At 70.3% G+C, this 103,532-nt stretch carries 106 protein-coding genes and 13 pseudogenes; 67 read left to right on the plus strand and 52 right to left on the minus strand.

The genetic code is table 11. The features are described from left to right. Together ACFWNV_RS06960 and ACFWNV_RS06965 are read right to left on the minus strand one after the other, a co-directional pair. Positions 1-788, minus strand: a 788-nt coding sequence (locus ACFWNV_RS06960; protein WP_383941701.1) for an SH3 domain-containing protein, incomplete at its 3' end; no start/stop codon positions are given. A 374-nt stretch (positions 789-1,162) separates the two neighbouring features. Continuing rightward, positions 1,163-2,236, minus strand: coding sequence for an alkene reductase (locus ACFWNV_RS06965; protein ID WP_383941704.1), 1,074 nt, complete (start codon positions 2,234-2,236; stop codon positions 1,163-1,165). 117 nt (positions 2,237-2,353) lie between these two features. Here ACFWNV_RS06965 and ACFWNV_RS06970 point away from each other — a divergent pair. Then, positions 2,354-2,719, plus strand: a pseudogene (locus tag ACFWNV_RS06970) (MerR family transcriptional regulator); the annotation flags it as partial. Between the two features lie 132 nt (positions 2,720-2,851). Here ACFWNV_RS06970 and ACFWNV_RS06975 read toward each other — a convergent pair. Continuing rightward, the gene (locus tag ACFWNV_RS06975) at positions 2,852-3,496 is read right to left on the minus strand and encodes a TetR/AcrR family transcriptional regulator (protein WP_383941707.1); all 645 of its coding nucleotides are present in this window, start codon (positions 3,494-3,496) and stop codon (positions 2,852-2,854) included. Between the two features lie 91 nt (positions 3,497-3,587). Here ACFWNV_RS06975 and ACFWNV_RS06980 point away from each other — a divergent pair, with 91 nt between their 5' ends. Next, on the plus strand, positions 3,588-4,550 hold the full coding sequence (locus ACFWNV_RS06980) for a zinc-binding dehydrogenase (protein ID WP_383941978.1): 963 nt from the start codon (positions 3,588-3,590) through the stop codon (positions 4,548-4,550). Between the two features lie 74 nt (positions 4,551-4,624). Here the strand turns inward: ACFWNV_RS06980 and ACFWNV_RS06985 are convergent, their stop codons facing one another. Together ACFWNV_RS06985 and ACFWNV_RS06990 are read right to left on the minus strand one after the other, a co-directional pair. Further along, complete coding sequence (locus ACFWNV_RS06985; RefSeq protein ID WP_383941993.1) at positions 4,625-4,795, minus strand: hypothetical protein; 171 nt, start codon at positions 4,793-4,795, stop codon at positions 4,625-4,627. A gap of 11 nt (positions 4,796-4,806) precedes the next feature. Further along, a pseudogene (locus ACFWNV_RS06990) lies at positions 4,807-5,067 on the minus strand (transposase); the annotation flags it as partial. A 68-nt stretch (positions 5,068-5,135) separates the two neighbouring features. Between ACFWNV_RS06990 and ACFWNV_RS06995 the strand changes: the two are divergent. The 6 genes and pseudogenes from ACFWNV_RS06995 to ACFWNV_RS07020 all read left to right on the plus strand — a co-directional run bounded on the left by ACFWNV_RS06995 (position 5,136) and on the right by ACFWNV_RS07020 (position 12,207). Continuing rightward, positions 5,136-5,399, plus strand: a complete 264-nt coding sequence (locus ACFWNV_RS06995) for a hypothetical protein (protein WP_383941709.1) — start codon at positions 5,136-5,138, stop codon at positions 5,397-5,399. 1,381 nt (positions 5,400-6,780) lie between these two features. Beyond that, entirely contained in the window at positions 6,781-6,984 is a 204-nt protein-coding gene (locus ACFWNV_RS07000; RefSeq protein WP_383941712.1) for a hypothetical protein, read from the plus strand. Between the two features lie 597 nt (positions 6,985-7,581). Next, entirely contained in the window at positions 7,582-8,445 is an 864-nt protein-coding gene (locus ACFWNV_RS07005; RefSeq protein WP_383941715.1) for an alpha/beta fold hydrolase, read from the plus strand. 213 nt (positions 8,446-8,658) lie between these two features. Then, positions 8,659-9,532, plus strand: a pseudogene (locus tag ACFWNV_RS07010) (ABC transporter ATP-binding protein). Continuing rightward, positions 9,532-11,487 carry an ABC transporter permease gene (locus ACFWNV_RS07015; protein ID WP_383941718.1) on the plus strand — a complete coding sequence of 652 codons (1,956 nt, stop codon included), beginning with the start codon at positions 9,532-9,534 and terminating at the stop codon, positions 11,485-11,487. The pseudogene ACFWNV_RS07010 and the gene ACFWNV_RS07015 overlap by 1 nt, the downstream one beginning before the upstream one ends. Positions 11,488-11,838: 351 nt before the next feature. Next, a complete protein-coding gene (locus ACFWNV_RS07020; RefSeq protein ID WP_383941720.1) occupies positions 11,839-12,207 on the plus strand; it encodes a nuclear transport factor 2 family protein in 369 nt (122 codons plus the stop codon). Between the two features lie 93 nt (positions 12,208-12,300). On the opposite strand, the gene ACFWNV_RS07025 is transcribed toward ACFWNV_RS07020, so the two are convergent. After that, a complete protein-coding gene (locus ACFWNV_RS07025; RefSeq protein ID WP_383941723.1) occupies positions 12,301-13,188 on the minus strand; it encodes a LysR family transcriptional regulator in 888 nt (295 codons plus the stop codon). Between the two features lie 251 nt (positions 13,189-13,439). On the opposite strand from ACFWNV_RS07025, the gene ACFWNV_RS07030 reads away from it, so the two are divergent. From ACFWNV_RS07030 to ACFWNV_RS07055, 6 genes are all read left to right on the plus strand, one after another. Continuing rightward, positions 13,440-13,691 (plus strand): hypothetical protein, encoded by a 252-nt coding sequence (locus ACFWNV_RS07030; protein WP_383941725.1) that lies wholly within the window; start codon positions 13,440-13,442, stop codon positions 13,689-13,691. Beyond that, positions 13,688-14,326, plus strand: a complete 639-nt coding sequence (locus ACFWNV_RS07035) for a hemerythrin domain-containing protein (RefSeq protein WP_383941728.1) — start codon at positions 13,688-13,690, stop codon at positions 14,324-14,326. Before ACFWNV_RS07030 ends, ACFWNV_RS07035 begins: the two co-directional genes overlap by 4 nt. 115 nt (positions 14,327-14,441) lie before the next feature. After that, on the plus strand, positions 14,442-15,437 hold the full coding sequence (locus ACFWNV_RS07040) for an ATP-binding cassette domain-containing protein (protein WP_383941731.1): 996 nt from the start codon (positions 14,442-14,444) through the stop codon (positions 15,435-15,437). Next, entirely contained in the window at positions 15,434-16,219 is a 786-nt protein-coding gene (locus ACFWNV_RS07045) for an ABC transporter permease (RefSeq protein WP_383941734.1), read from the plus strand. The genes ACFWNV_RS07040 and ACFWNV_RS07045 overlap by 4 nt, the downstream gene beginning before the upstream one ends. Positions 16,220-16,395: 176 nt before the next feature. Further along, complete coding sequence (locus ACFWNV_RS07050; protein WP_383941737.1) at positions 16,396-16,929, plus strand: hypothetical protein; 534 nt, start codon at positions 16,396-16,398, stop codon at positions 16,927-16,929. Between the two features lie 123 nt (positions 16,930-17,052). Then, positions 17,053-17,340, plus strand: coding sequence for a hypothetical protein (locus ACFWNV_RS07055; RefSeq protein WP_383941739.1), 288 nt, complete (start codon positions 17,053-17,055; stop codon positions 17,338-17,340). Positions 17,341-17,478: 138 nt separating this feature from the next. Here the strand turns inward: ACFWNV_RS07055 and ACFWNV_RS07060 are convergent. The 4 genes and pseudogenes from ACFWNV_RS07060 to ACFWNV_RS07075 all read right to left on the minus strand — a co-directional run. Further along, positions 17,479-17,822 (minus strand): annotated as a pseudogene (locus tag ACFWNV_RS07060) (aldo/keto reductase); the annotation flags it as partial. 1 nt (position 17,823) lies between these two features. Beyond that, a pseudogene (locus tag ACFWNV_RS07065) lies at positions 17,824-18,733 on the minus strand (aldehyde dehydrogenase family protein); the annotation flags it as partial. 85 nt (positions 18,734-18,818) lie between these two features. Beyond that, positions 18,819-19,085 (minus strand): GlsB/YeaQ/YmgE family stress response membrane protein, encoded by a 267-nt coding sequence (locus ACFWNV_RS07070; protein ID WP_383941742.1) that lies wholly within the window; start codon positions 19,083-19,085, stop codon positions 18,819-18,821. 60 nt (positions 19,086-19,145) lie between these two features. Beyond that, a complete protein-coding gene (locus tag ACFWNV_RS07075; protein ID WP_383941744.1) occupies positions 19,146-20,303 on the minus strand; it encodes an AI-2E family transporter in 1,158 nt (385 codons plus the stop codon). Positions 20,304-20,775: 472 nt separating this feature from the next. Here ACFWNV_RS07075 and ACFWNV_RS07080 point away from each other — a divergent pair, with 472 nt between their 5' ends. Continuing rightward, the gene (locus ACFWNV_RS07080; RefSeq protein WP_383941747.1) at positions 20,776-21,009 is read left to right on the plus strand and encodes a hypothetical protein; all 234 of its coding nucleotides are present in this window, start codon (positions 20,776-20,778) and stop codon (positions 21,007-21,009) included. 134 nt (positions 21,010-21,143) lie between these two features. On the opposite strand, the gene ACFWNV_RS07085 is transcribed toward ACFWNV_RS07080, so the two are convergent. Next, positions 21,144-21,605, minus strand: a complete 462-nt coding sequence (locus ACFWNV_RS07085; RefSeq protein WP_383941750.1) for a TIGR03618 family F420-dependent PPOX class oxidoreductase — start codon at positions 21,603-21,605, stop codon at positions 21,144-21,146. A gap of 902 nt (positions 21,606-22,507) precedes the next feature. On the opposite strand from ACFWNV_RS07085, the pseudogene ACFWNV_RS07090 reads away from it, so the two are divergent. Further along, a pseudogene (locus tag ACFWNV_RS07090) lies at positions 22,508-22,891 on the plus strand (hypothetical protein); the annotation flags it as partial. 24 nt (positions 22,892-22,915) lie between these two features. On the opposite strand, the gene ACFWNV_RS07095 reads toward ACFWNV_RS07090, so the two are convergent. After that, a complete protein-coding gene (locus ACFWNV_RS07095; protein WP_383941981.1) occupies positions 22,916-23,896 on the minus strand; it encodes a helix-turn-helix transcriptional regulator in 981 nt (326 codons plus the stop codon). A 116-nt stretch (positions 23,897-24,012) separates the two neighbouring features. Between ACFWNV_RS07095 and ACFWNV_RS07100 the strand changes: the two genes are divergently transcribed. Further along, complete coding sequence (locus tag ACFWNV_RS07100) at positions 24,013-24,954, plus strand: alpha/beta fold hydrolase (protein WP_383941753.1); 942 nt, start codon at positions 24,013-24,015, stop codon at positions 24,952-24,954. A 235-nt stretch (positions 24,955-25,189) separates the two neighbouring features. Here ACFWNV_RS07100 and ACFWNV_RS07105 read toward each other — a convergent pair whose 3' ends face one another. Then, positions 25,190-26,401 carry a pyridoxal phosphate-dependent aminotransferase gene (locus tag ACFWNV_RS07105; protein ID WP_383941756.1) on the minus strand — a complete coding sequence of 404 codons (1,212 nt, stop codon included), beginning with the start codon at positions 26,399-26,401 and terminating at the stop codon, positions 25,190-25,192. Positions 26,402-26,504: 103 nt separating this feature from the next. On the opposite strand from ACFWNV_RS07105, the gene ACFWNV_RS07110 reads away from it, so the two are divergent. The 3 genes from ACFWNV_RS07110 to ACFWNV_RS07120 all read left to right on the plus strand — a co-directional run bounded on the left by ACFWNV_RS07110 (position 26,505) and on the right by ACFWNV_RS07120 (position 29,316). Continuing rightward, positions 26,505-27,155, plus strand: a complete 651-nt coding sequence (locus tag ACFWNV_RS07110; protein WP_383941759.1) for a winged helix-turn-helix transcriptional regulator — start codon at positions 26,505-26,507, stop codon at positions 27,153-27,155. A gap of 71 nt (positions 27,156-27,226) precedes the next feature. Further along, positions 27,227-27,916, plus strand: a complete 690-nt coding sequence (locus ACFWNV_RS07115) for an alpha/beta hydrolase (RefSeq protein WP_383941763.1) — start codon at positions 27,227-27,229, stop codon at positions 27,914-27,916. A 254-nt stretch (positions 27,917-28,170) separates the two neighbouring features. Further along, the gene (locus tag ACFWNV_RS07120; RefSeq protein ID WP_383941766.1) at positions 28,171-29,316 is read left to right on the plus strand and encodes a hypothetical protein; all 1,146 of its coding nucleotides are present in this window, start codon (positions 28,171-28,173) and stop codon (positions 29,314-29,316) included. Positions 29,317-29,480: 164 nt separating this feature from the next. On the opposite strand, the gene ACFWNV_RS07125 is transcribed toward ACFWNV_RS07120, so the two are convergent. Then, positions 29,481-29,849, minus strand: a complete 369-nt coding sequence (locus ACFWNV_RS07125; protein ID WP_383941769.1) for an ester cyclase — start codon at positions 29,847-29,849, stop codon at positions 29,481-29,483. A gap of 94 nt (positions 29,850-29,943) precedes the next feature. On the opposite strand from ACFWNV_RS07125, the gene ACFWNV_RS07130 reads away from it, so the two are divergent. The 5 genes from ACFWNV_RS07130 to ACFWNV_RS07150 all read left to right on the plus strand — a co-directional run bounded on the left by ACFWNV_RS07130 (position 29,944) and on the right by ACFWNV_RS07150 (position 32,380). After that, positions 29,944-30,537, plus strand: a complete 594-nt coding sequence (locus ACFWNV_RS07130; protein ID WP_383941772.1) for a TetR/AcrR family transcriptional regulator — start codon at positions 29,944-29,946, stop codon at positions 30,535-30,537. 173 nt (positions 30,538-30,710) lie between these two features. Next, positions 30,711-30,866: a hypothetical protein gene (locus ACFWNV_RS07135; RefSeq protein WP_383941775.1), complete on the plus strand. Its 156-nt coding sequence runs from the start codon at positions 30,711-30,713 to the stop codon at positions 30,864-30,866. A gap of 92 nt (positions 30,867-30,958) precedes the next feature. Continuing rightward, on the plus strand, positions 30,959-31,126 hold the full coding sequence (locus tag ACFWNV_RS07140; RefSeq protein ID WP_383941778.1) for a hypothetical protein: 168 nt from the start codon (positions 30,959-30,961) through the stop codon (positions 31,124-31,126). Between the two features lie 14 nt (positions 31,127-31,140). Next, positions 31,141-31,647, plus strand: coding sequence for a hypothetical protein (locus ACFWNV_RS07145; RefSeq protein WP_383941780.1), 507 nt, complete (start codon positions 31,141-31,143; stop codon positions 31,645-31,647). Between the two features lie 337 nt (positions 31,648-31,984). Then, on the plus strand, positions 31,985-32,380 hold the full coding sequence (locus tag ACFWNV_RS07150; protein WP_383941783.1) for a hypothetical protein: 396 nt from the start codon (positions 31,985-31,987) through the stop codon (positions 32,378-32,380). 214 nt (positions 32,381-32,594) lie between these two features. On the opposite strand, the gene ACFWNV_RS07155 is transcribed toward ACFWNV_RS07150, so the two are convergent. After that, positions 32,595-33,029 (minus strand): hypothetical protein, encoded by a 435-nt coding sequence (locus ACFWNV_RS07155; RefSeq protein ID WP_383941786.1) that lies wholly within the window; start codon positions 33,027-33,029, stop codon positions 32,595-32,597. 349 nt (positions 33,030-33,378) lie between these two features. Here ACFWNV_RS07155 and ACFWNV_RS07160 point away from each other — a divergent pair, with 349 nt between their 5' ends. Both ACFWNV_RS07160 and ACFWNV_RS07165 read left to right on the plus strand, forming a co-directional pair. Further along, positions 33,379-33,684 (plus strand): hypothetical protein, encoded by a 306-nt coding sequence (locus ACFWNV_RS07160; protein ID WP_383941789.1) that lies wholly within the window; start codon positions 33,379-33,381, stop codon positions 33,682-33,684. A 53-nt stretch (positions 33,685-33,737) separates the two neighbouring features. Then, positions 33,738-34,481, plus strand: a complete 744-nt coding sequence (locus ACFWNV_RS07165) for a hypothetical protein (protein ID WP_383941792.1) — start codon at positions 33,738-33,740, stop codon at positions 34,479-34,481. A 364-nt stretch (positions 34,482-34,845) separates the two neighbouring features. Here ACFWNV_RS07165 and ACFWNV_RS07170 read toward each other — a convergent pair whose 3' ends face one another. After that, entirely contained in the window at positions 34,846-35,595 is a 750-nt protein-coding gene (locus ACFWNV_RS07170) for a hypothetical protein (protein WP_383941794.1), read from the minus strand. A gap of 130 nt (positions 35,596-35,725) precedes the next feature. Here ACFWNV_RS07170 and ACFWNV_RS07175 point away from each other — a divergent pair. Next, a pseudogene (locus tag ACFWNV_RS07175) lies at positions 35,726-35,953 on the plus strand (discoidin domain-containing protein); the annotation flags it as partial. A 4-nt stretch (positions 35,954-35,957) separates the two neighbouring features. On the opposite strand, the gene cysS reads toward ACFWNV_RS07175, so the two are convergent. The 9 genes from cysS to ACFWNV_RS07220 all read right to left on the minus strand — a co-directional run bounded on the left by cysS (position 35,958) and on the right by ACFWNV_RS07220 (position 43,276). Next, a complete protein-coding gene (cysS, locus tag ACFWNV_RS07180) occupies positions 35,958-37,427 on the minus strand; it encodes a cysteine--tRNA ligase (protein ID WP_383941796.1) in 1,470 nt (489 codons plus the stop codon). 129 nt (positions 37,428-37,556) lie between these two features. Next, positions 37,557-38,249: a S26 family signal peptidase gene (locus ACFWNV_RS07185; RefSeq protein WP_383941799.1), complete on the minus strand. Its 693-nt coding sequence runs from the start codon at positions 38,247-38,249 to the stop codon at positions 37,557-37,559. Beyond that, positions 38,246-40,147 carry an ABC transporter ATP-binding protein gene (locus ACFWNV_RS07190; RefSeq protein WP_383941802.1) on the minus strand — a complete coding sequence of 634 codons (1,902 nt, stop codon included), beginning with the start codon at positions 40,145-40,147 and terminating at the stop codon, positions 38,246-38,248. Before ACFWNV_RS07190 ends, ACFWNV_RS07185 begins: the two co-directional genes overlap by 4 nt. Next, positions 40,144-40,623, minus strand: a complete 480-nt coding sequence (locus tag ACFWNV_RS07195) for a TlpA family protein disulfide reductase (RefSeq protein ID WP_383941804.1) — start codon at positions 40,621-40,623, stop codon at positions 40,144-40,146. Before ACFWNV_RS07195 ends, ACFWNV_RS07190 begins: the two co-directional genes overlap by 4 nt. Continuing rightward, entirely contained in the window at positions 40,595-41,248 is a 654-nt protein-coding gene (locus tag ACFWNV_RS07200) for a MauE/DoxX family redox-associated membrane protein (RefSeq protein ID WP_383941807.1), read from the minus strand. The genes ACFWNV_RS07195 and ACFWNV_RS07200 overlap by 29 nt, the downstream gene beginning before the upstream one ends. A gap of 152 nt (positions 41,249-41,400) precedes the next feature. Beyond that, positions 41,401-41,592 carry a hypothetical protein gene (locus ACFWNV_RS07205; RefSeq protein ID WP_383941810.1) on the minus strand — a complete coding sequence of 64 codons (192 nt, stop codon included), beginning with the start codon at positions 41,590-41,592 and terminating at the stop codon, positions 41,401-41,403. 61 nt (positions 41,593-41,653) lie between these two features. Continuing rightward, complete coding sequence (locus ACFWNV_RS07210) at positions 41,654-42,397, minus strand: helix-turn-helix domain-containing protein (RefSeq protein WP_383941813.1); 744 nt, start codon at positions 42,395-42,397, stop codon at positions 41,654-41,656. A gap of 173 nt (positions 42,398-42,570) precedes the next feature. Next, complete coding sequence (locus ACFWNV_RS07215; RefSeq protein ID WP_383941816.1) at positions 42,571-43,062, minus strand: SDR family NAD(P)-dependent oxidoreductase; 492 nt, start codon at positions 43,060-43,062, stop codon at positions 42,571-42,573. Beyond that, a complete protein-coding gene (locus ACFWNV_RS07220) occupies positions 43,055-43,276 on the minus strand; it encodes a hypothetical protein (RefSeq protein ID WP_383941819.1) in 222 nt (73 codons plus the stop codon). The genes ACFWNV_RS07215 and ACFWNV_RS07220 overlap by 8 nt, the downstream gene beginning before the upstream one ends. Positions 43,277-43,580: 304 nt before the next feature. Between ACFWNV_RS07220 and ACFWNV_RS07225 the strand changes: the two genes are divergently transcribed. After that, a complete protein-coding gene (locus ACFWNV_RS07225) occupies positions 43,581-44,573 on the plus strand; it encodes a LuxR C-terminal-related transcriptional regulator (RefSeq protein ID WP_383941821.1) in 993 nt (330 codons plus the stop codon). Here ACFWNV_RS07225 and ACFWNV_RS07230 read toward each other — a convergent pair whose 3' ends face one another. Continuing rightward, on the minus strand, positions 44,574-44,729 hold the full coding sequence (locus ACFWNV_RS07230) for a hypothetical protein (RefSeq protein ID WP_383941824.1): 156 nt from the start codon (positions 44,727-44,729) through the stop codon (positions 44,574-44,576). It lies immediately after the preceding gene. A gap of 291 nt (positions 44,730-45,020) precedes the next feature. Here ACFWNV_RS07230 and ACFWNV_RS07235 point away from each other — a divergent pair, with 291 nt between their 5' ends. The 3 genes from ACFWNV_RS07235 to ACFWNV_RS07245 all read left to right on the plus strand — a co-directional run bounded on the left by ACFWNV_RS07235 (position 45,021) and on the right by ACFWNV_RS07245 (position 48,489). Continuing rightward, positions 45,021-46,382, plus strand: a complete 1,362-nt coding sequence (locus ACFWNV_RS07235; RefSeq protein WP_383941827.1) for a hypothetical protein — start codon at positions 45,021-45,023, stop codon at positions 46,380-46,382. Between the two features lie 659 nt (positions 46,383-47,041). Continuing rightward, positions 47,042-47,719: a hypothetical protein gene (locus ACFWNV_RS07240; protein WP_383941830.1), complete on the plus strand. Its 678-nt coding sequence runs from the start codon at positions 47,042-47,044 to the stop codon at positions 47,717-47,719. Continuing rightward, positions 47,716-48,489: a Fic family protein gene (locus tag ACFWNV_RS07245; RefSeq protein ID WP_383941833.1), complete on the plus strand. Its 774-nt coding sequence runs from the start codon at positions 47,716-47,718 to the stop codon at positions 48,487-48,489. The genes ACFWNV_RS07240 and ACFWNV_RS07245 overlap by 4 nt, the downstream gene beginning before the upstream one ends. Before the next feature lie 397 nt (positions 48,490-48,886). Here the strand turns inward: ACFWNV_RS07245 and ACFWNV_RS07250 are convergent, their stop codons facing one another. Together ACFWNV_RS07250 and ACFWNV_RS07255 are read right to left on the minus strand one after the other, a co-directional pair. Continuing rightward, entirely contained in the window at positions 48,887-49,057 is a 171-nt protein-coding gene (locus tag ACFWNV_RS07250) for a hypothetical protein (RefSeq protein WP_383941835.1), read from the minus strand. Positions 49,058-49,132: 75 nt separating this feature from the next. After that, the gene (locus ACFWNV_RS07255) at positions 49,133-49,747 is read right to left on the minus strand and encodes a TetR/AcrR family transcriptional regulator (protein WP_383941838.1); all 615 of its coding nucleotides are present in this window, start codon (positions 49,745-49,747) and stop codon (positions 49,133-49,135) included. Positions 49,748-49,834: 87 nt separating this feature from the next. Here ACFWNV_RS07255 and ACFWNV_RS07260 point away from each other — a divergent pair, with 87 nt between their 5' ends. Together ACFWNV_RS07260 and ACFWNV_RS07265 are read left to right on the plus strand one after the other, a co-directional pair. Next, positions 49,835-50,608, plus strand: coding sequence for an SDR family oxidoreductase (locus ACFWNV_RS07260; protein WP_383941841.1), 774 nt, complete (start codon positions 49,835-49,837; stop codon positions 50,606-50,608). Positions 50,609-50,687: 79 nt separating this feature from the next. After that, positions 50,688-51,049 (plus strand): annotated as a pseudogene (locus ACFWNV_RS07265) (transposase); the annotation flags it as partial. Between the two features lie 37 nt (positions 51,050-51,086). On the opposite strand, the gene ACFWNV_RS07270 reads toward ACFWNV_RS07265, so the two are convergent. The 3 genes and pseudogenes from ACFWNV_RS07270 to ACFWNV_RS07280 form a co-directional block, all read right to left on the minus strand. Continuing rightward, the gene (locus ACFWNV_RS07270; protein WP_383941844.1) at positions 51,087-51,626 is read right to left on the minus strand and encodes a flavin reductase family protein; all 540 of its coding nucleotides are present in this window, start codon (positions 51,624-51,626) and stop codon (positions 51,087-51,089) included. A gap of 7 nt (positions 51,627-51,633) precedes the next feature. Further along, positions 51,634-52,094 (minus strand): annotated as a pseudogene (locus ACFWNV_RS07275) (RidA family protein). A 27-nt stretch (positions 52,095-52,121) separates the two neighbouring features. Beyond that, positions 52,122-52,718, minus strand: a complete 597-nt coding sequence (locus tag ACFWNV_RS07280; RefSeq protein ID WP_383941847.1) for a pyridoxamine 5'-phosphate oxidase family protein — start codon at positions 52,716-52,718, stop codon at positions 52,122-52,124. A 395-nt stretch (positions 52,719-53,113) separates the two neighbouring features. Here ACFWNV_RS07280 and ACFWNV_RS07285 point away from each other — a divergent pair, with 395 nt between their 5' ends. Beyond that, entirely contained in the window at positions 53,114-53,281 is a 168-nt protein-coding gene (locus tag ACFWNV_RS07285; protein WP_383941850.1) for a hypothetical protein, read from the plus strand. Between the two features lie 149 nt (positions 53,282-53,430). On the opposite strand, the gene ACFWNV_RS07290 is transcribed toward ACFWNV_RS07285, so the two are convergent. Both ACFWNV_RS07290 and ACFWNV_RS07295 read right to left on the minus strand, forming a co-directional pair. After that, positions 53,431-54,315, minus strand: coding sequence for a hypothetical protein (locus ACFWNV_RS07290; protein WP_383941853.1), 885 nt, complete (start codon positions 54,313-54,315; stop codon positions 53,431-53,433). A gap of 156 nt (positions 54,316-54,471) precedes the next feature. After that, complete coding sequence (locus tag ACFWNV_RS07295) at positions 54,472-54,648, minus strand: helix-turn-helix domain-containing protein (RefSeq protein ID WP_383941984.1); 177 nt, start codon at positions 54,646-54,648, stop codon at positions 54,472-54,474. Positions 54,649-54,834: 186 nt separating this feature from the next. On the opposite strand from ACFWNV_RS07295, the pseudogene ACFWNV_RS07300 reads away from it, so the two are divergent. The 3 genes and pseudogenes from ACFWNV_RS07300 (at position 54,835) to ACFWNV_RS07310 (ending at position 58,017) form a co-directional block, all read left to right on the plus strand. Continuing rightward, positions 54,835-56,087: pseudogene (locus ACFWNV_RS07300) on the plus strand (IS256 family transposase). A gap of 785 nt (positions 56,088-56,872) precedes the next feature. After that, on the plus strand, positions 56,873-57,256 hold the full coding sequence (locus ACFWNV_RS07305; RefSeq protein WP_383941986.1) for a M23 family metallopeptidase: 384 nt from the start codon (positions 56,873-56,875) through the stop codon (positions 57,254-57,256). A 560-nt stretch (positions 57,257-57,816) separates the two neighbouring features. After that, positions 57,817-58,017, plus strand: a complete 201-nt coding sequence (locus ACFWNV_RS07310) for a hypothetical protein (protein ID WP_383941855.1) — start codon at positions 57,817-57,819, stop codon at positions 58,015-58,017. A gap of 281 nt (positions 58,018-58,298) precedes the next feature. Here ACFWNV_RS07310 and ACFWNV_RS07315 read toward each other — a convergent pair whose 3' ends face one another. Continuing rightward, positions 58,299-58,718, minus strand: a complete 420-nt coding sequence (locus ACFWNV_RS07315; RefSeq protein WP_383941858.1) for an MmcQ/YjbR family DNA-binding protein — start codon at positions 58,716-58,718, stop codon at positions 58,299-58,301. Between the two features lie 291 nt (positions 58,719-59,009). Between ACFWNV_RS07315 and ACFWNV_RS07320 the strand changes: the two genes are divergently transcribed. Then, positions 59,010-59,408, plus strand: a complete 399-nt coding sequence (locus ACFWNV_RS07320) for a hypothetical protein (RefSeq protein WP_383941860.1) — start codon at positions 59,010-59,012, stop codon at positions 59,406-59,408. 51 nt (positions 59,409-59,459) lie between these two features. Here ACFWNV_RS07320 and ACFWNV_RS07325 read toward each other — a convergent pair whose 3' ends face one another. Both ACFWNV_RS07325 and ACFWNV_RS07330 read right to left on the minus strand, forming a co-directional pair. Then, on the minus strand, positions 59,460-60,827 hold the full coding sequence (locus tag ACFWNV_RS07325; RefSeq protein WP_383941862.1) for an NAD(P)/FAD-dependent oxidoreductase: 1,368 nt from the start codon (positions 60,825-60,827) through the stop codon (positions 59,460-59,462). A gap of 100 nt (positions 60,828-60,927) precedes the next feature. Then, on the minus strand, positions 60,928-62,394 hold the full coding sequence (locus tag ACFWNV_RS07330; protein WP_383941865.1) for a cytochrome P450: 1,467 nt from the start codon (positions 62,392-62,394) through the stop codon (positions 60,928-60,930). Positions 62,395-62,815: 421 nt separating this feature from the next. On the opposite strand from ACFWNV_RS07330, the gene ACFWNV_RS07335 reads away from it, so the two are divergent. The 3 genes from ACFWNV_RS07335 to ACFWNV_RS07345 are packed head-to-tail and all read left to right on the plus strand — an operon-like array spanning position 62,816 to position 64,487. Further along, positions 62,816-63,475, plus strand: a complete 660-nt coding sequence (locus ACFWNV_RS07335; RefSeq protein WP_383941868.1) for a nucleotidyltransferase family protein — start codon at positions 62,816-62,818, stop codon at positions 63,473-63,475. Continuing rightward, positions 63,472-63,726 carry a hypothetical protein gene (locus ACFWNV_RS07340; protein ID WP_383941871.1) on the plus strand — a complete coding sequence of 85 codons (255 nt, stop codon included), beginning with the start codon at positions 63,472-63,474 and terminating at the stop codon, positions 63,724-63,726. The genes ACFWNV_RS07335 and ACFWNV_RS07340 overlap by 4 nt, the downstream gene beginning before the upstream one ends. Then, entirely contained in the window at positions 63,723-64,487 is a 765-nt protein-coding gene (locus ACFWNV_RS07345; protein WP_383941874.1) for a metallophosphoesterase, read from the plus strand. Before ACFWNV_RS07340 ends, ACFWNV_RS07345 begins: the two co-directional genes overlap by 4 nt. A 66-nt stretch (positions 64,488-64,553) precedes the next feature. On the opposite strand, the gene ACFWNV_RS07350 is transcribed toward ACFWNV_RS07345, so the two are convergent. After that, on the minus strand, positions 64,554-65,096 hold the full coding sequence (locus tag ACFWNV_RS07350) for a type 1 glutamine amidotransferase domain-containing protein (RefSeq protein WP_383941877.1): 543 nt from the start codon (positions 65,094-65,096) through the stop codon (positions 64,554-64,556). 292 nt (positions 65,097-65,388) lie between these two features. Here ACFWNV_RS07350 and ACFWNV_RS07355 point away from each other — a divergent pair, with 292 nt between their 5' ends. Together ACFWNV_RS07355 and ACFWNV_RS07360 are read left to right on the plus strand one after the other, a co-directional pair. Further along, complete coding sequence (locus ACFWNV_RS07355; RefSeq protein WP_383941880.1) at positions 65,389-67,746, plus strand: phosphoketolase family protein; 2,358 nt, start codon at positions 65,389-65,391, stop codon at positions 67,744-67,746. Further along, positions 67,743-68,828: an acetate/propionate family kinase gene (locus ACFWNV_RS07360; RefSeq protein WP_383941883.1), complete on the plus strand. Its 1,086-nt coding sequence runs from the start codon at positions 67,743-67,745 to the stop codon at positions 68,826-68,828. The genes ACFWNV_RS07355 and ACFWNV_RS07360 overlap by 4 nt, the downstream gene beginning before the upstream one ends. 365 nt (positions 68,829-69,193) lie before the next feature. On the opposite strand, the gene ACFWNV_RS07365 is transcribed toward ACFWNV_RS07360, so the two are convergent. Continuing rightward, positions 69,194-69,520 (minus strand): plasmid stabilization protein, encoded by a 327-nt coding sequence (locus ACFWNV_RS07365; protein ID WP_383941885.1) that lies wholly within the window; start codon positions 69,518-69,520, stop codon positions 69,194-69,196. A 182-nt stretch (positions 69,521-69,702) separates the two neighbouring features. Then, positions 69,703-69,933 carry a DUF6479 family protein gene (locus tag ACFWNV_RS07370; protein ID WP_383941888.1) on the minus strand — a complete coding sequence of 77 codons (231 nt, stop codon included), beginning with the start codon at positions 69,931-69,933 and terminating at the stop codon, positions 69,703-69,705. A gap of 160 nt (positions 69,934-70,093) precedes the next feature. Between ACFWNV_RS07370 and ACFWNV_RS07375 the strand changes: the two are divergent. From ACFWNV_RS07375 to ACFWNV_RS07390, 4 genes and pseudogenes are all read left to right on the plus strand, one after another. Continuing rightward, positions 70,094-70,503: pseudogene (locus tag ACFWNV_RS07375) on the plus strand (glutathione-dependent formaldehyde dehydrogenase); the annotation flags it as partial. A 203-nt stretch (positions 70,504-70,706) separates the two neighbouring features. Continuing rightward, positions 70,707-71,120, plus strand: a complete 414-nt coding sequence (locus ACFWNV_RS07380; RefSeq protein ID WP_383941891.1) for a phage holin family protein — start codon at positions 70,707-70,709, stop codon at positions 71,118-71,120. Further along, positions 71,117-71,605 (plus strand): DUF3618 domain-containing protein, encoded by a 489-nt coding sequence (locus ACFWNV_RS07385; protein ID WP_383941894.1) that lies wholly within the window; start codon positions 71,117-71,119, stop codon positions 71,603-71,605. Before ACFWNV_RS07380 ends, ACFWNV_RS07385 begins: the two co-directional genes overlap by 4 nt. Continuing rightward, a complete protein-coding gene (locus ACFWNV_RS07390; RefSeq protein WP_383941897.1) occupies positions 71,602-71,868 on the plus strand; it encodes a DUF4235 domain-containing protein in 267 nt (88 codons plus the stop codon). The genes ACFWNV_RS07385 and ACFWNV_RS07390 overlap by 4 nt, the downstream gene beginning before the upstream one ends. 77 nt (positions 71,869-71,945) lie before the next feature. Here ACFWNV_RS07390 and ACFWNV_RS07395 read toward each other — a convergent pair whose 3' ends face one another. Next, positions 71,946-73,238, minus strand: coding sequence for a cation:proton antiporter (locus ACFWNV_RS07395; protein WP_383941989.1), 1,293 nt, complete (start codon positions 73,236-73,238; stop codon positions 71,946-71,948). Between the two features lie 531 nt (positions 73,239-73,769). Here ACFWNV_RS07395 and ACFWNV_RS07400 point away from each other — a divergent pair. Then, positions 73,770-74,177: a PPOX class F420-dependent oxidoreductase gene (locus tag ACFWNV_RS07400; protein WP_383941900.1), complete on the plus strand. Its 408-nt coding sequence runs from the start codon at positions 73,770-73,772 to the stop codon at positions 74,175-74,177. 195 nt (positions 74,178-74,372) lie between these two features. Here the strand turns inward: ACFWNV_RS07400 and ACFWNV_RS07405 are convergent, their stop codons facing one another. The 3 genes from ACFWNV_RS07405 to ACFWNV_RS07415 form a co-directional block, all read right to left on the minus strand. Next, a complete protein-coding gene (locus ACFWNV_RS07405; protein WP_383941902.1) occupies positions 74,373-74,843 on the minus strand; it encodes a Dps family protein in 471 nt (156 codons plus the stop codon). A gap of 569 nt (positions 74,844-75,412) precedes the next feature. Beyond that, the gene (locus ACFWNV_RS07410) at positions 75,413-77,110 is read right to left on the minus strand and encodes a PP2C family protein-serine/threonine phosphatase (RefSeq protein WP_383941904.1); all 1,698 of its coding nucleotides are present in this window, start codon (positions 77,108-77,110) and stop codon (positions 75,413-75,415) included. Between the two features lie 41 nt (positions 77,111-77,151). After that, positions 77,152-78,003, minus strand: a complete 852-nt coding sequence (locus tag ACFWNV_RS07415) for a sigma-70 family RNA polymerase sigma factor (RefSeq protein WP_383941907.1) — start codon at positions 78,001-78,003, stop codon at positions 77,152-77,154. A 314-nt stretch (positions 78,004-78,317) separates the two neighbouring features. On the opposite strand from ACFWNV_RS07415, the gene ACFWNV_RS07420 reads away from it, so the two are divergent. The 6 genes from ACFWNV_RS07420 to ACFWNV_RS07445 all read left to right on the plus strand — a co-directional run bounded on the left by ACFWNV_RS07420 (position 78,318) and on the right by ACFWNV_RS07445 (position 83,257). Beyond that, a complete protein-coding gene (locus ACFWNV_RS07420; RefSeq protein WP_383941909.1) occupies positions 78,318-78,548 on the plus strand; it encodes a DUF6479 family protein in 231 nt (76 codons plus the stop codon). Then, the gene (locus tag ACFWNV_RS07425) at positions 78,545-78,811 is read left to right on the plus strand and encodes a hypothetical protein (RefSeq protein ID WP_383941911.1); all 267 of its coding nucleotides are present in this window, start codon (positions 78,545-78,547) and stop codon (positions 78,809-78,811) included. Before ACFWNV_RS07420 ends, ACFWNV_RS07425 begins: the two co-directional genes overlap by 4 nt. Positions 78,812-79,060: 249 nt before the next feature. Beyond that, the gene (locus ACFWNV_RS07430; protein ID WP_383941914.1) at positions 79,061-79,324 is read left to right on the plus strand and encodes a hypothetical protein; all 264 of its coding nucleotides are present in this window, start codon (positions 79,061-79,063) and stop codon (positions 79,322-79,324) included. A 101-nt stretch (positions 79,325-79,425) separates the two neighbouring features. Then, positions 79,426-80,100 carry a 2Fe-2S iron-sulfur cluster-binding protein gene (locus ACFWNV_RS07435; protein ID WP_383941917.1) on the plus strand — a complete coding sequence of 225 codons (675 nt, stop codon included), beginning with the start codon at positions 79,426-79,428 and terminating at the stop codon, positions 80,098-80,100. Then, positions 80,097-81,116: an FAD binding domain-containing protein gene (locus tag ACFWNV_RS07440; RefSeq protein ID WP_383941919.1), complete on the plus strand. Its 1,020-nt coding sequence runs from the start codon at positions 80,097-80,099 to the stop codon at positions 81,114-81,116. Before ACFWNV_RS07435 ends, ACFWNV_RS07440 begins: the two co-directional genes overlap by 4 nt. A 29-nt stretch (positions 81,117-81,145) precedes the next feature. Then, positions 81,146-83,257, plus strand: a complete 2,112-nt coding sequence (locus ACFWNV_RS07445; RefSeq protein WP_383941922.1) for a xanthine dehydrogenase family protein molybdopterin-binding subunit — start codon at positions 81,146-81,148, stop codon at positions 83,255-83,257. Here the strand turns inward: ACFWNV_RS07445 and ACFWNV_RS07450 are convergent. After that, positions 83,252-84,270 (minus strand): annotated as a pseudogene (locus ACFWNV_RS07450) (IS110 family transposase); the annotation flags it as partial. The gene ACFWNV_RS07445 and the pseudogene ACFWNV_RS07450 sit on opposite strands and share 6 nt — an antisense overlap. 1,083 nt (positions 84,271-85,353) lie before the next feature. On the opposite strand from ACFWNV_RS07450, the gene ACFWNV_RS07455 reads away from it, so the two are divergent. Next, complete coding sequence (locus ACFWNV_RS07455; RefSeq protein ID WP_383941925.1) at positions 85,354-85,617, plus strand: hypothetical protein; 264 nt, start codon at positions 85,354-85,356, stop codon at positions 85,615-85,617. Positions 85,618-85,729: 112 nt separating this feature from the next. Continuing rightward, entirely contained in the window at positions 85,730-86,104 is a 375-nt protein-coding gene (locus tag ACFWNV_RS07460) for a hypothetical protein (protein ID WP_383941928.1), read from the plus strand. Positions 86,105-86,199: 95 nt separating this feature from the next. On the opposite strand, the gene ACFWNV_RS07465 is transcribed toward ACFWNV_RS07460, so the two are convergent. Further along, positions 86,200-86,337 (minus strand): hypothetical protein, encoded by a 138-nt coding sequence (locus ACFWNV_RS07465; protein ID WP_383941931.1) that lies wholly within the window; start codon positions 86,335-86,337, stop codon positions 86,200-86,202. 77 nt (positions 86,338-86,414) lie between these two features. On the opposite strand from ACFWNV_RS07465, the gene ACFWNV_RS07470 reads away from it, so the two are divergent. Both ACFWNV_RS07470 and ACFWNV_RS07475 read left to right on the plus strand, forming a co-directional pair. Beyond that, positions 86,415-86,837 carry an FG-GAP-like repeat-containing protein gene (locus ACFWNV_RS07470; protein ID WP_383941934.1) on the plus strand — a complete coding sequence of 141 codons (423 nt, stop codon included), beginning with the start codon at positions 86,415-86,417 and terminating at the stop codon, positions 86,835-86,837. Between the two features lie 179 nt (positions 86,838-87,016). Further along, positions 87,017-88,576: an FG-GAP-like repeat-containing protein gene (locus tag ACFWNV_RS07475; protein WP_383941936.1), complete on the plus strand. Its 1,560-nt coding sequence runs from the start codon at positions 87,017-87,019 to the stop codon at positions 88,574-88,576. 602 nt (positions 88,577-89,178) lie between these two features. Here ACFWNV_RS07475 and ACFWNV_RS07480 read toward each other — a convergent pair. Beyond that, positions 89,179-89,406 carry a hypothetical protein gene (locus ACFWNV_RS07480; protein WP_383941939.1) on the minus strand — a complete coding sequence of 76 codons (228 nt, stop codon included), beginning with the start codon at positions 89,404-89,406 and terminating at the stop codon, positions 89,179-89,181. Between the two features lie 251 nt (positions 89,407-89,657). After that, positions 89,658-91,328, minus strand: a complete 1,671-nt coding sequence (locus ACFWNV_RS07485; RefSeq protein WP_383941942.1) for a hypothetical protein — start codon at positions 91,326-91,328, stop codon at positions 89,658-89,660. 466 nt (positions 91,329-91,794) lie between these two features. Here ACFWNV_RS07485 and ACFWNV_RS07490 point away from each other — a divergent pair, with 466 nt between their 5' ends. Beyond that, complete coding sequence (locus ACFWNV_RS07490) at positions 91,795-92,211, plus strand: hypothetical protein (protein WP_383941945.1); 417 nt, start codon at positions 91,795-91,797, stop codon at positions 92,209-92,211. A 211-nt stretch (positions 92,212-92,422) separates the two neighbouring features. Continuing rightward, the gene (locus ACFWNV_RS07495; RefSeq protein WP_383941948.1) at positions 92,423-92,851 is read left to right on the plus strand and encodes a hypothetical protein; all 429 of its coding nucleotides are present in this window, start codon (positions 92,423-92,425) and stop codon (positions 92,849-92,851) included. Between the two features lie 326 nt (positions 92,852-93,177). Here ACFWNV_RS07495 and ACFWNV_RS07500 read toward each other — a convergent pair whose 3' ends face one another. From ACFWNV_RS07500 to ACFWNV_RS07515, 4 genes are all read right to left on the minus strand, one after another. Then, a complete protein-coding gene (locus tag ACFWNV_RS07500; RefSeq protein ID WP_383941951.1) occupies positions 93,178-93,516 on the minus strand; it encodes an STAS domain-containing protein in 339 nt (112 codons plus the stop codon). Positions 93,517-93,920: 404 nt separating this feature from the next. Continuing rightward, complete coding sequence (locus ACFWNV_RS07505; protein WP_383941954.1) at positions 93,921-94,703, minus strand: isocitrate lyase/phosphoenolpyruvate mutase family protein; 783 nt, start codon at positions 94,701-94,703, stop codon at positions 93,921-93,923. 255 nt (positions 94,704-94,958) lie between these two features. After that, the gene (locus ACFWNV_RS07510) at positions 94,959-96,347 is read right to left on the minus strand and encodes an MFS transporter (protein ID WP_383941957.1); all 1,389 of its coding nucleotides are present in this window, start codon (positions 96,345-96,347) and stop codon (positions 94,959-94,961) included. Further along, positions 96,344-97,099 carry a GNAT family N-acetyltransferase gene (locus tag ACFWNV_RS07515; protein ID WP_383941960.1) on the minus strand — a complete coding sequence of 252 codons (756 nt, stop codon included), beginning with the start codon at positions 97,097-97,099 and terminating at the stop codon, positions 96,344-96,346. Before ACFWNV_RS07515 ends, ACFWNV_RS07510 begins: the two co-directional genes overlap by 4 nt. Positions 97,100-97,312: 213 nt before the next feature. Between ACFWNV_RS07515 and ACFWNV_RS07520 the strand changes: the two genes are divergently transcribed. From ACFWNV_RS07520 to ACFWNV_RS07535, 4 genes are all read left to right on the plus strand, one after another. After that, a complete protein-coding gene (locus ACFWNV_RS07520) occupies positions 97,313-99,292 on the plus strand; it encodes an FUSC family protein (protein ID WP_383941963.1) in 1,980 nt (659 codons plus the stop codon). 81 nt (positions 99,293-99,373) lie between these two features. Next, positions 99,374-99,802, plus strand: a complete 429-nt coding sequence (locus ACFWNV_RS07525) for a universal stress protein (RefSeq protein WP_383941966.1) — start codon at positions 99,374-99,376, stop codon at positions 99,800-99,802. Between the two features lie 263 nt (positions 99,803-100,065). After that, entirely contained in the window at positions 100,066-100,248 is a 183-nt protein-coding gene (locus tag ACFWNV_RS07530; protein WP_383941968.1) for a hypothetical protein, read from the plus strand. Between the two features lie 96 nt (positions 100,249-100,344). Further along, a complete protein-coding gene (locus ACFWNV_RS07535; protein WP_383941971.1) occupies positions 100,345-100,902 on the plus strand; it encodes a hypothetical protein in 558 nt (185 codons plus the stop codon). A gap of 171 nt (positions 100,903-101,073) precedes the next feature. Here ACFWNV_RS07535 and ACFWNV_RS07540 read toward each other — a convergent pair whose 3' ends face one another. Next, positions 101,074-101,559, minus strand: coding sequence for a hypothetical protein (locus ACFWNV_RS07540; RefSeq protein ID WP_383941974.1), 486 nt, complete (start codon positions 101,557-101,559; stop codon positions 101,074-101,076). 399 nt (positions 101,560-101,958) lie between these two features. Between ACFWNV_RS07540 and ACFWNV_RS07545 the strand changes: the two genes are divergently transcribed. Both ACFWNV_RS07545 and ACFWNV_RS07550 read left to right on the plus strand, forming a co-directional pair. Next, positions 101,959-102,147 (plus strand): hypothetical protein, encoded by a 189-nt coding sequence (locus ACFWNV_RS07545; RefSeq protein WP_383941975.1) that lies wholly within the window; start codon positions 101,959-101,961, stop codon positions 102,145-102,147. A gap of 15 nt (positions 102,148-102,162) precedes the next feature. Then, positions 102,163-102,984 (plus strand): annotated as a pseudogene (locus tag ACFWNV_RS07550) (hypothetical protein); the annotation flags it as partial. Between the last annotated feature and the right edge of the window lie 548 nt (positions 102,985-103,532).

The following is a 103,532-nucleotide window of genomic DNA, read 5'->3' on the forward strand; positions in this document are numbered from 1 at the left end:
AGCTGTCCAGGGGCTCCCGTCGGGCCTGTCGAGCCCGTCGGTCCGGTCGGGCCCGTCGGGCCTTCCTCGCCCGGGTCGCCCGGCTGGCCGTCGAGGCCCGGGGATCCTTCGAGGCCGGTGTCGCCCTGGGGGCCGGTCGCTCCGGTGGCGCCGGTCGCGCCCCGCTGGCCGGTCGCTCCGGTTGCCCCCCGCAGGCCGGTCCCGCCACTCGCCCCGGTGGCACCCCGCGGCCCCGGGGTGCCCGTCGCTCCGGTGGCGCCCGTGGCTCCGGTCGCGCCCCGCGGCCCCGGGGTACCTGGTGCTCCGGTCGCGCCCCGCAGGCCCTGGGCGCCCGTCGGCCCGGGGTTGCCTCGAGGGCCAGTGGGGCCAGTGGGGCCTTGAGGGCCCGCGCACTGGGGGACCGTACGGGAGCTGTCGACGTAGCGTGCGCTCATCCAGCCGGTGCGGTTGGCGAGCTTGTACCAGACGGGGTTGCCTTCGATGGTCTCGCCGTAGACCGCGCAGTCGAGTTGGACCGCGGCCCCACGCGGGTAGCTGCCGAGGTCGGCGGAGTTCGTCGTGGGCTGCGCGCGGACGGTACTGGAGGTACGTGCCACGACGGTGCCGGCCACGGCGGCAGCGGCCGCGACGGCGCGGACCGTGCTCACGGCTTCCGCGGTGTTCATCGCCGTGGCCGGCACGGCCCCTGAGGCCAGGGCGCTGGTGGGGCAGACGGACAGGGTGAGCCCCAGGGTGACCACGCCGAACGTGGCACGGGCCGCGACGGCCTTGTTCCGGGACGGAAGCATCGGCTTCGCCTCTCTGACTGCTCGGGTGGTTCCGGCTGGTAACGGTTGAGGCCGCCCGACCGGGGAGTTCGGACATTTCCGCTCCGAGCAGGAGACTGTCGCGCTTGTATGTATGTATGGAGAAACGGCGCTCGCAATAGGGCCGTACGGCCGCAGAAGAGCACCGGGGAGGGCGGAGCCGCCGAAGCGGGCGCGCCCGACGTCGACTCGCCGATCTGCTGTGCCGGCCCCATAGCCAGCCGCGCCAGCCCCCTACGCTTGCCACGGCTGGCTGGGCGGAGTCAGGTCCGGGTGCCGCACCCGGTTCGGCGGGCGCCGCACCCGCCCGAGCCGGCGGTCCCGGCGTACCGCTCGCAGGCCGCGTCGGTCCGGGATCAAGCCGCGTACTGGTGTGCCGGATAGGTCAGATAGCCGCTGTCGCCGCCCTGGAAGTACGTGGTCTCGTCCACGGGGGCCAGGGGGTGTCCGCTGCGCAGTCGCTCGACCAGGTCGGGGTTGGCGAGGAAGGCCCGGCCGAAGCTGATGAGGTCGGCGCCCAGGCCGAGCCAGTGCTCGGCGTCGTCCCTGCCGGTCTGCTTCGCGCCCATCGGGAGCACCGGGTTCATCACGAGGGTGCCCGGCCACGCGCGGCGCAGGGCGAGGAGCGTGTCCTGCCCGGCGGTGGCCTCGAGGTGCACGTACGCCAGCCCGAGGGGTGCCAGTTCGGTCAGCAGCGCGGTGTAGAGGTCGCGGACCTCGGTCTCCTCAACTCCCCAGAAGGTTCCGCCCGGGGAGAGCCGGATGCCGGTCCGCTCGCCACCGATTGCCTCCACGGTGGCGGCGACGGCCTCGACGGCGAACCTGATGCGGTGGGCGATCGGGCCGCCGTAGCGGTCCGTGCGCAGGTTGGCGTTGGACGAGAGGAACTGTGAGATCAGGTAGCCGTTGGCGCCGTGCAGTTCGACTCCGTCGAAGCCGGCTTCGACGGCGCGGCGGGCGGCGTCTGCGTAGGACCGCGCGTGTTCCGGCACTTCGGCGGTGTCCAGGGCGCGCGGAACCGGGGCGGGCTGCGGCCCGGTGGGGGTGAACACGTTGCCGACGGCGGGGACGGCGGAGGGACCGACGGGCTGCAGGCCGGTGGTGTCGGGGTGTGAGACGCGCCCGCCGTGCATGATCTGGGCGAAGATCCGTCCTCCGTTGGTGTGGACGGCGTCAGTCACTGGGCGCCACGCCTCGGCCTGTTCGTCGGTGTGCAGTCCCGGCGTGCCCGGATTGGACTGCCCGATCAGGCTCGGCTGCACCCCTTCGCTCACGATCAGCCCGGCCGTGGCCCGCTGGGCGTAGTAGGCCGCCATCGAAGGGGTCGCCAACCCGCCGTCGGCGGCACGGACTCGGGTCATCGGGGCCATGACCGTGCGGTTGGGCAGCGTGAGGCCGCCGAGCCGGTAGCTGGTGAAGAGACGTGTCATAGCGGGTTCTCCTTCGTGGCCGCCGCACCCGTGAACCGGGCACTGCGGCTACGCTAAAACCTCACACCGATGTCAGGGTCAAGGGCCTGCGACGGGGAACTCGGCCGGGAGGGCTGTATGCGGATCGGGGAGCTCGCAGCGCGTGCCGGAGTCAGCATCCGGTCCGTGCGCTACTACGAGGAGCAGGGGCTGCTGACCAGCACGCGCAGCCCCAGCGGGCAGCGGCACTACACGGACGCCGAGGTCGAGCGGATCGCGTTCATCCAGCGGATGTACACGGCGGGCCTGTCCAGCCGCACCATCATCGAGTTGATGCCCTGCATCGAGACGCCTAGTGAAGAGGCTTCCGACGCCGCGCTGGAGCGGATGGCACTGGAGCGCGAGCGGCTCTCGGCGCACATCTCCGAACTCCTGCGGACCAGGGACACGCTCGACGCGCTGATGGCCACGGCCCGGGCGCACCGGGAGCGGATGCGGACCGCCGGGGCCGGCTCGGACTGGACCCCGCCCGAGTCCTGCCGGCCGCAGCCCCGTTCCGGAGCCGACCGGTCCGGTGCGTCTCATGCGTCTCATGCGTCTGGTGGGCAAGGACTACGGAGCTCCGTGGCGAGGGGTTCACGGCGCGCCGGGTGAGTGCGCGGGCCCCAGGCATGGCGTCGGCCGCGGTGGCGTGTGCCCTCCCGTCTGCGGTACGGCGCGGAACGCCTCGATCACGTAAGCGGCGAAGCGGCGGGAGGCCGCGAGCCGGGCGGGCCGGGGCGCGTCCCGCAGGCCCCGGTGGGCCGTGAGCATGAGGATCAGGTCGTCGACGACGAAGCCGGGGCGGAGCCGGCCGGTCTCCTGGGCGCGGCGGGCCAGTTCGGCGACCGCGCGCACGGTCCGCTCGCGGTCGGCGGCGAAGTCCACTGTCTCGGGGAAGGCGGCCATGAAGGCTTCGGCGAACCCCCAGCTGTGCGCGTGGAGTTCACAGATCCGCTCGACCAGGCCCCGGAATCCGTGCCACGGGTCCGGGTCCGTGAGGGCGTCGCGGACCGCGGCGTGACAGGCTCGCCCTTGCTCGGCGAAGGCCTCCTCGATCAGTGCCTGCTTGGTCGGGAAGTGCCGGTACAACGTGGCGGGGCCGACGCCCGCGTGCCGGGCGACGTCGCGCACGGGCGCGCCCAGGCCCTTTTCGCCGAACACCGTGCGGGCGGAGTCCAGGATGCGGGCCCGGTTGTCCAGGGCGTCGGAGCGTGCGGGCCGAGGCAATTGGCCGGTCATCGTCTCTCACTTCGCTCGAGCGGACAGGGCTGTTGGTTACGGTCCGAGCGCGGCACCGCCGCACGCACCGCCACCGGCCCAGGGAGCAATGATGAAGGCTGTCGTCATCAGGACGTTCGGACATCCCGACGGACTGGAAGTCGTCGACGTGCCCGTGCCCGATCCTGCCCCCCGGCAGGTGCGGATCGCCGTGGAGGCGATCGGGGTGGGCGGCGTGGACGCCGTGATCCGCCGGGGCACGCTCGCCGGTTACGGATTCCGGCCGGGGCACCTCCTCGGGAGCGAGGTCGCGGGACGCGTCACCGAGGTGGGCGAAGGCGTGGACGCCGCGTGGACCGGGCGGCGGGTGTGGGCGTTCACCGGCCTGTCCGGTGGGTACGCCGAGTACGCCGTCGCCTCGGCCGCCGAGGTGCTGCCGCTGCCCCGCGCTCTGACCGGCGCCGACGCGGTGACCCTCGGCGGGTCAGGCGTGGTCGCCCACTTCGCCCTGGAACGGGCTCGTCTCGCACCGGGCGAGGCGGTACTCATCCGGGGTGCGGCGGGCAGCATCGGGATCACGGCCGTCCAGCTCGCGGTCAGGAGAGGTGCGGGCGCAGTGGCGGTCACCACCTCATCGGCGGAGCGCGGCGCCCGGCTGGAAAAGCTGGGCGCGACCCATGTCCTCAGCCGCTCCGGCGAGGGCGGCCCCGACACACCCGCGGGCTTCGACGTGGTGATCGACGTAGTGGGAGGTCCCCAGCTGCCGGCCTTCCTGGACAGACTGAACTCCAACGGGCGGTACGTGGCTGTAGGCGTGGTGGGTGGGCAGCCGCCGGCGGACTTCGGCACGCGGCTGATGGACGCCTTCCGCCGATCGCTGTCGTTCTCCACCTTCAGCTCCGACACCGTGCCCGGTCCCGACAGGCGTGCCGTGAGGTCGAACCAATTCACCGATGCCGCCAGCGGGGACCTGCGCACGGTCGTGCACGCGGTGCTGCCCCTGGATCAGGCGGCGTCGGCCCACCACGCGATGGATGCGGGAGAGGTGTTCGGCAGGGTGGTCCTGGTGCCCTGAGCCGGGCGCCACCGCCGTACGCGGCCCCGGGACCCTGTGCACGAACCTGGCCCGGCCGGGAACCGGCCGCCTCCTCAGGCGTGCGGGCTGATGCCCCGTAGTGTCAGGGCGAGCAGCCGGTTGGCTTCGGCGGCGGGGTTCGGACGGTGCTCGGTGGCCAGTGCGAGGCCCGTGATCAGCGCGATCAGGTCGGCGGCGTGGGCGCAGAGGGCGTCGACCCGGTGGCCGAACACCGCTTCCAGCAAGGCGCGCCGATATGGAGCCGGCCCCATACTGCGGCCCTCGACCAGATCAGGAACCTGCGGTGGGCCGTCGACTTCGATATCCCGAAGCACGGCGGCAGGGCCCGCCAGGCGCACCCACTGACCAGGACATGGATGATCGCCGCGAACAGCGTCTCATCAGGCGTGTCCTGCGTCCCGCCGCACTGCGACCGGACCTTCGACAGTGGGATCAGCGGCTCCGCGATCTCCCACAGCCCGTCCGGAACAATCCGACTCCACGTACCCCGCCCCATACGGAGGTCAACGACGCCATCCCGGACCGTGCTCGTTTCGTCTCCTGGTCCGGGGGCATCCGGTCGCCATGGACACCACAACAGGTATCGGCGGAGAAGTGATCGAGACGCAAGGCGACGAGCACCATGTCGTTCTCAGCGCTGACGCGAATGGTGATGGGAAGCCCGACGTGTGGATGATCGACACGACTGGTGACGGGAAGGCCGACCTCTATCAGTTCGACACCACCGGTGACGGTCGGATCGATGTCACCATCGCCGAACGCGACGAGGGGAAGGGGAGTGATCGCGTGGTGGTCGAAGGGGATGGCGGACACCCGCAAGACGCTTGACCCTCCAGAACCGCCCTGAGGTGCCGCATCGTGTAACCCCTGAATCGGCGGCCCGGCCCGGCCCGGCCCGGCCCGGCCCGGCCCGGCCCGGCCCGGCCCGGCCCGGCCCGGCCCGGCCCGGCCCGGCCCGGCACCGCACCGCGAAGAGGACCGTCCAACTGGCTGTGTCCGCCGGGGGCGAATCGCCTCGACGCCGAGTTCGTCGAGCGTGCCCCGCTGCTCGCCGGTGCTCCCCGACCTCGTCGTCGCCCAGCCCTGACACCTTGATCGACCGAGGCAGAATCCTCCGGCACCCGATGGGATTCCAACGGCTGCGCCTGCATATGGCGGGCGGGGACGTGCTGGCCTTCGGAGCCGGGCGTTCTGCCACTGCCAAATGAGCCGCCGCGCCTGCGCCTCCGACTTCGCGGGATCGGACGGGCTCAGGCCCGGATCCAGGTTCCGAGCAAGCCCGTCCACCGTGTCGCCCAAGCCGGTCCCGTCGGCTCCCAGGCTGCCGAGGAAGTTGTCCCCCGTGCCGGCCAGGGCCGGGCAGCCGGTCCAAGCACACGATCCTCCGGGAATTTCGGCGGTGTCGCGGACACTCGCCGTCGCGTCCGCGGTCACGCGGACATCGATGTCCCCGCCCGGGCCGGTTGTGGGCCTCGGTGCGGCGGTGGGTGACGGAGTCCGGCCGGAAGCGCTCCTTGTTACAGTCCGTGAAATGACCCAACATGACCGGCCCTCGGCCGCTCAACTCCCGTACCTCCTACAACACCTCTCCCGGCGATTCTCGGCGCAACTCCGCCTGCTCATCCGGACGATTGCCTTTGGCGCCGCGGCGATGTACCGGCAGGGTGCGTGCTGGGGTGGTCTTCGCGGGGTAGGCGCGGTGGGTAAGGTCACGGTGGGTTTTTCGAGAGGGTTTGGGATGATTATGCATCGTTAGGTGCGGCTCGATGTCCGTACGGTGACTGCTGATCTGCTGGCGGTTGGTCTCGTGGGCTGTAATCCGGGGGTGCCGGCCGGAGGTGACGCCAAGGCGTCTCTGTCCGGGCAGGGCGAGGACGGGGCGCAGGGAGCGCCGGGAGAACCGGCGCTCCCGGGTCTGTCGACAAGGGCGGTCGCCCGAAGCCGGCTCGGCGGGCTGATAGTCGCGGGCCAGAGGGCGATGACCGGGTGCAGCTGGGAGAAGTTCACGCACTGGCCGGGCAGGGCGACAGCTGTGACACCCGCGAAGTCGTTCTGGAGCGCTCGGGCAAGGGCGCGAAGCGCGATGCCGCGTGCAAGACCGTCTCCGGCGCCGCCTCCAGGTCCTCGCGGTGTCCGCGGCGACGAACCGCGGCAAAGGCGACCAAGGGCCGAGGGCCACTGGTGTACGTACTCGGCGGCGTGGGCGAACGTGAAGAGCAGCTACCAGCTGACCGAGGCGGGCCCGGACGGTACGGCCTCGGTACGGATCCCGTACACCGGAGCAGAGGAGTGGTGCACCCTCACCGGCAGCCCCGTACCGCTGCCGTCGGGCGGCCTCGCCGCGCTCCACACGCTCGTGGTCGACGCCGTGAAGGCCGGCGCCGGCACCGAAGTCCCCGACGTCGCCACGTGAGCGCCCCGCTGCGGCATCGTTCGGTCCAGGCTCCGCCCGCGGAGCGACCGTGCTGCGAGCGGGGCCGAATGCGAGCGGGGCCGAATGCGAGTGGGGCCGAATGGATCGGCTCTGCCGGAAATGTTCCTTCTCAAGGTCTGGAGACTGCAACTCGTGAAACGAGACCGTTGGGCGATGGTCGGCATGATCGGTCTTGGGCTCGGGGTGCTCGGAATGGCCCTCTCCCTGCTCGATCGCTTCATCACCTGAGACGCCCGTGTCACCAGCGAGGCGGCGGCGGGGGTGCGTACGGCTGGGATGCCGAGAGCCAGGTGCGGACGACGTGGCGGCGCTTGTCACCAGCCGTTGACGAGACTCTTTGAAACCAGCCAAAGGTGCCGCCATTCCTCAGTCACGCCGATTCTGGACCAATTCGGTACTGCGCAGCAGGAAAGCGTACGGGCCCACCGGGGCGTGGCCCACGGCGACTCGGTGACCGGCCCCGCTCCCGCCCGTACCGCATGACCTTGGAGGTAATCGACCGCCTCGGGGCCGCAGGGTCAGGATGGTTGTCGCACCGGACAGCCGCTCACAGCCGTTCCCTGAAGGGACCCCGCCATGCCGTACTTCGAGTCCGCCACCGACCGCACCCGCCTCCACTTCGTCGACTACGGCCCCTCGGACGGCCCCGTCATCGTCTTCGTCAACAGCTCGTACTTCGGTACCGAGATGTGGGAGTACCAGATGCTGCCCCTGGCGGCCGAAGGTTTCCGCTGCGTGGGCCTCGACCGCAGGGGGCACGGCAGGTCCGAGGACGTCTGGGGCGGCTTCGACCTCGACACCCTCGCCGGGGACCTGGGCTCGCTCCTCGACCATCTGGATCTGCTCGACGTCACCTTGGTCGGGCATTCGATGGGCACGCTCGAGGTGGTCCGCTACCTGACCCTTCGCGGTACCGGCCGGGTGGCCCGGGTCGCCCTCGTCGGCGCAATGGCCCCGGGGCCGGCCCGTTCCGCGGACCACCTGGAGGGACTGGACCCGGAGCTGATCCGCGGATTCAACGAGACCTTCCGGCAGGACCGGGCGAAGTTCTTCTCCGACGGGGCCGACGCGTTCTTCGCCCGCCACCTGCCCGGGCCGCAGGTGTCGGATGGGTACGTGGCGTACATGGTGGACCGCTGCCTCGGGGCAACGGCGCGCGCCGCCAACGCCCTGGGGGACATCCTCCCTTCCCTGAACCTCGTTCCGGAGATGGTGAAGATCGACTGCCCGGTCCTGGTCATCCACGGATCGGACGACGTCTCCGCACCCCTGGCCCTCACGGGCCGCCGCGCGGCCGAACTGATCGCGGGGGCGGAGCTGCACGTGTACGAGTACGCGGGTCACGGGCTGTTCGCGACCCACGCGGACCGCCTCAACGACGATCTGCGCGCCTTCGCCTTCGCCCCCCGCCCGATGGCTGAGCACACGTCCGTCCGGTAGCGCGCGGGCTTCCGCCCTACCGTGCGAGCGGGACCGCTCATCCGGAAGGTGTCGCCGCAGACCGTGACCTCCCGAAGCCTGACCATGCAACGTCCACCCCTCACTTGCTCCTCGCTCACAAAACGGCCCATCGAGACAGCCGCACACCACGGTGGCGGAGTTCCCGTAGCGGCAAGCTCTCCGATTTCGAGATCACTTGAGAGGTTTTGAAGGATGCACGACAGCCAGTTAGTCAGGCTCGAACAGGTCAGCCGCTGTTACGCGGCTGGATCGGCAGGGCAGGTGCGCGCCCTCGACGAGATCTCGGTTGCCTTCGATCAGGTCACCTTCACCGCGGTGATGGGCCCCTCGGGCTCGGGCAAGAGCACCCTCCTGCAGTGCGCGGCGGGTCTCGACCGCCCCGACGCGGGACGCGTCGTCTTGGACGGCGTCGATCTGGGGTCCCTGCGCGAGAAGGCCCTCACCGAGCTGCGCCGAGTCCGGATCGGCTTCGTCTTCCAGGCGTTCAACCTGCTCGGTGCGCTCAGCGCCGAACAGAACGTGGGACTGCCGCTGCGGCTGGCGGGCCGCCGCCCCGATCAGGCCGAGGTGCGGACGGCGTTGGGCAGGGTCGGGCTCGCCGGGCGCGCCGGGCACCTGCCTTCCCAGATGTCGGGCGGCCAGCAGCAGCGCGTGGCCATTGCCCGGGCCCTGATCACCCGGCCGAAGGTGCTGTTCGCCGACGAGCCGACCGGGGCCTTGGACAGCAGCTCCAGCAAGACCGTCCTCAAGTTGCTGCGCGGCCTGGTCGACGAGCAGGGCCAGACCACGATCATGGTCACCCACGACCCGGTGGCTGCCTCCTACGCGGACCGCGTCCTCTTCCTCGTCGACGGCCGCGTCTGCCGACGAGATGCACCGCCCGACGGCCCGCCGGGTGGCTGAGAACATGGCGCGGCTGGAGTCCGACCCGGACACCGCCCCGGACACCGCCCCGGACACCGCCCCGGACACCGACGCGGGCGACCGGGAAGCCGGTCCGAACGGAGCCGCGGACGCCGGTACGAGGCCCGCCGCGGCACGGGCCCGGATCGACGGTAGCCACTGATGACCCTCACCCCCCTGCTGCCCGTGGCCACTGCCACCCTGCGCCAGCGGCGGCTCGGCTTCGCCGGTTCCTTCGTGGCGCTCACCCTGGGCGTCACCCTGATCGCCGGGACGGGTCTACTCGTCACCACTTCGACGGGGCTGCAGAACGACGACCCGTCGGCGCCGTCGCTGAAGAAGCTGCTCACCTTGATGGCGGGTATGTCCGGATTCGTGTCCGTGTTCGTCGTCGCCTCGACGTTCGCGTTCGCGGTCGCGGGGCGGCGCCGGGAGACAGCCATGCTGCGGGCGGTCGGTGCGACCCCGCGCCAGGTCCGGATGCTCGTGCTCGGCGAGGCGGTGGTCGTCTCACTGGCCGCGTCGGTCTGCGGGGCGCTGCTGGGCCCGGCCGTAGCCCCGCTGTTCGCCCGCTGGCTGGTGGCTCGGGGTGCGGCGCCCGAGGGCTTCACCGTTCAGATCAGCGCGGGGCCGCTGCTCGTCGCCGTGGCCGTCGAAGTGGCGGTGGCGGTGGTCGGTGCCTACGCGGCAGCCCGTCGGGCCGGCCGTGTGCGGCCGGTGGAGGCGCTCGGCGACGCGGCGGTCGACGGGCGGGTGATGACACTCGGCCGCTGGCTGTGGGCTGTCGGCTACCTGTTGGTGTTCTCGACCGTGCTGGTCCTGTTCATGACGATGCCGCCCGGCATGGACCGGGACCCGCAGCTGCGCGATCCGCAGAACTTGCCCGTCTGGGCGTTGCTGATCGACGTCATGGCCATCGTGGCGGTCGCCCTGTTCGCGCCGGTGCTGGTCCCCGCGCTCGTGCGGGTGCTGGCGCTGCCGGCCTGGGGCGCGGTGGGCCTGCTGGCCCGGCAGAACGCCCTGGCAGCGGTGCGGCGCACGGTCTCCACGGCGACCCCGATGTTCCTGGTGATAGGCCTGACCGGCACTGTGGTCGGCTCCACGCTTACCTTCGGGGTCGCGCGGACCGTCCAGTCGCGGGAGGCGCTACGGGCCACGTACGTTGTCGAACCCGACGGCGGGCCGGCTCTGACCCCGGACACCGTGGAGCGGCTACGCGCCCTGCCCGGGGTCGCCTCGACCACGGTACGTACCACCCGGCTCAACGGCCTCGCCCGCAGTTCGGGATCCGGGCCCGGGGACTCGGGCACGATCACGGCGACCGCGGTCGACGGAGACGCCGCCGCGACCTGGGAACTCTCCACCGAAGCAGGCTCGCTGGACGCCCTGCGAGGTTCCTCCGTAGCCGTGTCGACTTCTCTGGCCCGGGCCCGCGGCTGGCAGGTCGGCGACCGGCTGGACACCGCCCTGGACGACGGCACCCTCGTCACCGTCGAGGTGGTCGCCCTGGTGAAGACGCCGCTGAACCTGGCCGAGGTGCTCCTGCCGTACGGGGCCGTGGCCGGGCACCTCGGTGGAGGCCCCGGTCCCACCGCCGCCTTCCTCACCCCCACGGCCGGAGCCACGGCGCCGACCGCGATCCCGGGGGTCGTGATCGCCGCGACGGCCGAGTGGGGCGGGCACGACGACACCCGGTCCCGCTCCGACTGGATCGCAATGATCGCCATCCTGGGGCCGGCCCTGCTGTACGCCCTGATCGCGATCGTCAACACGATGATGATGTCCACCGGCGACCGGCTGCGGGACTTCTCCGCCCTGCGTCTCACCGGCGGCAACGACCGTCAAGTGCTCTCCATGGTGGGGGCCGAGGCGCTGCTGACGGCCGTAACCGCCACGGCCCTGGCGCTGCTGGTCACCACCGGCACCCAGGTTGCGACCCTGTTGCTGATCAGAAACAGGATCCTGGAGTCCGGTCCCGCGCTCACCCTGAGCCTGCCCTGGACCGCGATCGGCGCCGCCGCCACCGCCGGGCTTGCGCTCGCGCTGGTCTCCAGTCTGGTGCCCGCCCGGATCGCGCTGCGCGCCCGGTCCCTGGAGTCGGCCGCCGTCCGTCAGTGACGTGACCCCATTCCCAACCAGTAGTCGCACAGCGCGTGTTCGACGTGGGGTTGTTCCACCGGGACCTGCGGGACGAGGCATAGCGTTCACTCCTAGTCATTGCAACATGCGAGCCAGGTTGACGTTGCGTTGACATGCAAGGCATTGCAACGAAATGGCGCCTCTGAGCTGCAAGTTCACGACTTTCTCGCAATGGGAAGGTTGCTGGAGCCATGAATGCAACGTAGCGTTTTCGATATCGGAAACACCGGGCCGGAGAAGAGCCTGATGCAGGAGCTCGCTTCCCCCGCCCCGGATTCCGTGCCGCTTCCGGCGGCATTCTCACCGATCTCTGATACAAGGAGCCGACTCATGAGCGACCTGACCAACAGCGTCACCCAGTACCTCGCCCTCTGGAACGTGGCCGACGCCGACCGTCGCGCCGCCGGCATCGCCGACCTGTTCACCCCTGAGGCCCCCTACATCGACCCGCTCGCCGCGGTCGAGGGCCATGCGGGCATCGCGGCCGTCCTCGCGGGTGCTCGCGAGCAGTTCCAAGGCCTCTTCTTCCAGCTGCACGGAAACGTCGACACCCACCACAACATCGCCCGCTTCCAGTGGGCCCTGGTGACCGGCCCGGGCGCCGAGCCCATCGCCATCGGCTTCGACGTCCTCGTCACCGACGGCGCAGGCAGGATCACGGGCGTCTACGGCTTCCTGGACAAGATGCCCGCCGCCTGATCGGCACCGACTGCCCGCCCGACGTCCACGGCATGGGGCGAACCCGAACGGGACCGCATCCGACCGGCGGTGCAGGTCAGGGCGTCGGCCTCCTCAGAAGTGGAGCGAGCCCATGTCCCGGACGGTGTCGGCGAGGGCGCGGGTGAGGTCGGTCTCCGCCTCGGTCCGCCAGACCAGAGCGTAGGACAGGGCGGGCAGGCCGGAAACGGGCACCCAGCCGATGTTCGACAGGCCCCAGTACCGGGTGACGTGGCTGGGGAAGGCGTGGATGATCTCCCCCATGGTGACCAGGTTGATCAGCTCGTCAGGGCTGGTCACGGTCTGGGACCGCTCGATCAGCCGCCCTCGGGGGGTGTGGAAGGGGAGGTAGTGGTCCTCCCAGTAGTCGGGCATGTCCGGGGCCGTGGCGTGCGCGAAGTCGGCGAAGTCCTCTATCGACACCGTCGACCGGCCGGCGAGCTCGTGGTCCCTGGGCACGGCGAGCAGCCGGCTGTCGGTGCACAGGACCGGGCCGACCGTGAGGTCGGGCTCTTCCACGGGCAGCCATGTGACCAGGACGTCCATGTCTCCGGCGCGGAGACGGCCGAACGGGTCGAGGAACGGAACCGGGCGGATCTGGAGTTCGCACTGGGGATGGCGGGAGCGGAAGCCCTGCCAATAGTGGTGCATGTCGGCGACGTTGAACGGCATCATCGCGACGCGAAGCCGGGACGTGACACCGCGGGCGGCCATCCGCGCCCGGTCCAGGGAGTCCTGGAGGTCGACGTACACCGGTTGCAGGTCGTCCCACAGCCGGCGGCCGATCTCGGTCAGGGCCACGGTTCGGCTGGTGCGCTCGAAGAGGACCGCTCCGATGCGACGCTCCTGCTTCTTGATCGCCTGGCTGACGCGCGCCTGGGAGACGTGGAGGCGCGCGGCAGTGCGGCCGAAGTGCAGTTCTTCGGCCAGGACCAGGAAGATCTCGATGTCCCGCAGCTCCACAGATCCCCCGTGCCCGGCATTGATAACCCCGCGGTTATCGAGTGGTGCGAAAGTACATGTTGATCATGGCCATGGCGAGCGGCGAGCATCAGTGCATGACATCACGCGTGAAGAACCCTGCGATCGGGCCCGTGTACTTGAGGCAGCCCATCCGTACCGTCACTGCGACGATCGGCTCGGGCGGCGCCCCCCACGGGCCGCAGCAGGTGCGGCCCCTACTGCCCCGCGCGGGCGGGGGCCGCGGCACATGCGTGCACGTACACGTGCAGCACTTGCGCGAGGAAGGGGAGAGCGGCGCACGCGCGGAGGCCGAGGTCGCGCTGCGGAAGGCCCCCCTCTCCAGCTGCCTTCTGCCCGCCGAACCGGACGAGCGGGAGGAGTGGGGGGAGCGCGGGGAGCGGACGCGCGGCGGCTCCGCCCGCCTGACCGGCGGTCCCTGCCGCTCCGACCGTGTCGGCGCCGTGCTCTGGGAACCGGCCGTCGCCTTCCGGTCCCGCGAGTGAGCACGGCCGTCGACCTGACCTTCATGCACGCGACGCACGCCGCCTTGCGCCGGGACCTGGTCCAGCTGGACCGGATCAGCATCTCGGCGGACCACGACCTCCGCCAGGTGCTGGCCTCCATCGCCGGCTGGCCGCGGTTCAAGAAGGCCCTCCGCCTCCATCACGCCGCCGCGGACGATGCGTTGTGGCCCGCACTGCGGTGGAACCTCTCAGGCCGCCCGGACGACCTGGTGCGGCTGGAGGTCATGGAAGCCGAACACGCCGCCTTTCCCCCCGTGCTCGATGCCATCGACACGTCACTGGCCGACCCGGAGGGGGACCGGGCGCACCTCGGGAGCCTGATCGACGTCCTCTGCACCGGTTTGGACGCGCACCTCACCCACGAGGAGACGATGGTCCTGCCGCTCCTCCGGGAAGTCCTCGCCCCCGACCAGTGGGCGCACTTCGACGCAGTCCGTACCGAACACCTCCGCGCGGACGCGCCCGTCCTGCTCCCCTGGCTGCTGGACGGGGCCGACGGGGAGACGGCGGTCAAGCTGCTCGCACCGCTCCCCGCAGCGGTCCGCGCGGCCTATGCCGCCCAATGGCTCCCGGCCCACCGGGCCGCCGACCCCTGGAGCCCGGCCGGCGCGTAGTGCCGCGTACGCCGGCGCGCGCCGGGCGGCGCCGCCTCCCGACCTGTTCCCTCACGTTGCTCCGCACCACTTCAGCCCCGAACGGGAGAAACCCATGCCCACACCTTCATCCGTCATGCCCGCAACCAGAGCCGGTGGGTCCGCACAGCCGGTCGCCGCCATCTCTGCCGTGGCCCTGCACAAGGCGTACGGCGACAAGACCGTGCTCGACGGCATCGACCTGCGCATTCCGGCCGGGTCCGTGTTCGCGTTGCTCGGCCCCAACGGCGCCGGCAAGACCACCGCCGTGAAGATCCTTTCCACGCTGATCACCGCCGACGGCGGCCGGGCCCAGGTCGCCGGCCACGACCTGGCCGGCGCTCCGCAGGCGGTACGGGCCGCGATCGGTGTCACCGGGCAGTTCTCCGCCGTTGACGGCCTGATCACCGGCGAGGAGAACATGCTGCTCATGGCCGACCTGCACCACCTGTCCAAGCGCGAGGGGCGGCGGGTCGCCACCGAGCTGCTGGAGCGGTTCGACCTCGCGGAGGCAGCGAAGAAGCCGGCCTCGACCTACTCCGGCGGCATGAAGCGGCGCCTGGACATCGCCATGACCCTGGTCGGCAATCCGCGGATCATCTTCCTCGACGAGCCGACAACCGGTCTCGATCCCCGCTCAAGGCACAACATGTGGCAGATCATCCGCGAGTTGGTCACGGGCGGCGTCACCGTCTTCCTCACCACCCAGTACCTGGAGGAGGCCGACCAGCTCGCCGACCGAATCGCGGTCCTCAATGACGGAAGGATCGCTGCTGAGGGCACTGCCGAGGAGCTCAAGCGCCTGGTTCCCGGCGGTCACGTGCGCCTGCGCTTCGCCGTCCCGTCCGCGTACCAGTTCGCCGCCGCACAGCTGCGCGAGGCCACCCGGGACGACGGGTCCCTCACCCTGCAGCTCCCCAGTGACGGCACCCAGCGCGCCCTGCGCTCGATCCTCGACCGGTTGGACTCGGCCGGCATCGAAGCGGACGAACTGACCGTGCACACCCCCGACCTCGACGACGTCTTCTTCGCCCTGACCGCCACTGCCCCGAGCCCCGGCCGGCCCCAGCAGATCAAGGAAGATGCCCGATGAGCTCCTTCTCCCTCGCCGTCCGCGACTCCTCCACGATGCTCCGCCGCAACCTCCTGCACGCGAGACGCTACCCCTCCCTCACCCTGAACCTGCTCCTCACGCCGGTCATGCTGCTCCTGCTCTTCGTCTACATCTTCGGCGGCACCATGAGCGCGGGCATCGGCGGCGGAAGCCGCTCCGCGTACATCGCCTACATCGTTCCGGGCATCCTGCTGATGACCATCGGGTCCACCCTCGTCGGCACCGCGGTGTCCGTCGCGGGCGACATGAGCGAGGGCATCATCGCCCGATTCCGCACCATGCCCGTCCATCGCGGCTCCGTACTCTTCGGACACGTCGTCGGCAGCGTCCTCCAGGCGATGCTCAGCGTTGTCCTCGTCGGCGCCATCGGCGTGGCGATGGGCTTCCGGTCCACGGACGCCACCGTCCTTGAGTGGCTCGCCGCGTTCGGGCTGCTGGCCCTCTTCGCCCTCGCCTTCACCTGGATCGCGGTAGGGATGGGCATGGGAAGCCCCAATGCCGAAGCGGCCGGCAACAGCGCGATGCCGCTGATACTCCTGCCCCTCATCTCCAGCGCCTTCGTCCCGGTCGACGCGATGCCGGGCTGGTTCCAGCCGATCGCCGAGTACCAGCCGTTCACCCCCGCCATCGAGACCCTCCGAGGCCTCCTCCTCGGCACCGAGATCGGCGACAGCGGGTGGATCGCCGTCGCCTGGTGCCTCGTCCTCGCGCTCGTGGGCTACCGGTGGTCGCAGGCACAGTTCAACCGCGACCCCAAGTAGACGGCCCCCCGGGCCGGGGGGGGGGGGGGGGGCCGCCGCCCGGGGCCGGTGGCCGTTGACGGCCACCGGCCCGGGCCGAGGTCGGGTGCGGGGGCCGGCGCATGCAAGCGGGTAGCCCGGGCACTCGGTGTGAGAATCGGCAAATTGCCGTGCACACAGAGGAGTTGGGGGACCCGATGAGGAAAGTGAACAAGTGGCTGGCCCTGCACCCGTGGGTGCAGGGTGTCCTCTTGGCCGTCATCGGTGCGGGGGTGATCCTTCTGCTCAACCCGGGACGCTCGCCGCTCGGAGCCCTGCTGCGGGCCGGCTCGGGGGCCGTGGGAGCCACGGTCATGCTGCTGCTGATGCGGCGCAGGGAGCGCCGGATGATCAGTGCCGCATCCGAAGAGGACTACGTGTCCCTGGACGACCGTCTGCGCCACGGAGAGGTGCCCGAATCGGAAGAGGGCCGCGCTGCGATGGGCCGACTGGTCCGTGATCGCCTGGACCGGTCACGCCACCGGGTCTGGGCCCTCGCCTTCCTCTTCCTGCTGTTCGCTTCCATCACGACCCTCGCAGCGACCACGGCCGATGTGCGTCAGGCCGTGGTGCTCGCCCTGCTCGCGACCGCCTTCCTGACCTGGCTGACGTGGACCGGCGTCCACCAGCACCGCCTGCTGGTCCGCATGGACGGCGAACTCCGGGGTGACGTCGACTCCGTCCGCCGGTAGACGCACTGCACGGTGCACAACCTGTTGGGCGCGTTGGCGATCGATGGGTCGGGAACTCGCGCCATCGCTCTTCGCCCCTGTCCGACCCGTGAATCCGCGTGACTTGGGGGTAGGCGGGCAGGCATGGCAGCCAAAGGCGAACTCCTCACCTCCATGCGGGCCGCACGCCAACTGCGCCGCGTCCGCTCCCATTACGCAGCCGGGGCCCTGTTGTGGGCGGCCGCGGCGGGCTGGACGGGGTGGCTGAATCCAGGGGGCCGGCAGATGTGGGTGTGCGCTCTCCTGCTCGTCCTCTTCGCAGTCCTGCTGGCCACGGCAGCCCACCAGCTTCGTCGTCTTCGGCCGGACAACCTCCCGACACACCATGCCGCACCCCGACGATCGGTCGGCCCGCGCCGGGCGGACGCCTGAACCGGCCGTACCGGGTCCGAGGCAGGGCGCACGTGCGTGTGTGCGGGGCGGGCGTACGGTCCCGGCACCGCCGGGGGTGCCGGGACCGCAGCTCTCAGCCGGTGAAGCGGTCCGGGCCGGGGCCGGTCCGTTCGTCGCGAAGTCGCGGCGGGTGGGCAGCGGCCAGTGGATGAGGAAGAGGTCGAGGCCCATTGCATCGAGACTGCCGTCGAACGCCCGCAGGGCCTCGTCGTGCGTGTGGACGTCGTTGGAGAGCTTGCTGGTCACGAAGACGTCGGTGCGGTCGAGCCCCGAGTCGCGGACCGCCGGCCCGACCTCCTTCTCGTTCCCGTACATCTGTGCCGTGTCGATGTGGCGGTAGCCGACCTCCAAGGCGGCCAGTATCGTGTCCGGGTCTCCTCGGGCGGGATCTTGTAGGTGTCAAAGCCCAACTGAGGCATCTTCACTGCATTGTTGACGCAGATAGCGGGTACTGCGGTCACGTGCCACGCGACGGCCCCGTTCCACGTCCGCGCAGAACACGGACCCCGCCGAGTCCGTACCGGCTGTCGTTGGCCAGCGCGACGGCCTCGTCCTCGTCGGCGACCTGGTAGACGACCGCGGCGGGCCCGAAGAGCTCCTCGGCGTAGGCGCGCATGCCGGGGTTGACGCCGGTCAGGACCGTGGGTTCGACGAAGGCGCCCGGCCGGTCGATCCGGTCGCCGCCGGTGACGAGTTCCGCACCCCGCTCCAGGGTCTCGCGGATCTGGTCGACGAGGTCCGACGCGGCCTGCTCGGAGGAGAGGGGACCCAGGGTCGTCGCCCCGTCGGCAGGGTCGCCCGGCCGCAGGGCCTCGAACGCGTGGCGCAGGCCGGCGACGAAGTCCTCGTAGACCTCGTCCACGACGATGAACCGCTTGGCGGCCACGCAGCTCTGCCCGGTGTTCGCCATCCGTCCTGACACGGCGGCGGCGACGGTGAAGGCGTCGCTGCCGCCGAGTTCCAGGAGGCTGGGCTTCATGTTCCGTCCGGCCCGTCCGGCCCGTCCGGCCCGTCCGGCAACCTCGGCCCCCGCCTTCTCGCTGCCGGTCAGGGAGGCTCCGCGGACGATCGGTCCGTCGATCAGGCGCCCGACCTCCTCGTGGCTCACGAAGAGGTTCGTGTAGACGCCCTCGGGGGCGCCCGCGTCGAGGAACAGTGACTCCAGGGCGAGCGCGGACTGCGGGCAGATGCCGGCGTGTCTGACGAGCACGGTGCCCAGCACCAGGTTGGGCCCGGCGAAGCGGACCAAGTTCCACGGCAGCACGCCCATCGGCACGCCGATCGGCTCGGTGACGAGGTACGCCTCGCCCTCGGCGACGTCGAGCGGTTCGGCGGCGGTGAACTCGGGCCCGCGGTGCGCGTAGTACTCGAGGAGGGGGCGAGGAGCGGGAACGGCGTTCCGGCGCCGCCTCGCCGCCCTCTTCGGCGGCCCGGGGGGCCTCGGTGGCCTCGACGGCTCAGTGGCTCCGTCGGCCCGCTACGAGCCGGTAGAGCAGCAGGAGCACGACCGAGCCCGCCACGGCTGCGATCCAGGTCGAGAGGTGGAAGAACCCGTTGATCGAATCGACGCCGAAGATGACCTTTCCCAGCCATCCTCCGAGCAGACCGCCGACGATGCCGATGAGGATCGTGATCAGGCAGCCGCCCGGGTCACGGCCCGGGGTGATGGCTTTGGCGATGGCTCCGGCCAGCAGGCCGAGCAGGATCCAGGCGATGATTCCCATGGTGATCTTTCGATGGTGGGCGAGCACGGGCATCACTGAACATGTCCGGAAGAAATATGCTCAAACCTCCTCTTTTGGGATCTTCCTGTACGTCGCGTCCCCGGCGCGACGGAGCTGGACCACCATCGTGTTGCCCACTGCGACGAGTGGCACGGCAATCACCGCGCCGGGAATGCCGGCCGCCAGACCGCCGGCCGCGACGGACAGGATGACGGCCAGCGGGTGCACGCGGACGGCGCGGCCGAGGATGAACGGCTGCAGGACGTGTCCTTCGATCTGCTGCACCGCCAGGACGATGAGGAGCACCGCGAGTGCGGTGACCGGCCCGCACGTCACCAGCGCGACGAGGACTGCGAGCGCTCCTGAGGCCACGGCGCCCGCAAGGGGGACGAACGCGCACAGGAAGACCAGGGCCGCCAGGGGTACCGCCAGCGGGACGTCCAGGAAGTACAGGCCGAGTCCGATGAAGAGGCCGTCGATGAAGGCCACGGCCACGGTGCCGCGAACGTAGGCGGTCAGGGTGCGCCACGCGTAGGGGGCCGCCGCCGCGACGGCGGGCCTCCCCGCGGCGGGGACCAGGCAGAGCACCCAGCGCCAGACGCGGGGGCCGTCATGAACCAGGAACAGTGTGGAGAAGGCCGTCAGCAGGGCCCCGGTCAGGAACTCCGCCACGAAGGTGGCGCCCTGCAGGCCGGTCGTGGCGAGCTTCGCGGCGTTGGCGCCTACTGCATCGCTGAGGCTCTGCGCAGCCTGCTCGACCTGCTCGTCCGTCACGTGGAGGGGGCTGTGCAAGGCCCAGGAACGCAGCTGGTGGATGCCCTCCTGGAGACGGGCCGCGACATCGTCGGAGTTGGCGACGACCTGCCAGACGACGAACCAGCCGATCAACGTGACCATCGCGAATCCGGCCACGATGACGAGGGCGGTGCCGAGGCCGCGGTGAAGGCCGGCGCGCTCCAGGCGGCATACGGCGGGGCGGAGCAGGGCCGTGGCGAAGAGGGCGACGACGAACGCGAAGGCCACCAGCTGCACGGTGGCCACCACGCGCACCAGGAGCCATAGGGCGGCGGCGAGGACGACCAGCCGCCAGGCCGCCTCGGCGCCGACCCGTACACCCCAGGGGATGGCGGAACTCGGATCGGGTCCGGTGCGGCCGTTCGCAGGCTCCCGGTGCCCGGTCCGGTGCTCGGGGGGCGCCGCGTACTGTTCCGTGTCCAAGGGGATCCTCGCTGGGTGCTCGCGTGATGGGCGGTTACCCGTGGGCCCCTGCCCCGGCCCGCGCGGCCGAGGGGAGCCGATGGTCCCGGACCGGGGGGACTTTGGTAAGCAGACCCGGCGGCGTCGCCGAGGCGGAGCGCGGCCCGCTCGTACGGGCTTCTCGTACGGGCTTCTCGCCGCTTCGGCGAGCACAGCACTCCAAAGGTGTCACTTGGACCGATGACGGCTCGGTCCGGGCCGCGTAGGCCGCTGTCGTGTCCGTGGCTGCGGGTGAGCCACACATGTCGGGGGTGGCCGTCTCTGGTTATCGCGCCTGTTCCAGGACATACGGCAGGCAGCCGAATCGACCGGGACGGACGGAGTGCCTCATGCAACGAGACCGCCACACCGAGCCGGCTCATTCCCATCGTGCGCCTGAGGGTCCGAGTGCCGAAAAGGCGCTGGGCGAGGGCATCGCGGCGGGAGCGAGGGCATGAGCGGGGGTATGCCGCTGCTGCGGAACCGGCGCCTTGCTGCCGGGTTCATCATCGTCATGTACGTGATGCTCGGAGCCCTGCTGACCGGTCTGCTCGTCGCGGGCTTCTCGGATGGCAACGTCGGGAAGGGCGTGGCAGTTGTCGTGGGCGGGGCTCTGGGAGCCGCTTTCGGCGTGTGGCGTATTCGACGTACCCCCGAGAACGAGCGTGAGGACGACGGCGGCTACTAGGGTCCTGGGGCCGTCCCGCGCGCAGGAAGGGCCCAGGCCCTGTCATTTTTCGGGAGACCTCCTGGGCACCTCGATCGAGGTGCCCAGGAGGCCTCGAGACGGTTCCTGCGCCGTCTCGGACGGGGGCACCAGAGTCAGTTGCCGACCGGGGGAGCAGGGACGGGGCCGCCGGGCCGGAATTGCTCCACTCCCACGATGTGCCGCACCTTGATCGGGCGCACGATCACCGAGACGCGGTGCTCACCCGGCATGATCCACTCGTAGCGCTCCGTGCCCAGGTACTTGCGGGCGAGCCGGTCCATTCGATCGTGCGCCTCCTGGCCCTCGATAAAGCGAGCCACCACACCGCTGATCTGCACTCGGTCGAAGGGATCGGCGGTGTCCGCATGCGAGAGGTAGACGCGGGGGTCGAGGCGCAGGTTTTCCTCCTTCACCCGCCCCGCCGAGGTGGTGAACGTCAGCTCTCCCGTGCCCTCCAGATCCACCCACATCGGGCTGACCTGCGGTGCTCCGTCGGCGAATACGGTGCCGACGTACCAGATGTTGGGGGCTTGCAGTCGGGCGCGGACAGCATGGTCGAACGTCACAGCAGTCATCCTGCGAAGCTAGCAACCATGCATGGGGGCTATGGCTACAACCGAAAGAACCCGACCCCGGCCAGGGCTATTGGTGAGGGCGTTGTGCCTGGCGCGTGTCCGGCCCGTCCGCGATAGGAAGAACTCCCTGCGTGTGCGGAGGCCCGCCACCTGGCGACCGTGTCCCGGCAACCTCGGTGCGACCAGGTCTCGTTGACCGAAGCCCTCGCTCTCCAGGCCAGCCTCGACCTCGACTTCGGCGCCCGGGACAAGGCTCTGGATCAGCTCGGCGTCCGCCCCGACGGGTCATGCCCGGATCGTCGTCACCGTCAAGGACGTCCTGGGCGAGCGCGGGGGCTCGCCTTCACGCCTTCGCCGATCCCCAGCCCGCGGGGACAAGGTCGGCAGATCTGCGGCGTCTGGGGCATCGGAGCCCGGGATCGGCGGGGTGATCGCGATGACCACCACGGCGCGGAGCATCCTCCACATCCATCTGCACGGCCTCACCCACCTCGTCCGCCTCCGCACCACCGCCCACACAGGACTCCACACCACGCTCGGAGCCGGCCTCAACCGCACCCTGGCCGCCGCCATCACCCCACCCAACGAACTGCGCACGATCCCCGACGACCCCGCCGCGATCCGCGCCTTCCTGCGGCCCCGCCCGGTAGGCCTCCTCCACGGGGTCGGGCCGGCCACCGTCAAAACCCTCGCCCTCCACGTACTGCACACCATCGGCAACCTCGCCGACGTCCCCAGCTCACCCTCCAACGCCTCCTCGGCATCGCCCTCGGACGAGCCCTCCGAAGCAGCCCACGGCCACGACCACCGGCCCGTCCTCGGCGAACCGATCGCCCAGTCCATCAGCGCCGAGCACCGCTTCACCACCGACGAACCCGACCCCGCCCGTCGAGCAGCACCGAGCCCTCCTCACGCTGGCCGGGCACCTCGGCGCCATCCTGCGAGCCGCCCGCAAGGCCGCATCAGCCATGGCCCTGACCGTGCGCTACCCGGACGGCTCCACCACCACACGCAGCCGCACCCTCCCGGAAGCCAATGGCCACACCTTCCTCCTCACCCGCACCGCCTACGACCTGTACGCCACGTTCTCCCGGCAACGCGCAGGAGTACGAGCGATCTCCCTGCGCGCACAGGGACTACGCGCGGCTGAGGACACCCCGCGCCAACTCACCTTCGACCCCGGCGTCGACAGGTCGCTTGCCATCGAGGCCGTCGCAGACCGGGCCCGCGAACGCTTCGGTGAGAACGCGATCAAGCCGGGCAGCCTGGCTTACATCCGGAGCTGACCCGGCCCTCCTGCCCGGTCCGCTTCAGGAAGGGTGAAGGTCTCCGCTGGTGCGCGGCCGGCCGTAGCGCTCGACGAGGGCGTTGCCGATCGAGGCCAGGCGGTCCCGGACATTCGGAGGGCCGGTCACCTCGACCCATTCGACCAGCCCGGAGAGCTCGCCGGCGAGGATGTACTCGTTGGGGCCGCGGATCACGACCTCGATGCGGCCGTCGGTCGTGGGCCCTCCCACGTCGAGCCGCTCGCCGAGCCCCATCCGGAGGATGCCTATCCCGTCGGGTGTGCATACGGCCTGGACCTCCAGCGGCGTTCGTTTGCGGTCGATCTCTTTGGCGATCTCGTTCCAGCTCTCGCCAAGCTCGAAGTCCCCGGGTCGGTGCACGGGGTCACCGGTCGGGTCGGCGGACGACACGCGGTCGATCCGGAAGACCCGTCGACCGGCCTCGGTGTCGGAGACGAGGTACCACACCGGACCTTTGGCGACGATGCCCAGCGGGTGGACGGTTCTGCGGGTTTCGACGCCTTTGCTGTCGACGTAGCCGAGCGATACCTGGACGCCGCGGATCACCGCGTCCTGGAGTTCGTCGAGGAAGCGAGGCGGCCGGTGCTCGATCCGCCTCGCCCCCCATCGCTGCGGGTCTACGACCAGCGACGACGCCGCTGCCTCGGCCTGCACCTGGAAAGGCTTCGGCAGAGCATGGAGGAGCTTGCGCAGAGCTGCCTTCATCGCGGGCGTCGCATCCGAGGCCGGACCGAGAGCCAGGAACAGCGCGCGGGCCTCACCGGCGGTCAACCCGGACAGGTCGGTACGAGCCCCGCCCACAAGACGCCAGCCGCCGCCTCGGCCCTGCACGGAGTACACGGGCACCCCGGCCATGGCCAGGGCGTCGAGGTCACGGCGGGCGGTGCGCTCGGAGACGTCCAGCTCTCGGGAGACCTCTGCGGCTGTCACCTGCTCACGCCGTTGGAGCAGGAGGAGTATGGCCACCAGCCGATCGGATCGCATACGGACAAAACTCTCATAAAAACCGGTCATGCGGTGACCGGTTTGGGTAGCAGGCTGGCGACATGACCTCATCGAGGAGGTCGACCACCGGCGAACGCCCCCAGAGAGGAAATGCAGTGTTCAACCAAGCGGAATTTCCCGAGCCCACCCTCATCCAGGTCAACGGTGTGGAGCTCGAAGTCTTCGAAGCGGGCCGGGAAAACAAGGGCAAGCCCATCGTGCTCTGCCACGGCTGGCCGGAGCATGCCATTACCTGGCGTCGCCAGATGCCCGTCCTCGCCGCAGCCGGCTACCACGTCATCGCACCGAACCAGCGGGGTTACGGCAACTCATCCCGCCCGGCCGAGGTGACCGACTACGACATCGAACACCTGACGGGCGACCTCGTCGCGCTCCTGGACCACTATGGCTACGAGGACGCCACCTTCGTCGGCCACGACTGGGGTGCGTTCGTCGTCTGGAGCCTGGCCCAGTTGCACCCCGACCGGGTGAACAAGCTGATCAACCTGAGCCTGCCTTACATGGAACGCGGAGAAACGCCGTGGATCGAGGTCATGGAAACCTTCCTCGGCGGCGACTTCTACTTCGTCCACTTCAACCGGCAGCCAGGTGTCGCGGACGCCGTGTTCGATGCCAACACCTCCCGGTTCATCCGCAACCTCTACCGGAAGAACGTGCCCCCCGCGCCCCCTGAGCCGGGCATGGCATTCATCAATCTCGCCAAGGCGGAAACACCGCTCGGTGAGCCTGCCATGACCGAGAGCGACCTGGCCGTCATCATCTCCGCGTTCGAGACGTCGGGATTCACCGGCGGCATCAACTGGTACAGGAACCTCGACCGCGACTGGCACCAGCTGGCGGACGCGGACCCGATCATCAAGCAGCCCACCCTGATGATCTACGGCGACCAGGACTTCGCGAGCCCGAGGTTCGAAAGACTGGCAGAGTTCGTGCCCAACGTGGAAGTGGTCGGCCTGGACTGTGGTCACTGGATCCAGGGGGAAATGCCCGAAGAAACCAACCGCGTGATTTCAGAATGGCTGGACCGGCAGGGCTAGGCGATTCCCTGAATCCGTCCGACTACCTGTTCCTGAACCTCAAAGCCACAGGTCAACGCCTGATCATCCGAAACGAGAAGTCTACGTAGGTGTTCGCTGAGGGGTCACAGTGACCGCTCGACCGACTCGGCCCGGTTCAGGGGTTCAGGATCAGGTTCTGGCCGCGTCCGGACCGGACGACGAGAGCGCCGCTCTCGTCCGCTTCCGGGCATCCCGCCCGGCCCCCGGACCTCGTCTACTGGCGGTACCCGCTCAGGAAGCGGCCGATCCGGCTGATCGCCGCGTCCAGGTCATCGGCGTACGGCAGGGTCAGGATCCGGAAGTGGTCGGGGCGGGGCCAGTTGAAGCCCGTGCCCTGGACGACCTGGATCTTCTCCCGCAGCAGCAGGTCGAGCACGAACCGCTCGTCGTCGTGGATCGGGTGCACCTTGGGGTCGATGCGCGGGAACGCGTACAGCGCGCCCTTCGGCTTCACGCAGGACACGCCGGGGATCTCGTTCAGCTTCTCCCAGGCGTGGTCGCGCTGTTCGAGGAGGCGGCCACCCGGGGCGGTCAGCTCCTTGATGGACTGGCGTCCGCCGAGCGCGGCCTGGATGGCGTACTGGGCCGGGGCGTTGGGGCACAGCCGCATGGAGGCGAGTATGGTCAGCCCCTCCAAGTAGCTGCGCGCGTGCTGCCGAGGGCCGCTCACCACCAGCCAGCCGGACCGGAACCCCGCCACCCGGTACGTCTTCGAGAGCCCGCAGAAGGTGAGGACGACCAGGTCGGGGGCGAGGACGGCGGCGCTGTGGTGGACCGCGTCGTCGTACAGGATCTGGTCGTAGATCTCGTCGGCGAAGACCATCAGGCCGTGCCGGCGGGCGACTTCGAGCATGCCCTCCAGGATCTCCCGGGGGTAGACGGCGCCCGTGGGGTTGTTCGGGTTGATGATGACCATGGCCTTGGTACGGTCCGTGATCTTGGACGCCATGTCGTCGAGGTCCGGGTACCAGTCGGCGGACTCGTCGCAGACGTAGTGCACGGCCTTGCCGCCCGCGAGGGTGGTCACGGCGGTCCAGAGCGGGAAGTCGGGCGCGGGGATGAGGATCTCGTCCCCGTCCTCCAGAAGTGCCTGGACGGCCATGGAGACCAGCTCGGAGACGCCGTTGCCGAGGAAGACGTCGTCCACCGTCACATCGGTCAGGCCGATGGCCTGGTAGCGCTGGACGACGGCCCGGCGGGCGGAGAGCACCCCGCGCGCGTCGGTGTACCCGTGGGCCTTGGGGAGCATCCGGATCATGTCCTGGACGATCTCCTCCGGCGCCTCGAAGCCGAAGGCGGCCGGGTTGCCTGTGTTCAGGCGCAGCACGCTGTGGCCCGCCTCCTCCAGCGCGTTGGCGTGTTCGATCACCGGGCCCCGGATCTCGTAGCAGACCTCGCTGAGCTTGCTCGACTGTCGGAACTCCATGCCGTGCCCTCCCTGTTACTGCCGTTCCCGCACCTCGGACTTTCTACTTGGTTTTACCAAGTGAGAGCTTGGAAAGTCCAACATCTTGTCTAGACTGCGCTGCATGTCACCTCGTCAGCCACGCCGCCGAAGCTACGACCAGTACTGCGCCTCGGCCCGCGCCCTGGACGCGGTAGGGGACCGCTGGACCCTGCTGATCGTCCGGGAGCTGCTGGCCGGCCCCCGCCGGTACACCGACCTCCACGCCGACCTGCCCGGAGTCTCCACGGACGTACTCGCCGGCCGGCTCAAGGACATGGAGGCGCAGGGCCTGGCGACCCGCCGCAAACTGCCGCCGCCGGCCCCCGCGACCGTGTACGAGCTGACCGCGCGCGGCGCCGGACTGCTGCCCGTACTCACGGCACTCGCCGCATGGGGCGCCCCCGACCTCGCCGAACGCCGCCCTACCGACGCGCTGCGCGCGCACTGGTACGCCCTCCCCCTGCTGCACCGCCTCCCGGCGACCGAGGGCCCTGCCGTGGTCGACGTGGTCCTCGACGAGGGCGTGTTCCACGTCCGCCTCGGCCCGGCCCAGGGGGACGGGCCCGTCTACGGGCACGGGCCCGCCACCGCGGCGGACGCCCGCCTCGTACTCGACGCCGACACCTGCCGGGAGCTGGGCGACGGCACGCTCGGCCTGGCACAGGCCGTCAGGGCAGGCCGCCTGCAGGTGCACGGCGAGGGCCCGGTGGCCGCCGAGCTGCGCGGGGACTGACCCCAGGTGAGGGGGCTTTGGTTCGGGGCTAGGCTCACCGGTCTGGTGTCGGACCTGAGGAGACAGACGGGTTGGCTGCTGTGGTGCTTGTTCACGGCCTGTATCACCGTCCCGAGCACTTTGCGGTGTTGGCGGAACGGTTGCGGACCGACGGAACCGAGGTCGCTGTACCCGAGCTCCACCGCGGCTCTTTGGCCGCTGACACCGGCGCCGTCCAAGCCGTCATCGACGCGTTGCCCGAGCCCCCGCTCGTCCTCGGCCACTCCTACGGAGGGTCGGTGATCACAGGGATCCGCGGAGCAGCACACCTGGTCTACCTGGCAGCGTTCGTGCTCGATGCCGACGAGAGCGCGGCCAGCCTGGGCGGTGCGTCCCAACAGCTCAAGGGCGCCATCGTCGCCGAGCCGGACGGCTCGACCACCCTGCACCCCGACCTGGCCGTCGGCACCCTCTACGGCGACTGTCCTGAACCCCTCGCCGCGCAGGCGGTCGGCCTGCTGCGTGCACAAGCCCCGGGCTGCGGACGAGGAGTCCCCCAGCACCACAGCTGGAAGGAAACCCCCTCGACCTACGTCATCTGCGCACAGGACCGGGCTATCGACCCCGGCCTCCAGCGGACCATGGCCTCCCGCTGCGCCGACGTGCGCGAATGGCAGACAGGCCACTCCCCGTTTGTCGGGCAGCCTGACCTCATCGCGGAACTCCTGCGAGAACTGCTCCCCACCCGCATCGCGCCACGGCAAGTCACTACCACTCGTTGATCACTACGACGGCACGGTACCTCTTGAGGCGGTTGATCCCGCACTCCACCGCGTGGCGCTAGGATCTGTCTGACAAATGATCACCTGCAGTCCGCCCACGTTTCGCCCGCCTCCCACCGGTCGGACCACGCATAGACGGCCTGGGCAGGTGGCTGACCGAACGCGGACGGGCGTGGAGGTGTCACGGGACGAACCGGGCCGCTGCTTACGAGGCTTCGGCGTCGGTGTCAGTGCGCTCTTCTATATTCCGGATCATGAGCGGATGGCTGCAGAACACTGAGGTGCTGGTCGAACAGGCGGCAACGTACAAAGCACTCGCCGGGCGTGGTGAGCTGCGCGAGCTGTCACGTGCGGTGATGCGGGCCGCCTGCGCGAACGGCTCGATGACGGGGGTCGGCGTCGAGAACATGGACCTGTTGCGGGCACTGCCCGACTGCGACCGTCTGGAGCTGGCTGCGTTGTGGGCCGAGTGGCACGCGCGCGTGGAGAACGACTGGACGGCTGAGGAGTTCAGGCGGGACGTCGACTACCTCCGCACGGAACTACTCATGGTTGCTTCCGGAGTGGCCCGCGGCCTGGACGGTGGGATTCTGGCCGCCGAGCGTGCGTCACAGCTCGCCGCATTGGGCGACCAGTACGTGGTCTGGTCGCATCACCGGATCTGGGAGCTGGCCGACGCGGAGCTCGCGGCCGGGCGCATACCCGGCTCGGCGGTCCTGGCCGCCTTCCGTCGTACCATGGCGGCGGCGACGCTGCCCGGATTCCGGCGCACCCAGGCGTCGGTGAACGCGGCCCAGGTCGGCCTGCGCGAGGTCGTGGGGCGCTGGCCCGGTCCGCCACTCAACTCCGGGGAGGTCTGGGCCGACCAGGCGCTCAAGGACGCCGGCGTGGGTGGTGAGCCGTGGGTTCGGCTACTGTCCCACGCCGCTCCGGCGACCGCGAGCGCGCCGTCGGCGAGATGGCGACGGGATTCCCTGGCCCTGATCGAGGAGATCGGCCCGGAGGCAGTACGGGAGGCAGTACCGCGATGGTTCGAGTTGGCCGGCCTCGACCGCACGGTCCCTCTGGTGGGCCATCAGCATCTTCCGTTCGACGTGAACACCCGCTTCGACGCCCACAACTCCCATGTACTGCGCGGGCTCGCCTGGACCCTCGCGCTCGTGCCCGCCGGGCCGGACATCGTCGACGCCCTCGCCGGACTCGTCGAGACCTCTCTGGGCCAGCGCTCCGGTGAGGATCCCCGAGCCCCTCATGTGGCGGAAGCGGGCGTCGTGGCACTGGCCCTCACCGCAGACCCGGCAGCGCGGTGCGAGTTGGAGACCCTCCGCAGGTGGATCCGGCACAAGGGCACTCTTCTGCGCATCGACAAAGCTCTTGATCACTTGCCAGACAAGCCCTAGGTGTATTGCCCGGTGCGCCGGCTGGCCTTTGCCGCCGAGCCTGGGCCCGTCTGTTCGTCGCCGAGCCGGCGTGCGGCGATGATGCGGCGGCGTGTGGTGTGGGTGGGGGCGAGGTGGTTGAACGCGCGCGGCTGAGATGTCGGGGGCGGATGTGACGTGGCCTGTCAGAAGGGTTCGGCGACGACCCAGTGCTCCACCAGTTGCCCGGCGACGACGCGCACCATGTCCATCCCCGTCACCTCGAACCGCAGGCCCGTCGGGGGACGGCCGAAGAAGTCCCCGGTGTGGGTGCCGGTGATCCGGTAGTGGTTCGCCACCCACTCGCCGTCCTCGACACTGCGCACCGTGGCGACGTCGAAGTCGGGTACGCCCGCGAGGATGCTCTCCCACTTGTCGCGCCACCGCGTGCGGTCGCTCTCGGTTCCCTGATCGAGGGACAGGGGCGCGATGTACTGCAGGGCGGCGTCGAACTCGCCGCGGGCACGCAGGGCGTTGATGGCGTGAACCACCTCGGCCGGGCCAGGAGTTGACATGCGTAGTCCTGCCTTCCAGTAAACGGGGAGTGTCCCCGGTTTTCTGTCCGTGCCACAATACGAGGACAGTCCCCGGATAAGCAACGGGAGTGAGATGACAGGCCGACCCACTCGCCAGGACGCCCAGCGCAACCGTGCGCGGCTGCTCGACGCCGCGTCCCAGGTCTTCCACGAAGCCGGTGGCGACGCCTCCCTCGACCTGATCGCGGAACGTGCCGGCGTCGCGAACGCGACGTTGTACCGGCACTTTCCGACCCGCCGGCTGTTGGTGAGCGCCGTCTATGCCCAAACCATCGACGCGCTCTGCGCCGAGTCCCGGACGCGGGCCGAGAAAGGCGACGCCGATGCCCTGTTCGCCTGGTTCGGTGCCGTCGTGGAACACATGCTGGCCAGCCGGGGCCTGCGTGACATCTTCATCGCCGCCTACGCACTCGCGCCCGACGAGTCGACCGCGGAGGTGGACGAGTGGCACGAGCGCATCAGTGCGGCCGCCGAGCCGCTCTTCATCCGCGCGCAGCAGCAGGGCCTGGTCGACCCGGCACTGTCCTGGCCCGAGGTCCTCGCCCTCGTGACCGCCGTGGCAGGCGCCGCCGGAGAGGACCGCGGCGCCGCGCAGCGCATGCTCGCGGTCATCACCGCAGGCCTCCGCCCACCGCTGCGACCCGTCCCTGCGGTCGGGCGTTCCTGAGTCAGGGGCGGCCGTGTGTGAATGGGTGGGTAGGCGGCACTGGTTGGGCGTCAGCCGGGCCCGCGCGGTTGTCCCTGCTTCTCACTGCATAGTGATGCTGATCTTGGCTGTCACGGGGTGACCAAGCTGCTGCCACAAGCTGCATAGCGAAGTCCGTGCTGGCGTGCAAGGGCGTGAACCGCTCTCGGCAGGTCAGCGGGTACTCCAACCTGGTCGGCCTGGCCGACGGAGCGGCCGTCCCGCAGGGCGATGTCCGAGCGGAGCTCGTGTGGCAGTGCGACACCGAGGTGAAGCGTGATGCTCTGGAGGAGGGCCCGCCGGGACCGTAGGCGTCGATGCCGGGGCCCGGAAGGCAATATGCCTTCCGGGCCCCGGCGCTGAAACGATCGTCCCCGCATACGGAGCCCCTACCGTGGACAGGGTGCAGCGTCCCCTCTCCGCGCTATCGGCCGCCGCCGCGCTCCTGCTCCTCGCCCCCGGCCCGGCGCACGCCGTGGATCCGGCGCCGTGCCTCAAGGGCGAGTCGGAGTCCACGTCGTTCAGCTCCGTGGACGCGGGCGAGATCCGGTACACGGGGCTGCGGGGCTGATGATGAGTGCTCGTGTGTGGATGGTGGCCGGCATCGTGTCCGGGGTGTTCCTTGCCGGCGGCGGCTGGTATGCGCTAGCCAGTGCGGAGAGCACGAGCCACGCGGTGTGCGACGTGGATCTGTCGAAGGACGCGGTCGTCGCGGACGAGTTCGAGCGCCTGGCCGTGGTGGAGGCCGTACGGACCACCAGGTCGTGGGAGGAGTCGGGGAGCGCCTACCGTTCGAGCGAAGTACGTCTCCTGCGGGCGCTGCAAGGCGCCGTGCCCGAGTCGTTCACCGTGACGCAGGGCGTCACCCCGAAGGGCGAGCCGGTGCACGATGACCCAGTGCACGTCGTTCTCGAGCCGGGCCGCCAGTACGTCGTGGGCCTTACCGACATGGACGACAACGACCCGCGCCCATGGGCCGGCTACAGCGCGCTCGCCAAGGGCGGCGTCGAGGGCGAGGTGGCCCGCTGGCGCGATGCTCGCAGCGCGGTGGCCTCGCCGGCGAAGCCCTGCAACGACATCGTTGTCGAGTAGGGCCGCTTCCGGATTCCACCTTGCTCTCGTCCGGCGCGGCCGCCGCTGCGAGATGGCCTGAACGAGGAGATCGTGGCCACCGCCATCACCACCTACTGCCTGGCCATCAGCGAGCCGAAGACCAAGATCGGCCTGCTGAAGGACCGCCGCCTCTGCACCGCACGCTGGGCTCCATCCGACCTGCCCGCCCGCAGCCGCCCACCCCCGTACCCGACCCGGACCGGCTACCCCCGGCCGATCCCGGCAAGTCAGCCGGGCCCCGGACGCGGGGGAGCGGGACGGGGACATTCCCCGGATCCCGCTGCAGTACGAGCGAGACGTACTCACCGGTGCGCTGGTGCCGGAGACGCTGCGCACCACCGTCGTGTGGGACCGTGCGTACGACGTCACCGCGCACCAGCAGGCCGCTATGCCCGAGCAGCTACCCGTACCCCCGGACGCCGACCTCGAGGACCATGAGCCGGAGGTCCGACCCCGGGAGGCGATCGACATGAAGGCGCTGCGGGCCTTGCGGAAATCCCGCACGGATGTGGAAGCTCTCGATCTCACAGTCGAGCGGCTGCGCCATCGTCAGGGCGTGTTCAACAAAGCGGCTGACGACTCCCGCACCCGCGTGACCCGCTACGCCGAACCGGACGACGCCGACGCTGAGCGCTTGGTGCGCCAGGACGACCAGCAAGCGCACCACCCACAGCCACCCACATCGCACCGCGGCCGGGAGGCCGACTACTGAGTGGACCCAATGCCATGCGGCGGGTGCGGTGGTGCGCATCGACGATGTTGAGCACTCTCCGCAGGGAGCTCGACATCGTCCCGAAGCGGGCAACCCAGGGCGCAGTCAAAGCCGTGGCAGTGAGTCGCTTGCTGCCGACATCGGCTGTTTTCGTCCAGGTGCGTGGTCCGGGGGGCTCGTTCCAGTCGGCGAGCCGGTCCTGGTGGCCGACGCGTCAGAGGGTCCCGGACGCCCGGGCCAGGTAGATCCCGACGATGGCTCCGGCCACGGCGAGCACTACCAGCCACGAGCTTGAGCCGGTGTGGCGGTCCCGTCGGGGAGTACGTCGGCCCCGGCCCGGCCGGGGAGCGGTGGTCGCATCGACCGACGCCTCGGCGAGCAGCCGACGGCACACCGTGGCCAGCTCCGCCGGCCCGACGGACAGGCTCGCGACGGCCTCGGCGCGTGCGGGGGCCGTCGTACCGCCCTCCAGTATCCGGCCGACCCGCACCCGGACCTCACCCGGTCCGCCGGCGGGCGCCAGGCTGATCCATCGCTGCACGTGCTCGCCGCGGATGACGACCCCGCCCTCACGGTCCCGGTACATGGTGTGCTCCCGCCACAGCACCCCCGCCAACTCCGATGCGATTCCCCGCAAATGCACGCTCATCCCAGCCCCCACCGCCGACCCACCCCGTCCGATCGGACAACCGGACAGCGGATCTTAACCGCCCACACTGACATCGCCGCGTGCAGGACCTGCGCTCAAGAAGCGCCGGGGCCGCAGGACGCCGCCGCCCGGTCACTGAGTCACAAGGCCTCCCAGCAGATCAACAGCAGAGCGCCATCCCACCAAACACCACTGACATCATTGTCCGTGAGCCCCCACAAGAAGTGGACCAGAGTCCGTTGTCACCTACGCGGCCAGAGGGCGCACCCGGCAGCGGCGAGGGACCGCTCCGTGGTGGAGTCCGTTGGGTGGCTCGACGACGGGGTGCTGCCCGCGCACGTCCATGGGTTTGGATGACACCGTGCCGAGACGACCCAAGACGAAGAAGAAGAGCGCCTCTCTCGGTATACCGAGAGAGATCGTCCTGGTGAGTGCCGCGGAGGGCGTGTGGCCGTACGCGTTCACCACGGATGGTGCGGGCGGCGCCTGCGGCAGGGTGCCCGTGCCCGCCGACGCATCCGTCGAGGACGTACAGGCCGCGATCCTCAGGCAGCTGGCGGACCTCACCCGCACACTCCACGGCGTCGAGAGTTCGAAGCCGAGGAGGCTGGCCCTCTCGAGCAGGAGAGCGGCCCGAACTACTGCCCTCAGCTGAGCCCACACGAATTTCACATGACAGTTGCGAGGCGTCTCCGCGATCATTGCGCGATGACCATGGGACCGGACCTTCTCAGCCTGAGCATCGTGTGCCCGCCGCCAGGCAGGGGCGGCATAGAGGTCCGCCCGATCGTCAATGGCCGGGATTTCCTGGCCGACGTGCCCTTCCCCGGCAGGGTGGGTGGCCTCCGGTACCTGGGAGTAGGCCCGCGGTATCTGCTCGGCGTCACCGCGCCGCTGCGTGCCGCAGTGACGCCCCACGAGGTTCGTCTCGCCTGGTCTGGGTGCGGCGTGGAGGAGTGCTGCGGCGCCCTATATACGACGGTCAGGCGCGACAGGGATCACGTCGTCTGGGTCGGCTGGCGCGACCTGGCCCATCAAGACCTCGACCTGCCGGAACTTCGTTTCGCCGCAGACCAGTACGAAGTCGAGGTCTTGCGAGCCGGAGAGGACCGCAGCTGGGAGTGGCCGGCAGCAGTGGTGGCGCGGCTGCTCGAGGCAGGGCTGAGGGACCGCGGGGACTGGCTCGCCAGGTGGGAGTGCGAGTTGGATGACGTCTGGGCCTCCCGCACCACGGAACCTGATCGGATCGACGTCATCCTGAGGCATCCCCCGAACCGGGCCGATACAGATCTGCCCTGGGCACAGTTCCTGGTGACCCTCCCGGTCTCCGCAGAGGTCCCATCCGTCCAGGTGGAGCACCTTGAATCGCTACTGACCGCAGGCGACCCCCGTGCCACCGCCGAGCTTTGCGGAGGCTACAACCCTGAGGAACTGGGCTACCCGTGGCCGTAGCCGGCCAGGATCATGGCGTAGGAGTTCCACGGCGTTTGGCCAAGTCGCCGACGCCCTGAATCTGTACGTCCTTCAAATCTGGCAGGAACACGCGAGCACAGCAGACATCACTGCCTGCGGACGGAGCATGCAGCACGAAGCACCCCGAGGCCGTTCGGTGACGATCAAAGATCCGGTTGACCCGGATCGTCACTGAGTGATGGCTCGCGCACTCGACTGATTACGCAACCGCGACCATCCGGGTCCTACCTGCCTCCGGCCCCGCGGCAACGGGACCCCACGACCAGTTACCGATTCATCGAATGTGGGCCAGAGCCAGTAGATGTCAGTGAGGCGCAGGGTTTCGTCAGTGGCGCGTCGCAGGTCAGCTGCTCCAGCGGGCCACGATGGCGTGATCGACGCGGAAGAGGGCGTCGCACTCCGCGCAGTACGCACTGCCGAAGACGTAGGTCAGCTGGCTCGCGACTTCGTGCTGGCCATCGGCGAGAGCTCGCGCGTGGAGCCGCTCGGCCATCCCTTCCATGGAGGAGGGGGCTGCGGGCTGCAACTCCCTACGGTGCGCAGCGGCCTCGTTCATGTAGAAGGCGTCGGTCGTTGAGAAGTAGCCGTGCTCGCCGAACACCACGAAGTTCTCGGCCGCACACTCAGGGCAGGGAACCTCGAACTCCTCACCGCTGAGACCGTGCAGTTCTTCCCCCCACACCTGGACTCCTTCGAAAGCCAGCAGGGCTTCCAGCAGTTCCACGTAGCGACCTGGGCTGTCGGTCAGCGACGGATGGTGCAGTGCCTGCTCCACCAGTTCGATCAGCTCAGCGATCTCGGCAGCCCAGGCGTCTTGTGGATCAGGCGTCTCGTAGGGCCGGTCGGTGCTGGCGACGATGGAAGCCGCCAAGAGCAAGGGCATGGCTCGGTCTGCAGCCGTCAACTGCCGCGCCTTCTCGGCGAGCGCGGGCAGGGCGGCGTAGCTCGCGGGGTAGACCGTTCCTTGGTGGCACAGGCGGGACCAGAGCTCGTTCCACGCGGGACCCTCCGGGTCGGGCCCGGCTGCCTGCAGGAGGCCGGGCACGTCTTCGGCGGTGCCGTAGGCATGGATGAGCAGAGACCAGTCCGTCATAGGGCTGATCAAAGCAGACGCTTCCAGCATCAAAGGCTGCGCCCTGGTGACGGGCGACACGAGAGAGTCAGTGGTCGGCGAGGTGGCGTGTGGCAGCTCTGGATCTTCGTGCTGTGGTGAGCGCGGTGCTGGACGTACAGTGACGATCCGCACCCTTCAGCTGGTCTGGGACCCCGCCTACGCCAAGTCCTACGAGGTGCAGGTCTCGGACGACGGCGCCAACTGGCGCACCGTCCACTCCACCACGACCGGCAACGGTGACATCGACACGATCAACGTGTCGGCGACCGCCCGCTACGTACGGCAGAACCTGACCGCGCGCGGCACCGCCTGGGGCTACTCGCTCTACGAGTTCGGGGCGGTCACCGTGCCGGGGCGGTCATCGCTGTCGGGCGGGCCGGGGAGCCGAGTCCCCAGCGGGGGCCGTCCGGGGTGTCCTCCACGTCGATGCCGGCGGCGAGCAGCCGGTCGCGGATGCGGTCGGCCGCCGCGTAGTCTCGATGGCCGCGGGCGAGCCGGCGCTCGTCGAGGGCCAGCTCCACGAGGCCACTCAGGGTGCCGAGGAGATCGCTGGGGACCGCCGTCGGGGAAGCCGCCCACTGCGGGGCGAGCGGATCGAGGCCGAGGACGTCGAGCATGGAGCGGATTCCGGCGAAGAGGGCGGCGGCCCGCTCCTCGTTGCCGTCGGACAGGGCGGAGTTGCCCTCCCGTAGGTGCTGGTGGACCACCGCGATCGCCTGCGGCACGCCGAGGTCGTCGTCGAGGGCGGCCGCGAACTGCGCCGGCAGGCGGGCGCCGGGGGAGGTGGCCGGTGCGCCGAGGCGTTCCGCGGCCCTCCGTACGGAGCTCTCGATTCGCTCGTAGGCGGTCGCGGCCTCCTGGAGCGCGGCGTCGGTGAACTCCACCGTGGAGCGGTAGTGCGGGACCGCGAGGTAGTAGCGGAGCACCACCGGACGGTGGTGGGCCAGGATCTCCGAGACCAGCAGGGAGTTGCCGAGCGACTTCGACATCTTCTCGCCGCCGAGCGTGACCCACGCGTTGTGCAGCCAGTAGCGGGCGTACGCGTGCCCGGCGGCCCGGGACTGGGCCCGCTCGTTCTCGTGGTGCGGGAAGAGGAGGTCGATGCCCCCGCCGTGGATGTCGAAGGTCTCCCCGAGGTACCGGTGGGCCATCGCGGAACACTCCAGGTGCCAGCCCGGGCGCCCGGGCCCCCAGGGCGTCTCCCAGAAGGGCTCTCCCGGTTTGGCCGCCTTCCACAGGGCGAAGTCCCTGGCATCCCGCTTGCCGGAGGCCACGGCCGTCGCGGGCGTCGTGGCCGTGGCGGCCGACGGGCGTGCGGACAGCAGGGCATCGGGCCGCTGCCCGGACAGCCCGCCGTAGGCCGGGTCCGAGCCGACGTCGAAGAACACGTCTCCGACCGCCGCGTAGGCGTGGCCCCGCGCGATCAACTCCCGGATCAGGACGATCATTTCGGGTACGTGCCCGGTGGCCCGCGGTTCGACGGTCGGCGGGAGGCAGCCGAGCGCGTCGTACGCCTCCCTGAAGATCCGCTCGTTGCGCTGGGCCACCTGCCAGTACGGAACTCCCTCCGCGGCGCCCTTGACCAGGATCTTGTCGTCGATGTCGGTGACGTTGCGGCACAGCGTGACCGTGTGTCCGCCGTGCGCCAGCCACCTCGCCAGGACGTCGAAGGCTACGGCAGAGCGGATGTGCCCGATGTGGGGAGGGGACTGGACCGTCGCACCGCACACGTAGATCGACGCCTCGCCGGGGTGGAGGGGAACGAACTCCCGGACGGCGCGGGTGCCGGTGTCGAACAGGCTGAGTGCCATGGCCGTACTCCTCGTTGCGTGACGGTCGACGAAGTGGCGAAGGGCGACGGAGTGGCGAAGGTGCGACGGAGTGGCGAAGGTGCGACGGAGTGGCGGAGCGACGTAGGTGCGGCGAAGGGGCGATGGGCGTCAACGGGGCAGCGTGCGCAGCACCGTTCCCAGGATCCGGCCGGCCGGGAAGTAGCCCACCCGCCGGGAGTCGACGCTGACCCGCGGGTTGTCGCCGAGCAGGACGAGCCGGCCCCTCGGTACGCGCTCCTCTACCGCCCCGGCCAGCGCGGGGATGCCGGCGCGGGGCACCGGGTCGCCGGGAACCGCCGCGACCCTCTTGATGAGCCATTCCCGGTGTGCGATCTCCGCCGCGCCGGCCGTGCCCGTGACGGGCGCCCCGGTCCAGGTCATGTGCCGTCCCGGCTGCTCCATCACCACGATCGCGCCCACCCCGATCGGGCCGCGGCGCCGTACGAGGACGCGGTCGCCGTCCCGGTAGGTCGGCTCCATGCTGGCGCCTCGTACCCGCACCACCACCAGCAGGCGTCCCAGCAGTGCGGACACGGCCAGCGCCAGGGCCGCCAGCGCCGCCGGGGCGGCGAGTAACACCGCCGCACCGGCCCCGCGGGTGGCGAGGAGGGCCAAGGCTCCGGCGCCGAGCGCGGCGCAGCCGGCCGCGCCGCGCCTTCTGGCGCGCCGGATCCGGCGACCGCGGACCTCCGGGTCCTCGGCCAGCGGGCCGGAGGGGCCGCCCGGTACCAGGTCGTCGAGGGGGCCGGTGGGGCCGCCCGGTACCTCGTCGTCGAGAGGGCCCGTGCCGTCGGGGTTCACCGGGGTCCTCCTATCGGCATCATCGGCACGGTGCTGTCGTCGGCGTCCTCATGGTCGACCGTCTGGTGCTGGTAGCCGGCCGCCTGGAGGGAGAACAGCCGGGCGTACCGGCCTTCGGCGGCGACCAGTTGGGCGTGGTCGCCCTGCTCCGCGATGCGGCCCTCGGCCAGGACGACGATCAGGTCGGCATCCCGTACGGCGCCGAGCCGGTGCGAGATGAGCAGGCTGGTCCGGCCGCCGCGATGACGGCGCAGCGAGGTGTGGATCTCGTGTTCCGACTCCGCGTCGAGTCCGGCCGAGGGCTCGTCGAGGATCATCAGGTCGCGACCGTCCCTGAGGAACGCCCGGGCCAGCGCAAGACGTTGCCACTGGCCGCCGGACAGGACGACCCCGGTCTCCGGGTCCTCCTTGTCCACCTCCGAGAAGAACTCGCGGGAGAGCAAGGTCTCGTATCCGTGGGGGAGTTCGGTGAGCTTCTCGTGGATTCCGGCCCGCTCGGCGGCGGTTCGGATCCGTTCCGGGTCATCGAGCGCGCCGAGATCGCCCAGGGCGATGTTCTCGCCTGCGCTGAGGTCGTACTCCATGTAGTCCTGGAAGACGGCCCCGATGCGCCGGCGCAGGTCGGCGGGGGCCACCTCGCGCAGATCGACCCCGTCCCACAGGACCGCCCCGCGTGTCGGGTCGTAGAACCGGCAGAGCAGTTTGACCAGCGTGGACTTCCCTGCCCCGTTGAGACCGACGAGGGCGAGCGCTGTGCCGTGCGGGATCCACAGGTCGACGCCCCGCAGGATCCACGGGTGCTCCTCGGAGTACCGGAACCACACGTCGCGCAGCTCGATTCCGCGGCGCAGCGCGGGCAGGGGGAGCGGCTCGGCCGGCTGGGGCAGATCGGGGCCCGTTCCGGTCACGGCGAGGTAGTGGCCGAACATGGTCAGCGCCTGGTGCAGCCGGGCGATCTCCCCCGCCAGCGAGGCGAGTCCGCCCTGCACTCCGGCGATCCCCGCGACGAACATGGTGACGTCGCCGACGGAAAAGGCCCCGTGGCGTGCGGAGTTGATGGCCCACAGCAGGCCCGTACCGGAGAGCACTGCCGACAGCAGCGACAGCCCGCCCTGGACGCCGACTTCGCGCCGGTCCATGGATCGGCGCGCGGCGTCGGCCGTCCGGCGCTCCTTCAGCATGCGCTCGCGCAGGAAGGGCCCGGTGCCGAACAGCCGGACCTCCTTGGCGGCCGCGACCCGGGACAGCAGGTCGCTGTAGAAGAACTCCCGCCGTTCCACGGGCCCGACCTCCCAGAACATCCGGGCCCGGCGCCGGGACAGCGCGACCTCGGCGACGACGGTCGGTATCCCCGCCACGACCATCAGCACGGTCAGCGGGGTGTTGACCACGGCCAGGGCGCCGATGAAGCCCGAGACGGTGAGGACGGCCCGGCCGGCGCCGAGGATCCCGTCGATCGCCTGGTTGGGCGAGGTTCCGCCGACCTGCCGGGCGATCCGCATGCGGTCGATGAACCGCGGATCCTCGAAGCGGCCCAGACCGGTGAACCCCTCGACCGCGGTGAACAGCCGCTCCTGGGCGAGGAGTCCGGACCGGCGGTCGAGTTGGGCCCGGAGGTACTGGGTCACCTGGGGCAGGGCTCCCATGAGGAGGCCGGCGGCGACCAGCCCGGATCCAGGCCCGGCCAGCGATCCGGTGGCGCCGGCGGAGGCCAGGCGGTCGAGCAGTATCTTGGTGAGGAGGGCGACCGCGACGGGGAGCACCCCGGCGGCCAGCACGAGCACGGTGTACAGGGCCAGGGTCAGGGGCGCCGCCCGGCCGGCCAGGCGGAACGCGGCGACCGCGCCCCGCGGGCCGGCGCCGGGCCGGGGCCCTTCGGCGCCCGGGGCCGCCTTCATGCCGATACGGCGGCCGGCAGATCCAGCGCCACCTTGTTGGCCGTGACCACCAGCGCGCCGGTGGCATCGGCGGCGACCCGCAGGATGGTGGGGTACGACTCCGTCCGGAAGGCCGTGCACAGGGCTCCGTCGGAGCGCTCGACGACCACGTCGGCGACCGGGCCCAGGGCTTCGACGAACGCCTCCGGCTCGTTGACATCGTCCACGACCACGGCCACGGGGCGCCGTCCGGTGAGCGAGACCGCCTCGGCGAACTCGACGAACGAGGGCAGCTTGGCCTTGCACGGCCCGCAGGTGGTGGAGAAGAACGCCACCACGGTCTCGTCGCTCAGCGCGTCCTGACCGAGCGGCCGGCCCTCCAGGGTGAGCGCGGAGAAGTCCCCGATCGGCTCGCCCACTTCGATGAGCGGGGGCTCGCCGCCCGCTCCGCCTCCGGCGGCGATGATCTCACTGTGCTCGCGCAGTCGTTTGACCACGCCCAGCGTGAGGATCAGATCCAGGGAACACAGTGCCCCCACGAACACGACTGCGGCGATCAGATAGGCCATGACCGGTCTCCTTGACGGGGCTGACAGGCTGGGTGGTGGTGCTGAGGAACAGTCCGTACAGGTCGTCCAGTACGGTGACGAGAACGCCCGCCAGGGTGCCGGCGGCCGCGGCCACGAGGGTCCCGCCGACCGCGGCCCGCCCCGGGGGCATCAGGGTGGTGACGGCGCCGAACACCGCACAGGCCGCCAGGGCCAGGTTGCGCACGATGTGCCGGACCCCGAGGGGAGCCTTGGAGGCTCCGAAGCACCTGCAGGGGGTCGCCGCACCTCGCCGCACGGTGAGCGCGATGGCGCCGGTGAAGACCGCCAGCAGGGCGGCGGCGATGGTGAACGCGGCGCCGCCGGCGGCGGGCACCGAGACGAGCAGGACGGTCGCGGCCTCGGCCGCGACGACCGCCGCGGCGACCGGGCGCACCCTGCGCGCGGGAACGAGCCGCATGTCCCGCAATGAGTCCGCGAATTCCCCGAAAGCCGCCGGCTTCGCCTTGCTGCAGAACGAAATGAGAAAGACCACGCCGATGAGGAATCTTGTTCCGATACTGAGGTAATGCACGGTCTGCGCTCCTTGACTGCGCTCCTTGACTGGGCTACCCGGCCCGGGGTGGCGGAATTCGATCCTTTCCGTCGCCCCGGGCCAAGGTGTTCCATTACCGCCGGCAGCAGTCGGCCGTGCTTCTCATCGACTTGCCGCGCCGGAGTGCGTTCCTACTTGTGGCACTGCACCTTGGTGCAGTTGTCCCAGCTGTTGCAGCAGTACGCGGTGCAGGCGGGGTTCGCGTAGTTGGAGCACTGGTAGCAGTAGCTCCAGGTGCCCGTCTTGCACCAGGCGGAGGCCTCGACCTTGGGGACGAAGCGCTCCAGCAGGCTGCTTCCCATGGCTTCGAACTTCTTGAACATGGTGTCACTCCTTTGTTTGGTAGTTCTGGTCCTGAAGAGGAAAGGGGAGGCTGTTTGGTGTTTATCCGGCCAGCCCTTCCGAGGAGTACTCTGCCGGGCCTGGCAGGCGCCGGTCTTGTAAAAAATCGTATTCCGTAACCCGGCTCTGGAAAGAGCGGGGAGGGTGGCCGGTCATGGCCTTCATTTCGCGGCTCAGATGGGCCTGGTCGTAATATCCCCCGGCGATCGCCACCGCCGCCGCCGGCCTGCCCTCGGAGAGGAGGCGCATCGCGCGCTCCAGGCGCAGGATCCGGGCGGCGGTCTTGGGCGTCACGCCGATCTGCTCGAGGAAGCGGCGCTGCAACTGGCTCTGGCACCAGCCCACGGCGCGGGCGAGCTCGGGAATCGGAACCGTGCCCGCCGACCGTGACAGTCGGCTCCAGGCGTCCACCACCCTGGGCGCGGGCCCGGAGCCGAGCAGGAGCGAGCGGCCGAGTACCGCGTCCAGCACGGCGAATCGCGCCGGCCAGTCCGCAGCCCCGTACAGGCCGTCGCGGAGTCCCACGTCGAGGGTGCTCGAAAGTTCCGACAACTCGGCGGCAGAACAGCCGGGTTGCTGCGGTGCGGAACCGAAGAGCGTGAACGCCGCCCAGGGGACGAGCAGCACCTCGACGCCCAACAGGCCTTCCGCGTGCTCGCTCTCGAACCCCGACGCGCCCAGGCCGCGGACCGGGGAGGTGAACTCCTCCGGGACGGTGGGCGTGCCCGGTCCGCCGCCCAGCAGGATGCTCCCTTCCAGGAGGATCAGCACGCGCACGGCGGCCACGGGTGCTTCCCGGTGTCGGCAGGGAGGGCCGGCCCGCAGCCGGATGCCGCGGTAGCCCAGCACTCCGGGGCGGAGGTTCGGGTGCGGGTGCGCCCGTACCGTCCCCCTCGCGGCATGAGGGCATGACAAGGCGTCCATACGGATGTCCTTCCGTCGGAAGGGGCCTGCGCCGGTCAACTCCCGGCGGTCTGCTTCGACTCCAGGACCCGCCCGGTCAGGCCGTGGCTCTGCGGCGCCAGCAGCATCAGCACCGTGGCCGAGATGTGCTCGCCCGAGACGCAGTCCCCGGCGGCGAGCAGGAGGACCCGGCCCGACCGGCCGCGGGCCCGCAGGGACCGTTCCGCGGTGTCGAGGAGGGTGTGCGGAGTGCTCCGGTCCGGGGCCAGGTCGATCAGGGCGTCGATCCGGCCCAGGTCCCCGGTCACATCGGCGACCAGCTGTTCGACGCTCGACTCCTCGGCCGAGTCCACCAGATAGGGCAGGGCCCGCACGTAGCGGGCCGCCAGTTCCTTGCAGAACAGGCTCGCCCGGTGGGCCGAGCCGCCGACGACCGCGATCGACATCCCCTCCGCGCCGAGGCGTGCGCACACCAGCCGGCCGACGGGTCCGTATCCGTCGACGACCAGGGCGACCATCCCGCCGGGCGGGGCGTCGGGATCAAACACGCGCCGAACCGGCGTCACGTGGTCCGTTGTGCTCCTTCGCGGGGAGGAGCCAGATGAAGTCGTCCGGGGTCGGCTCGCCCGCCGCACGAAGGGACGCGGCGGCGCCGGCGGTCCGCCCGGCGGGGGCGTGCACCGCCCCGGTGGTGAGGAGCAGCGCCGTCGCGGCGAGGCCCAGGGCCGCACATCGTACGAGGTGGGTGCGCGAGGCTGTCATGACATCTCCTGCGGGTGTGAGGGGGATCCGGCGCAGGGGAGCCGGTCCTCGTGACCGGGCCTGCGGTGCCGTGCCTCAAGAGAAGCACCGGGCAGAACCCCAGTCAGCAGATGTGATCTGCATCCCGCTGCCATGCAGCCCCCTGCCAACCAAGCGGCGCCATGGGGCACTTGTCGGTGAGGCCGGGCGCGTACGCCGTTTCCTACAAGACCCGAACACCTCGAGCGTGGGATGGTCGCTTGCCCGGCCGGCCGGGCGGATCCGGGAGACGGGCGTTGTCCTGCGGCGCCACGGGGAGACACACATGAGTGAATCGCTGGCCTTGGATGCCGGAACGCTCGCGGTCTATCGAGCGGTCCTCCTGCACCACGAGCACGACAGCGCCAGACTCGCCCGGCGCCTGTCCATGACCGAACCACAGGTCCGGGCCTGCACCGACAGGCTCATCTCGCTCTCCTTATTACGCCCGTCATGGGAACAACCCGACAGCGTCAGGGCGGTAAGCCCCGACCTGGGCCTGGAGATGATGCTCCATCACGAACAACAGGAACTGGCCCTGCGGCAGGAGCGGATCGCCCAGACCCGCGCGACGCTGTCCATCCTCGCCAGCGAGTACGCGGCCAACCGGACCGGGCCCCTGCCGGAGAACACCGTGGTGCTCCAGGGCATCGACCAGATCCGCACCCGCATGGAGACCTACGCCAGCCGCTGCACCGAGGAGGCGCTCTCCTTCCAGCCGGTCGGATCCCTGGCCACCGAGGCGATCGAGGCGGGACAGCCGCTCAACGAACAGGCCATGCTGCGCGGGGTGAAGTTCCGTAGCCTCTTCCTCCAGAGCATCACCAAGGACCGGGCCGGCTCCGACTACGTGAAGTGGGCCGGAGCGCGCGGCGGGGAGATCCGGCTCGCACCGACCCTGCCGATGCGCCTGCTCATCGTCGACCGGAGCGTCGCTGTGATCCCGGGGGACCCGGCCACGGTGGAGCAGCCCACCGCGGTCGTCGTGCAGAGCCCTCCCGTCATCCGGGCCCTGCACGCCCTCTTCGAGGCCTACTGGAAGGACGCGGCGCCCTGGGAGGACCACGCCCCCGTGGCCGGCCCGCCGGTCGGGCCCACCCCGCAGGAGCGCGCAATACTGCGGATGCTCGCGGACGGCGAGAAGGACGTGGCGATCGCACGGGCGCTCGGGGTGTCGATCCGCACCGAACGGCGCATCGTTGCCGACATCACGGCCCGGCTCGGGGTCTCGGGACGGTTCGAACTCGGCGTCAGGGCAGCCAAATTGGGCTGGGTCTGATCAACGGCCTGGCGCGGCGGGCCGGGTGATCACGCCGGGCCCGGTGATCGCGTCGGGCTCCGCCACCGCCAGTGCGGCGGTGAAGTCCGCCGGGACGGCCACGTCCGTCAGCGACCAGCCGGGCAGGCCGCCCGCCGGCGCGGACCCGGTGCCCACGTAGTCGAGGTCTGAAGGTTGTCCCGTAAGCGATCTTGAAAATGCGTGAGGGTGTGCCGTGCCGGTGTTGCCCGCTCGGTTAACCGGCGAGGGCGAGGTTGTGGAGGCGGGCGATGCCGAGGATCTGCCTCGGGTCGTGCCGCGGACCGTGGTGTGGCCGAACGAGGCCCAGCACTACTTGGGCGACCCTGCGGCGGGCGAGCGGAGGGCCGTCCGCCTGCCAACGGCCGACCATGGTGGAGGGTGGACAGGGCTGTCCGATTGAGCGGACAGTCCGGATAGCGTGGCCACATGGTCCACCTCAAGCAGCCGCACCTGTCCGGGCTGGGGAGAAATCCCGCCGCCCCAGTCGAAGTCATGGTGCGGTTGGCCGTGCACCCCGCTGGCCGACACGGAATGGCTACGCGCAAGGGGCAGTTACCGGATGCGGTGACTGAAGCCCTGCTGAAGCACGGCGGCAGCGATACGGCAGTGCGCCTGCACGGGCATCGGGTCTCCCCGGCGATGCGCGCCAGGATCGCCGAGCACCCCGATCCGGCGATCCGCAACGCCTACGCGGACTTTGTCCGGACCATGGTGGAGCGCGGGGTGTCGATGAGTATCGAGGACCTGGTCGAGGCCTACGACCGAATACCGACGGAGCTCGCGGCCGCCTCCGATCCCAAGGTGCGCGCAATGGTCGCAGCCACCTGGCGGGACCGGCCAATCACCGTGCAGCTGGCGCTGCTCACCGACCCGGACCCCGGGGTGCGTGCTGCAGCCACCAGAGCCGAGCACCCGGGCGTCCCTGACAACTACTACGAGCGCTGCCTCGCGGATCCTGCCGTCAAGGCCAATATCGCTCGTCGTATCCCGCTGACATTCGACCAGTTCACGCAGCTGCTGGCGAGCGGGGACAAGGAGGTGCTACACGCCGTGGCCGGCAACCCTCATCTGACCACCGACATGGTGACCCACCTGCAGGACAGCGGGGACCCGCAGGTGCGCGTCGCGGTCGCCTACAGCCGCCACACCGCCCCCGAGACCCGCGACCGGCTGCTCGCGCTGGTGGAGGCCGAAGACAAGTCCGGCAGCGACGACGCGGGCCTCGCACTCCACTGGTCGCCCTACAGCCCGAATTGGCTGCGGGACGCGCCGCTGGCCGAGCGGCTGACCTACCTGCAGTGCCCGCATGTGGTGTTCCGGCGAGAAGTAGCGGCCAGCAGGGACCTGCCGGATCATGCGTGGCGGCAACTGGACGACGACCCCGACGTGTCCGTCCGCCGCGCGGCCGCCCACCGACCCGACGCACCGCCACAGGTCCTCCTGCGGCTGCTCCGCGCCCACGGCGACCTCTCCCACATCCGCCCCATGCTGGTGGACCACCCCAACTTCCCGCGACACGAGCTGCGCGGCTTCGTGGAAGACCAGGACCCGAGAGTACGCATCCTCGCGCTGAAAGACCCTGAGCTCCCTCCTGCGGACCTGCGGGAGCTCGCGGCCAGCGCCGAGTCGTTCCTGCGCGCCAGCACAGCCCGACACCCCAACATCCCCACAGACCTGCTGGAACTGCTCCTGGCAGACCCTGAACCAAGGGTCGCTGATGATGCTGCGGCCAACCCCCTGCTGCCAAGAGCCCGTATGGATCACATCCTCGCCAAGGCCAGCCTCTGACAGGCGTAGACCCTGGCGGAATACCGCACGCTTCGATTAGCACTCCACGCCAGTTGGCGGCTACGCCTGGACGACCGAGCGGCGCCGCCGGTACGCGGACGACCTCGGCAGCGAGGTCACCCTCGTCGGGGTCACCGCGCGTTCGAACCGGCAGAAGTCCGATCAGGATCCGGCGACGTGGATGCCGGCCCCGGCGGTGTACTGCCGGTATATCGGTGAGTGGGTGGCCACGAAGCACCGGTGGGCGCTGTCGGTGGACCAGGCGGAGCGGGAGGCGCTGCTGCGCTATGCGGCAGGCTGCCCGAACGCGGTGCTGGCCTTCGACCGGGCCAGCTGACGGGACAGTGCCCTCTCCCCGGCTCGGTGAAGTTCGGCGGCGCCGCAGCTAGCCGTTGTCCGGCCGCCGGTAGGGACCGGTGGCCGGATCGTCCGGCGTAACGGGGGCGGGGGCGGGCCGGTGCGTGTGGTGCGACGCTGGAAGGGTGGTGGGTGAGCGGAGGTCTGCCGATGCGTCCCATCTGGTCCGGCGCGATCATCTTCGGCCTGGTCACTTCTCTGAACCACTCCGTATGCGATCTCAAGCCTGGTGCTCAGTGTCGTGGTGCTTCCGCTCCGTAATGGGTTGGAGTTCGTACGGCGGGGCACGGCAGAGTGGCGTGGTGAGCGAACTGTGGGCACGCACCCTTACCTGGGCAGAAGTGGATCCTTTGCGGCATCCGTTCGAGCTGGACGAGCATGAGGCGGACGAATTGGCGGGGCTTGTGGCACCTTGGGTGCCCAGCCTTGACGCTGTCGAAGCGCTCTGGTTCCGCGCGATGGACCCTGTCACCAAGTTGCTGGCGGACCGGTACGGCCGTTGGGCCTGTGGGTGGAACTGGGCGGTGGGTGAGGGCGACGTCGATGGCGGGGTCGTCGACGTGTGGTGCTGTGCCAGCCATTCCGTGACGACGGGAGACGCGACCGCCCCGCTGGTCGTCGCGGCTCTGCTTGAGTGGCGTGACTGGATAGAGGATCTGGCGGAGCGCTTCTCTGTCTTGTCGCCGCCGTCGCAGTCAGAGGTGTCCTCGTCCCCCGTGGACCCCTGGCTTTGGGAGCGGGCCTGCACGCGCCTGGTGACTGTCGTGGCCGACCGGTCGCACGCTGAGAGCGGCTGGTACACGCACTGCAAGCAAGTCCTCGGATGGTTCCTCGCCTACAACGGCATCGACGAGGAGCGCGCCCAGGAGATCGTGGAAAGCGCGATCGGTGGCCGGTTCGGCAGCTGGATTGCACCGGACGTCGTAGTAGTCGACACAGTGAGTTCGCGGTTTGCCCGGACCCTGGACGGCAACCCATGAGGTCCGTACCTGGCCATCAGCCGGATGCTCTCGCCGACTGGCTGCATATTCGCACGCAGATCACGTGGCCGTGCTGGAGCGGCACTCGCCCCGACGCGGGGGCACCGCCGCGCAATGGCTTCCGGGACTTCTTCACCTCTACACGAGGCAGCCGCGATGCTGGAGGGACCGAGCGGGTCCTGACCGCCCTCGATCAGGCTCTCGCCGACGCGGAACAGGGTAAGCGGCTGAGCTTCGCCCTCATGGCGAACTGGCAGCGGACGGTCCTGCGTCGTGCCTCCGTCGGTTTCCGCACGAGGCCTGCCTTTGCGAAGGGCGGACGGGAGCGCTACGACCTCACACCCGATACGCAGGGCGGGTTCGAGCGCTGCCTGTCCGAGAGCACTCAACCGGACCTGCCTCTCCCCTCACGCGCCGCCCGGACCTACCTTGATGTCCTGTTCTTCCATCCGTTCGAGGACGGCAACGCCCGCGCAGCCATGCTGGCGCTGGCCTTCGTCCTTGCCCGCGATGGAGTATTCCTCGACCAAGTGCAGCCGCTACAAGCCACACGCTGGGCCGATGACACTGAGGGAGCGGCCGATCTTGCGGTGCTGCTCGGAATCCTGATCGCTGCGACGCAGCGCCGCCGACAAACGCGACTACATCTTCAAGGGAACCCTGGCCACAACAGCCATCGTGATCTGGCTCCGCGACCTCATCAAAGAGCCATCAGAAACGGCCTAGCCCGACGCGTTCGGAGCGCAGAGCAGCCCGGCCGTCCCTCATGACCTCCAGCGCCACCACCGCCATCCAGACGCCGGCCCCCCGCCAGATCGGCCGAAGCGGGGGGCTTGATGGCGGCGGCTTCAGGAGTATGCGGACAGGAAGGTTCCTGGGTGCTGTTCCAGACGGTCCAAGGAGCGGTTGTGCGTTCTCATTTATGTTGCGGTAGGGCCGTCTTTTGGCATCTCTTTGACCTGTGGTGCTGCAGACCATTGAGGCATTCGGTGATGGGGTGCTTCTGGTGCCAGAGGGCCTTGACCTGTGGGGCCGCAAGTTGGATGAGAGTCCCGCAGATGTATTGAGAATTGTGGGGAGTGTCTGGGGCTCTGTCTGTGGACGAGTGGGAAGGGGTGTGTCTGGCAGCAGTGTCAGGCTTGTCGCTCTGGTCTTCAGGCGTGTTCTTCAGGTTTGTTCTGCGTGGGGTAGGTCGAGGTAGCGGGCGGCGTCGTTGGCACCGGCGACGATGGTCCCGGCGACGTCATGGATGAGGAAGTTGTAGAGGACCGGCAGGATCGTGCTGGTGTCATCGCCGTCCGGCCTTCTGGGCGGGCAGGGCACGGCCCTCGACGACATTGAGAAGACGATTTCCCGGCCCGTTGGTACTCCAGCTGTAGATCGTGATCTTGCTGATGGGAGTGGGTGACCTGATCAGGGTTGCGCCGTCGGCCAGGCCGTCAGTGCCAGTTCGACTGCCGCGGTCAGCTGGTGGGCGGTGGCGCCATCTTGGGCCCGCTGCGAGAGTCCCTGGAGGATTGTCGCGAAGTACTCGGCCAGGGCACGGAGGTTGACCTCGACGGGCAGCTCTCCGGCCTGCTGCGCCTCCCGCAGCCGGGCCTCGAACGCGTCCACGTTCTTGTTGCGCAGATCGCGGAGGAACACCCGCACCTGCGCATCCTGCGGAGTGACGTTGGTGGCGGCGCTGATGGCCAGACAGCCGGCCGGGTGGGCCGGGTCCGGGTAGATGACCGCGGCCTCCCGGAGGATGCGCGCGAACGCCCCGTACGCGGTGGGCTCCTCGCGGAGCGCCACGCCCGCGAAGCTCCCGACGGGTGACCGGCCGTAGGCGTCGACCACTTCCTCGAACAGGGACTCCTTGTTCCCGAAGGCCGCGTACAGGCTCCCGGAGCGGATCCCCATCGCCTCGGTCAGCTCGCCGATGGAAACGCCTTCGTACCCTCGCTCCCAGAACAGGCGTGTGGCCGCGGTCAGCGCTGCTGCGCGGTCGAAGGTGCGCGGGCGGCCGCGCTTGGGTGTCTCAGCCATGCGTCACATTTTAGAGTGCTCGACCAAGAAATCGTGCTACCTTCTTTTTTGGTCGATCATTCAACAAATGGAAGAGGGGCAACCATCATGGATTCGCAGCGACTTGAAGGAAAGATCGCGCTGGTGACCGGCGGCAGCAGGGGCATCGGGCGAGCCGTCGCGGAGCGGCTTGCCCGGGACGGCGCTGTCGTCGCGCTCACCTACGCCCGTGACGAGAACGCGGCGCACGAGGTCGTGGAGCGCATCCGAAAAGACGGCGGACGGGCCTTCGCCCTCCACGCAGAGCTGGGCCATCGCGGCGACGCCGCCGCCCTGTGGTCGGCCTTCGACGCCCAGATCCGCCACCACGCACCCGAGCCGGTCGTCGACATCATCGTCAACAACGCCGGCATAGGACGCAGCGCGGACCTGGCGTCACTGACCGAGGACGGCTTCGACGAGGTCTTCGCCGTGAACGTGCGAGCACCGTTCTTCATCGTGCAAGAGGGGCTGAAGCGACTGCGCGACGCCGGCCGGGTCATCAACATCTCCAGCGGCGCGGCTCACCTCGCCATGCCGGAGGCCATCGCCTACGGCGCCACCAAGAGCGCCCTGGACAACCTCACCCTCAACCTCGCCAAGGAGCTGGGAGCCCGGGGCATCACCGCGAACTCGGTCGCCCCCGGGATCATCGATACGGACGTCAATGCGGGCTGGCTGCGCGGCAACCCGGAGGCTGAAGCCCACGCGGCCTCCCTGGCCGCGCTGGGCCGGGTCGGCCGGCCGGAAGACGTGGCCGACATCGTGGCCTTCCTGGCCTCGGACGACGCACGCTGGGTCACCGGCAAGGTGATCGACGCTACCGGCGGCTCCGGCCTGTGAGCCTTCACCCTTGGGCGGGGCACCCGTCGGTGACCTCCCGCCCAAGGGAACTCGCTGGTGGGAAACGTTCGAAAGCCTGATGGAACGGATAGGGGGCCGGTTCGCTCGCGTCGAACCCCGGCGCCGCGCTGTACGGTTGGTGCTTGGACTGTTGTCAGGCCTACCGCGCAAGACTGCTGGACGATCGCCGAGTGGGCCGGAGAGGCCACCCACGGGATGCAGCATCTGCTGTCCCGAGCCTTCCGGGACGCCGATGCCGTCCGTGACGACGTGCGCGAGTATGTCGTCGAACATCTCCATGACGATGCTGCGGTGCTGGTCGTGGACGAGACCGGCGACGTGAAGAAGGGCACTCACACCGTCGGGGTGCAGCGCCAGTAAACCGGCACCGCCGGCCGGATCGAGAACTCCCAGTTCGCCGTCTATCTCGTCGTGCCGGGGACGGGGCGTAAGCGGTCGGCGGGGACGTCGATCTCGATCAGGTGCGTGGTGATGTCCTGTCCGGTGCTGGCGGTGCGGCTGGACCAGGCACGCAGGGCGACCGTGTAGACCCACTGGCCGGCGTCGGTCTGCCACCGGCGTACGAGCCGGCCGGTGACCTCGCCGTCGGGCAGCAGGACGCGTACGGGCGGGAGCCGGGCAGGCGGCTGGGGTCGGGCGGCCCGGGTGCGCCGCTGACTCGGGGCACCGTGGCGTCCCACTCCCACTCGGTGTCCGCGAACTTGTCGGTCTGGTGGCCGGCGAAGATCCCGGCGAGTTCCGTCTGGTCGGATGCCAGCAGGTGCACCCCGAACTCTTCGGCCTGTCGGAGGAGGTCGTAGGTCCGTGCGGTGCGGCTGACCGCCAGCATGACGGTCGCGGGGTCCGTGCCGTACGAGGTGATCGAGGAAACCAGGAGCCCGCCGGGCTGCCCCTCGGGGCTGCTCGCGGTGACGACGGCCACCCCGGAGACGAGGTGGGCCATCGTTTCGCGGAAGTCGTCCAGCGGGTCCTGGCTGCCGGACGGTGCGTTCGGCATGTGGGGCTCAGACCTCGAACTGCACGTCGATGACGACGGGGGCGTTCTGGGAGAGCATGGCGACCCCGACGGCGCTGCGCGCGTGGATGCCGGCCGCTCCGGTGAACGCCGCGGCGAACAGTTCGCTGGCTCCGTTGATGACGGCGGGCGGGGAGGTGAAGGAGGGGTCGCCGTTCACGTAGCCGACGACTTTGACGACCTGCTTGACGGCCGAGAGGTCCCCGACGGCCGCCTTCAGTGCGGCCAGGGCGTTCAAGGCGCACTGCCGGGCGGCTTCCGTGGCCTGCTCGGGGGTGACCTCGGCGCCGACCTTCCCGACGTGGATCAGCTTGTCGTCGACGTGGGCAACTGGCCGGAGACGAAGACGTAGCGGCCGTTGCGCAGAGCCGGGGTGTAGGCGGCGACGGGTGTGGCGATGGCCGGCAGGGTGTGGCCGGCTTCGGCCAGTCGTTCCTCGGGAGTGCTCACATCAGGGGTTCTCCGTACGAGGGGTGGTCAGTTCTGGCGGAAGCGGTAGATCGAGGGGTCGTAGTGGGGGGCGGGGAAGCGGTCGCCGGTGATCGTGTCGGGGACGGGGGTGCCGGGGGTGGTGGTCAGCGGAATCCAGCCCGCCCAGGATTCGATGTGGTCGTCCTTGGGTTCGTCCCGGGCGAAGCCCTCGCGGACCTTCATCGAGAACTCCGTGATCGGCATGGTCAGACAGGCCGTGTATCTGGCTTCCTCGACGTTGGGGCGGCGGGCGGCATGCCGCCCGGACAGGCGGCCCGGGATGACGCTCTCCACGACGTCGGCGAGGGCGTCCGCGCGCTCCTGCTCGTCCTCGATCGCCGTGGCGGTCCCGAAGATCATGGCGGAGCGGTAGGCGGCCGAGTGGTGGGAGGAGGCCCGGCCCAGGATCACGCCGTCGATCAGAGTCGCGGTCACGCACAGCGGTGCGCCGGACGCGGCGGTGGTGATGAACCGGCCGAACGCGGAACCGTGCAGGAGGAGCTGGTCACCCACCCGCATGTGCAGGGTGGGGATGACCACCGGGCCGAGATCGGTGTTGAAGCCGACATGGACGGCGAGGGCCTCGTCGAGGATCGCGTACACCGCGTCCCTGTCGTAGGTGACCCGCTCTGGATACCGATTCGCAGTAGTACGCTCTGTGGCCGACAACTGCGCAAACATACGGTCTTGGGCGTGGTGGCTCGGGTGGAGACGCCGCTGAATACTTCCATTGGCCCCAACGCTGTCGACGACAAGGGCCTGGGTCAGCGGCCTGCCGAGCGACGATCCGCGACCAGTGGAGGAACTCCGCCTCCCTGCCTGGTGCGAGGTGGGTCAGCGCGGGCTGCGGTCGCCCTAACCGAGGCGCTCTCGGGCCGCCCTATGGAGGATCTCCACGACGAGTACCGCGAGGCGCTCGAAGCCGTCATCGCGGCCAAGGCGTCCGGGCCCAGACTCCTGAGCCAGCTGAAGCGCCCAGCGGGCAGGTCGTCGACCTCATGGCCGCCCTGGAGAAGTCGGTGCAGGAGGCGAAGGCGGCCCGCGGCGAGCAGGGCCAGGAGGACGCGACCGTCCACGAGATCAAGACCGACGCCCCGGGCAAGAAGAAGTCGGCGGCGAAAAAGACCGCTGCCCGCGCCCACAAAACGTCACCCCGCAGCGCCTGACCCAAGCCCACGGCCGACTTCGCGCGGAGGCCACCGCGAAGACCCACGTGGCCCGGATCTTCGCCAAGCTGAGCCTGCGCGACCGCGCCCCAGGCGGTCGTCCTGGCCTAGGAGACGGGCCCGGTCACCCTGGGGACGGGGTAGGCGCCTCACCGGTCGGGGAAGGAGCCGGCCTTGCGCACCGCCAGGGACTGGGCCATGGCCCGGAGGTCGCTCTCGGGAACGGTGGGCCCACCACCGGTGAGGACCACGATGACGCCCTGGCGGCGCGCGATGTAACGGACGGAGTCGTACGTGGTCGCGCGCCAGGTCTCGGGGGCCACTAGCTCGCACCGGCCCGTGGACTCCTCCGCGCTGCCGCTCATGACCCGGCACACCTCCGGGGGCGCGAAACCGGGCAGCTGCGGTCCGACGGTCACCCGGATCCCGAGAGCTTCCCGGTCGTCGGCGCTGGTGGGGACCGACGACGGGAGGATCAGGTAGCCGAACGTCCCGCTGAACTCGTTGGCCTCCGCGAAGTACAACCGGTGGCCGTCCAGCTCGGGCGCCAGCAACGGAACCTTGGAGGAGGCGAGTTGCCGATCCCGGTACGCGGACACCTGCTGATCGCCGAGCACGCCCGACAGCGGCCACAGCAGTACGAGGACGCCGGCGAGCGCCCCCCAGCGCCGCGGCGAGCCGACGCCGGGAAGCGCGACGGCGGCCGCGGCCGCGTACGCCGCGGCCAGCACGATTGGAGCGGCGAACGAGAGCCACGGGCCCGTACCACCCGCCCGGGAGGACAGGACGGCGGCCAGCACGCCCAGGAGCGTCCCCACTCCGGCCACCCGCCAAGCAGGACGGACCCCCGCCGCCCGCAGCACGACCCACCCGAGCAGAGCCAGCACGACGGGTGTGGCCGCCAGCACCATGAGGGCGAACCCCAGGCACCCCCAGCCCTCGCTCCGGCAGAAGTCGTCGAAGTCCCAGGGCAGTACGGCCACCAGGATCCACAGCCCTCCCAGCAGCGCGCCCACGCCGGCGGGACGGACCATCGGTCGCAGCCCTGCGCGCCCGTGCCACCCCGTCCCGCCGCCTCCTCCGCCCTGTTCCTCCACCGTCACGCCCATGCCCGCCGTCCCCCTCGATGAAGATCCGTCCAGGCGATCCATCGTGGTACCGCTGCAGTGCTCACGCATGAGTACGGATACTCATGCGCCCGGGCCGGAGACGGCCAAGAGGCGGAGACGCAGAGCGAGTTGGAGCTCCAGAGCGCGGGCAAGGGCGTTCCAGTCCTCGCCCAGGAGCCGGCCGATCCGGACGAGGCGCTGGACGACGGTGTTCACGTGGATGTGCAGCGCCTTGGCTATGTCAGTGGTTGTGGGGATTCGCTGTCAAGCCACTGGAGAGCTGAGATGGACACCGACCCCGAAATGCGCAGAGCAATGCTCAAGACCTGTGGATCGGACCCGGGAGGGGTGCCTGGCGGAACGCGGAGGGCGTACCTTCCCGAGTGATCGACTTCTGGTCATCGAGTAGGCCCGCGTTGCAGCGCGGGTCGGGAAGGCACGCCCGTGCTGAGCGTAGTCAACGAGGACGGCACCACGCAGAGCAGCTCCCTGATGGACGACATCGTCCGTGAGGGCGCCCGTCGGATGCTCGCTGCGGCCCTGGAAGCGGAAGTCACTCAGTACATAGCCGAGTTGGGTTGCGAGCGGGACGAGGCCGGTCGCCGTCTTGTGGTCCGTAACGGCCACCATCGCGAGCGGACGGTGACCTCTGCCGCCGGCCCGATCGCAGTGAAGGCGCCGCGAGTGAACGACAAGCGGGTCGATGGCGTGATGGGCGAGGGCAAGCGGTTCTCGTCGAAGATCCTCGCCCCATGGTGCCGGAAGTCCCCGAAGAGCAGCGAGGTTCTGCCCCTGCTCTACCTGCACGGTCTGCCCTCCGGCGACTTCGTGCCCGCGATGGAGCAGTTCCTCGGCTCGGCCGCTGGGCTCTCGTCGTCCACGGTGACCCGGCTGACCAAGCAGTGGAGCGATGACCACGCCGCCTTCCAGGACCGGGACCTCTCCGGATCTGACTACGTGTATGTGTGGGCCGACGGCGTCCGCCCCAGGGTCCGCCCCGGCCAGGCCCGCTCATGTGTACTGGTCCTCATGGGCGTGCGAACCGACGGTAGTAAGGAGTTGATCGCGCTCGCCGAGGGCCTGCGCGAGTCGACCGAGTCCTGGGCCGACCTCCTACGAGACTGCCGTCGGCGCGGCGTGCGCGATCCCGAGATCGTCGTCGGCGACGGAGCCATGGGTCTGTGGCGGGCCCTGGCCGAGGTGTTCCGCAGGCCAGGCATCAAAGGTGCTGGGTTCACAAAACCCGGAACGTGGTCAACGCCCTGCCGAAATCGGCCCAGCCCGGTGGGAAGAGGGCGTTGCAGGAGATCTACAACGCCGAGGACCGCGATCACGCCGAGAAAGCGGTAGAGGACTTCGGGCGGGCCTACGGCGCGAAGTGGCCCAAGGCCGTCAAGAAGATCACCGACGGCGCCGATGAACTCCTGGCGTTCTACGACTTCCCGGCCGAGCACTGGGTGCACCTGCGCACGACAATTCCGATCGAGTCGACCTTCAGCACGGTGAAGCTACGGACCAAGGTCACCCGCGGCGCCGGAAGCCCGGCCGCGGCCCTAGCGATGGTGTTCAAGCTCGCCGAGTCCGCCCAGGCCCGCTGGCGCTCGATCACCGCACCCCACCTCGTCGCCCTCGTCCGAAACGGCGCCCGCTTCGAAAACGGTCACCTTGTCGAGCGCACCGAACAGGGAGTTGGGTGAACAGCATCAACCGAACGAAGTCGTACTCAACTCAACCAGTGAGGAACCGCGTGGCTTCCTTCAAAGAGAGCCCACCGAGAACGACGGCATGCTGCCTTGGCTGATGATCCTCGTGCCTATGTGGGCTGTTCTTCTTGCTCTGTGGCTGCCGGCCAATGCGGCGATGCGCCGGAAAAGGGGAACTGTGAACGGCGGGCACTACTGGACTGTAAGTTCGCTGCTCTGCCTCCTCCCGACAGCAACACTCATGTCGCTGATCACGATTCTGTGAAACAAGGGAAGCACCCGATCCACAAGTCTTGACTATTACTCAAATGCGCACATGTACGACTGCCCGGGAACCCTCCCCGGCGGCGGCTGCGAGGAGTGCAAGGGCTGGGAGGGCCGGGTGGCGGTGCCGGCTTGGTGGGGGCGAGGGCAGCGACCTCGGGCTGTTGCTGCTTCCGGTCGAGGAGCCGTGCGGGCGGAACAGAATTCCGTGCCTGTGGACAGAGGCCGGTTGCGCGGGCCGAAGGAAGGCCGGCGGTGTGGTATTTCGCCAGGGGTGGTAGGGCTGGGATCACTCTTTAGGCCTGGGGCTTTGGCCGTTCGGGCGATCCACCCTGTGCACAACACCCCCCCCGTATTGGGCGAACCAACCAGGTGCGCATGGTGATCACCTCGGCGGGCTCGACAGCACGCCGGGGGTTGCCCTGGCCCCGGACCCTGCTGCTGCGGTAGCCCCTGCTGCGGGTACGGGGTGTGTGACCCCGGTGGACGGTCCCCGGGTGACCACCGCCTGGCGGGTGCCCGGCGCGACGTGGTCTTCCGGTTTCCGCACCGGGGCGGACGTCGCCGCCTCGACCGGCACCCCCGTACACGCGGTCGCCGCCGGGGAAGTGGTGGCAGCGGGCTCCGCGGGTTCGTACGGATACCAGGTCGTCATCCGGCATGACGATGGCCTGTTCTCCCAGTACGCGCACCTCTCCCGTCTCGATGTCCGCGTGGGTGACCGTGTCACCCCGGGCCGGGAGATCGGTCTGTCGGGACCGACCGGGAACTCTTCGGGCCCCATCTCCACTTCGAGATCCGCACCACCGCGTCCTACGGCAGCGACATCGACCCGATCACATACCTCCGCACTCACGGTGCCGCCATGTAACCGCCACCGGACAAGAGCACCCCGTTGACGACGATGGCGATGTCGCCAAGTTTCAGATCTCGCCTACGCAGCCGTGCGGGCCTTGGCGAGCAGCCGCTCGGCGGTGCGGGTGCTGATGCCGTAGCGGGTGGCGAGCGTGCTGGCGGTGACGGCCGGCCCGTGTCCGGTCTGAGCGGCGGCGAGCGCGGCGGCGACTTCCGGGATTCGGGGGTCGGGTGGTGTGCGGCGGGGGCGCGGTCGGTTGCTCCGGGGGGTGCGGCCTTTGTACTGCGCGGGCCGGACCGCGCGCCTCGGCGGTGTCGCGGGTCCACCAGGCTCGCCCGTGCAGCTCGATGCCCGGGGGGAGTCGTCCGGCGGTGACGTCGGAGTGGACGGTCGTGGTGGTGAGCCCGGTGATGGCGGCGACCTCGGCCCTGCGGGCGAAATTGCCGGGCGCCCTCCGGGCGCGTTCACCGGCAATTTCGGTCCGCTGCGCACGCCGAGGTCCGTTGGGACGGCCCCGCCTTCTACGCCAGCACGGATGCCCGGATCTTCGACGGGGCGAAGATCCGCCTTCAGGTCAAGGAGTCCCGCAAGGGGACCGATCCGGTGGTCGTCGAGCGGGACTTCGACCTGCGGGAGCGACTGGAGCGGGCGACGCCGGGCGGGGACCGTGACGGGGTGTACCGCGCGCCGGTGGCGAGCCATCGTGCCGGCCCCGCGTACGCGGACGCGGCTGTACTGCTGGACTGGCACGGGGACGGGCGAGGCTACGGCCGCCACGACGTCAAGGAATCCCCGACGGTCTGAGACAGCGAAGCGGGGCGGGCCGCTCTGGAGTACGGCGGCTCGCCCCCCGCTCGCGGACGTCCGCGCCTTCCTGGCCGGCCTCGGCGTCGACGAAGGGGACCTGACCCGCGAGCTGTACACGGACGCGGTACGGGCCCGCCGAGGGTAGCCGCCGTCCCGCCGCGGCGGCCCCGCGCAGCCGCTGACCTGGCGCAATGAAGGTTGAGTGATTCTCGGCAAAGGTTGAGCGGCTGCTTCTGGCGGATTCGGTCCTTGTAGCGGGAGACGAGGCCCACCGCCGGTCAGCTGATCGGTGGCACGAGGGGGACCCGCGCGGCGAGGAACTTCGGGGCCATCTCGCGGTAGCTGTCGGTGATCAGTTCCGCAAGCTCGGTCCAGTCGGTGTGGTCACCGAGAACGACGGCGACGACGTTATGGCCCCAGTCGGCACGGAGGAACGGGAACCCACCGGCGGTCAGGCCGAGCAGGTCGTCGACGGGTACCCGAAAAGTCATCACGACCAGTTCCTGATCTGCGGTCGCATACGAGGCGTAGACCGGGTAGCGATCCACGTCCGGCGTGTAGACATGGACGAACGTCCGCGTACGGATCCGCCAGCGCACGCCGATCCAGGCTGGTTCCTCGTACGACTCGGGCAGCTGCAGGCAGATCGACCGCGACCGGTTCAGGATCTCCGGCGGCACGTCTCCAGGACTGGACATGGGCCGACACTAGCGACCGCCGGAAAATTCCGCGCCGGAAGCGACTGGGCAGGGAAGCCTGCGGTCACCAACCTTCGCTGAGAATCACTCAACCTTCCTTGCAACAGGTCAGCCGCTGCTGCATCCCGGGCGCCTTGCCCCGCTTGCATTCGTTCGAACATGCGATCGACTATGGATGTTAGGGCAGGTCAGGCACCGCGCGTCCGGACCGCGCCCCACCGGACACCGACCGGGGCGCCGCTTCCCCCGGTGCGGGTGCTGCTGCCTGACGGCGATATCCGCGGGGGCCTGGTGCGCCGATGGCAGACGGGCGCGGGGGAGTGGGTCTACCGGGTGGCGGTGAGGGCCTGGTCCAGCCGGACCGCGTCCACCGGCGAGGACCTCGCGCGGGACCTGGTCGAGATGGACGTCCCCGTCGGCCGGGTGCGGCCGGTGACCGGGGTCTCGTACGAAGGCGTTCCCGTGCTGCTGCGGCAGCGCCCGACCGCAGCGGCCGCCCCCGCTGCTCTCGCGGCGGCCGTCGGGTCCACGGGAACCGGCGCCCCGGCGCCCCTGGTGGCCGCGGCCACCGCGACGGCGCCGGAAACGGCGGGGGCCGGCGGGCCGGTCTGGGTGGCGGCGGCGGTGAAGCTGGGGGTGGACCGCGAGATCGTTCTGCACCGGTCTGACTGCTGGGTCACGGTGCCCTAGATGTCCAGTACGGCGGGGTCTTCCTCTTGCCGATCTCGCTCGCCGGAACGGTCAGGCCCCGTCGCCCGCAGCCGTGTGGGCCCGTACCTGCTCCGGGGTGAGGTACTGGTCCGTGTACTCGAAGTCGCGCAGCGTTCCCGGCTTGTACGTCTGGAAGCCGGTCCGGACGAAGTCGTCACCGGCCACGGCGTTGAGGAGCCAGTTCGTCATCACCCGGGTCTTCGCGGCGCCGGTACGCAGTGCCGCCCAGTGGTACCCCCGGGCCACGGCCTGGGCGGGCATGCCGCGCAGGTCGATGCCGAGCGGGCGGGAGACGCCGTCGCGGCCGCCGAGGTCCACGACCAGTCCGAGGTCCTTGTGGACGTACGGACGCAGCGGAGTGCCCCGCAGCGTCGCGACGAGGTTGTCGGCGGCGATCCTGCCCTGGCGCTCCGCGTGCTGCGCGGTGGGCGGGCACACCGCACCGTCCCCGCCGCCGGCCAGGTCGGGTACGGCGGCGGCGTCACCGAGCGCGAACGCGCCCTCCGCCCCCGGCACCCGCAGATCCGGAGCGACGACGAGCCGGCCGCCCTTGGCGGTCTCGGCTCCCAGCGTGGCGATGAGCGGGCTCGCGGCGACACCGGCCGTCCAGATGAGGGTGCGGCAGGGCAGCACGCGCCCGTCGGTGAGCGTGACGTCCTCGGGGCCCGCCTTCGCGACGGAGACCCCGAGCGCGACCTCGATGCCACGGCCGCGCAGTACGTCGAGGGCGGCCCGGCCCAGCCGGTGGCCGAGCTCGGGCATCAGCTTCGGGGCCACGTCCACGAGGTGCCAGGTGATCTCGCGCCGGTCCAGCCGGGGGTAGCGGCTCACCGCGTTCGTGGTGAGCCGCTCCAGGGACGCGGCCGTCTCGGTGCCCGCGTATCCGCCGCCGACCACGACGAAGCCGAGCCGGGAGGCCCGCTCCGCCGAGCCCGGTGCGGCGGCGTCGGCCAGGTCGAGCTGGGCGATGACGTGGTCGCGCAGGTGAGCGGCCTCGGCCAGCGTCTTCATGCCGCGGCCGTGCTCCGTCAGGCCCGGGATGTCGAAGGTGCGGGTCACGCTGCCCGGGGCAAGTACGAGGTGGTCGTACGGCTGGTCGACCAGCTCTCCGGTGATCTTCCGGATGACGCAGACCTTGGCCCGGGTGTCGACGCCCACCGCTCCGCCGGGCACGATCCGGGTGCGGTAGCGCTGGCTGCGGCGCAGCGACACCGCCACGGACTGGGGAGTGAGTACCCCTGAGGCCACTTGCGGCAGCAGGGGCAGGTAGAGCTGGTAGGAGAGCGGAGTGACCAGCAGGATCTCGGCCTCCCCGGGTGACAGCTTCCGCTCCAGGCGGCGTACGCAGGCGACGCCGGCGAAGCCCGCGCCGACGACGACGATCCTCGGTCGTGTCATGGTGTCCGTCCCTTCTCAGGTGTACGGGTCCCCAGCGCACCTGCCCCGGCAGGCCGATCCATGCACGCGCAAGGGGGAAGTCTTCCTGGGCCGCCGCCCGTTACGCTCCTTCGCCGCCGTGATGGGGGTGCCCGCGCCCCGGCAGGATCTCCTGGATCTTGGCCTTCGGTCCCTGGTGGACCGTCCCCGTGCGGTCGCTGTCGCCGCCCTTGAGGATCGAGGCGGGGGTGGCTTCGATCGGGTCGGGGCCGGCGTGCGGTTCGCGGTCGGGCGCGGGCTGCTTGCGGGGCGCGTCGGGACCGGGCCTCAACTCGAAACCGCTGCGGGGGCGGGTCGGCACGCGGGAGAGGGGGATGGTCAGGTCCTGCGCGGGGACGTCGTACTCCATCCGCGCCAGCTCCCCGGCGATGGTCGCGAGCGCGGTCACGGTGATCTCCTCGCCGGGGGAGCGGTGGCCGCGGTCGCGGTCCCCACCGCCCTGCGGGACGAGGTGGACCAGCATCGGGCTGTCGGGGCTCCCGGGCGCGGCGAACCGCTGCGGGTCGAAACGGTCCGGGGCGAAGCGGTACGGGTGCTCGAACAGGGAGGCGTCGTGGTTCTGGCCGTACAGGTCGAGCAGGACGAGCGTGTCCTTCGCGACGTCCTCGCCCCGCCAGGTCAGGTCCTGTGCGGCGAGTCCGGCGACGAACGGGGCGAAGGGGTAGAAGCGCCGTACTTCGTGCGCGAACGCCGTGGCGTAGGTGCCGTCGCGGTCGGAGCGCAGGAGGTCCCGGTGGTGGGGCCAGCGGTGCAGGGCGTGGGCGGCGAAGGCCGCGAACCAGGCGATCGCGACGGTCGGCCTGATGATGTTCAGCAGTTCCACCGCCGCCGTGCGGACGTCCGGGAGGTTCCCGCCCGCCTCCCGGTGCCACGCCGCCGTCTCCAGGGCCGTCTGCTTGGCTTCCGCCTCCGGGGCCCGGCGTATTTCGGTGATCAGGGAGGCCATGGCGCCCTCCTGGCGCCGACGGGCCCGGCGGGCGCGCAGATGGCGCGGGCCCGGCGTCGCGAAGCCGTCGACCATGGCCGTGCAGTCCCGCGCCAGCCCGGCAACCGCCGCGTCGGAGAGAGGCACGCCCGTCCAGTCGCACACCGCCCGGGCGAGCACCCCGGCCGCCTCGTCGAAGAGCACCAAGGAGTCGCCCCGCCGCCGGGTCATCGCCTCGCGCCACCGCCAGCTGACGTGTCCGCCCAGAGCGGCGACGCCGGAGCCGTCCTTGAGGAGGGTGGCGAACACGGCCTTGCGGATCCGGTGCCGGTCCCCGTCGAGGGTGTGCACGGCTCCGTGCCCGAACAGGGTGCCCAGTACGGGGTCGGGCAGGGCCCCGGCGCGGACGATGTGCTTCTCGTCGTAGAAGAAGGCCACCGCCTCGGGGCCCCGCAGCGCGATGGTGGGGCGGCCGAGCAGCCTGGTTCTGACCGTGCCGTCGATCGTCCCGCGCATCCGGTTGGGGAGCCAGGCGTACCCGTGGGCGAGCAGGCCGAGCGTGTCGTCGTTCCACCGGGCCGCGGAATACTTGGAGGGCGTCATGGTCCGCGGCTACCCGCTGTCGCCGGACGGACACATCCGGGCCGAGTCCGTCAGGCCGAGCCCGGGCGCAGAAGGCCCAGGGCGGGAGCGACGGTTTCACCGCCCTCGTCTCCCGCCCGGCGCGGGTCGGGCCCCGGCCGCCGAGATCGTCCGCGAGGTACAAGGGCAGCGGATCCAGACGTCCTGCCACGCCCGGCGGGCTCGCGAGGGCAAGGACCCGCCTCCGGTCCGCCGCGACCAGGCGCGTCCCGTCCGCGTCCGGGTACCCGAGTCCGCGGCCGTGGCGGATCCGGCTCCAGCCGGGCGCGTGGGGGGTGCTGGTCCGCAGCCGCACGGCGGCCTTCAGTGCGTTTCGGCGGGAACAAACGGGTCAGACGCCTGGCGTGCGGACCAGTGATCCCCTTGGTGGAAGGAGCGGTTTGTGGATACCGGCGCGGTTCTGCCCCTGGACCTCGGAACCCCGCGGGAGGTGACCGGCGGGGTGGCCGCGGACGGGAGCCTGCCGCAGGACCACACCCAGGCGATCCTGCAGACCACCAAACGGGTGGCCGCACTCCTCAAGGCATCGGGTCTGCCGTTCGCCTTGGCCGGCAGCGTGGCAGCCTTCGCCCACGGCCTGCCGGCGAACTTCCAGCACGACACCGACTTCTGTGTGCGCCCCGAGGACGCCGACGCGGCGATCGAGGCGCTGGCCGCCGGAGGGATCGAGATGCGGCGCGCCCCCGAGGACTGGCTGGTGAAGGGCCGTTCCGGAGGCGAGGAGATCGACCTGATCTTCGAGCTGGCCCGCCGCCCCGTCAGCGGTGAACTCCTGGAGCGGGCCGAGGCAAGGGTGGTCGACTCGGTATGGATGCCCGTCCTGGCCCCCACGGACCTCATGGACAGCAGGCTCGCCGCACTCTGCGAGCACTACTGCGACTTCGGCGACCTCCTCCCGATGGCCCGCATGCTGCGCGAGCAGATCGACTGGCCCCGCCTCGACGGCGACCACCGCGCGGATCCCCTGGCGGACGCCTTCCTTTACGCCCTTGAACGCCTCAAGATCATCAACCGGACGGACCGCGGAGGGGATACGTCATGAGCTCGGCAGACTTCATCGAGTACCGCATCGAGCACCTGCGAGCCCGCCTGGCCCGGGAGGACATCGCCGAACTCGGCCTGCGGATCGACGTGCACGGTGCGCACGCCGTCGTGCGGGGGAGCGTCTGCAGCGACGCCTGCCGCGCGGCCGTCCTGCGCGCGGCGGCCGAGGAGTTCGAGGGCGTCCCCTGGCAGGCGGACCTGACGGTGAACCGTCCGCATCTGTCCCCTCGTCCGGAGGAGCTCTCGTGATCCGCGTCGCCGCCGTCGGGGACATCCACCTCGGACCGGACAGCCGGGGAACCCTGCGGCCGGCCTTCGAGACTCTCGGAGACTGCGCCGACCTGCTGCTGCTCGCCGGTGACCTCACCCGGCACGGGACGGCGGAGGAGGCCCGGGTGGTGGCGGGCGAGGTCAGGGACCTGCCCGTGCCGGTGGTGGCGGTCCTCGGCAACCACGACTACCAGAGCGACCAGCAGGACGCCGTGGCCCGGGAGCTCACCTCCTGCGGCGTCCACGTCCTGGAGGGCAGCGGACTGGTCCTCGACGTCCGGGGCCAACGGGTCGGCATCGCGGGCACCAAGGGCTTCTGCGGAGGATTCGCGGGGCGCAGCGGCAGCGATTTCGGCGAGCCGGAGATGAAGGCGTTCATCCGCCTCACCCAGCGCTGCGCGCAGGGCCTCGAAGGGGCTTTGCACGAACTCGCGGACGAGGGCTGCGACCTGCGGATCGCGCTGACGCACTTCTCGCCGGTGCCGGACACGCTGGCCGGCGAGCCCGTCGAGATCTATCCGTTCCTCGGCAGCTACCTCCTGGCCGAGGCGATGGACGGGGCCGGAGCCGATCTCGCGGTCCACGGACACGCCCACCTCGGCACGGAACACGGCATGACCGCCGGAGGAGTTCGGGTGCGCAACGTCGCCATGCCCGTCATCGAGAGGGCCTTCGCCGTCTACCACCTGACACCTGGGTCGCCGTCGGAGGCGGAGCGCGACGCACAGCTCCTGAGGTGACGTGCCCGTCCGAGGTGACGTCACCTCGGACGGGCACACCTCGGCGGCCGTCAGTGTCGTACGAGGTCAGTGTCGTACGAGATCGAACTCCTTCACGAGGGTGGCGCAGAAGGCGTCGAGGTCATCGGGCTTGCGGCTGGTGACGAGCGTCGCCGGGGTCGCACGGCACACCCGTACCTCCTCGTCGACCCAGGTGCCGCTCGCGTTGCGGATGTCGGTCGCGAGGCTCGGCCAGGAGGTGAGGGTGCGGCCGCGCAGAACACCGGCCTCCACCAGGGTCCACGGCGCGTGACAGATGGCCGCAACCGGCTTGCCGGCTTCGAAGAAGCTCCGGACGAACCCGACGGCCCGCTCGTTGGTGCGCAGCGCGTCCGGATTGGCGACGCCGCCGGGCAGCACGAGTGCGTCGAAGGCGTCCGAGGTGTCGCCCGCCAGCAGGTGGTCGACGGGGTAGGTGCCGGCCCTGTCGAGGTGGTTGAAGGCCTGGACCCGCCCGGGCTCCGTCGATACGAGCTGCGGGTTCCAGCCGGCCGCCTCGACGGCCTGCCAGGGTGCGGTGAGCTCGACTTCCTCGACACCTTCGGGGGCGGTCAGAAACGCGATGCGCATGGAGTCTCACTTCCTTCGTCGGAATTCCTTCGTCGGAACCTCGGGACTTCAGAACTTCGGGACATCGGCGGTCGCTCCCGTTCGCCCGTGCGCCGGACCGGCGCGTTCCGTCTCCCCTCGCGCCTTCCCCGGCTGCGCGGCCCAAACCCGGCGTCGCGCATGGTGACGTCCCACCGCCGCCCGTCCCACCGCCGGCCGTCCGGCCGCGTGCCGCATCACGACGGGTTCGAAGGGGACGGCCGGGGCAGGCGCAGGGGTGCCCAGTTCGTTCCCGAGGATTCGGAGCAGCGCCGTGATCCCCTCCGCACAGCCGCGTCAGAAGGCCCGGAGCCCCTACGCGCGGGCCGCCGACTACGTGGCGGCGGCCTCGATCTTCCTCCAGGACAATCTCCTGCTCAGGGAGCCGCTGCGCCCCGAACACGTCAAGCCGCGACTTCTGGGCCACTGGGGGACCTGCCCCGGCATCACCACGGTCTACGAGGCACTCAACACCCTCGTCCGGGAGCGCGGCGCGGACGTCCTGCTGGTCACCGGGCCGGGGCACGGTGCGCCCGCGCTCCATGCCAACCTGTGGCTCGAAGGCACGCACGGTGACTACGACCCCGCCCTGGCCCGGACCGGGCCCGGACTGCGCGAGCTGGCGCGCCGCTACTGCGCCCCGGACGGTTTCCCGAGCCATCTCTCCCCGGCCGTACCGGGAGTCCTCCACGAGGGCGGAGAGCTCGGGTACGCGCTCGCGACGGCCTTCGGCGCGGCCTTGGACGCGCCGGACCGGATCGTCGCCTGCATCGTCGGGGACGGCGAGGCCGAGACCGGCCCGACCGCTGGAGCCTGGCACTCGAACAAGTTCCTGGACCCCGTGACCTGCGGCGCCGTCCTGCCCTTCCTGCACCTGAACGGTTTCAAGATCTCCTCCCCGACGGTCTTCGCGACGATGACGGACGAGGAGCTGACGCACCTCTTCCGCGGCTACGGCTGGGACCTCCGGATCGTCGACGTCAGGGACGACCCTTCCGGGGAGCCTCTGACGGCCGCCGTACTGGACGCCCACGCCGTCATCCGCGACCTCCAGCAGCGCGCCCGTACGGGCGACCGGCCGGTGCGCCCCGCCTGGCCCATGATCGTGCTGCGGAGCCTCAAGGGGCAGGGAGCCCCCGCGGAGGTCGAGGGCACGGCGATCGAAGGGACCTTCCACGCCCACCAGGTGCCCCTCCCGGACGCGCGCGAGGACCCGGTGCAGCTGCGGGCCCTCGAGGAGTGGCTGGCCTCCTACCGGCCCCGGGAGCTGTTCGACGCGCAGGGGCGGCCCGTGCCGGAGGTCCTCGCCGGGATCCCCGAAGGAGACGCGAGGATCGGAGCACAGCCCGCCGCGAACGGCGGGAAGCTGCGCCGGCCGCTCGAACTGCCGCCGCTCGCCCGGCATGCCGTGGACGTCGCCGCCGGCCCCGGGTCGGTGAAGGAGAGTCCCACCCGGGTCCTCGGCGGCTGGCTGACCGACCTCATGCGCAACACCGCCGTGAGCCGGGACTTCCGCATGGTCTCGCCGGACGAACTGGCCTCCAACAAGCTCGACGCCGTCCTCGCCGCCAGCGGCCGCGCGTACGAATGGCCGGTCGAGGAATACTCCGAGGACCTGACCCGGTCGGGCCGGGTGATGGAGATGCTGTCCGAGCACAACTGCCAGGGGTGGCTCCAGGGCTACCTGCTCACCGGCCGTCACGGACTCTTCCCCACCTACGAGGCCTTCGCCGCCATCGTCGACAGCATGGCCAATCAGCACGCGAAGTGGCTGAAGGCGTCCGGGGAGGTCCCCTGGCGCGCCCCGGTCAGCAGCCTCACGTACCTCCTCACCAGCGAGGGCTGGCGCCAGGAGCACAACGGGTACAGCCACCAGGGCCCGGGATTCATCAGCAACCTGCTGAACCGGAAGAGCACCGTCACCGGCGTCTACCTGCCGCCCGACGCCAACACCCTCCTCGTCACGATGGAACGGCTCCTGGACGAGACCGGAAAGATCAACGCCGTGGTGGCGGGTAAGCACGAGGCCGCCCAGTGGCTCGATCTGGACGCCGCCCGTGCGCACTGCCGGGCCGGCGCGTCGGCCTGGGCCTGGGCGAGTACCTTCGGAGGCCGGGACCCGGAGGTCGTCCTCGCCTGCGCCGGCGGCATCCCCACCGTCGAATCGCTGGCCGCCGCCGAACTCCTGCGCCGCGACCTCCCCGATGCCCGGATCCGCTTCGTCAACGTCGTCGACCTGTGCGCGCTCGCACCGCAGGACGAGCACCCCCACGGCCTGCCGGACGAGGAGTTCCAGGCCCTTTTCGGCGGGACGACCCCCGTCGTCTTCGACTTCCACGGCTACCCCTCCGCCGTCCACCAACTCCTCCACGGGCGGCCGAACCCGGACCGCTTCCACGTCCGGGGATACGTCGAAGAAGGAACCACGACCACCCCGTACGACCTGCTCGCACTCAACGGAACGACCCGCCAGGACATCGCCGCCGCCGTCCTGAAGCACCTTCCCGCCCACGCGGGCAGGGCCGGCCGCCTCGCCGCGCGGTACGCGGACCACCGGGACCAACTCCTGAAGGAACTGCGCAGCACCGGTGTGGACCCGGCGGAGATCACCGAATGGAAGTGGGGGTCGTGACCGGCCCCGTCCTGGTGCTCGACGCGGGCTCCGCCAGCTTCCACCTCGCCGTCGTGGACGACCACGACGAGGTACTCGCCCGGCATGACCTGGACGGGCCGCCCGACAGCGGGGCCACCGCCGCGATCGGGGAGTTCCTCGCGCGGGCCCCCGCGGTGACGGCCTGCGGCCACCGGCTGGTCCACGGCGGACCGGACGTCCGCCGTCCCACTCTCGTGGACTCCGCGGTCCGGAGCTCCTTGGAGGCCGGCGTCGGCCTTGCTCCGCTCCACGTCCCGCCTGCGCTGGCCGCCCTGGACGCCGCCCGCCGGCTCCTGCCGGACCTCCCGCACGTCGTCTGCCCGGACACCGCCTTCCACGACGGCCTGCCCGAGCCCGCCCGAACGTACGCCCTTCCCAAGGAACTGACACGAAGGCACGGCCTGCGCCGGTACGGCTTCCACGGTCTCTCCTACGCCTACACGCTGCGACGTACCGCCGAGCTGCTCGGCCGGCCCGCCACGGAACTCCAGCTGGTCCTCACCCACCTGGGCGGCGGCTGCTCCGCCTGCGCCGTCCGCGACGGCGTGAGCGTCGACACCACCATGGGGATGACCCCACTGGAAGGACTCCCGATGAGCAGCCGCAGCGGCAGCCTCGACCCCGGCATGCTCCTCTGGCTGCAGACCGGGACGGGCATGGCGCCGCGGCGGCTGGCCGAGGTGCTGATGCGCGAGTCGGGCCTCCTCGGGGTGTCGGGCTCCTCGGGGGACACCCGCGAGCTGGTTCGTGCCCGGCAGGCCGGCGACGCCGACGCGGCCCTCGCTCTCGACGTGTTCACCCTGGGCGTCCGCCGGGGAGTGGCGGGCGTCGCGTCCTCCCTGGACCGGATCGACGCCCTCGTCTTCACCGGGGAGATCGGCGAGGACCAGCCCGAGGTGCGGGAGGCGGTGGCTGCGGGCCTGGGCGTGCTGGGCGTACGCGGAGGTCGAGAACGGGCGGCTTCCGCCACGGATTCAGCTCCGTGCTCCGGACGGCTGCCCTGGCTATGGACGAGCTGGGCCGGGCGGCCCGCACGGACACCGATCGGGTCGACTGCCTGATCGGTGAGGCCGAGGCGGAACTCGACCGAATACAGGAGGAGGCCGAGAGGACCGCACCCCGGGCGCCGGCGCTACGGGGCACGCTCCTCACCGACGCCGGACGGCTGCTGTCAGAGCTCCGAGCAGGACGCCGGGCCATTACCCCGGCGTCCTGATTCCGTGACGAGGCCGTGTCTTCAGAGGCCGGTGGGGCTCTTCTGGGGCGCGCCTGCCGTCCGCTGCCGGTCTGGCCGGGGGCGACGGCACGGGAGAGCCCGGCCGGGTGGCTACGGACTCGGCCGGGCACTGTTCGCGGGGACGGCGGCGCATCCATGCCGGGCGCCGCACCTGAGCCCCGCCCGCCGTGGGGCGGGGCGGATCTGAGGTCAGTGGCCGAGGGCGTTCTTTAGCTGCTGCTTCGTCATGGTCGAGCGGCCTTCGATGCCGCGCTTCTCCGCCTCCTGGTAGAGGTCGTCCTTGGTGCGCTCGGAGGAGCCGCCGCCGTGGGACTTCTCGCCTCCGCGCTGCGAGGCGGACTTGCCCTGCGTGGAGCTGCGGCTGGCCGTCCTGCTCTCTCCGGACCGTGCGCGTTCCTTGTTCACGGTGCGGGAGGCCATCTCCTTCGCACGGCCCTCCGACATGCCGCGCTTCTCGCCGGATTCCTTGATGTGCTCGTACTGGCGCTCGCGCTTGGGGCTGGATCCTCGGGGCATGCCGGGCTCCTTCTCTCGTCGGTGCGGTCCGCTCCTCGGTCATGGTGCGTCTGCCCGAAGTGCCCCGCACCTCACGTGTGCCGTACGAGGGCGTGTCCACAGCACGGGCAAGGGGGAGCAGTTGGAGCTCGCCACGAAATTGGTGACGAGCCAGGATGGGCCCCAAGGGGCCTCTACGAGGGTCAGGCCCGGTTGTGCTGGTCGGGTCCCTCCCCGGGCGTCTGCCAGGAGTCCTGCCGCGTTGCTGCCTGCGGATTCTGGTCGGAGGGGCGGGCGCCGGGATCCGTACCGCGTGCGGTGCGCCGGCTGCCGTACCAGAAGGCGGCGATCAGGAGGACGGCCACCACCACTCCGGCGATGACCAGGAGGAGGGAGGACGAGCCGTCGGCTGCGAGGGGAAGTGAGGTGGTCATGAAGGCCGTCTACCCCTTCTTCCGCCTTGCTCACAGAACACCCTCGGGCAGAAAGGCAACGGCCTCCATTCGAGGTAGAGGTTCCCCGGGGACCGGGTCGTGGTGCCGTTCAACGTCTCCTGCGGCACCTCCGCCGTCTGCGCCGCGCCGCGGCCCACGGGATCCACACCCTCGACCCCTGGCCACGGGGGTGCAGCACCTGACGAGCATGCTCCCCGACGCCCTGGCCGCGAAAATGATCCAGCGGTTCGGCGTGGACCGCCTCTCCGCGCTCGACCTCGCCATCGCCCTCGTGCGTCGCGCCGGGACGATCTCGCCGGCCGGCGGCTACGGCGGAACGGCCGATCCGCTGCCGCTGCCGACCGTGTTCGACAAGCAGATCCAGCCCGGCATGGCCAGGCCAACGTCCTGCGCTGGGTCGATGACCTCCTGCCCCTCCTCACCGACGTGGACCCGCTCGGCGTGGACGACTTCGCCACCCACCGGCTGCCGCTCGCCGAAGCCCCTCGGTCCCACGAGACGTTCCAGAAGAAGCGGGACGGAGCTGTCAAGGCCGTCTTCACGCCCTGACGGGGGACGGCGACAGAGTCAGGTGTGGAGGCGCTGCCAGTCGTTGACGTCGCCCACTACGGGGCACAACGTCGGCTGTGCGAGTGGGTGATGGGACGACTGCGGGGTAGTCGCGCTGTGAGAACGGCACTGCATCTCGGAAGAGCATCTGAGCGACGTGCCGCACATGCCCGCCGGTTGAAGGAAGACAAGGTGTCCCCATCATGAGTACGGCAAAGCAGGACCCCCGCGTCACCGACGATTCGGTGGGCGTCCTGGTCTCTCGCGCCTCGCAGCAGATTTCCGAACTGGTTCGCGAGGAGATGCAGCTGGCCCGCGCCGAGATGTCCCAGAAGGGCAAACGGTACGGGAAGGGCGGCGGGCTCTTCGGCGCCGCGGGACTCCTGGGCGTTCTGGCGCTCCAGGCCCTGGCGGCGGCATGTATCGCGGCGCTCGCGCTGGTCCTGCCGGTGTGGGCGTCGGCCCTCGTCGTCACCGCGGTCCTGGGGATCGTGGCGGCAGTGGCCGCGCTGGCCGGGAAGAAGCAGATCGCACAGGCCGGCCCGCCGGCTCCCGAGCAGACCATCGACAGCGTCAAGTCCGACCTGGCCGAGATCAAGGAGAAAGCACACCGATGAACGACGACGCCCGAACCAACATCGGCATACCGGTCCCCAGCCCCGCCACCGACGGCACCGAGGAATTGCGCGAGCAGGTTGAGCGCACCCGCGACGAACTCGGCCAGACCGTCGAAGCGCTCGCCGCCAAGGCCGACATCAAGGCCCAGGCGAAGGAGAAGACGGCCGCCATCAAGGACCAGGCCGCCGAGAAGGCAGCCGAGGTCTCCGACCAGATCCGTGAGAAGGCGGGACAGACCGCCCAGGTGGTGAGGGACAAGACGCCCGACCCCGTCCTGGAGAAGACCGCGCAGGCCGCGAGCCAGGTACGGGAGGGTGTGGCCAAGGCGGGCCAGTACGCGGCGGACAAGACCCCCGACCCGCTCCTGGAGAAGGCCGGGCGGGCAGCGACCGCCGCACGCGCCAACCGCACCCCCCTCCTCGCGGTAGGAGCCGCCGTGGCCGTCCTCCTGTTGGTGCGCCGCAGCCGGGGGCGTCGCCGATGAAGGCATCCAAGATCGCCTACAAGCCGGTCGGGCTGACCCTGGGCGCTGTGAGCGGCATGATCGCAGGTATGGCGTTCAAACAGACCTGGAAGGTCCTCGAGGGCGAAGGAGATGCTCCCGATGCCACCGACGAGGACCGGCCCTGGAAGCAGATCCTGCTCGCCTCGGCCATCCAGGGCGCGATCTTCGCCGTGGTCAAGGCCGCGGTGGACCGGTCGGGTGCCGTGGCCGTACGACGCCTGACGGGCACCTGGCCGGGCTGACCCGCTGCGGTGCCGCCCGTCCTCCCCGAGGGGTCGGCACCGCAGCCCCCGTCCTCGCTGCCGGAGTCCGGGAGCAATCACCCGGGGTGAGCCTCTTCCTCGATGTGCCGTTCTCCTGGTCCATTCGGGCCGGCGCGGTCGAGCCGGGCGGTGACGGGTGTGGCCGCGACACCGTGCAGCAGTACCGACAGCAGCACGGTGAAGGTCACCACCGCCCACAACTCGCGGGCGGGGGCAGCGAATTCTGCTTCGCCCAAGGCGTAGGCGAGGTAGAAGAACGACCCGATGCCCCGGATGCCGAAGAACGCGATGGCGGTCCGCTCCTTGCCCGCGGCCCGGCCACCGATCTGGACGGCCCAGCCGACGGCCGGCCGGACCAGCAAGAAGAGCACGAGCCCGAGAACGGCTCCGCGCCAGGTCAGTGCGGCGAGGCCGCCGTCGGCGATGAAGCCGCCGAGGAGGAAGAGGATGACCGCGGTCAGCAGCCTCTCGATCTGATCGGTGAAGGCGTGCATGACGCGGTGGTACCGGTGACCGCGCTCGGCGTTGCGGATCGTGCAGGCGGCGACGAAGACGGCGAGGAAGCCGAAGCCGTGGAGGAGCTCGGTCAGCCCGTACGCGGTGAAGGTCGCGGCCAGCGCGACGAAGCCCTCGCGGTGTTCTGAGAGCCGCAACGCCTGCCAGGAGGCCTGGAAGAACATCCGGCCGAGGAGCCGTCCCACCACGATCCCGACCACCAGTCCCACCACGCTGCGCACCAGGATGTCGCTCCACACCCAGTGCCACAGCCCCTCGGCGGACCAGCCCGTTGCCGAAGCCGTGGTCAGCGCGATGGCCGCCAGGACGAACGGGAAGGCCAGGCCGTCGTTGAGTCCGGCTTCGCTGGTCAGCGCGAAGCGGACCTCGTCCTCGTCGTCCTCCTCGTCGGTCGGTTCTCCGACGCGTACTTCCGCGGCCAGGACCGGGTCCGTGGGAGCGAGGGCGGCCGCCACCAGCAAGGCCACGGCGGGCGGCCACCCCACCAGCCACCCCGCTATGGCCGAGGTGAGCAGGATCGTCAGGGGCATGGCCAGGCCCAGCAGCCGCCACGTCGTCGACCAGGCGCGAAGTCCCGGCGGGCGGTTGATGGCGAGCCCCGCGCCCATCAGCGCGATCACGACACAGATCTCCGTGAGGTGCTCGACCACGCTTCGATGCTGGACGGGGTCGAGGGCCGGGAGCGCGTCCAGCGGGAGTAGGAACACCAGCAGCCCCGCTGTCAGGAACACCATGGGCAAGGAAAGGGGTCGCTTCGCGAGGGCGGTGGGGAGTACGGCCGCGCACAGAGCCCCCAGTCCCGCACAGGCGTACACCACGTCTATCCCTGTCAAACCCAGCAAGCCGATCACCGTTCCTGAACGAAACCCTTGTCGGGCTCCGCCTACCCGATCTTGCAGCGGGCACCCCGGCACACCCCTGCCGCTCCGGTGCCCGATGGCCGCGGGGGCGCCACGTGACCCGGCCCGGCCGGGCGCCCTAGGAACCGGCGGCCGGCGCCCGGCTGTGGGAGCGAGCCTCGTCTACCGGCGGGCGTGGTCGGCGGTGCCGTGCGCTGCGAGGGGAGGGGTGTCCATTCCGGCGCCGTCCGGCAGCCCGGCGAAGAGAACTCCTCGACCTCGGCGGGGTGGTGGGGCGCTGAAACGTCCAGGCCAGGTGGATCACGTCGGCCAGGAGACGGACCACGCTGGTGCCGACATTCCCGGTGGCCCGACGACCACGACACGGAGGCCGCTGCCAGGTCGGGCAGGGGGCCGGAACGTGGCGGGAGACAGCCGCGATTCTGCGGGGCTGTCCGTTGCCGATCCCCACTGGCGGCAGTTGATCCCGGGGACAGCAGTCAGCCGAGGGAAGGAACCCGCTCCGTGTCCGCCGAACTCTCCGAGGACCTGAAGAAGCTCATCGACGACAGCCCGGTTTTTGCGACCGTTGCCACGATCCAGCCGGACGGCAGCCCGCAGCTGTCGATCACCTGGCTCGCCCGGGACGGCGAAGATCTGCTGGTCTCCACCACCGTCGGCCGACGCAAGGAGAAGAATCTGCGTGCCGATCCCCGGATCACCGTCATGATCAACCCGCACAACGCGCCCTACACCTATGCCGAGGTCCGCGGCACGGCCACGCTGACTGCGGAGGGCGGACAGGAACTGATCGACGAACTGTCGCGCAAGTACACGGGCAAGGACTACGCGGACTTCAACCCGGCGTCGAAGGACGACACCGACCGGGTCGTCGTCCGTATTACCCCTCGCAAGGTCGTCGGCTCGATCTGACGAAGGCCTTCGGCTCGGCAGGCAGGCTGGTGACCAGCCACTTCCGGTGAGCCTGCGTGGTCGGTTCATGTGAGTGCGGACACGGTGACCAGTGCGTCCGATCCGACTCCCTTGCACGGCGTGCCGGCGTTCCGGGCCACAGGCACGCCGGCGCTCCGGCTCCCTCCAAGGGGGAGCCGGAGCGGATCGGCCGGCTCAGGCGCTTTCGGCGGCGAACATCCAGTGGTGCTTCTCGAGCTCACCGGTCAGGGCGATCAGGATGTCCTGGGTGACCGGGTCGGGCTTGTCGGTGACTGCGATGCGCTCCCGCATCCGGGTGATCACCGTGTGGAGGGCGTCGACGAGGATGCGCACGGCGTCCACGTCCCTGACCCAGCCCTCCGGTACGTCGGTGATGGAACCCGCCGAAGCCACAGTGGCGGCCCGGCCGTCCGGACTGAGTCCGAGGGCGGCGGCACGCTCGGCGACCACGTCGGAGTGGGTGCGGGCCGTGGTGACGACCTCGTCCAGCTGGAGGTGCACCGATCGGAAGCGGGGGCCGACCACGTTCCAGTGGACCTGCTTGGAGACGAGCGACAGGTCGACCAGGTCCACCAGGGCCCCCTGCAGTGCATCACCGACGATTTTGAGGTCGGCTTCCGGGAGGGCGTTCTTGACGACGGACACGGGGTGTCTCCATTCCTCGGAGTAGATGGATTCGAACTCAGTACTGCCTACCCGGCGATATAGAGGCAAACCGTGCCATTAGTCCCACTCGGGAGGGCCCTATGGCCGCTGGACAGGACGCTGCGGAGGTGATCGATTACCGATCGGCCGACAGGTCGGGCGCTTCGCCGAGCATCACGCAGGCGGCGGCCCGGTGGGAGGAGACCCGCGCCGGAGGGGTGGTCCTCGTGAGGCGGAGGCAGGGGACCTGTTCGGCTCCTCCGTCTCGGCTGTGGACCTCGACGGCGATGGGCCCTCCGGTCTCGTGGCCGGCCGCGGACGCGGCCGCGGCCCGGCCACGTCATCGGCGACGAGGGCTGCATATCGGCAAGATTGTTGAGGCAGGGCCGTGGTGGCGGCAGTCGCGATCTCCCCGCGGCCCGTCAGGTCGCCGCTGGAGGCCAGACGACGCTACCGCCGGCTGGGAACGGCGCCACCTTGATGCGCGGCCTCGCATTCGACCCCCTTATCACGGCGCCGGCCGTCGCGCGCCTGCTCGCGCATGAGGCGACGCTCCGGGAGCCGTGCCGTCAGCCGATCCTGATGACCAGGAGGCAGGTGTCGTCCTCGTGGTTCTCGATCGCGTAGCTGGCCATGATCCGGGTGAGGGCCTCCTGTGCGTTCAGCCCCGCGCAGGACCGCAGCGTGTTCAGCAGTGCGCCGATGCCCTCCGAGATGTCCTGTCCCCGCCGCTCGACCATGCCGTCGGTGTAGAGGAGGAGGAGATCGCCCGGACGGAGGGGAATGGCGGTCGTCGCGTACGTGTACCCCGGCATCAGCCCGAAGAGCGGCCCCCGGTGCGAAGTGTCGAGCTCCGCGGCCTCGCCGTCGCGGAGCAGCAGTGGCGCCGGATGGCCGGCGCAGGCCCAGCGCAGCGTGCGCTCGGTGTCGATGTGTCCGATGATCCCCGTCGCGGTCTGGGCGGCCGGGTCGGCGCACAGCAGTTCGTTGAGCCAGGTGGTCAGCTGGCCCGCGTCCGTGTCGGGGGCGTGCGCGAGGCCCGCGAGGGCATGCCGCTGCTGCGCCATCCGGGCCACGGCCCCCAGTCCATGGCCGCAGGCGTCACCGATCGCCAGCAGGATGCGCCCGTCGGGCAGCAGCCGGCACTTGTACCAGTCCCCGCCGATGACTTCGGACTCGGCGGGGAGGTACGCGGCAGCGACGGACAGCCCGATCTCCGCGAGTTCCGCGGAGTGCGTGGGCAGGAGTGCCTCCCTGAGCACGGCGGCGACCCGGCGTTCGGCGGCCGCCTCTTCCGTGAGCCGTTCGGTATCCCGCCGGGTGGCGGCCAGCCTCTGGCGGCTGCGCACTTGCGCGGTCAGATCGCGGGCGATGAGGTGTACGGCCCAGGGGAGCCCGTCCCTGGCGATGACGGGGTGTCCGACCAGGTGCAGGGTGCGGACCTCGCAGGTGACGCTGAAGCGGATCTCCGCACCCGGGGGTTCCTCCCCGTCGAGGAGGCGCGTAAGCAGTTTCCCGAAGCGCCACACGTCCTCGAGGAGGACCGCGTCGCAGAGTTCGGCCAGTGAGAGGGCCCGCCCGCTCTCCGCGCGGAAGATCGTGGCGAGGCCCTCCGACCACGTCGCCTTGCCGGACAGCAGGTCCCAGGTCCCCCACCCCATCGAGGCGATGTACTGGGCGTCGAGCGAGAGCAGCTCCGCACGGTTGCGGGCCGGCCGCCATGTGGCCAGCACGTTGTCCCCGCACGATGCGGCGTCGTAGAGCAGCGCCGTGCGGAGGAGTCCGTCCCGGCGCTGCTCGGTGTAGTCCACGGCGTACGCCCTCAGGGCGCGCCCGGTGTCCAGAACCTCGGACAGGGCGTCGAGCAGCCCGCCGGCCGCGGCGCCGGGCTGGACTTCGAGGAGTCTTCGGCCGACGGCGCGGTCAGGAGCTTCGAGCCACTCCGCGGCGCGGACGTGATTGCCCGCCCGTACGGTGAAGTCGACGGCCCGTCCGGTGTCGTCCCGTACGGGAACGAGCAGTGCGGCGGACACCGGAATGGCGGGGAGCGTCGCGCAGACGCACGCCCAGGGATCGTGCCCGTCGCCCGCGTCCCCACAGCCGTGCCCTTGGCCCTCGCCGCCCCCGCAGGGGCAGGCCGGTCCCCGGGACGGGGTCTCCTCATCGGTCCTGACACCCGCGTGCCGGCTCGCCGCCGCGCGCAGGCTCTCCACTTCACGGGCGATCAGTTGTTTCAGGGTCTGCGGATCCTGCGGGGTGAACGGCATCGTCAGTCCTCGGCTTCGGAGGCAGGGGGCCACGGCTGCGGCTACGCGTCGAGCATGGCCGTGCGCAGGCCGGCGAGGATCCGGGCCAAAAGGCGCGAGACCTGCATCTGACTTATCCCGAGTTCCGCGCCGATCTCGGACTGCGTCCATTCCTGCGCGATTCGAAGGTACAAGATCTCGCGGTCCCGTTCGGGGAGCCGCGTCAGCAACGGGCCCAGGGTGTGGAGGTCCTCGAAGAGTTCGATCGCCCTGGACGTTTCGTCGGCGACGGGCTGCCGGCGAGTGGTCTGCAGGCCCGATCCTTGATTTTCCTCCTCTGGGGTCGGAGATTCCAGGCTCTGACTCGAATAGCCGTTGGCTGCCACCAGCCCGTCGATGACCTCGTCCTCCCCAAGGTCGATGTGTGGGGCCAGCTCCTTGACGGTCGGAGCCCGCCGCAGAGTGGCGCCGAGTTCGTCGCGCGCCTTGGCGGGTTCGACACGCAGTTCCTGCAGTCGCCGTGGGACGCGGACCGCCCAGGTGGTGTCCCGGAAGTGCCGCTTGACCTCCCCGGTGATGTACGGGAGGGCCAGGGAGGAGAATTCGACCCCCCGCTCGGGCTCGAACCGGTCGATGGCCTTGATGAGGCCGATGGTCCCGGCTCGGACGATGTCCTCCATCTCGGCGCCCGCCCCCGCCGCACTACCCGTCCGGCTGCAAAACGCCTTTGACGCGAAGCGGACGAGGGACATGTTCCTCTCGATGAGCGTCCTGCGGACGTACTGGTGCTGGGGAGTGCCTTCGGTGAGGCTGTTCGGCCGCTCGAAGAACACCTTGGAGAGTTCTTTCGCGTGAAGGGGGTCGAGCCGGTGGGGCTGGGTGACCACGGGCAGCTCCGTACCCTCCTGCGGCATGCCGCGGCGGGCTCTTGCGCGAGCGGCATGCCTGTGGCGGGGCATCCGGTCGTGGCGTTGAACGGGACGGTGAAACCGGGCACGGGACGGCCCTCCTTCGACCTCGGAGTGAGACAGGGAGCTTGCCCGCCAGGTCCTGGCCACCCGTGGAGCGTCAGTCCTATTCGCCCAGGACCTTCGGTCCTTCGCCTACGGGCTTGTGCCCGTTGCACCCCTTCCGCCACCGGCCACTGCGGTCGGCCGGGGCGACGGCGGACTACCGCCGCACGGAGCAGTTGCCTCGTGAGCCTGCCGATCGCGGGTAGGTGCCAGGCATGATTGCTACCGAGACCATCGCGGCCGAGGCCGTCAGTTCGCTGCTGCTGATCATCATCGGGGTGGTCGTGGCCCTCCTTCTGATCGGCGCCTTCTGGTACGGCGGTCGGCGCAGCGCCCGGCGCAGGGCTCCCGCCCGCCCGGCTCAGCAGAACCCCGCGGCACGGGCCCGCCAGGACTCCTGGCAGACCCCCGACGACGACGAACCCGCTCGATCACCCCGCACATGAACGAGCGGGACGCGTTGAACCAGGGCCGCGGGGAAACGCAGGCGCGGGTGCCCCGTACCGCGCTGTCCTTGGCCTCACTTTCCCGAATCCTCGTGGTCCTGCACGGCGTCTACCAGCCACAGGCGGACACCCGGCTCCTCGCCGACGCCCTCGCCGTGGAAACCGGCCTCCTGGAAATCGGCACGGGAACCGGAGCCCTGGCCTTGCACGTCGCGAAGGCCGACGCGATCGGCAGGGGAGTCGAAGAGAGCATTTGCTGCTGAACCCGGCCTCGCTGCCGGCCTCGCTGCCGGACCGCACCCGGGCTGTGTGGCTTCCCGCCGGTGCGTCCCTATCCATGGGGAGACCCGGACACCGCGTCCGCTGGTGTCGGTCTGCCCGCGCCCGGTTCAGGAGGAGACGGTGGGGCAGGCGCGAGGGTGTCCAGTACGTACGCGACGATTCGGAGCCGACGGCTACATCCCGCTCTCGTCCGCCGTCCGTTTACCACTCAGACCGCAAGGAGGCCTGTCATGCGAAGCGACCCGTCGGAGCCCGAGCTTCCGGACCGTGTGCCGGAGAAGCGTGACGCTGTCACCCCCGACCTGCCGCCCATCGCTCCGGGAGCCCCCGACCTTCCGGACGCGGCGCGCAAACGGACCCGGCGCGCAGGCCCTGAGGAGGACGACAGCGAGGCGGTCACCCGCGAGGAGAAGGAGGGCGCGGAGAGCAACAACGAGGGTGAGCGCCGGGCGGCCGGTCCTGGCAACGCCAAGCCCCAGGAGCTCACCGATTGACGCACCCATCTGGTGAGGAAGGGAGCTTCGAGGTATGGAACGACAGGGGGCGGGGAAGCCGACGGGATGTAATGGACGTAAACCGGAATGGAGGGCGAATCATGGCATCACGGGCACGTGATCCCAAGGGACAGTCCGCCCCACCGGCCGCCCCACGGGCCGCGGCAGGACCGCCGTCAACACACGGTGCGCCGACGCCCGGTGACCACCGCTCGCGCGTCGAGTTCCACGTCAACGGCCAGGACCACGTCCTCGACCTGGACAACCGCGTCACCCTCCTCGACGCGCTGCGCGAGCGCTTGGACCTGACCGGGTCCAAGAAGGGCTGCGACCACGGGCAGTGCGGAGCCTGCACCGTTCTCGTCGACGGCCGCCGCGCCAACAGCTGCCTGCTGCTCGCCGTGGCCCAGGACGGGTCCGAGATCACCACCGTCGAGGGACTCGCAGGCGCCGACGGCACCCTCCACCCCCTCCAGCAGGCCTTCATCGACCACGACGCGTTCCAGTGCGGCTACTGCACCCCCGGCCAGCTCTGCTCCGCCGTCGGCGCCCTGCGAGAGGCCGCCGCCGGGCATCCGTCGCACGTGACCCGCGCCGCGATCGCGGCCGACACGAGCCGGCCGGCGGTCCTGACCGCCGAGGAGGTCAGGGAACGGCTCAGCGGGAACCTCTGCCGCTGTGGCGCCTACAACGGGATCGCCGACGCGGTCGTGGACGTCGCGGAGACCCGGAGACCGGAGGAGCCGTCCACCAGGGACCGGGACGTGATCGCGTGAAGCCCTTCGCCTACGTACGGGCCACCAGCCTCCAGGAAGCGGCGGCCGCCTACGCGAACCACCCCGGCGCCCGCTACCTCGGTGGCGGCACCAACCTCGTCGACCTCATGAAACAGGGGGTCGAGACCCCGGACATCCTCATCGACCTCACTCGGCTGCCCCTGCACGACATCGAGGAGCTGCCCACGGGAGCGCTCCGGGTCGGCGCAGGCGTCGTCAACACCGATCTGGCGGCGCATCCCCTGATCAGGACCCGCTACCCCGCACTGTCGCAGGCCCTCCTCGCCGGCGCCTCGGGGCAACTGCGAAACGTGGCCACCACCGGCGGGAACCTGCTGCAACGCACTCGGTGCCCGTACTTCCAGGACGTGTCAAAGCCCTGCAACAAGCGGGTCCCGGGCACCGGGTGCAGCGCCCGGGACGGCGTGCACCGCGACCACGCCGTCCTCGGCCATTCCGAGCACTGCATCGCCACTCACCCCTCGGACATGGCGGTGGCCCTCGCCGCTCTGGACGCCGGGATCGAGCTGTACGGAGGCGAGCACGGCACCCGGGAGGTGGCGGCGACCGACTTCCACCGGCTTCCCGGCGAGCACCCCGAACGCGACACCGTCATCCGCCCGGGCGAGATCGTCACCGCCGTGCTCCTGCCCGCCGCCGCCCCCGGAGCGGTCTCCCTGTACCGCAAGGCCCGCGACCGTGCCTCCTACGCCTTCGCCCTCGTCTCGGTGGCAGCCGTGCTCGAACTCCACGACGGCCGCGTGAGCCACGTCGCCCTCGCCTTCGGCGGCCTCGCCCACCGGCCCTGGCGCGCCCGCACTGCCGAGCACCGGCTCACGGGGGCCGAACCCACATCCGAGGCGGTACGGGAAGCCGTCGACGCCGAGCTCGCCGCGGCCAGGCCCCTGCGCGACAACGCCTTCAAGGTGGACCTCGCCCGCAACCTCGCCCACGACGCCCTCGGCACGCTGATCCGATCCGTCGGCGGTGCGCCCCCCACTCCCTCCCAGCCGTGACCGCCCCCGAGCAGGAAAGGGGAGCCGCGATGCGCCCCACCCCCGACGACCGGCCCGCGCTGGGCAGCCCCGCCTCGCGCAGGGAGGGCCGCGAGAAGGTAACCGGAGCAGCGCGCTACGCCGCCGAGCACACACCACCCGGTTGCGCCTACGCCTGGCCCGTACCCGCCACGATCGCCCGTGGACAGGTCACCTCCGTCGACGCCACGGCCGCGACCGCCCTGCCCGGCGTGATCGGCGTACTGACCCCGTACGACGCACCCCGGCTCGGCGAGGCGGAGGACCCCACCCTGCGCCTCCTCCAGGACCTCCGCGTCCCTCACCGCGGCTGGTACGTGGCCCTGGCCGTGGCCGACACGCTGGAGGGTGCCCGGGCCGCCGCCTCCGTGGTACGCGTCGCCTACGAGAGCGACCCCCACGCCGTCATCCTCACCGCCGGCAGTCCGGACGCCTATATCCCTGAGGAAGCCAACGGGGGCCATCCCGCGCACCGCGAGCAGGGTGACCCGGACGCGGCTCTCGTCGCCGCCCCCGTACAGGTCGACTGCGCCTACACCGTCCCGCCCCTGCACAACCACCCCATGGAACCGCACGCCGCCACCGCCGACTGGGACGAAGAGAGCCACCACCTCACGGTGTACGACTCCAGTCAGGGCGCGGGACCCGTCCGTGCCGCGCTGGCCGCACTGTTCAAGCTGACGGAGGAGCACATCACCGTCGTCTCCGAGCACGTCGGCGGCGGATTCGGCTGCAAGGGAACCCCGCGTCCCCACGTGGTCCTGGCGGTGATGGCCTCGCGCCACTACGGCAGGCCCGTGAAACTTGCCCTGCCGCGCGCTCACCTGCCCGCCACGGTCGGCCACCGCGCGCCCACCCTGCACCACCTCCGGCTCGGCGCCCGTACCGACGGCACCCTGACCGCGCTGACGCACGAGGTCACCACCCACACCTCGCGCGTGCGCGAGTTCGTCGAGCAGGCGGCCGTACCCGCCCGCGTCATGTATGCCGTGCCCGACATCCGCACCACCCACCGCGTCGTCGCCCTCGACGTGCCCACACCGTCCTGGATGCGTGCTCCCGGCGAGACGCCGGGCATGTACGCCCTGGAGTCCGCGATGGATGAGCTGGCCGACGCCCTCGGCATTGATCCGGTCGAGCTGCGCGTGCGCAACGAACCCCGCACCGAGCCCGACAGCGGACGTCCTTTCAGCAGCCGCCACCTCGTGGAGTGCCTGCGCGAGGGCGCCGACCGGTTCGGCTGGGCCGGCCGCGGCGGAGCGCGCCGCGAGGGTCCGTACCTCATCGGCAGCGGGGTGGCCGCGGCGACCTACCCCGTACTCGTCGCGCCCTCCACCGCCCGGGTCCACGCCCGGCCCGGCGGCACTTACCTCGTAGAGGTCGACGCCACCGACATCGGCACGGGCGCCCGCACGGTCCTGGCCCAGGTGGCCGCCGACGCCCTGGGGGTCCCGCTCGACTCCGTGTCCGTCGCCATCGGACATACCGGCCTGCCGGTCGCCCCGCTCGCCGGGGGCTCCTCGGGCACAGCCTCCTGGGGTTGGGCCGTCCACAACGCCTGCGAGGCCTTGGCCGCACGACGGGAACACCACCACGGGCCGCTGCCGCCGGAGGGTCTGTCCGCGTCCGCCGACACCACACAGTCGGCCAAGCAGAAGTCCCCGTACGCCCGGCACGCTTTCGGCGCGCACTTCGCCGAGGTGCGGGTCGACACGGTCAGCGGGGAGGTTCGCGTCCGCCGCATGTTGGGAGTCTTCGCCGCCGGCCGCATTCTCAACCCGCTCACCGCGCGCTCCCAGTTCAAGGGTGCCATGGTGATGGGACTCGGCATGGCACTGACGGAACACAGCACGATGGACGCGGCGTTCGGAGACTTCACCGAGAGCGACCTCGCCGCCTACCACGTACCGGCGCACGCCGACGTACCCGCCATCGAAGTCCACTGGATCGACGAGCGCGACAAGCACCTCAACCCCATGGGCAGCAAGGGGATCGGCGAGATCGGCATCGTCGGAACAGCGGCCGCGATCGGAAACGCCGTCTGCCAGGCCATCGGACAACGTCTGCGCCAACTCCCCCTGACACCCGACCGCGTCCTGGCGGCGCTCAAAGGCACCGACTGAAGTTTTGAGCTGCTTGTTTCCTCTGCGGGAGGGTTGTTCGCCGCGGATCGAGGAACCTGAATTGCGGGTCGCGGGTGCGAGTCCGGCGTAGGCGTCGAGGTGGCCGGCGGTGGGGAAGGTGCTGCCGTCGCCGACCTCGATCAGGATCCGGGCTCCGGTCCTGACGCCGACTCCCGGCATCGACCTCAGGACCTTCGAAAGAGGGTGAGCCTCCAGGAGTTCCTCGATCCGCCCGGCCAACAGTTTCCGCTGGTCAAACACTGCGGCCAGGGACCCGGCCAGGCTCGGGACGATCAGCGCGGCCGCCTCGGTCCCCGGAACGGTTACGGTCTGCTCGTCCAGAGCGGTGAAGATCTCCTCGACCAGCCGCTCCGCCATCCTCGGCGCCTTCGGCCGTAACAGCGTCACCAGACGGCGTCGGCCGGCCTGGCGGATCTGAGCCGGAGACCCGAACCGCTCCAGCAGCGTGAGGACGGCCGGGTGCTGCAATCGCGGCCCCAGCACCCGTTCCAGGGACGGATGGATTCGGGTCAGCAGGCCGTGAAGGCGGTTCGCGACCCGGGTTGCTTCGCCGGCCAGGTCGTCATCGAATCCGACGATCATCTCCAGCTCGGCGATGGTCTCGTCCTCGCCGTCGATGGCCCGCAGCGTGTGGGGCATCGCGCGGGCCGCGTCCGCGATGATGAACGCGTCCTTCGCGTCCGTCTTGGCCTCGCCGGGATAGAGGTCGGCGATCCGCCGCATCGTCAGCCCGGGAAGGTAGGCGATCGGGCAGCCCCTGTCCCGCGCGACCGCCAGCGGCAGGGCCCCGATCGAGGCCGGCTGGTCGACCACGACCAGCACCGTTCCGTGCTTGGATTCAGCTTGGCGAAGAGTTCGCGGAGCTTGGGTTCGGCGTTGGGTAACCGGTTGTCGAAGGCCTTCTTCCCGGCCGGGGTGACGGCGGTGGCGTGGTGTTCGCCCTTGCCGACGTCCAAGCCGAGGAAGACATCGATGCCGCTGGTGTCGATCACGTGCGAGCCCCTCCACTCACGCTTTCGTCCGACCTTGCCTCGGCACCGAGCTGCCACATCCACGTTACGGAGAGCTCTTCCGGCTCGGGTGAAGCCGGCGCTCAAGCCCCTCATCAGCGGTCCGTCGATGCCTCCGGGCCCGGTGACACCACCCCCGGATCATCAACAACAAGGGGGGAAGTCATGCCGGACCCGAAGGCCGGAGGCCCCATTGCGGAGCCAATGAAGACAGTAACGGGGGGTATCGGGGCAACTCACCCGCCCGGGTGGCCGGATTCAACGGGAAAACGGATCTTCTCCGGCTCGGTGTACTCGCCTCCCTGGCTTGGCCCGGTATGTCGCCGCATGGACCGCCTGGCTGATCAGGGCGTGGACGTGACCCGCTTCCTGACCGACGCACACGCCGCGGGGGTCGGAGTTGACCAGGCGGCGGCCGTCCGCGCCGCCGCCCCGCCCGCAGCCAGCGCCAGCACCCCGGCGCCGCACCCGTTGCCGCGGGACCTTCACCGGCCGAGGTCCCGGCCGCACGCACTGCCGCGATCCGCGATCCGTGGGCGCCGTCGCCCACCACCGCGGGCACCTGCTTCTGGGCCCGACCCGGCTCCCGGGCCGCCCGCTCCCGCCGCTGCACGACCCCGACCCCGACCTCGATCCCGCTGCCGGCACCTGCTCCGGTGGTGGTCTCCGGGAACGCGCCGCTACTGCGGACCCCTGGCCGAAGGCCCGGCCTTCGCGGCTAACCTCGGCCTCGACCTCCGGGTCCGGGGCAGGGCTCTGGAGCAGCTCGGTGTCCGCCCGACGGACCGCGAGTCTGGGCCTGGCTGGGTGTCTGACCTGCGGTGTTGGTCAGCCCGCGTGCGGTTGTCTGGCGGGCCATTGATGTGGTGCGTGGTCCGGTTCTTTGACCTGCGGGGGTTCAGATGGCTTGGCTGCTGTGTGCTGATGTGGAACCCCGTTGCGCTTGTCGTGGCTGCGCGTTGATGGGCTCGACGACTGTTGGGTGGGGGTGGTGGCCTGGTCTTTTCTCAGGTTGGCCGAGTCTTCCAGGTGTGTGCGGGTGTCCCGGGTTTCTGTGCAGGTGTAATGGCCGGCCTGAGTACGCCGCACCTGCTGGTCTCCGGGACGTGCGGCGCCTACCGTCCACTGGCATCCCACTGGCTTGACCGCGAACTCGCATCGGGTGACCAGCACCCGATGCTGTGCGTCGGCTTCCTCGGCGGGGACCTCGATGGGGTCGCCGCCACCCAGACGATGGTGGACGGCCGCATCATCGAGTGGGTCGACCAGACAGACAGGAACACCAGCATGGTGATCAACAGGTTCGGACCGTCCATTCCGACGAGCTGAACTGACCAGAGCGAAAAGCGCTGGGAGCCATCACCGATGGCCAGGTGACGGCCTCCCGACGTGGCAACTGGATCCCGCGAGCCCTGTTCGGCCGGGTCGCTACGCTGCGGGGATGGATCATCCCGCCAGGCAGTACTACAACCCGGAGATCACGGCGACCGAGGAGCGTGACCTGCTACGGCGGAACTATCTGCTGATACAAACGGGACAGGCCTCGCTGGGGCTCATCGGACCGGATGTTCTCGGTATCGCCGTCGAGCCTCGGCCGGAAGAGATCATCCTCCACTTCGCTCTCGCCGCGCTCACCGCTGAGGTGGAGGAAGATGTCGAGGACATCGTCTTCGAGCTCGCGGTGTTCCTCGCCGGTGGTCCCGAGCAGCGCTCGAAGATCACCACGGAACTCCACGTCGGCGATCCGCATACGACCTGGAACAGCCCCCGCTACGCGGTGCTCTACCGGGCCAAGATCAAGACTGAGGCGGAGTAACCGAACTCCGCAGGCAATCGACACCGGCCCTTCTCGGCGTTCACCCCCACCGGGTTAGCCCCCGGGCTGGAGGTCCTTCGTCGTACCTTCGCACGTCAGTTGGACGCGTTGAGGATGTGGCGGGTGATGGCGACGGCTTCGTGCGGGTGGTGGTCTAGCCAGTCGGTGAGGTGTTCGTGGACGGCTTCTTGGAGGTAGGCGTCCGCCTCGGGATTGCTGAGTACCTGATCCATATCCTTGCTGTGCGTCCCGCATTGCTTCAGGCACCCCAACTGTCACTCGTTAGGCAGCCGGGGACATGATGGCCCTCGTGACGAGCAGCCCAAAGACACCTCCGGCCCGGATCCCGGGCTATGACGGAGGCCCCTTCCGCCACCAGCCCGAACTCCTGGACGACCACCTGTTTTGGCTGGTTCACCTGCATCTGGGCGATACACGCGATTTGGGCGGCGGCAAGGCCGACTACTTCATCGTCAAGCCCGACGGCAAGGTCGACCTCTACCTCAACCGCGGCGGCGACGTCGTCCCCAACAACGGTTGGAGTGTCGTCGGTCAGATCGCATCAGGGCTGACCACGGACCACACCAAGGTCCAGTTCGTCGACTTCAACGCCGACACCCACGCCGACTACGTCCTGGCCGGCCCGGGCAACAGCGCCAACGTGTACGCCTGGAACGGCGGCGACAAGGGCAGCGGCTGGACCGACCTCGGCAAGGTCGCCAGCGGTACCTGAGCGGTACCCGACCCAAGAATCCACCGAGACCGAGCGGACCGGCCGAACAGTACGACGTGGCTGACCGCCTCCTGTCCTCCCTGCGAGGAGGACAGGAGGCGGTCCTGTGCCATGCCCGCAGTGAGTCCGTTCCGCCGGTAACCAAGGCCTGCCACCAACACCGAAAGAGCACCACACTGATGAAGCGCAGCACCCCCACAGCCCTCACCCTGGCCATCGCGGCCATCACCGCTTTCGGGTTGGGCGCCACACCCGCCAGCGCAGGCCCGCAGCCCGCACCTTCCCTGGTGCGGGTCATGCCGCTGGGGGACTCCATCACCGCCGGCGCAGGCAGCTCCAACGAAGCGGGATACCGCTCCCCCCTCTGGGAGCTGATGGCCGGCCAGACTCGCTACACCCCCGACTACGTCGGGTCCGGCTCGTTCGGCAACACCCCCGACCCCGACAACGAAGGCCACAGCGGCTGGACCATAGGCCAGATCCGCGACAACATCGACCGCTGGCAGGCCGCCGCCGCCCCTGACGTGGTCCTGCTCCACCTGGGCATCAACGACCTCAACTCCCACAACGCCGACCCCGCCACCGCAGCGGGCGACCTCGCCTCGCTCATCGACCGCCTCCAGCACAACAACCCCGCCGTCACCGTCATCGTCCAGGGGCTCCTCACCGACACCCGCGGCCAGTACGAACGGACGAACACCTTCAACGCCACCCTGCGCACCGCGGTAGACACCCGGACCGCCGCCGGCCGGCACGTGCGCTACGTCGAGTCCCCTCGCCTGGACCCGGCGGCCGAACTGCCCGACGGGCTTCACCCCAACGACGCCGGCTACCACAAGATGGCCGCCGCCTACAACCAGGGGCTGGAGCAGGCCGTCACGGACGGCTGGACCCAGCACGCACCCGCCCCGCGCGCCGGAACGGAGGCGGGCGGCACCGGATCCGTCCGCTGGGCCGACTTCGACGGCGACGGACGGATCGACCAGCTCAGCATCGCCGGCTCCGGTGAGGTACGCGCCCGCCTCAACCGCGGCGGATCGGGCGCCGGAATCTGGCAGGACATAGGCCGGATCGCCAGCGGTGTCACCACGGACCGCGAGCGCGTGCGCTTCGCCGACTTCGACGGCGACGGGCGTGCCGACTACCTGTACATCGCCCCCGACGGCGGCGTCACCGCCTACATCAACCGCGGCGGAGACGTCAGCGGCCCCAACGGCTGGAACAACATCGGCAAGGTCGCCTGGGGCACCACCACCGCCCAGCAGCAGGTCCGCTTCGCCGACCACGACGGCGACGGACGCGCCGACTACTGGACCATCGCCGACAACGGCTCGGTCAACGTCCACCTCAACCGCGGCGGCGACGGCGCCGGAGCGGGCGGCTGGATCAACCTCGGACAGATCGCCACCGGCACCACCACCGACCGCAGCCGCGTACGCCTGGCCGACTACGACGGCGACGGACGCGCCGACTACTGGACCGTCAACCCCAACGGCAGCCTCACCACCTACCTCAACCGCGGCGGCGACCAGCACGGCGGCTGGCACCTGGCCGGCCAGACCGCCTCCGGCCTGACCACCGATCACGCCCGCGTCCAGCTCGCCGACGTCACCGCCGACACCCACGCCGACTACCTCCTCCAGGAACCCGACACCGCCACCACCGTCTACGCGTTCAACGGCGGCGACCCCGCCCCTGTTGGCTGGACGGACCTCGGCAAGATCCCCGACATCTCATAACGGCACGACCAGGGGCAGAGGCGGGTCTGTAAAGTTTTCGGCTCTGTCTCACATCCGGTGCATGACGGCCCAACGACAGCAGGCACCACGCCCAGAAGTGGGTGGTCGTCGCTTCGTGTTGCTGTGGGTGGGTGGTGGTGTGGGGGTCGCTGGTGTGGGTGGTGTCGGGGCGTGGTCGACGGTTTTGCGGGTGGTCGGGTGCGGCTGGCTGGGAGGATTTTTCATGCAATAGAAAAGGGGAGCCAGTTAGTGCGTAATGCAGCATTACGCGCTAACGATCTTGATTGTGTTCCGGTGAGGAACACGGATTCCGGCTTCCTCGGGATGTACGGGAGCGAGGGCTTGTGGTGGCAGATGACGGTCCGGTCCGGCGTCGTGAACGCCAGGCGGGTCAGGTGCGCGGGAGCCGGTTGGCGGTCGCGTTTACCGGCGCGGAGTTCGAGGTGGTGCGGCGGGCGGCGGCGGGGGAGTCGATGGCGGCCGCGGCGTGGGCGGGGCGGGCGGTGATGGCGGTCGCGCAGGAGGTGTTGGTGCCGGTTTCGGCGGAGCGGGCGGACGTCCTGCGCGAGCTCGTGCAGGCGCGTGCGGCCTGGCGGGCCGGTTCATGGCCGGGTGCGGACGGTCCGGCGGAGCTCGGCGGTGCCGGTCCGCCAGTGCGCGGGGGAGGCCCAGTAAGGGTGGCTGGCCAGGTGCAGGTCCAGGAGGACCAGGCGGCGCCGGAGCGAGGCCGTACTGGCCCCGGCGGGAGCGTGCGCAAGCGCGGTGTAAGTGTCGTGCTGTGCCCGTGCGAGGGCGAGGAGATCGGCGGGAAAGCGGTACGGCAGGTTCACCTTCCAACTAAAACACATATTCGAATACCTGTGCGAGTGCTCGGCCGCAGGTCAGCGGCCGTACGTGTCCCGGTGTCCTGTGTCAACGAACCTTGAGCTTGTGTCATCGAACCTTGATGGATGCGAGTTCGTGCCATCGCAGTTTGATCGCGTCTGTCCGAGTCCTGGCCGTGAGGACGTCACGTCCGGCCTTTCCCTGGGGTGGGGAGACAGGCCGGACGTGACATCTGATGGGTGTGGCCGGGCTGCGGCTACTTGGGGATGGTGATGGTGAAGCGGATGGGGTGGAGCTCGACCCGGGAGTACAGGTGGGGGTCGGAGCCGGCGTCGGTGTGGTGGAACCAGTACCCGTCGGTCTTCTTGGGGTCGCCGCCCAGCCACACCTCGTAGGTGCCGGGGTCGATGCCGGCCAGTTCGAGGCGGGCCTCTCCCTGGCCGTCCTTGATCTGGTAGGTGAAGCCGTTGGCGACGATGTGGTCGCGGCCGTTGGTGTTCTTGAACTTCACCGAGCCCTGGACCTGGCCGCCGTCCGCGTACCAGTCGGCGAACCAGTAGTAAGAGAACTGTCCGCCGACGCTGATGACGAGGCCCTTGCTCGCGTCGGTTCCCTTACCGAAGGTGACTGCGCGGGCGGTGAGGTAGTGCTTGGCGCGGGACCACTGGCCGGAGCCGTAGTCGGTGGTGCGCACGCTCTCCTCGTCGCCGTGGACGGCGGTGACCGTCGGGGGCACGTAGGGGACGTAGGGGGGTGTCGGCGGGGGCACGTAGCGGTCGACGCCGCGGTGGACCAGGAGCAGCCCGTTGTGGCTGCCGGGGCCGTCGGTGAATGCGAGGAGGGCGGGGGTGTTCTTGCTGTCGTGGCCGGGGATCGCGGTGGCCGGACTCCACTTGCCGCCCTCGTAGGTGGCGTGCACGAGCTTTTCGCTGGCGGCGTCGGGGTAGACGGCGTGGAGCTTGCCGTCGTAGGAGGCCAGGGCGGCGCTGCGGCGGCTGAGGTGGCCCTCGATTGCGGCCGGCTTGCTCCAGGCGGTGCCGTCGAAGGTGGCGTGCCAGAGCTTGCCGCCCTCCTTCTTGCCGTCACGCCGGTAGACCAGGTGCAGGACGTCCTCGTGGACGGCGACGGCCAGGTTCGCCGGGTAGCCGTCATTGGAGATGTCACGATCGGCTTCACGGTCACGAAGTACCGGCGTTTCCACCTCCCGTCCGTCCGCCTTAACGCGCTGCCACGGCCCCGGCTGGTAGTAGCTGTCTTCCGTCTTGGGCTGCGGAGCCCGGAGACGGTGCACGATGCTCTCGTTGACCCTTTCCACCAGGAGCAGGTGGAGCTGCTCCTGGAACACCACGAGTGCGGCGCCGTCAGGCCCGGTCACTCCGATGCCGTCCTGACCGTAGTGCTCCACGGGGAGCCATCCCTCGGCGAGGCTCGTCAGACGCGCTTCCTTGAGACGGAAGCGGCTGGCGTCGTCGTCCCAGGTGGTGTAGACGCAGGTGAGGCCGCCGTCGAAGGAGGCCAGCGCGGGGGTGTTCGTGCTGCTCTGACCCTGGATCTCGGCGTCGGGCGTCCACTTGCGGGACTTCTCGAACGCCTCGACGGCCGTCTGGATCTCCGCGACCTTCGCCAGAGCCTGAACGGCACTGAGGTCCTCGGTGAACGTGGCGCTCGCCGCTTCGAGATCCTTGGCCGGCTGCACACTGATCGCGGGATCGTAGGAGGTCCACCGCAGCGGCAGCCGCGTGAACTCGTGCGTCTCGCCCTGCCGGGCCCCGCGGTGGGCGCAGACGAGAGTGCCGTCGAAGTCCGCGAGGACGGGAGCCGCCACGCTCAGGTGGTCGGCGAAGGGCTCGTCCTCACTCCAGCCCGCCTCGCTCCGGTACACGGACCGCCACAGATTCTGATCGTCCTCGGGCTTGCTGTCAGCCATGATCACTCCAGAAATCGAGGGAAGAGAGGCGCCCGGCATCGGCGTACCGGACGACCTTGCAAAATCCTGCTCCGAACATGCGTTCCCGCAGGTCAAGTGCATGCAGTCTCTCTGCACGCTAGTGATCAAGACACCTTGTGCGATACCGCAATCTCAGCCACCCGAAGCCTTCCGCCCGGCCGAAATCCGGCGCAGCGGTTGCTGACGCGAGCACGGGTGTCCTGGACTGACCAAACTTCGATGACACGCACTCAAAGTTGTCTGACACAGGACACCCGGCACAACGCTGTGGCCGGGCTGCTCCCTGTTCTCTCGGTGGTGTAGTCCGAGATGCCCCAGTGGAGGAATCCCGGCGGAATCTGTCCTATCGAGGCGCATCATGGACATAGGGATAGGGATGCTGGCGCTGCTCGTGAGCTGGAGGCGGGCGGGCTGACCGCGCATCCATCCGACGAATGGAGCTGATATGTCTTCCGGGATGTATCGCGAGCAGAACGGCGAGTACCGGTACTACAGCGCGCTACCGAACGATGCCCAGCAGAGACTGGACCAAGAGCACCGGGATCAAGAGCGCGCGCACGCCGAGCCCCCGCGTCCCGCGTGGTCGCCGGGCCCTGCGCCGAGCATGCAAGCGCCGCCGGCGGAAGCGGTGGTGCCTGTCGAGGCCTCCCAGGTCACCTGGCAGCCGAATGCCGAGACGGCTGCGGTCATACAGGCGCTGAACGCGCCGCAGGAGATGTTCGCGGCACCGCCCCCTGCACACGTGGGCGAGAACATGTCCTTCGACGCATTCTTCGACAAGCTGGCGGCCGACACTGCGAACACTCAAGCGGCCATGGACACCCTGCTATCCATCGAACCGACGCAGCCGGGCTTCTTCTGAAGGAGCGGTAGACACAGGTCCCGGCACCCACGACGAAGGCCCCACGTGAACCCAGGCGGGGCCTCATCCTTACCGAGCGGCGGCGCCGGCCCGGAGGCCGGCAACTCGTAGGGTGCGGAGCATCGTTCCTTCGGTGAATCCGTTCCCCCAGCCGAGTGAGCCCGCGCCCTCGGGCCCGCGTTGGCGAGGGTAGGGCCGGTACCACCGGGCGGTGATCAAGAACTTTTCCCGCGGCCTCGCCGCCGCCACCCTGGCCTTCGCCGTCCTCGCTCCCAGCTCCCCGGCGCATGCCGACGAGTACACCCTCACGGACGCCATCACCTCCCTGCCGGTCGCCGAGGAGGTACGCGACGGCTACCGCCGCGAGCTGTACCCCCATTGGAAGGACGACGACATGAACGGCTGCTCCGCGCGGAACGACGTGCTGATCGCCGAGGCGATCGAAGCCCCGACCGTGGGAGCCGGCTGCACCATCACCGGAGGCGTCTGGCACTCCTACTACGACGACGTCCTCGTCTCCGGCCCGGCCGGGATCGATATCGACCACATGGTCCGCTCGCGGAACTCCACGATTCCGGTGGCTACGGCTGGACCACCGAGCGGCGCCGCCGGTACGCCAACGACCTCGGCTCTGACGTGACCCTCGTCGGGGTGACCGCGCGTTCGAACCGGCAGAAGTCCGATCAGGACCCGGCTACGTGGATGCCGGCTCCTGCGGTGCACTGCCGGTACATCGGGAGTGGGTGGCCACCAAGCACCGGTGGGCGCTGTCGGTGGACCAGGCCGAGCGCGAGGCGCTGCTGCGCTATGCGGCCGGCTGCCCGAACACGGTGCTGGCCTTCGACCGGGCCGCCTGACCCCGGCCCAACGCCCCTCGCTGCGGACAGTTGCGCGGGCCGCCGCCACATCGGGGGCGGCCCGCGCACCATCGTGGTGTGAACCGGGCAGTGGAGGTGCGGGGGCCGGTCATGCGTCGGTGACGGGGAAGAGCGTGCCGACGCCGGCGATCTCCAGGAGCCGCAGGATCTGGGACTGCGGGTTGCGCAGGCTGATGCGCCGGTCGTGGTCGGTCGCGGTCTGGCGGGCGCTGATGAGTATGTTGAGGCCGGAGGAGTCGCAGAAGGACAGGTCCGAGAGGTCGATGACGATCTCTGGCGGCCCGCCGGGCCGGGTGATCGCCGTGTGCAGGGCATGGCGCAGCATCGGGCCGCGGTCGAGGTCCATCTCTCCTCTGACGTGCACGACGCAGCGCCGGGCGTCACCGTCTATCCAGACGTCCTGCTCGGGTCTTTCTCGATCTTCCATGCCGTCCATGATGGTGCAGGCTGGGGAGGAGGGGGAACACCCGAAACGGAGGCCTGGTGTGACGCTGCACCCCCCGGTGGAGCCGATGCTGGCACAGGCCGCCGAAGCGATCCCGCCCGCCCACCTACTCTCGGGCGGGGGTGGCTTTGAGCAGAAGTTATGGACAGGGTTTCAAGTTGTCCATTGTCCATTGTCCGCTGTGGGTGGGAACGATGGTCAAGGCGAAGTGTGCCGACAAGTAGATGGTTGGATCGCTCTCGTCCGCGAACTTGCTTGCTGTGTAGCCTTCCTGACGCTATCTCTGGCGCGAGCACTACTGCCCTGGGCATCCCGGAACCCGCCTGGGCCGGCCGGGCGGTGTGACCCGTGGGGAGGTGTCGCTGTGGCGTCCGGGGCCGTGACGGTCAGTGGGGCTCCGGCGGGTGGCTGAGCGCGTCGACTTCCGCGTAGCCGGGGATTCCGGTCGGCACGTTGCCGCCGTCGCGGATCGCGAGCGCCGTGCCGACGGCGGCGTGCAGGGATGCGCGGAACAGCAGGGAGCCGGTGCTGACGCGGCGCACGCCCAGGTCCGCGAGGCGTCGAAGGCCCAGCGCAGGCTCGTACAACACGTTGACGGGGAGCGGCAGGGCAGCGGTCACCGTGGCGATGTGCTCCTCCTCGGCCATGCCGGGCACGAAGATCCCGTCGGCGCCGGCGTCCGTGTACCGTTTCGCGCGCTCAAGCGTCGCCGAGAGCGGGTCGTCGACCCCCAACCAGTACGGGTCCGTCCGGGCGTTGACGAAGATCTCGGGGGCGCGACGCTTCACGGCCCGGATCAGCTCCGACTGGGTCCCGGGGTCGGCGAGGCGGTCGCCGCGTCCGTCCTCGATGTTGATCCCGGCCACCCCCATGTCGGCCAGCTCGGACACGAGGTCACCCACCGCTCCCGGGTCGGTGGCGAATCCGGCCTCGATGTCGATGGTGACCGGACACGGCAGCCGGACCAGCCGTCCGGCCAGCGCGAGGGTTTCCGCACGGGCCAGTCCCGCGGCGTCCGGAAGACCGTTGCCCGCGGCAACGCCGAGGCTGGTCGTACCCACGGCGGCGAACCCGGCTGCGGCCAGCGCCGCGCCCGACGCGAAGTCCCAGGCGTTGGGCAGCAGCAGTGGCCGGTCCGTGTGATGCAGAGCGTGGAACGAGGTACTCAACAGAACTTCTCCTCAACTGGACCAGCGGTGACCGCGTGGGCGGTCCGGGTGGAAGCGCCGCGAGGCCATTGTCCAATGCTGACCGGCTGCGCCGCTGCCCACGCACAGGCGTCCACTCCCCGAAAGTCCTCGCACCCGCCGGACGGGAGGCGGATTCTCGGCTGGCTCTGTCCGGGTATACCTCCGATCACCGGGCAGCCCGCGGTAACGCCGAGGCCAGTCGCCGTACCGGATGGGTGGACGGGCTCTCAGGTTTCATCGGGCAGGTCGTGTGCGCAGGAGTAGTACGGCGAGTGCGCCGATGAGTGCCAGGCCCGCGGACAGGCCGATGGCAAGGTCCGCGCCGGTGGTCGCCGATCGGCCTTCGGTGGTGGCGAGGACGATGGTCAGGGCGACGCCGGTGCACGAGCCGATGTAGCGGAAGGTCTGCTGGGCTCCGGAGCCCATGGCCGCCCGGTCCGGGGGCACGGATTCCACGGCGGCCTGCGGGAGCGCGGCGTTGAGCAGGCCGGTGCCGATCCCGCTGATCAGCAGGCAGGGCAGGAGGCGCTGCCAGGTCTGGGAGCCGAACGCGCCAAGCAGCGTCAGGGCTCCGATCGCGTGGAGGGTGAATCCGCAGGCGAGCAGGTGGCTCGGTGTGAAGCGGGGGCCGAGCCTGCGGGTCTGGAGCGCGACGGCCGCGGACAGTCCCGCCCACAGCAGGAAGAGGCCGGCGGCTTCCATCGGGCTCAGGCCGAGGAGGCGCTCGAAGAGTGTCGGGAGGTAGCTGAAGAGGCTGATCACGGCCAGCCCGGCGAAGAGGCCTGCCGCCGCTGAGCCGAGGAACGGCCGCTGCCTCAGGAGTGCGAGGTCGATCAGCGGGTTCCGGGCGCGGCGTTCGACGAGCGCGAACACGCCGAGGCCGGCCAGGGCCGCCGCTGTCAGGAGCACCACGGGGGTCCGCAGGAATCCCGCGCGGCCGAGCGTGAGCGCGGCCACCAGGCAGACCAGGGCGAGGCCGAAGACGGCGGCGCCCAGCAGGTCGGCCCGGCCCGGGCGCGGTGACCGGGACTCCGCGAGGGTGCGCGCGCAGGCGAGTGCCACCAGGGCGACGAGCGCGGCAAGGACGGCGTAGGCGAGGCGCCAGCCGGGCATCGCTCCGGCGAGCACCGGTCCGGTGGCGGTGCCGGCACTGATGGACGCCCCCCACACGCCGGTGGCGCGCCGCCGTCCCTGGGCGGTGGGGTAGGCGTGGACGAGCAGGCCCAGGCTGGCGGCGAGCAGTGCCGCGCTGGCGACGCCTTGGGCGACGCGGGCGAGGGTGAACATCCACGTCGAGGTCGCCATCGCGCCCGCAGCGGTGGCGAGGGCCAGGCCGACCGTCCCGGAGAGGAACACGCGACGGTGTCCGTAGTCGTCGGCGAGGCTGCCGGCGACCAGGAGCGCTGCGGCGAGTCCGAGGGGGGTGCCGTTGAGGAGCCATGCCTGGGCGGAGGCGGGGGTGTGCAGGGAGGCGGCGGTGGCCGGGAGCGTGACCATCACGGCGTTGTAGACCATCAGCGCGAGGGCGGTGGCCGCGCTGACGACGGTCAGCGTCCGGGCCGGAGAAGGCCCGGACCCGGCGCCGGTCACGGCCTGCGCCGCGGTGGCCGGCCCGTACGTCACGGTCGTACGGGGGCGGCGGTCGTGCGCAGTTCGGCCAGTGAGCGGCGTTGGGCACCCTGGTCGTCGAAGTTGCCGGGTGCGAGCCAGGCCTCGAAGCCCTGCTTGGCCGTGGGCCATTCGGTGTCGGTGATCGAGTACCAGGCGGTGTCGCGGTTGCGGCCCTTGTAGACGATCGCCTGCCGGAAGATTCCCTCGAAGGTGAAGCCCAGGCGCTCCGCCGTCGTGCGCGACGGGGCGTTGAGGCTGTCGCACTTCCACTCGTAGCGCCGGTAGCCGAGGTCTTCGAAGACGTACCTCATGGCGAGGAACTGGGCCTCGGTCGAGATCGGGCGGCGCTTCATCACCGGGGAGAACATCACGTTGCCGATCTCGACGACGCCGTGGTCCGGGTCCTGCCGCATCAGCGAGAGGGTGCCGGTCGCCGTGCCGGTGGCGAGGTCGATCACCGCGTAGTGCCGCGGGTCTGCGGAGGCCGCCGCGGCTTCGGCGTAGCGGCGGTAGTCCTCCGGGGACGCGAACGGGCCGGTGAACATGTACGTCCAGTCCCGCTGGTCGGACCCGCTGACGTAGGCCGCGTGGAGCTCGGCGGCATGCCGGTCCGCGTCCAGCGGCTCCAGCCGGCAGCGCCCGCCCGTGAGCGTGACCGCGGCGGGCAGGGGCCGGGGGGACCAGCCGGGCACGGGCTCGCCGATGGGCTGGTCGTACTCGTTGAGGCGGACGGACATGGCTTCTGCGCCACGGGGAGTGCTCATGAATCCCATATCAACACGGATACTCGTATATCGCCGCAGTCAATGGTCCCGAAGTTAGGGCACCCTTACCTCTTGGGGCGAGCGGTTCGGCGCGGTCTCCTTGAAGTACCGGCTCCTCTCCAGGCAACCCGCACCGACCAGCGACTTCTGCCGCCTTCCCGCGGAGCGGCCATGATCGGAGGAGCATGCTCCGACCTTGCGAAATGGGGTTCGATGTCCCCGATCCGGTCCCTCTCCGCCACGGCGTCCCCGCCTTCCTGGCTGGTCCGCGCGGTACGCCCCCGTCCCGCACAGGCGCCGCCCTGGCCCGCGATGATCCGCTCGGTCATCGCCCTGACCGGGCCCGTCGCCGTCGCGGTGGCCACCGGGAACTACGGGGTGTGGGTGATGGTCTCGGTGGGCGCCATCGCCGCCGTGCTCTCCGACACCGCCGACGCCTACCACCTGCGCTTCCTCAACATCGCGGTGCCGCAGTTCGCCTCCGCCGTCGGCTGGCTGCTGGGCGCCTGCGTCCAGGGACACGGCTGGGTCATGGTCGCCGTGATGGTCGGCGCCGCGTTCCTCTCGGGGTTCGTCAGCTCGATCGGGCCGGTCTCCTCCCTGACCGGGATGCTGTTCCTGCTGATGGCGGTGATCGGCGCGGGCATGCCCGTCCCCGGGCCCTGGTTCCAGCCCCCGCTGCTCCTGATGGCGGGCGGCCTGCTGGTCTGCGCGCTCTCCCTGCTCGGCTGGCCGCTGCGCCGCCACACCCCGCAGCGCACGGCCGTCGCCGCCGTCTACCGCTCGGTCGCCGACGCCCTGGACGCGGCCGGCACCGAGCGCTGGGGCGCCGCGATGGCCACCGTCGCGAAGTCGGTGAACAGCGCCTACGACCTGCTCCTGCTGCGGCGCGCCCGCCACCCCGGCCGGGGCCCGCGCTCCCGCCGCCTCCTCGCCCGGCTCAACGCCGCCACCCCGCTCCTCGAAGCACTGCCCGCGGCGCACCGGGCCGCGCAGCCCCGTAGCCCCGAGGCCGCAGCGGCCGTACGCGCCCTGGCCGAGGCCATCGCCGAGGACCGGCCCGCCCCCTGGCCCCGCCCGGCCTCCGGCACGCCCGAGGACAAGGCCCTGCACGCGGCCCTCCAGCACGCGACCGGCGTCCACGCCGGAACGGCCGAAGCCGGCGAACCCGGCGCCGGCGCGGCGGGCTGGGCGACCCGGCTGCACAGCGGAGCCCGCGGACTGTTCAGCGGCGGCGCGGGGCTCCAGTACGGGCTGCGCCTGGCCCTGTGCATCGGGCTCGCCGAAGCCCTCGTCACCCTCGTGGACCTACCCCGCTCCTACTGGGTCGCGCTCACCGTCACCTTCGTACTCAAGCCGGACAACGGCTCGGTCTTCACCCGCGCCCTGCTGCGCGCCGCCGGCACCCTCGGCGGCGTCGTCCTCGCCGGAGCCGTCCTGGAGCTCGTCCCGCGCGGCGGCTGGGAACTCCCCGTCATCGCGCTGGCCGCCCTCGCCCTGCCCCTGGCCTCGGCCCGCAGCTACGCCTTCCAGACGGCCTCCATCACCGTGCTCATCCTGCTGTTCTCGGACATGCTCGGCCACCAGGGCGCCGCGCTGGTCGGCGCGCGCGTCATCGACACCCTCGTAGCCGTCGCCATCGTCCTCACCGCCGGCTACCTCCTGTGGCCCGGCGCCCGCCGCCCCCGCACCGGGGCGGACCTCGCCCTCTCCCTGCGCGACACCGCCGCCTACGCGGACCTCCTCGACCCGCGCGACAAGGCCGCCGTGGCCGTCCGCTCCGCCGCCCGCAGGCAGGCCTACCGCAGCCTGTCGCAGGTCAGGGCCGGCTTCCAGCAGGCCCTGACCGAACCGCCGCCCGTCAGCACCCGCGCCACCGCCTGGCAGCCGCTCCTGCTCTGCCAGGAACGCATCCTGGAATCACTCACCGCCACCGCCACCCGCCTCGACCACGGCGCGACGCCGCCCCCGCCCGCCGACAACGCGGCCGTCGCCGATGCCCTGCGGACGCTCGCCGACACCATCGCGTCCCCCGAGGGCGCCCGCACTTCTGCCCTCCGCACCCCGGCTCCGCTGCTCGCGCTCCCCGAGGGAAGCCCCCTCGCGGACGCCGCCGCCGAGATCCGTACCGCCTTCGCCGTCACGGAAGGACCCGCCCGCGCCGGCCACCCCTCCGGCGTCCCGGGCGCGTAGGCGGCCCCGCCCCTACCGGAAATTCCGTACTAATTCCCTATAGTCACCAACGAAGCAGACACAGTCACAGGAGGCAGGCACATGGGCAGGATCGTGGTGGGCGTCGACGGGTCCACGCCTTCGTTGAAGGCACTGGCCTGGGCCCAGCGCCAGGCCGAACTCTCCGGCGCCGAACTGGAGACCGTCACCAGCTGGGAGTACGACACCTGGGCCGCCACGGTACCCGGCGGCCTCTCCGCCGATGTCAACCCGGAAGAGCTCGCACGACAGATCCAGGACGAAGCCATCGACAAGGCCCTCGACCCGGACGCGGCCAAGAAGGCAACCCGCAGCGTCATCAACGGCGGCCCCGCCCACGTCCTCCTCGAACAGGCCAAGGGCGCCGACCTCCTAGTCGTCGGCGACCGCGGCCACACCGGACTCGTCGCCACCCTCCTCGGCTCCGTCTCCCTCCACGTCACCCAGCACGCCCCCTGCCCCGTCACCGTCGTCCGCGGCACCACCCCCTAGCCCAAGCCGCGGCTCGGCTGCGAACGGGCTGCGACTCTGGCCGTCCGTAGCGAGGTGAGCGACCGCGGAGGTGCGGGCCCGCCTGCTGGCAGCGCCATGGACTCCTGCTCAGCGACGAACCCCAGGCCCGACCACCCCAGCCACGGCCAGACCCCACGACGAAGTCGGCCGCGAACCACCAGATCACGAGGCTGGACATCGAACGCCGTAACCGCCGCCAGGAGCAGGCCATCGCAGGGAAACTCGACAGCCTCCCGGCCGAGATGGCCGAGCACATGCTCGCCTGGGTGCAGGTCATGCGCGGCGAAGGTCGCCGCCGGCACCCCGCCGTGGACTACGTCCGCATTCTGCGGAACCTCCGCGTCGCCCTACCCGTCCTGCACACCTGGGCCGCCGCAGGCCTGAACCTGCGCGAGATCACCCGCGATCACGTGAAGACTGAATGACGCAACCGCCACGGCCACCAGGCTCGCGGCGTCCACCACGCCCTGCTCAGCGTCTTCCGGGCGCTCAAGCAGCAACGGATCATCTTTCGCAACCCCATGGCAGGGCTCTCCCTGTCCACCCCTGTCCGGCTCCCCACCCCGCTGCCCAGCGACCGCCTGCAAGGAGCCCTCCCCCAGATCCAAGACGCGCGCGGCAGGCTCGTTGTCACCCTCGTGGCCGTGCACGCGCTCAAGGCCAGCGAAGTGCGCCGCCTGCCCCTGTCCGCCGTCGATCTCGTCCGCGGCACGATTACCGTCCGCCGCGGCAGCCACACCCACACCGTGTACCTGGACCCCATCACCATGGAGCTCGCGGCGGACTGGCTGCACGAACGGCGCCGTACCTGGCCCAAGGCGCCCAACCCCCACCTGTTCATCACCAGCCACAGTGCTCACCATCCCGCGCTCATCCCGCTCAGCTACCTGGGACTGCGCGCGGCCTTCGACCAGATCGGCATGACCCCGAGGCAGCTCTGGAGCGACCGGGTACTGGACGAGGCCCGGGTGAGCGCCGACCCCGTCCACCTCATCCGCCTCTTCGGCATCCACCCGTCGACAGCCATGAAATACGTCGCGGCAGCCCACCCAGACAAGGCCTTCCCCAAGATCCACTGACCGCGGCAACGGCCGGGGCCAGGTCGCGAGTGACCCCGGATTTCTCACAACTCAGTTCTCAGAACTCTTGAATGAGAACGGGTTGTGAGAACCGATCCGGTGCCGGGGTGGCTTCGCGGTGTCAGAGGTGACCCGGGACGGCGTGCGGGTGCGGGGTGACGGCCCCGTGGTTCAGGCGGCCGGGGTCGGGTCCTGCAGGCCGACGATCACCAGGTCGGAGAGCCGGACCTGGTACCAGACGTCCCGGCTGGTGCCGTCCTCCCACCGCTCGGTGATGATGACCTTCATCTCGGTCTCGGTCTTGAGACCGTCCGTCGTCGACCAGGTCTTGGGGACCTTGTTCTCTCGCAGGACCGGGTCTGCCTTGTGTTCGGATCCCCAGACGGTGAGCTCCTTGTCGAGGTCGGCGCTGAGGAACTCCTCACGGACCTGGAACGGGGTCTGCGCGCTCACCTGGTTCACGGCGTCCAGGTACTTCTGGAAGAACTCGGCGACTTCCGCCGTCGCCCGCTCCTCCCTCATCGCGGCGGCCGCGGGTGCCGCCTGCGGGCTTTGTGCCTGCGCGGGAAGAGTGAACAGGCCGGTGCCGACGACCAGCGCCGCGGCGCAGACGCCGATCGCCGCGCCACGCAGCTTCGTACGGTGGAGGTGGAACATGGGCAACTCCTTCGGGGTGGATGATCCGGGTAGACAAAGCACTCAATCAGCACTTTCCTGCCCTGCGGTAGTGGCCCTGCGGGGACATCCCGCCCCTCGCCCGCGCCGGTCCGGGGGAAGGTGCCGTCCCGCCTGCGGGAAGAACGGTTTCCGCACACGCTGGGACAAACCGCTGACGAAACCGCCCGAACAGTCGGTAGTACAAGACCCCGCCCCGCGCGCCCCTGGCAAGAAGAAGGGCCGGCACCCCTCGCCCGCGACCGTCATGCGGATGCTGCGCGAGTATGACGAGAAGTCGGCGGTGACGGCATCGGCCGAAGGCTGACCTCGGCCGTCAGCCGGGCCGGGACCGGAGGTCAAGACGGCCCAGGCCGAGAGCGTCGGGCAACAGCGTCTCGGGTGGTCGTCCATGAGCAGGCCGATGAGCTGGACGAGCGCACCACCGCCTGGATGAAGAAGCAGCCTTTCTGCCGCAGCGAAAAAATCCGCCACAAGCTACAGCAGGCACACGTCGGCGCCCTCGTCGCCCGAATGTACCCACACGGCGAAGCCGACACCCTGGAAGCCATCACCAGACTCCTCATCTGAGGATTCGCCTTCGACGACGAGATGGAGACCCTCGCCCTCCACGACCTGCCCGCCGTCGCAGAACGGCACCTCAGGCTCATCCGCACACTCGAGGCGCCCTCCACCATCCCGCCTCCCGGCGACCCCTACACCCCCGCATTCCACGACATCGCGGAAACCCTCCGCACACTCACCACCCCCGCCGGTCACCACCGATGGATCGACCACCAGCGCGCATTCACCCTGGGAGCCGTAGCCACGGCCGCCCACCGCCAGGCCAACCGCGTCCCCGCACTCGACCAGTTCACGACCATGCGCCCGCTGGACGCCGGCACCTACGGCTTCGGGTTCGGCCTCATCGAAGTAGCCAACACCTTCGAACTCCGCCCGGCAGACCACACCTCACACACCGTGCATGCCATGAGCGACATGGCCGGAATGATCATGGCCTGGGACAACGACATCTACTCTCACAGGGCAGAAACCGCGAACCACAGCGACGACGTCAACCTGGTGACCGCGCTTAGCACGCACCACCGCCTCACCACTCCCCAGGCACTCGCAGAGGTAATCCACCTGCGCAACCAGGCCATGTGGTGCTACCTGCAGCACCAGGCGCGACTCGAACTTCCGGACCCCGACGACCGTCCCCTTCGGCGCTACCTCTCCGATCTCGACCACCACCTGCGCGGCAACCTCGACTGGGGACTCCAAGCCACCCACCGGTACGACACAGGCCAGTCCACCGCGCCGGCCCTGCACGAAGAGCCCACCGACCGCCTCCACTGCCGCGACCTGACCGCACCCCTCGACCTGCCCAGCATTCAGTGGTGGTGGCAAACCCACCACACCCCCTGAACAGGGGGGCGGGGCGCCCCGTTCCGGCGCCAACACGCACCCCCGCGTCCGAGCGGCGGGGTGGGTGGCGGTCGGGGCGTTTAAACAGTCTCGACGTTTCTCGGCCGCAGCATTGGCCGATTTCGCGTCTGCTGCCACGCTCACGCTCCTACCGGCGGTAACTTCCTGGGTGAGGGGGCTGCGACCGATAAGGGACAGGGCATGGAGCACAACACCATCCAACCGTCACCGATCGACCTTCCCGAGCACGACTGGCGGATCCCCGTGCCCGCCCCCGGATGCGGAATCTGTGCAGGTGCCGCCGAACGACGCAGGCGGGCATTCGCGGAGGGAGACCTCTCGGCCGTTACCGACGACAACGTGGTCCTGCGCGGGCACCCCCACGCCCAGAGTCCTGCCTCCTGACGAGCAGCCTGCGGACACACCATCAGAGGAACCTGGCGCGTGACGACGTTCGGTGGGGCCGGACAGGATCAACCCCCTGCCGCCCCCCCCCCCCCCCCCCACACCGACCCCCCCCCCCCAACGACCAAGTGAAACCGGGGGAC

The organism is Streptomyces sp. NPDC058401, from assembly GCF_042722885.1.
Taxonomy (GTDB): domain Bacteria; phylum Actinomycetota; class Actinomycetes; order Streptomycetales; family Streptomycetaceae; genus Streptomyces.

Bases quoted from the DNA above. Each gene is read 5' to 3' on its own strand.
- ACFWNV_RS07170 (WP_383941794.1), bottom strand. From the start codon at position 35,595: ATGACGGACTGGTCTCTGCTCATCCATGCCTACGGCACCGCCGAAGAC.
- ACFWNV_RS07220 (WP_383941819.1), bottom strand. From the start codon at position 43,276: ATGACAGCCTCGCGCACCCACCTCGTACGATGTGCGGCCCTGGGCCTC.
- ACFWNV_RS07350 (WP_383941877.1), bottom strand. From the start codon at position 65,096: ATGCGCATCGCGTTTCTGACCGCCCCCGAAGGTGTCGAGGAAGTCGAG.
- ACFWNV_RS07500 (WP_383941951.1), bottom strand. From the start codon at position 93,516: ATGGAAGATCGAGAAAGACCCGAGCAGGACGTCTGGATAGACGGTGAC.
- ACFWNV_RS07270 (WP_383941844.1), bottom strand. From the start codon at position 51,626: ATGCCGAACGCACCGTCCGGCAGCCAGGACCCGCTGGACGACTTCCGC.
- ACFWNV_RS07540 (WP_383941974.1), bottom strand. From the start codon at position 101,559: ATGTTCCACCTCCACCGTACGAAGCTGCGTGGCGCGGCGATCGGCGTC.
- ACFWNV_RS07205 (WP_383941810.1), bottom strand. From the start codon at position 41,592: ATGTTCAAGAAGTTCGAAGCCATGGGAAGCAGCCTGCTGGAGCGCTTC.
- ACFWNV_RS07015 (WP_383941718.1), top strand. From the start codon at position 9,532: ATGACCCTCACCCCCCTGCTGCCCGTGGCCACTGCCACCCTGCGCCAG.
- ACFWNV_RS07430 (WP_383941914.1), top strand. From the start codon at position 79,061: ATGCGAAGCGACCCGTCGGAGCCCGAGCTTCCGGACCGTGTGCCGGAG.
- ACFWNV_RS07290 (WP_383941853.1), bottom strand. From the start codon at position 54,315: ATGGTCCGTCCCGCCGGCGTGGGCGCGCTGCTGGGAGGGCTGTGGATC.
- ACFWNV_RS07435 (WP_383941917.1), top strand. From the start codon at position 79,426: ATGGCATCACGGGCACGTGATCCCAAGGGACAGTCCGCCCCACCGGCC.
- ACFWNV_RS07525 (WP_383941966.1), top strand. From the start codon at position 99,374: ATGGGCAGGATCGTGGTGGGCGTCGACGGGTCCACGCCTTCGTTGAAG.
- ACFWNV_RS07285 (WP_383941850.1), top strand. From the start codon at position 53,114: ATGGCCGCCCTGGAGAAGTCGGTGCAGGAGGCGAAGGCGGCCCGCGGC.
- ACFWNV_RS07250 (WP_383941835.1), bottom strand. From the start codon at position 49,057: ATGTCGTCGAGGGCCGTGCCCTGCCCGCCCAGAAGGCCGGACGGCGAT.
- ACFWNV_RS07110 (WP_383941759.1), top strand. From the start codon at position 26,505: ATGTCACCTCGTCAGCCACGCCGCCGAAGCTACGACCAGTACTGCGCC.
- ACFWNV_RS07365 (WP_383941885.1), bottom strand. From the start codon at position 69,520: ATGCCCCGAGGATCCAGCCCCAAGCGCGAGCGCCAGTACGAGCACATC.
- ACFWNV_RS07520 (WP_383941963.1), top strand. From the start codon at position 97,313: ATGTCCCCGATCCGGTCCCTCTCCGCCACGGCGTCCCCGCCTTCCTGG.
- ACFWNV_RS07070 (WP_383941742.1), bottom strand. From the start codon at position 19,085: ATGGGAATCATCGCCTGGATCCTGCTCGGCCTGCTGGCCGGAGCCATC.
- ACFWNV_RS07260 (WP_383941841.1), top strand. From the start codon at position 49,835: ATGGATTCGCAGCGACTTGAAGGAAAGATCGCGCTGGTGACCGGCGGC.
- ACFWNV_RS06995 (WP_383941709.1), top strand. From the start codon at position 5,136: ATGGACACCACAACAGGTATCGGCGGAGAAGTGATCGAGACGCAAGGC.
- ACFWNV_RS07475 (WP_383941936.1), top strand. From the start codon at position 87,017: ATGAAGCGCAGCACCCCCACAGCCCTCACCCTGGCCATCGCGGCCATC.
- ACFWNV_RS07055 (WP_383941739.1), top strand. From the start codon at position 17,053: ATGGCAGCCAAAGGCGAACTCCTCACCTCCATGCGGGCCGCACGCCAA.
- ACFWNV_RS07330 (WP_383941865.1), bottom strand. From the start codon at position 62,394: ATGACGCCCTCCAAGTATTCCGCGGCCCGGTGGAACGACGACACGCTC.
- ACFWNV_RS07005 (WP_383941715.1), top strand. From the start codon at position 7,582: ATGCCGTACTTCGAGTCCGCCACCGACCGCACCCGCCTCCACTTCGTC.
- ACFWNV_RS07245 (WP_383941833.1), top strand. From the start codon at position 47,716: ATGAGGTCCGTACCTGGCCATCAGCCGGATGCTCTCGCCGACTGGCTG.
- ACFWNV_RS07370 (WP_383941888.1), bottom strand. From the start codon at position 69,933: ATGACCACCTCACTTCCCCTCGCAGCCGACGGCTCGTCCTCCCTCCTC.
- ACFWNV_RS07340 (WP_383941871.1), top strand. From the start codon at position 63,472: ATGAGCTCGGCAGACTTCATCGAGTACCGCATCGAGCACCTGCGAGCC.
- ACFWNV_RS07040 (WP_383941731.1), top strand. From the start codon at position 14,442: ATGCCCGCAACCAGAGCCGGTGGGTCCGCACAGCCGGTCGCCGCCATC.
- ACFWNV_RS07255 (WP_383941838.1), bottom strand. From the start codon at position 49,747: ATGGCTGAGACACCCAAGCGCGGCCGCCCGCGCACCTTCGACCGCGCA.
- ACFWNV_RS07085 (WP_383941750.1), bottom strand. From the start codon at position 21,605: ATGACTGCTGTGACGTTCGACCATGCTGTCCGCGCCCGACTGCAAGCC.
- ACFWNV_RS07465 (WP_383941931.1), bottom strand. From the start codon at position 86,337: ATGGATCAGGTACTCAGCAATCCCGAGGCGGACGCCTACCTCCAAGAA.
- ACFWNV_RS07530 (WP_383941968.1), top strand. From the start codon at position 100,066: ATGGCCGAGCACATGCTCGCCTGGGTGCAGGTCATGCGCGGCGAAGGT.
- ACFWNV_RS07515 (WP_383941960.1), bottom strand. From the start codon at position 97,099: ATGAGCACTCCCCGTGGCGCAGAAGCCATGTCCGTCCGCCTCAACGAG.
- ACFWNV_RS07490 (WP_383941945.1), top strand. From the start codon at position 91,795: ATGTCTTCCGGGATGTATCGCGAGCAGAACGGCGAGTACCGGTACTAC.
- ACFWNV_RS07080 (WP_383941747.1), top strand. From the start codon at position 20,776: ATGAGCGGGGGTATGCCGCTGCTGCGGAACCGGCGCCTTGCTGCCGGG.
- ACFWNV_RS07020 (WP_383941720.1), top strand. From the start codon at position 11,839: ATGAGCGACCTGACCAACAGCGTCACCCAGTACCTCGCCCTCTGGAAC.
- ACFWNV_RS06965 (WP_383941704.1), bottom strand. From the start codon at position 2,236: ATGACACGTCTCTTCACCAGCTACCGGCTCGGCGGCCTCACGCTGCCC.
- ACFWNV_RS07095 (WP_383941981.1), bottom strand. From the start codon at position 23,896: ATGCGATCCGATCGGCTGGTGGCCATACTCCTCCTGCTCCAACGGCGT.
- ACFWNV_RS07130 (WP_383941772.1), top strand. From the start codon at position 29,944: ATGACAGGCCGACCCACTCGCCAGGACGCCCAGCGCAACCGTGCGCGG.
- ACFWNV_RS07415 (WP_383941907.1), bottom strand. From the start codon at position 78,003: ATGCCGCAGGAGGGTACGGAGCTGCCCGTGGTCACCCAGCCCCACCGG.
- ACFWNV_RS07045 (WP_383941734.1), top strand. From the start codon at position 15,434: ATGAGCTCCTTCTCCCTCGCCGTCCGCGACTCCTCCACGATGCTCCGC.
- ACFWNV_RS07235 (WP_383941827.1), top strand. From the start codon at position 45,021: ATGGTCCACCTCAAGCAGCCGCACCTGTCCGGGCTGGGGAGAAATCCC.
- ACFWNV_RS07225 (WP_383941821.1), top strand. From the start codon at position 43,581: ATGAGTGAATCGCTGGCCTTGGATGCCGGAACGCTCGCGGTCTATCGA.
- ACFWNV_RS07155 (WP_383941786.1), bottom strand. From the start codon at position 33,029: ATGAGCGTGCATTTGCGGGGAATCGCATCGGAGTTGGCGGGGGTGCTG.
- ACFWNV_RS07420 (WP_383941909.1), top strand. From the start codon at position 78,318: ATGATTGCTACCGAGACCATCGCGGCCGAGGCCGTCAGTTCGCTGCTG.
- ACFWNV_RS07445 (WP_383941922.1), top strand. From the start codon at position 81,146: ATGCGCCCCACCCCCGACGACCGGCCCGCGCTGGGCAGCCCCGCCTCG.
- ACFWNV_RS07315 (WP_383941858.1), bottom strand. From the start codon at position 58,718: ATGTCCAGTCCTGGAGACGTGCCGCCGGAGATCCTGAACCGGTCGCGG.
- ACFWNV_RS07385 (WP_383941894.1), top strand. From the start codon at position 71,117: ATGAACGACGACGCCCGAACCAACATCGGCATACCGGTCCCCAGCCCC.
- ACFWNV_RS07105 (WP_383941756.1), bottom strand. From the start codon at position 26,401: ATGGAGTTCCGACAGTCGAGCAAGCTCAGCGAGGTCTGCTACGAGATC.
- ACFWNV_RS07325 (WP_383941862.1), bottom strand. From the start codon at position 60,827: ATGACACGACCGAGGATCGTCGTCGTCGGCGCGGGCTTCGCCGGCGTC.
- ACFWNV_RS07460 (WP_383941928.1), top strand. From the start codon at position 85,730: ATGGATCATCCCGCCAGGCAGTACTACAACCCGGAGATCACGGCGACC.
- ACFWNV_RS07390 (WP_383941897.1), top strand. From the start codon at position 71,602: ATGAAGGCATCCAAGATCGCCTACAAGCCGGTCGGGCTGACCCTGGGC.
- ACFWNV_RS06975 (WP_383941707.1), bottom strand. From the start codon at position 3,496: ATGACCGGCCAATTGCCTCGGCCCGCACGCTCCGACGCCCTGGACAAC.
- ACFWNV_RS07125 (WP_383941769.1), bottom strand. From the start codon at position 29,849: ATGTCAACTCCTGGCCCGGCCGAGGTGGTTCACGCCATCAACGCCCTG.
- ACFWNV_RS07485 (WP_383941942.1), bottom strand. From the start codon at position 91,328: ATGGCTGACAGCAAGCCCGAGGACGATCAGAATCTGTGGCGGTCCGTG.
- ACFWNV_RS06980 (WP_383941978.1), top strand. From the start codon at position 3,588: ATGAAGGCTGTCGTCATCAGGACGTTCGGACATCCCGACGGACTGGAA.
- ACFWNV_RS07455 (WP_383941925.1), top strand. From the start codon at position 85,354: ATGGCCGGCCTGAGTACGCCGCACCTGCTGGTCTCCGGGACGTGCGGC.
- ACFWNV_RS07050 (WP_383941737.1), top strand. From the start codon at position 16,396: ATGAGGAAAGTGAACAAGTGGCTGGCCCTGCACCCGTGGGTGCAGGGT.
- ACFWNV_RS07535 (WP_383941971.1), top strand. From the start codon at position 100,345: ATGGCAGGGCTCTCCCTGTCCACCCCTGTCCGGCTCCCCACCCCGCTG.
- ACFWNV_RS07425 (WP_383941911.1), top strand. From the start codon at position 78,545: ATGAACGAGCGGGACGCGTTGAACCAGGGCCGCGGGGAAACGCAGGCG.
- ACFWNV_RS07410 (WP_383941904.1), bottom strand. From the start codon at position 77,110: ATGCCGTTCACCCCGCAGGATCCGCAGACCCTGAAACAACTGATCGCC.
- ACFWNV_RS07380 (WP_383941891.1), top strand. From the start codon at position 70,707: ATGAGTACGGCAAAGCAGGACCCCCGCGTCACCGACGATTCGGTGGGC.
- ACFWNV_RS07165 (WP_383941792.1), top strand. From the start codon at position 33,738: ATGACCATGGGACCGGACCTTCTCAGCCTGAGCATCGTGTGCCCGCCG.
- cysS (WP_383941796.1), bottom strand. From the start codon at position 37,427: ATGGCACTCAGCCTGTTCGACACCGGCACCCGCGCCGTCCGGGAGTTC.
- ACFWNV_RS07190 (WP_383941802.1), bottom strand. From the start codon at position 40,147: ATGAAGGCGGCCCCGGGCGCCGAAGGGCCCCGGCCCGGCGCCGGCCCG.
- ACFWNV_RS07120 (WP_383941766.1), top strand. From the start codon at position 28,171: ATGAGCGGATGGCTGCAGAACACTGAGGTGCTGGTCGAACAGGCGGCA.